The organism is Pseudomonas sp. EpS/L25, assembly GCF_001512295.1.
In the GTDB taxonomy this organism is placed as follows: domain Bacteria; phylum Pseudomonadota; class Gammaproteobacteria; order Pseudomonadales; family Pseudomonadaceae; genus Chryseomonas.
The window spans coordinates 1,317,379-1,430,989 of sequence record NZ_LNUP01000002.1 but is presented as its reverse complement, the minus strand read 5'-3'; the positions used below and the strand labels follow the sequence as shown (position 1 = coordinate 1,430,989).

Genomic DNA, 113,611 nt, shown 5'->3' with positions numbered 1-113,611 from the left:
AGAGTCCGCTCTAGACGCCCTAGTCCTCGAACAGGCGCAGCTGCAGGGCGGCCTCGCGCAAATCCAGTAGGCGCACGCCCACGCCGAGCAGCCGCACCGGGCGGTTGCCGCGGCGATAGGCCTGCTCCAGCAGGCGGCGATAGCTGTCCAGGTCGCGCCCCGCGCCCTGCTGCTCCAGGGTGGTCTGGGTAAAGTCATGGAACTTGACCTTGATGAAGGGGCGCTCCGGACGATAGCGATCCGCCAGGCGCGTCAGCCGCTCCTCGAGCTTGGCCAGCAGTTCCGGCAGCTCCTTCACGCAGGCCGCGGCATCGGGCAGGTCCTGATCGTAGGTCCGCTCCACGCTGGCCGACTGCCGCTGGCTGTCCACCTTCACCTGGCGCTCGTCGATCCCGTGCGCAAGGGACCAGAGACGCTCGCCGAAGCCACCGAACTCGCGCAACAGGTCGAAGCGCGACCAGCTCTGCAGATCGCTGCACAGTACGATGCCGCGCCGCTTGAGCTTGTCCGCGGTGACCTTGCCCACACCGTGCAGCTTGGCCACCGGCAAGGCGGCGACGAAGTCGGCCACCTCGTGCGGCGCGATGACGAACAGCCCGTTGGGCTTCTTCCAGTCACTGGCGATCTTGGCGAGGAACTTGTTGGGCGCGACCCCGGCGGACACCGTGATATTCAGCTCCTCCCACACACGCCGGCGGATGTCGCGGGCGATGAGGGTGGCGCTGCCGTTGAACAGCTCGCAATGGGTGACGTCCAGGTAGGCCTCGTCGAGCGACAGCGGCTCGATCAGCTCGGTGTAGTCCTGAAAGATGCCATGGATCTGCCGCGATACCTCCTTGTAGACGTCGAAGCGCGGCTTGACGAAGATCAGGTCGGGACACAGCTTCTGCGCCTGGTGGGAAGACATGGCGGAGCGCACACCGAAGGCCCGCGCCTCGTAGTTGCAGGTGGCGACCACCCCACGTCGATCGGGCGTGCCGCCGACCGCCAGCGGCTTGCCGCCCAGGCGCGGGTCATCGCGCATCTCGATGGACGCATAGAAGCAGTCACAGTCGACATGGACGATCTTGCGCTGACGCCTGGGCGTGAGCTGGGCGGAGAAACTGTCCGGAGCCATGGTGAGAGATGCCGGGCCGGGCATGGCAGCTGATTATCCGTACAGTAAGCCAAGCCTGGGGATTTTGTCCACGGCGGACGACGAAGCGAATTCAGCCGACGTCCTGCAGCAACCGCTGGCGATGCAGCACCTCTTCGCGCAGCTCGTCCACCAGAGCCTTGAGATCGTGGGCGTGGTGCAATTGATCGTAGTACAGGTCGCGCTCGGCGATGACGCCATCCGGGGTGATGATCATCAGTCGTGCGAAATGCTCGCTTCGCTCGTGGAACTCGATCCGGCCCAGGCTACGGAGATGGTCGAGCAAGGTTTCCAGCAAGAGATTCATGATGGCCCCTTCGGACTGTCCTGGTCGAACCGCTTAGTCGCGCTGCCCATCGTCGAAGGGCGCATCCTCGTCGTTGCCGGCGGCGATGCGCTCATCCGGATGGTCCGGTCGCACGGGGCGGGAGGTCATATCCAGCAGCTCCTGCGCCGCGGCGCTGAGCGTCTTCATGTCATCGACGAGCAATTCGACTTTCTGCACGACCTGAAGTGCCATGGCGCCCGCACCTTTGGCACTGCTGCCCGTCAGGGCCAGGGAAAGGTTGCACAGGTGCGCGACGAGGGTCGCCACGTCCTGCTCCATCACACGCATGATGCGCTGATCCAGACAGCTCGATTCCTGGGAAGGCGTCATAGGGTTCTCCGTGCCACAGGCTACAAGATAGCAGATGGCCATTATTCGCCCTAAGCGTCGCGTGGCGTTTTGTTATCACCTTCTCACTTGGCGTGCAGGTGGACTCTCATCGGTTTTCCGGACTCTTTCCCTTCCCGCCCGGTCGACTGAGGACGTACAACTAGGAGACCTCTCATGAAACGCCCTCTGTTCCTCAGTTCCACCCTGCTCATCGCCCTGGCGCTCGGCGGCTGCTTCGACCGTGACCAGTCGGACCAGCAGAACCGCTCCAGTGGTGAAAAGGCCTCGGTCCAGATGCAGAAAAGCGACGGCGACAAGTGACCTTGCCCCATCCCCGCCAAATAACTCCTTGATGAATATTAAATTTTTCTTGACGATTTAGTTTTCGGCCCTATACTGGGCCCCATCGGACGCGGGATGGAGCAGTCTGGTAGCTCGTCGGGCTCATAACCCGAAGGTCGTTGGTTCAAATCCAGCTCCCGCAACCAATTCCGAAAAAACCACTCTCTTGAGTGGTTTTTTTTTGCGCGGAATTTGACCCCGCTGTCAGAACCCGCCGGTGCGAACTCTGCAGCCGGAACGGCTACAAAGATTGGAACAGAGCTTTTTTACCTGTACAAGGCTTGGCAAACCGCACGCGACCAGTAATCTGACGCGCGTTTCCCGTTCAGAGGAGTTTGCATGACTGCACCTGATCCAGCCAAAGAGGTCTCCTCGAAGCCGGCATCCCCTTCGGAGCATCCTGTTTCGCCGCCTCCCGCCCTGCCCTGGCGCCTTCTGGAGAAGCTGACTGCCTATCGGCAACCCATCGAACTGGGGGTCACCCTGGTGCTCTTCGCCTTGGCACTGGTGGTCTGCTGGCACCTGCTGAGCAGCATCGATGGCGAGGCACTGCACGATGCGCTGCGCGATATCCCGCATTCGGCGCTGATCGGTGCGCTGGTCGCCGCGGCCGCCGGCTTCACCATCCTGCTGGGCTACGAGTGGTCGGCCATGCGCTTCGCCGACGTCGAGTTGCCGGCCAAGACCTGGACCCTCGGTGGCTTCACGGCCTTCGCCATCGGCAACGCGGTCGGCCTGTCCATGCTGTCTGGCGGCTCGGTGCGTTATCGCCTCTATGCGCGCAAGGGCCTGAGTGCCCTGGAAGTGGCGCAGATGACGGTCTTCTCCAGCCTGGCGCTGGGCACCGCGCTGCCGCCCCTGGCCGCCATCGCTGCCCTCACCAACTTGGACGCCTCCACCCAGGCGTTGCGCGTTCCCGAAGCGGTGATCGTCACCGTGGCCGGGCTGATCCTGGCGGGCTACGCCGTGGGTATCCTGGCCCTGCGCCGCTGGCGCGCACCGGAACAGCCCTGCGCCCATGCCCTGCACTTCCGCATCGGCAAGCGCGCACTGCGCCTGCCAACGCTGCGGCTATCGGCCCTGCAGCTGGCCATCACCATCCTCGACGTCGTCGCCGCTTCGATGGTGCTCTATCTGCTGTTGCCGACGGCGCCGCCCTTCGGCGCCTTCCTGCTGGTCTACCTGCTGGCTCTGGCCGCCGGTGTGCTCAGCCACGTGCCGGGCGGCGTCGGCGTCTTCGAAGCCGTGCTACTGGCGGCCTTCGCCAACGAACTGGGCGCGGCCCAGCTGGCCGCGGCGCTGGTGGTATATCGGCTGTTCTACGTTCTGCTGCCCTTCGTGATCGCCTGCCTGGTGCTGCTGTTCAGCGAGGGCCGGCGTCTGCTGTCGAACAGTCCGGCAGTGCGTGTGGCCTCGGGCCTCGCCGCGCCCATCCTGGCCATCCTGGTTTTTCTCTCTGGGGTGGTCCTGCTTTTTTCTGGGGTCACCCCTGAAATAGATACCCGCCTGGAAGGCATGGACTTCCTGCTTCCCCAGCGGTTGATCGATGCCTCCCACCTGGGCGCGAGCCTGATCGGCGTCGTCTGTCTATTGCTGGCGCAGGGATTGCGCCGGCGCCTGTCCGCGGCTTGGGCGGTGACCCTGATCCTGTTGTTGCTCGGCTCCCTGCTGTCCCTGTTGAAAGGTTTCGACTGGGAGGAAGCCTCGATCCTGGCGATGACGGCCGCCCTGCTGGCCATCTTCCGCAAGTCCTTCTATCGGCGCAGCCGCCTGATGGAGCAGCCCTTCTCGCCGCTGTACGTCACCGCCAGCATCTGCGTGGTGGCGGCCTCGGTCTGGTTGCTGCTGTTCGCCTACCAGGACGTCCCCTACGAGACACGCCTCTGGTGGCAGTTCGCCCTGGACGCCGATGCGCCCCGCGGCCTGCGCGCCGCCCTGGGCAGCTCGGTGCTGCTGCTGATCATCGCCCTGGGTTGGCTGCTGCGGGCCGCCCCGCCAGCCATCGAAGCGCCCACCAGCGAAGACCTGCAGCGCGCCTTCGACATTGTCCGCAAGTCCAGCCAGCCGGATGGCGGCCTGGTGATGACCGGCGACAAGGCCCTGCTCTTCCACGAGAGCGATGCGGCCTTCCTGATGTACGGTCGTCGCGGCCGCAGCCTGATCGCCCTCTTCGATCCGATCGGTCGCTCCCAGCCACGCGCCGAGCTGATCTGGAAATTCCGCGACCTCTGCGACCTGCACCATGCCCGGCCGGTGTTCTACCAGGTCCGTGCCGAGAACCTGCCGTTCTATATGGACATCGGTCTCACCGCGCTCAAGCTCGGGGAAGAGGCGCGGGTCGACCTGCATGCCTTCGACCTCGACAGCAAGGGCAAGAAGGACCTGAGATACACCTGGAATCGCGGCCAGCGCGACGGCCTTTCCATCGAGTTCCATGCGCCGGGCGAAGCGCCCCTCGACGAACTCAAGGCCATCTCCGACGTCTGGCTGGAAAGCAAGCAGGTGCGCGAGAAGGGCTTTTCCCTCGGCCGCTTCGATCCGGACTACCTGCGCCACTTCCGTATCGCCGTGGTGCGCTTCCAGGACCGGGCGGTGGCCTTCGCCAACCTGCTGGAGACCGAGCGTACCGATCTCGCCAGCATCGACCTCATGCGGGTCACCGCGGATGCCCCCAAGCAGACCATGGAATTCCTCATGCTCGGGCTGATCCTGCACTTCAAGGCGGCGGGTTACGCACGCTTCTCCCTTGGCATGGTACCGCTGGCCGGCCTGCACCCGCGGCGCGGCGCGCCCATCACCCAACGGCTGGGTGCCATGGTGTTCAGACGCGGCGAACAGTTCTACAACTTCCAGGGACTGCGGCGCTTCAAGGACAAGTTCGATCCGGAGTGGGAGCCGCGCTACATGGCCGTGCCGGCAGGACTGGACCCGCTGGTCGCCTTCGCCGACACTGCAGCCCTTATCGCCGGGGGTTATACCGGCCTCGTCAAACGTTGAGATCCCTATGCTGAAACGCGTACTCGCGGTACTGCTCGTCGTCCTGCTGATCGCCGTGGGCCTCGGCTGGTGGTGGTTCCATCGCTGGCCGTCGGCGCCGGTGGTCAAGGTAGAGGCGCAGCCGGACGGCCGCCTGCTGACCATGGCGGCGCCCAAGGGCGAGCCCCATGCCCGGGTGGTCCTGGCCACCCCGCCCGAGCTGCAGCTGGCGGACGCCGATCTGCTGAGCCTCGCCACCAACACCGGTGCCGAGATCGTTCAGTACGAGATCAAGGTGCTCAACAGCTGCCAGGCCCAGGCCGACGATTTCGCCAGTGCGGCCAAGGAGCTCAGCGGCGCCCCCACCTTCGTCGGGGGCATCGGCCCCGGTGCGGCCCGCGCCTGGCGCTGGCTGGCGACCCAGAGCGACGCCAAGGCCGCCGCCCTCAGCGTCGGCTTCAACCTGGATACCCTGGATTGCCCGGACGCCCTGCCGCCCAAGGCTGCCGCGGGCCAGTGGCATATCGCCTGGAACGACCATCCCACCGATGAATCGGCGATCTTCGTGCGCCAGCAGAGCAATGCCGACCTCACCATCGCCGACTACGGCACCGCCCTGCCGGTGGTGCTGCGCGAGCAGTTGAAGACGCGCCTGCTGGGCCAGCACAATGACATCCCGACCATCGAGATGCCGGCCGATCCGGACGTCAAGCCCGGTCACCCGGACATCGTCACCATCTTCTACTCGGGTGACGGCGGCTGGCGCGACATCGACCGCCTCTCGGCCCAGGCCATGAACGAGGCCGGCTACCCGGTGGTGGGCGTCGATGCCCTGCGCTACTTCTGGCAGCACAAGAGCCCGGAACAGGTCGCCGCGGACCTGGCAAACCTGATGCAGCAATATCGCGAGAAATGGGGTGCCAAGCACTTCGTGCTGGCTGGCTACTCCTTCGGTGCCGACATCCTGCCGGCGGTCTACAACCGCCTGCCGAAGGCTGACCAGGACCAGATCTCGACCCTGCTGCTACTGGCCTACAGCCGCAAGAGCAACTTCGAGATCGCCGTGGAAGGCTGGCTCGGCAAACCGGGCGACGAGGCTGACACCCTGCCCGAGGCCAAGCTCATTCCCGCTGCGAAGCTTTACTGCGTCTATGGCGCCGAAGAAAAGGACGAGAGCGGCTGCACCGAGTCCGGCATGGCGGGTGAGAAGCTTGAGCGTCCGGGTGGCCACCACTTCGACGAGAACTACGACAACCTGGCCGACTTCATGGTCAAGGCCATCGAGGCCCGTACGCCGCAATAGCGTGCAGCGTCCGGGCCTAAAGCCTGTTCGAAGGCTAGCGAGCTAGAGACAAGCAAGGCCTAGGCGGCCCCGCGAAGATAGCTGAGAAAGAGGACCGGGCTCGCGGGCGAGTTTACGATTGGTAAATGAGCATTGCGACGGGGCCGCCTAGGTGGGGCTGGCCTTCCAGGCCATCTTCAACGCCGCTTGGCCGACGCGCAGCAGACTTTGGACTGGCTTGAGAGCCCGGACGAACGGCTGGAACAACCAGGCGGTCCCTGGCGGTCTATGGCTGCAATAGCCACGGAGACCCGCCATGACCACACCGCTTTCCGCCGATGCCGCCAGCAAGATCCTGGTAGACGCCTTTCAACCCCTGGGCTGCGTGGTGTCTTCCGGTGCGGACGGCCACGATCTCGCCCTGGGGGTGGTCGATGCCAAGGGCAAGACGCTCTACACCGAAGAACAGCTGAGCGAAGCCGATTACCGCGATCCCCTGCGCCTGGCGGGCTACATCGGCACGGTGCGCGCCGAGCTGGAAAGCCGTGGTCAGATCCTGGACAGCTGGCAGATGCCCTTCATCACCGATCCCGACGCCCTGCCCCCACCGGCCTTCAACTAGACCTGGAAAAGCCTTCCGCGCAAGCCATGCCGATCAGTTGCGCCTTCGCCCGGTGTGTCGGAAAGGCATGGGTGACCTTGTGCAAGGGTGAAGCCTGTAGCAGCCATCGCGATCCGCCGATGCGGCTGCGCCTACAGGCACCGATTTATACCGTAGACGTCACTGTCTTCATCGCACTCTATCGCGGCCATGGGCCGCTCCTACAGGATATCCAGCCGCTGTAGGAGCGGCCGCATCGGCGGACCGCCATGGCCGCGATAAGGCTTGAGCGGTAGAGAAAAAACGCCGCGTCTCGCGAAGAGAGCACGGCGTTTTTTGTGGTCATCAGGGCAGTTGGAAGTGCAGTGTGGACTGCGATCAAGGCTTAACTGACTGGCATTACTCCCTCGGGATTTTTTGCATGACACGCCCCATCAGATCTCGACCTGGGTACCCAGCTCGATCACCCGGTTCACCGGCAGCTTGAAGAATCTCAGGTTGCCGTTGGCGTTCTTCATCAGGAAGACGAACAGATTCTCCCGCCAGGGTGCCATGCCCAGGCGCTTGGAGGCGATCACCGTTTCCCGGCTGAGGAAGTAGGTGGTGCGCATCGGCGTGAAGTCCAGGCCTTCATGCGGGCAATGGCTGAGCGCCAGGGGAATGTCCGGCTCGTCCATGAAGCCGTAGTGCAGCACCACCCGGAAGAAGCCATCGCCGAAATCCTCGACCTCCATGCGCTCCCCACGTGATACCCGCGGCCGGTCCTCGTAGCGTACCGTGAGCAGCACCACTTGCTCGTGCAGCACCTGGTTGTGCAGCAGGTTGTGCAGCATGGCGTGGGGCACCACGTCGGTCCGGGCGGTGAGGAACACCGCGGTGCCCTTGGCGCGGAACGGCGGCTGGGCGCGGATGCTGCTGATGAAGATCGGCAGCGGCAGCGCACCATCGTCCAATCGCTCGACGACCAGCTTGCGCCCGCGCTTCCAGGTGGTCAGCAGGATGAAGATGACGATGCCGGCGATCACCGGGAAGGAGCCGCCGGAGAAGATCTTCGGCGCATTGGCGGAGAAGTACAGCAGGTCCACCAGCAGGAAGCCGATCAGCAGCGGCACCATGAGCCAGCGCGGCCACTTCCACAGCAGCAGGATCACCGCCGACACCAGGCAGCTGGTGATCAGCATGGTACCGGTCACGGCCACGCCGTAGGCCTCGGCCAGATTGGCGGAAGACTGGAAGGTGAGGATCAGGAAGATCACGCCCAGCATCAGCACCCAGTTCATCAACGGGATATAGATCTGCCCCTGTTCCTGGCTGGAAGTGTGCTGGATCTGCATGCGCGGGATGTAGCCCAGCTGGATGGCCTGGCGGGTCATGGAGAAGGCCCCGGTGATGACCGCCTGGGAGGCGATGACGGTCGCCAGGGTGGCCAGGCCGATCATCGGCAGCAGCAGCCATTCCGGCGCCAGCAGATAGAAGGGGTTGCGCACGGCGGCAGGGTCGGCGAGCAGCAGGGCGCCCTGGCCGAAGTAGTTGAGCACCAGCCCCGGCAGTACCAGCAGCAACCAGGCGCGGGCGATGGGCTTGCGGCCGAAGTGGCCCATGTCGGCGTAGAGCGCCTCGGCACCGGTCAGCGCCAGTACCGCTGCGCCGAGCACGATGAAGCCCTTCACCGGATTGGCCGCGAAGAATTCCACCGCCCAGTAGGGATTGAAGGCCTTGAGCACCTCGGGCTGCTGGACGATGCCATAGACGCCGAGGGCACCGAGCGAGGTGAACCAGAGCACCATCACCGGTCCGAAGAACTTGCCGATGGTGGCGGTGCCGCGCTTCTGGATGGCGAAGATGCCCACCAGGATGATCAAGGAGATGGGTACCACCCAGGCTTCCAGACCGTCGAAGGCCAGTTCCAGGCCCTCCACCGCCGAGAGCACCGAGACCGCCGGGGTGATCATGCTGTCGCCGTAGAACAGCGCCGCGCCGAACAGGCCGAGCAGGACCAGGGTGGTGGCCAGGCGCGGCGAACCCTGGGCGGCGCGGCGGGCCAGCGCGGTGAGGGCCATGATGCCGCCCTCGCCCTGGTTGTCGGCGCGCATCACGAAGGTGATGTACTTGAGGGTGACGACCCAGATCAGCGACCAGAAGATCAGCGACAGGATGCCGAGCACGCTGTCATGGTTCAGCGGCAAGCCGTAGTGCGGCGAGAAGACTTCCTTGAGGGTGTATAAAGGACTGGTCCCGATGTCGCCATACACCACACCGGTCGCGAGAACGATCATTCCCAGTGCCGAAGGGGCTTTACCTCCGTGCTCGTGTTCCGGACGGCTCATGCAGGGCTCCTAGAGTCGAAAATCGGCGCATCCTGCGCCGAAGCGGCGCCGGGATCAAGTTGAAAAGGCCAGGGACGCAGCCGGAGCAACCGCTCAGCGCAGCGCCTCACGCACCATAGACTCTCTGGTCGGCAAAAAGCTCTGTGCCGTCGATAGAGCCCGCCTGCCCCTTCCAAGCAGCGGCAGACATGGCTAGAATCGCGCGTTTTTTGATCAAGGCGCCTCCTGAGCGCCCGCCGAGGTTAGCCCATGTCCATCCAAACGTCCGCCCCCAAGGTCGGGTTCGTCAGCCTCGGCTGCCCCAAGGCCACCGTCGACTCCGAGCGCATCCTCACCCAGCTGCGTATGGAAGGCTACGAAATCGTACCGACCTATGAAGACGCCGACGTGGTGGTGGTCAACACCTGCGGCTTCATCGACAGCGCCAAGGCCGAGTCCCTGGACGCCATTGGCGAGGCCATCGCCGAGAACGGCAAGGTGATCGTCACCGGTTGCATGGGCGTGGACGAGGGCAACATCCGCGGCGTGCACCCCAGCGTGCTGGCGGTGACCGGCCCGCAGCAGTACGAACAGGTGGTCAGCGCCGTCCACGAGGTGGTCCCGCCGCAGCTGGAGCACAATCCGCTGATCGACCTGGTGCCGCCGCAAGGCATCAAGCTGACCCCGCGTCACTACGCCTACCTGAAGATTTCCGAAGGCTGCAACCACAGCTGCAGCTTCTGCATCATCCCCTCCATGCGCGGCAAGCTGGTCAGCCGGCCGGTGGGTGACGTGCTGTCCGAGGCCGAGCGACTGGTCAAGGCGGGCGTCAAGGAGCTGCTGGTGATCTCCCAGGACACCAGCGCCTATGGCGTCGACCTCAGGTACAAGCTGGACTTCTGGAACGGCCAGCCGGTCAAGACGCGCATGCTGGAGCTGTGCGAGGCGCTGTCGGGCATGGGCGTCTGGGTCCGTCTGCATTACGTCTACCCCTACCCCAACGTCGACGACGTCATCCCCCTGATGGCCGCCGGCAAGCTGCTGCCCTACCTGGACATCCCCTTCCAGCACGCCAGCCCCAGGGTACTTAAGTCCATGAAGCGCCCGGCGTTCGAGGACAAGACCCTGGCGCGCATCAAGCGCTGGCGGGAGATTTGTCCGGAGCTGACCATCCGCTCCACCTTCATCGTCGGCTTCCCCGGCGAGACCGAGGAAGACTTCCAGTACCTGCTGGACTGGCTCACCGAAGCCCAACTGGATCGCGTCGGCTGCTTCCAGTATTCGCCGGTCGAGGGCGCCCCGGCCAACGGGCTGGGTTTGGACGAAGTGCCGGACGAGGTCAAGCAGGACCGCTGGGAGCGTTTCATGGCGCACCAGCAGGCCATTTCCGCGGCGCGCCTGCAGCTCAAGATCGGTCGCGAGATCGAGGTACTGATCGACGAGGTGGACGAGCAAGGCGCCATCGGCCGCTCCTACGCCGATGCCCCGGAAATCGACGGCAACGTCTATGTCGACAGTGCGACGCCGCTGCAACCCGGCGACAAGGTCCGGGTGCGCGTCACCGATGCCGACGAATACGATCTCTGGGCGGAAGCCATCTAACCGTACAGGCGGTGTGTGCCGGGCACATGGGCATGCCCGGCCGCACTGCACTGGGCAGTCGTGGGTGACGGCGCCGCTGGCTGGCTGAGCTCGCGCAGGATGCCGCAGCGATCACCGGCCCCCTCCCCCTGGCACTGGCGGCGCAAGGTCACCAGTTGCTCGCGCAGTTGATTCAGCTCGCGGATGCGGACTTCCACGTGATGCAGGTGGGCGCCGATCAGGGCGTCGACCTGGTCGCAGCCGGGCTCACCGGTATCGCGCAGCGTCAGCAGCGCCCTTATCTCGCCCAAGGTCATATCCAACGATCGGCAGTGGCGGACGAACACCAGCCGATCGACGTGGCTCTGGTCGTAGCGGCGGTAGTTGCTGCTGCTGCGCGCGGCCGGACTCAGCAGGCCTTCCCGCTCGTAATAGCGAATGGTTTCGACGGCGCAGTCGGTACGACTGGCCAGCTCGCCGATTCTCATGCCTCTGCCTCGCTCGATAGCTTCACCGGAGATAGCCTGACGGGAGCGGCGGCGGGGATCAAGACGGGCGAGGCGATGGAATGAAGAGGCAGGAGCAATATGGTGCGGCGAGGGAGACGGGAGTGGATGATGGATAAGGCGACGCCCTGGCGACGAGTGGATCGCCAAGGGCGTCGTAGCAAGCGCCAGTATCAGTTGGCGTTGTTCTGGTAGAGCGCGGAGGCCCGTGCCTGGTGCTCGGACTGAAACTGGGCCTGAGCATTGGCACGGATCGACTTGTTGGACAGATCACGGCTGGCGGCGGATGCCGTGCCCGACAGCAGGCCCATGAAGACGATGGCAACGAGCGCCTGGATACCTAGGACTTTCATAGCGAATACCTCTTGGTTGTGCTGCGTCGATAGACACAGCGTACTACCGGTACCAATTCGCTAAAAAGTGACCTTTTTGAGAGTGATATTTACCTATCACGAAATAATACCCGGGAAACCTTTAAGCTCCTCATCAGCTGTTTCTGCTCCGCCAGGTGCTTTGGCCCGGACTACTGCCATTCAATCAGGTGCTTTTCCAGGCCCATGGGACCGCCCGCGCCGACGCTGGTCATGTGGAAGAAGCCATAGTCCTGCAGGTATACCCAGCGACTGCGGGGCCCGTCGCTCGCGTCCCCGTGACGACAATCGAGGACCTTGGCGCGACCGCTCAGCGACGCCAGGACCTGGCGCGCATCGCCTTCGCTTACCACCTGGCAGGACACCTTGAGTTCGCGGCGCTCGGTCTGCTTGAGGGTGCCACTCAGCGCCTGCCGTGCCTGGTAGCCGACCTGGCTGCCGACCGCGAGGGTGCGCCAATCACCGGTGAAGCTCAGTTGCTCGAGAACGGCCAGTTCCTCGACCGGCAGGTTGCCGTTGTCGACCCGAGTACGACGCACCAGGTCGAGCAGGCCGCGCCAATTCAGCGCATCCACCCGCGCCCGCTTGCCCGCTGCGGTGAGGCGCAGCAGGCCCGACGTACCCACCGCCTTGACCTGAACCTCCTCCCGATAGGGATGCGTCTGGCCGTCGTAGCGGCTTTCCCCTTCCTCCACATAGCGCTGCACGCCGCTTCGCGCAGGAGGGAGGATCAGGGCCTGGAGCGCCTGCATCGGCTGCGGCTGGACGGCGGGCAGCTCGGCCAGGGGCGCCGCGACGGCAGGCGTTACGGCCGGCGCGGTGACAGCGCGCAACCGCGGAGCGGCCAGCAGGGCGTCACGACGATCACAGGCGGTTTCCAGCAGGGTACGGCGTTCCGCCGGCGCAGCGGCGAAGGCCTCCTGGGTCAGATCTACCGACTGGCCGTCGGTGATCAGTCCGCCGTCATCGAGACCGTAACGGGCGAGCAGGACGTAACGCCGCGCGGTGCAGTCCGCAGCCAGGGACTCTCGCCACTGGCGCACGGGGGCGCCATAGCGCGGAGTCTGGATCGCCGCCGCCAGCTGTTGGCCACCCCAGAACCGGCGCACACCGCCGGCATCGACCAGGCTATTGCGATCCAGCACCAGGGCATCGCCCCCCGCCGCCGTGGCCAGGGTGCGCCAATCGGTATTGGCCGGCTGAGCACAGAGCGCCTGCACCCCGGGATTGCCCTTGAGGACCGCGACCTTGGCTGCGCTCAGGGATAGCGGCGCGGCATAGCCATTCACGCGCCCGGGATAGACGCGCTGGGCACCGTCCAGATAGAGCAGCCTGGCCTCGTCCCGGACGCAGTCGAGGGCCACCAGGGCACTGCCACCTTCCGGCAGGGCCAGCGCCACTTGCAGACGGGAGCCGTCGCGCAGGGCGCTCTCGGCGACCACCGGCCGGGCGAAGAGGCCATCGGCGTCGGGGGCGGTTTCAGGGGGCTGCTGGGCGGCGCAGCCGGCCAACAGGGAGAGCAGACAGAAGGCAAAAGGACGGCTCGGGGTCATGGATCCTCTCGGCAGGAACCGCGATGGTGGTCGCGAACGGCAAATTGACCTGAACGAAATGCGTCTGGCGCGGATCAATAGAGGAAGCATGCCGCTTGGCATGACCTCTTCCGTTTCCACAACACGAGGTGCATTCATGAATACCGATCAAATCATAGGCAATGCCAAGGACGCCACCGGCAAAGTCCAGGACAGTTTCGGCGCCGCCACCGGCAATGCCGACTGGCAAGCCGAGGGCAAGGCCCGGCAACTGGAAGGCAAACTGCAGCAGCAGTATGGCCAGGCCATTGACACTGCGCGCAACGTGACAGCCGACAAGCCCTTCACCGCCCTGGCCGTCGCCGGCGGCATCGGCTTCGTGCTCGGCGTACTGCTTTCGCGTTCCTGATAGGGGACGCGGGGCTGGCAACCATGCCAGCCCTCAATGCAAAAGGCCTGCGCGAGCAGGCCTTTTGCATTGAGGGCGCTTCACTCGTCCGTGGTCAGCAGGTGCTGGCGTACGGTGTCGACGATTTCCCCGATGTTGAAGGGCTTCTGGAAGACAGCGTCGAACAGCTCGGAGCTCTCCTGGGCCAGATGCGCCTGGGCACCGCTCATGAGGATGATCGGCAGATGTTGCAGGCCTTGCCGCTCGCGCAATGCTTCGGCCAATTCACGGCCATTCATGACCGGCATCATGAAGTCGGTGATGACCAGTGACGGTAGTTCGCGATCGAATACGTCCAGCGCCCGGCGACCGTTGCTCGCTTTGACCACCATGTAGCCTTCGTCCTCGAGGGCGAAGGCCAGGATGTCTGCTATCAGAAATTCGTCATCGACTACCAGTATCGTCGTCATGCGGAAACTCTCCCCTCCGACGCGATCATGGTTGCGCTGAGGGCATGGCTGAACCTGAAAGAACCTTCACCATGTCTTTGAACGCCTTTTTCAGTTCGATTCCCGAGTGGCCTATCACCAGTTCGCACAGCGAAGGGTCGTAGAGGCTGTCCCTCACCTTGAGGATGGACAGGACCCGCTTGATTTCCGCCTCAGCCTCGACGAAGCGCAGCAGAATCAGATTGTCCACCATGCTGGAAAGTTCGGGCGCCGGGGCCGAGATGTCGGCGCCAAACACGTCGCGCAGCTCCCAGGTGGCTAGAACTGTGACGCCTTGGGTGCGCAGCTCGTTCAGTAGGGCGCTGAAGTATTCGATGAGCCGTCCTTGCGGGATGGCGAAGCGAGCGATGGCGCCAAGGCTATCGATCACCAGACGCTTGATGCCATGCTGCTTGATCAGCGTCAGCAGCTGGTGACCGACGTCGTCGATACGCAGCTCCGTGGTGGGCTGCCAATGCAGATGCAGCGCCCCCTCGTCCACACGACCGGCCAGGTCGAGACCGAGCGAGCCAGCCTTGAGATGCAAGCGCTCCGGCGGCTCGTAGAAGCCGAACATCAGCCCTGGGGCCTCGGGGGTGCAGGCGGCGAGGAAATTCAGACAGAGGGAGGTCTTGCCGGCACCCGAGGGTCCTATCAGCAGCGTCGTCGAACTCTCCGGCAGCCCCTGGTCGACCATGGCGTCCAGGGAGGCGATGCCGCTGGTCACCCGGGCGTTGCTGACCCTGTAGGTGGCACCCGCCGAAGGGTCGCGATAGAGGGTTTCCAGGCGTGGGAACACGGTGATGCCGGCATCGGAGATGGTGAATTCGTGAAAGCCTGGCAGGGCGGCGCTGCCGCGGGTCTTGCGTAGCGCCAGGCGGCGGATGCTGCGACTGCCGATCTCTTCCTCGTGCAGGTCCAGCACCCCGTCGACCATGGTGTGTTCGGGGCTGCCGTCTTCCAGGCGGGCGCTGGTGAGGAAGATCACCGTGCAGCCGGCGAAGGCGGCATGGCCCTGGAGTTCGGCGATGAATTTCTTGGTATCGATGGGGGTTTCGGCGCGTGAACGGGCATTGAGCAGACCGTCCACCACCAGCAGGCTGGCCTTCTGCCGGCTGATTTCCCGGCGCAGCAAGCGGACCACCTCGTCCAGCCCCTCGCCTTCCATGGTATCGAAGGCACTGAGATACTGGACCTGGTCGCCGATGCAGGAGCGGTCGAAGAAATCCAGCGTGGAGAAGAACTGGAACATCCGCTCGTGGGTTTCCGACAACATGGTGGCAAAGAGCACCCGGCCGCCATTGCGCACGTGGTTGAAGGCGATCTGGTTGGCCATGATCGATTTGCCGGAGCCCGGTCGACCCTGGATGACATAGGACGCGCCTGCGACCAGGCCTCCTTTCAAGATCTCATCCAGCCCCTGGATACCGGTTACGACGCGCTCGAGTCGATTCAAGAACGATGCCTCAACTATAAGATGTGTCTGGACGCCCGGCGGACGGGCATCCGGTCCTTCAGGCAAGAGCCTATAAGCGTACCGCGTAAATAGCCAGCTAGACGGGTCGATCTCAACCACGCTTGCGAATCAGGCCTTCCTGGGCGACCGAGGCCACCAGCTGGCCGGCCCGATCGTAGATGCTGCCGCGGCAGAGGCCGCGGGCGCCGCCTGCCCAGGGACTGTCGATGGCGTACAACAGCCAGTCGTCGAGGCGGAAGTCGCGATGGAACCAGACCGCGTGATCGAGGCTGGCGATCTGCAGCGAACGATCCCAGAAGCTGGTGCCATGGGGCAACAGCGAGCTGGGCAACAGATTGAAATCCGAGGCGTAAGCCAGCAGGTAGCGGTGCAGGGCCGGCTGGTCGGGCAGGTCGCCGGTGGCGCGGAACCAGACGTGGCGGACCGGTTCGCTCGGCTCGGGCTTGAAGGGATCGGTGAAGACCACCGGCCGCATTTCGATCGGTCGCGGCCCCAGCAGTTTGTCGCGCAAGGGTGCAGGAATCAGCTCGGCGTACTTCTGCGCGTGGGCGATCTCCGATTGCAGGGTCTCGGGTGCCGGCACGTCCGGCATGGTCGTCTGGTGCTCGAAGCCCGGCTCTTCTATATGAAAGGAGGCGCTGCAGAAGAAGATCGGCTGCTCGCCCTGGAAGGCGGTGACGCGGCGCGTGGAGAAGCTGCCGCCGTCACGGATGCGATCCACCTGATAGGTGACCGGTTCCGCCGCCGAGCCGGCGCGCAGGAAGTAGCCGTGCAGGGAATGCACCCGCCGCTCCACCGCCATGGTCTGGCTGGCCGCCGATAGCGCCTGCCCCAGCACTTGCCCGCCGAATAGCTGTGGAAAGCCGAGGTCCTGGCTACCGCCCCGATACAGGTCGGGAGCCAGGGATTCGAGGGTCAGCAGATCGACCAGGTTGTCCAGCACCTTGCTCATGGGGAGGGTTCCTTGACAGAGAGCCGTCATCATACGCAAAACCGGTCAGGCCCAGGGCGATGGCCCCTCGATCGACGCGACGTGGTCATCGTATAACGACGATTGGTGGAGCATGTCGGCGGAATAATGGTCACAATGAAGGTATTGCTGTCCCATCGCAGGCGTCCTTTCATGACCGAAACCTCAGCCACCTCGTTTTCCGCCTCATCCGCGTCCTCGCTGATCACGGAACTGGGCAAGGGGCTCGGACACAACGACATCTTCTTCGCTGCGGTGAAGAAGACGCGGATGCCGATGATTGTGACGGACCCGCATCAGCCGGACAATCCCATCATCTTCGCCAACGAGGCCTTCCTGCGTACCACCGGTTATGCGCTGGAGGAGGTGCTGGGGCGCAACTGCCGCTTCCTGCAAGGCCCCGACACCCGCCAGGATCATCTCGCCGAGATTCGCCAGGCACTGCACGAGCAGCGCGATTGCAACGTCGAACTGCTGAACTATCGCAAGGACGGCACCACCTTCTGGAATGCGCTGTTCATTTCGCCGGTCCTCGATCCCCAGGGCGAGCTCATATACTACTTCGCCTCGCAATTGGACGTATCCCGGCGACGCGACGCCGAGGATGCCCTGCGCCAGGCGCAGAAGATGGAGGCACTCGGCCAACTGACCGGCGGTATCGCCCACGACTTCAATAACCTGCTGCAGGTCATGGTCGGCTACCTGGACATCCTCCGGATCAATCTGGATAGGGCGGAGCTCGATCGCGACAAGGCCAAGCGCCATGTCGACAATACCCGTGAGGCGGTGAATCGCGCCGCGACCCTGACGCAGCAATTGCTCGCCTTCGCGCGCAAGCAGCGCCTGACCGGTCGCGCGGTGGATCTCAACAAGCTCATCGAGGGTCGCCAGGGACGCCTGGCCCAGGCCCTGGGCGCGCCCTTCCGCTTCATCTTCCGCCCCGCACCGGCCCTATGGAACTGCCGTCTGGACCCTATCCAGCTGGAAACGGCGCTGCTCAACATCGTCGACAACGCGCGGCTGGCGATGCTGGAGCGGGGTACCGGCACCCTCACGCTGGAAACCCTGAACGTGGAGATCACCGGCCAGGACCTGGCCCACGGCGGGCTGTCGCAGGGACACTATGTCTGTATCGCCCTGACCGATACCGGCTGTGGAATGTCCACCGACATCCTCGGACGCGCCCTGGACCCCTTCTTCACCACCCGCGAAGAAGGCCAGGGCAGCGGTCTCGGGCTGTCCACGGTCTACGGTTTCCTCAAGCAGTCGGGCGGCCTGGTCCGGCTCTATTCCGAAGAAGGCGTCGGCACCTCGGTACGGCTGTATTTCCCGGTCTCGGAAGACGAGGCGCGCGAGCATCCGACGCCCCTGCCGACCCTGCACGAGGACAGCGGCGGCTCGGAGACCGTCCTGGTAGTGGATGACCGCCCCGACGTGGCGGCCCTCGCCCAGGCGATTCTCGAGGAGGCGGGCTACCAGGTGTACGTCGCCCACAACGGCCAGCAGGCGTTGGACCTGCTGGCACGGGAGACGTCCATCGACCTGCTGTTCAGCGACCTGATCATGCCGGGTGGCATGAACGGCGTGATGCTGGCCAAGGAGGCGCAACGGCGCCAGCCTACCCTGCGCATCCTGCTCACCACCGGCTATGCCAACAACGCCCTCGAACTCGAAGAGGGCAACGGCGAGCGCTTCCCCATCCTCAACAAGCCCTATGGCCGCCAGGACCTGACGCGCTCGGTCCGCCATCTGCTGGATGTCGCCCGTCCATGAAGGACGAGGCCCTGGAGCGCGAACCGGTCAGCTGCGATACCGGGCAGGATGGGCCGGTCGATCTGCAGAGCTTTCTCGCCTGCCTGGAACGGGTAGGCAACAGTCCCGAACAGGTGTCGGTGCATCACCTGATCGACGCCATCGGCAGTCGCTCCTTCGGTCCCATGATCCTGCTGCCCGGCGTGCTGGCCATCTCGCCACTCACCGGCATTCCGGGGATCGCCACGGCCATCGCCGTCTTCGTGATGCTGGTGAGTGGCCAGTTGCTGCTCGGGCGCGACCACTTCTGGCTGCCACGCTGGGTACTGCAACGCAACGTCTCGCGGCGCAAACTGCGCAAGTCGCTCCGACTGCTGCAGAAGCCCGCCCGCTGGGTGGACAAGGTGGTCAAGTCACGCATGCGGGTGCTCACCTCGCGGCCGGCGCACTTCGTCACCGCCCTGCTCTGCATCCTGATCGCGGCGACCATGCCGGTGCTGGACCTGGTGCCCTTCGCCAATACCACGGCGGGTCTGGCGCTGACTTCCTTCGCGCTGTCGCTGATCGCCCGTGACGGCCTGCTGTTCCTGCTGGCACTGGGCTTCTGCAGCGGTATCGTCTGGTTCATCCTGGAGCTGTTGGTGATTTGAGCGCCCGCCTGCCGCTGGTCTACCACGAGGACTACAGTCCGCCCTTCCCCGCCGGCCATCGCTTTCCGATGGAGAAATTCCGCCTGCTGCACGAGCACCTGAGCGCCAGCGGCCTCCTGGGCGCGGACAACTGGCACCGCCCCGAGCTCTGCCCGGACGAGCTGCTCGCCCTGGCCCATGCCCCTGACTACATCCGCGCCTTCCAGGCCGGCGAACTGGCGCCGCCGCTGCAGCGCCAGCTGGGCCTGCCCTGGAGCGAGCCGCTGGTGCGCCGGACCATCCGCGCCGTGGGCGGCTCCCTGCTGACCCTGGAACTGGCCCTGCGCCATGGCCTGGCCTGTCATCTCGCCGGGGGCACCCACCATGCCCACCACGACCATCCGGCCGGCTTCTGCATCTTCAACGATCTGGCGATCCTGGCCCTGTCGTTGCTGGAAAGCGGGCGCGCCGGACGAGTGCTGATCCTGGATTGCGATGTGCACCAGGGCGATGGCACGGCGCGCCTCCTCGCCGAGGTGCCGGACGCCGTGACCGTGTCGCTGCACTGCGCCTCCAACTATCCAGCGCGCAAGGCCAAGAGCGACTGGGACATCCCCCTGCCCCGCGGCCTCGACGACTCCGGTTACCTGCGGGTGCTCGACGATGCCCTGAACTACCTGTTGCCCCTCTATCAACCGGACGTGGTGCTCTATGACGCCGGCGTGGACGTCCATCGCGACGATGCCCTGGGCTATCTCGACCTGACCGATGCCGGTCTCGCCGCCCGCGACGGCCTCGTCTTGCGGCGCTGTCTGGCGGCGGATATACCGGTGGTAGGGGTGATTGGCGGTGGCTATTCGGCCGATCGTGCAGCCCTGGCCCGCCGCCACGGCATCCTCCATCACACCGCTACCCAGGTCTGGCAGGAGCTGGGACTGAACTGAACCGAACGGGAGTTTCCATGAACAAGAGCGTCAAACCTTCCGAATCCAGCCAGGCGCGCCTTGCCGTGCTGATCGATGCCGACAACGCCCCGGCCGCCATCGTCGACGGCCTCATGGCCGAGATCGCCCGCTTCGGGGTGGCCAGCGTCAAGCGCATCTACGGTGACTGGACCCAACCCCAGCTGAATAGCTGGAAGAAGGTGCTGCTGGACCACTCCATCCAACCGGTGCAGCAATTCGGCTACACCAAGGGCAAGAACGCTACCGACAGCGCCCTGATCATCGACGCCATGGACCTGCTCTACACCCGTCGCTTCGACGGTTTCTGCCTGGTCTCCAGCGACAGCGACTTCACTCGCCTGGCCGCGCGACTGCGTGAGGAAGGGCTGACGGTCTATGGCTTTGGCGAGGAGAAGACGCCGGATCCCTTCGTCTCGGCCTGCGACAGATTCATCTACACCGAGATCCTCAGGTCCAAGCCGCGCGAAGAGAGTCGCGAGACGGCACCGACCGAGAAGACCGCCACGAACAATAGAGGCAAGCCCAAGCTGAGCAGCATCCTCAAGCTGATCGAGCAGGCGGTGGAAGATGCCTCCGATGAGGCTGGCTGGGCCAACCTCGGATTGGTCGGCACCAACCTTGGCAAGGTCCGACCCGACTTCGACGCCCGTCTCTACGGTCATCGCAAATTCAGTGGCCTGGTGAAGGCCCATGGCGACCGTTTCGAGGTGCAGGAACGCGATCCGGCCGATGGCAGCTCCGGCAAGGCCGTCTATATCCGCAATCGCTAGCACCGCCCCGCCTGGTCGGCTCTAGCCCGGGTGATGGCGGCGAAAATCGTTGATCGGCGGCCATCAGGAGGCCATACCACCGGTCCGACGTCGCGGAACCGCTCGTCAAGCGGCGGCCTCCACCCTAGGTGAAACCTACCTGAGGGAGACCGCCATGCGAGCCTTGACCTACCACGGTGCCCACGATGTCCGCGTCGATACCGTGCCCGACCCGAGCATCCAGGACGCCGACGACATCGTCCTGCGGGTGACCGCCACGGCCATCTGCGGCTCGGACCTGCACCTGTATCGCGGCAAGATTCCCACCGTCGAGCACGGCGACATCTTCGGCCACGAATTCATGGGCATCGTCGAGGAAACCGGGCCAGCGGTCACCGCCGTACAGAAAGGCGATCGCGTGGTGATCCCCTTCGTCATCGCCTGCGGTAGTTGCTTCTTCTGCAACCAGGATCTCTACGCCGCCTGCGAGACCACCAACACCGGCCGTGGCGCCATTCTCAACAAGAAGCAGATTCCACCAGGCGCGGCCCTGTTCGGCTTCAGCCATCTCTACGGCGGCGTGCCAGGTGGCCAGGCCGAATACGTGCGCGTGCCCAAGGCCAACACCGGCCCCTTCAAGGTGCCCGGTACCCTGGCCGACGAAAAGGTACTCTTCCTCTCCGATATCCTGCCCACTGCCTGGCAGGCCGTGCTCAATGCCGGCATCGGCCAGGGCTCCAGCATCGCCATCTACGGGGCCGGACCGGTCGGCCTGCTGTCGGCGGCCTGCGCCCGGATGCTCGGCGCCGAGCGCATCTTCATGGTCGACCACCATCCCTATCGCCTGGCCTACGCCCAGCAGACCTATGGTGTCATCCCGATCAACTTCGACGAAGACGACGACCCGGCCGCGACCATCATCGAACAGACCCCCGGCAAGCGTGGGGTGGATGGCGTGGTGGATGCGGTGGGCTTCGAAGCGAAGGGCAGCACCACCGAGACCATCCTCGCCAACCTCAAGCTGGAAGGCAGCAGCGGCAAGGCCCTGCGCCAGTGCATCGCCGCCGTCCGCCGCGGCGGCAGCGTCAGCGTGCCGGGGGTCTATGCCGGTTTCATCCACGGCTTCCTGTTCGGCGACGCCTTCGACAAGGGCCTTACCTTCAAGATGGGCCAGACCCACGTGCAGCGCTATCTGCCGGAGCTGCTCGAACACATCGAGCGTGGCGATCTGTCACCGGAGGCCATCATCACCCATCGTCTGTCCCTGGAGCAGGCGGTCGAGGGCTACAAGATCTTCGACAAGAAACAGGAAGACTGCCGCAAGGTGATCCTCACGCCAGGGCGTAGCGAGCCGATCATTCCCGAGCGGTTGGAAGAGCCTCTGGCCGCACCCCTGGGGCAAGCCGGCGTGGTTTGACGGTGGTCTAGAAGCTGCAACGCCTCGGGGACCTTAGTCGAACAGCCCCGAGGCGTTCATCTTCTTTGCCAACCACCAGCATCTTGACTATCGGTGCTGATCATGGTCCTGGGAAGGCTTCCGGCACGAGATAGAGCTACCAGCCCATCACCCTTAGAACCGGTAGGCCGCCCGCAACGAGAACGCATCCGAGCGTGACTGCTCGCCAATCGCGCGCGTTCCCTGGTAACCGATCCCCGTACTGAGTCCCGAAGCCCACAGCAGATCGATACCGAGCGAGGTCGACAATCTGTTGTCGCCGAATCCCTCCGTAGTGATCGAATAGGTTGAATCACCGACGTCGAGATACCCCATCCGGGCGGTGGAGTCGGAGTTGAAGGTGTGGCTGAACTCCAGGCGCGAGCGCAAGGTGAGATAGGCCCAGCTCAGGGGTACACCGTACTGCCCTCTTACACCGGCCACACCCGAGACCAGCGAGAAACGTTGCTCGGCATAGTCGAGGTTGTAGCTGTCGGCATTCGATTCCTTGTACCCGCGCAACCAGGTGGTGGAGGTATCCAGACGACCATAGGGCGAGACCAGCCAATTGGGGCCTTTTACTTCATAGCCCGAGCTCAGGGAGCCGAACAACTGGTCACCATCACGCCTGCCCTTGGCGTACCGACCGTTATCGATGACGAAGCGCTCGCTGTCGAATTGCAGCCGGCTGTAGCCCAGCATGCCATCGAGGAACACCGCATTCGGGTGGTAACTGCCGTAGGCCGCCACGCTGTAGGAGGTGCCACGGCTGTTGCTACCGGACGACCCGATATCGCTCTTGTCGTTGCCGAGGCCGATGCCCACGCCAAGCGTGAGTGCATTACTCAGGCGAATGTCGATGCCACTGCTGATGCCAACGGTGGTGCTGCTGACTTTTTCACCGCTATTGCGCGTGCTGCCGAAGTCCACATAACCCCCGGTCCATACCGAGAGATTACCGTTGGGCAGCGGCTGGCTACCCTTTTCCGCGGAAGAGGCGTGCATTACCCGCTGCTGGTTATCCGTCAGCGCCTGGACGCTGGCGAGCGGGTCGAGCGCGGTCTGGTTGTCGTCGACGTCCGCGGGATTCCGCAGTGTCCGCGCCTGGGCCTGGGTGGGGTTGAAGCGCAGATTGAAGACATTGCGATGGCCATCGAGGCTATGCAGCTGCTCCAAACGGTCGGTGAAATTGCTGATTTGCGCCCGGGCGAATTGCTGCGCGCTCTGCGTCTGGGCGCTCAAGACCCCGGCGACTTCCGCATCGCGACTGGGATCGGTACGTGCATTGATCTGCAGCGTCAGGGTGGCTGGTTGAGAGGTGCCCCAGGCGTTCGCCAGGGTGAAGCGCAGGGCCACGGTGCCGCTGGCCCTGGCTGCCGCCGTGAACTCCAGCGCCGTGCCAGTCAAGCGCGCGCTGCCCAGCGCTTGTGCTGGCGTATCCAGCAGCGTCGCCGAAGTGAAGGGACCACCTGTGGCACCCGCGCTCAGGTCCAGGCTGACACTCTGCCCCGCCGCGACCGCGATGGTAGTGTCTGCCCCCTTGGGCGCTACACCGCTGGTGGTGAGCGAGTAACTGGCACTCGCCCGAGTACCGCTGGCATCGGTGACGGTGATCGAGAAGGACAAGCTGCCCATGCTAGTCGGTGTACCGGACAGACTACCGGAGCTCGCGTCCAGGCCAAACCCCGCCGGTAGCCCGGTGGCACTGAAGCGGTAAGGGCTGATGCCGCCATTGGCACTGAAGACCTGGCGGTAGGCGGTACCCACGCTGGCGGCAGGCAAGGCGCCGGCTGCCGGCGATAGCACGAGCGCGCTGGCAGTCACGGTGATCGAGACACTGGCGGCGGCCGAGCTACCGCTGGCATTGGTGGCGCTGTAGGTGAAACTGTCACTGCCCGAGAAGCCCGCGTTGGGGGTGTAGCGGATACTGGTCCCGCTGGCAACCGCCACGCCATGGCCCGGCGCGGACACGACGGCGACCGATGTCGCCGCGCCACCCGACAACGCCAGGGTCACCACATTGTTCGAGGAGTTGGCCGCGACCGTCGCGGAAGTCGCCGCAGCCACGGGGGCTGCGACCCCGATGATCAGGCTGTAGCCCGCCGAGCCGGTATTGCCGACGTTATCGGTCGCCGTGACCGACACACTGTAGGTACCCGCAGCGGTAGGTAGGCCACTGAGCTGCCCGCTCGAGGCATCTAGGTTCACGCCGACAGGCAGGCCGGTAGCGGCATACCGATAAGGTGCGGTACCGCCGGCGGCTTGGAGCGAGGTGCTGTAGCCGCTGCCGACCTGGCCGGCTGGTAGCGTCCCCGAGGCCGGAGTGAAGGTAAGTGCGACCGCAGAGACGCTCAAGGTGACAGTCGCCGCCGCCGACGTGCCCGAGGCGTTCGTCGCGGTGTAGCTGAAGCTGTCCGCTCCTGCGTAACCCGCGGCTGGTGTGTAGGTGATCGAAAGACCCGACGCCGTTGCCGTGCCATGTGCCGGCAAGCTGGCCACCGCAACACTGGTAGCGGCACCGCCCGACAGATTGAGCGTCACGGGATTGTTACTGCTGTTGGAGGCCACGCTCAGCGAGACCGGCCCTGCCACGGGAGGCTGCACCGCGATGGACAAGGTGTAGTTAGCGGTGCCGCTTGCACCAAAGGCGTCCGTGACAACGATGGAAAGCGTATAGCTGCCCGCGGCGGTCGGTGTACCGCTCAGCGTCCCCGATCCGCTCACCGAAAGTCCTGCAGGTAAGCCGGTGGCCGAATAGGTGTAAGGCGCAGTACCACCGGAACCTATGATCGTTTGGACATAGGGGGCACCGACTTGACCGCCCGGCAACGCCCCGGAAGCGGGTGTGACGGTCAATGTTGGGCGAGACACGGTCAGGGTGACCATGGCGGCCGCAGAGGTACCGGAGCCGTTGGACGCGGTATAGGTGAAGGAGTCGCTACCCGAGTAGCCCGCCGTCGGGGTGTAGGTGATGCTGGTTCCCGACGCGGTGGCCGTGCCGTGACTCGCCGCGGAGGCGACGGCGACGGACGTGGCCGTGCCGGCGATCGATAGCGTGATGCTGTTGTTGGAGCTGTTGGCGGCGACCGTGGCGGACACGTTGTTGGCCACCGGCGCGGCCTCGGCACGGGTCACGCTGACGGAATAGGACTTGGTGGTCTGGCCATCGGCGGCCGTGACCACGACCGACACACTGTTGGAGCCTACCGCCAAGCTGATCGGGGCGGAGTTGCTAGCCGAAGCGACTGCAGTCCCGTTGACGGTAATGGTGCTGCCACTGTCGGTCGCGGTAGGCCGTACGGTAATGGAGGTCGTGGCATTGCTGACGGAGGCCGTGTAGCTGGTCGTGTTGCTGGAGAAGCCGGGAGACAGCGTGCCGGCCGAAAGCGCTAGACCCGACAGCGTCGCATCGGTAGACACCTGAGAAGTGCTGGTGCAGTTGAATACCAGGTTGCTGATCTGGCCGTTTGAGGTGGTGGCTCGAACGGCGAGACCATTAGTCTCAAGACTTCCGCTGGGCACGGTGATGCTGACCGTATGCGGGGTATTACTCGACGAGTTTGCCGAATTGTAAGTCTGAAAACCCGAAAGATTAAAACGTGCCAGACCAACACTATCTGAGCTCGACGGGTTTCCGCCAGCAGCTGTACCGCTATCGGTAAACGTCAGCGTAAGGGCATCACCAGCCAAGAACTGTGAAGCGGGGTATTTATTGGTTTGAAACGAAAGGGATGTGGATCCCGACAAGCCATTAACGGCGGCACAGCCATTCGACAGCGCGAGCGCCGTAGGCAGGAAAAAGACTGTCGAGAGAAGTGTAGCCAGCCCGAGACAGAGCCGTTTCTGGAATATCATGCGCACCATTTATCACCCAAAAATCAAGAAACTGCTAATCAAACATCCTGACGAGTCCAGATCGGCCCAGCGAAATCCCTGAGTTACTCACGAACGAGCGCTTAGGGCGCTAGACATAAAAGCGTTAGGGTAAAAAATGGATAGCGCATCGAGAAAGTCCTTTTAAAAGCCGCTAAGTTCCTTGAGGAGGGTATCGGCGAGGCACCGCTGGATTTGAAGCCTATCAAGGTGAAGCCTCTAAGCCTGAGGCTCCAGTTGGCGCTGGACGACAAGCGGCCATCTATAGCGACTCAATGGAGAAGATCATTACTCCACCTGGCTTGGATGGCGAATATCTAGCGTGAGAGGTGCTGACGCTTGTTAACGCCGCATGCAGGGCGGATTGGTCTTTTTGCTTAACAAGGATAGGTTGTATGCCAACAATCCATCGATTGCCTTTTCCAGCGACGTGAGATTCTAAGCTACCTCACTACTATCGAACACTGCTAGAGGCTAAATCCAGGGACAGTTTTAGCACAGGACAGGCGAGCATTTGGGAAAAAGTAAAACAGTAGATAGCACGTGATTTCTCCTTACTCTCAGACGAACAAACAGTGACCCGACAAGATGCATGACAGGAGGCTGTCGAAACGGACAAAGCTCAAATAACGCACTCATGGCGAAAGAAAACAAAGATAGAAGAAACCCCTGGAAGATAAAAAACAGGGAAAACCACAAAAATGGTCAAATATTGCGACACAACAGAAAACAATTCTTGAAAGCATCGAGAGTGCCATAGACACTACAAACAAAGAAATCGCCCGAGATTAGCTCCCCTAGCTGCAAGAGCGGAGCAGACATTACGAAGCTCATCAGCACGCCTGATACATCGATTATAAATAGTCACAATTACTTGACCAACCACCAAGACGGCGACTGGAAAAGGCATATTTAAAAATGGATGGAAGAGCTGAAGCCAGTAAACACCATTCTTATAGAATTATCCGAATCCGTCCCGTTCAGGTTCGACCTATTCACACGCCTCTATAGGTATCCACTCAGGGAAAACACCGTTTACTACATAAAAAATACTCCAAAGGAATTTATTAGATTTCAGACACCGCATGATTCAACGAAATCAAGACACTATGGGGGTTGGAATGGGAACGACTCGCGGAATGAGTTATGAGCACCTCGCGTACAATGGCGGCTTTCCGTAGCTCCTGGATGTCGCCATGCCTCTCTCTTCCGCCCCCTCCACCGTCGCTGTCATCGGGGGTGGCCCTGCCGGTCTGATGGCGGCCGAGACCTTGGCCGTCGCTGGCCTTTCCGTCGAGCTCTTCGATGCCATGCCCTCGGTCGGCCGCAAGTTTTTGCTGGCCGGTGTAGGGGGCATGAATATCACCCACGCCGAGGGCCAGACCGCTTTTCGCCAGCGTTATCGCGAGCGTGAGGTGGAGGTCGGCGGGTGGCTCGATGGCTTCGACAGCGACGCTCTGCGTGCCTGGATCCATGAATTGGGGATCGAGACTTTCGTCGGCACCTCGGGACGGGTCTTTCCCACCGACATGAAAGCCGCCCCGCTACTGCGCGCCTGGCTGCACCGGCTGCGTGATCGAGGCGTGCGTATCCATACCCGTAGTCGCTGGCTGGGCTGGGACGCCGAAGGCGGCCTACGCCTGGCCACTCCCGAGGGGGAACGGTCCATCCAGCCAAAGGCTTGCGTCCTGGCCTTGGGCGGTGGTAGCTGGCCGCGACTGGGCTCGGATGGTACCTGGCAGCCCCTGCTGGCCGCGTGCGGTATCGAACTGCACCCGTTGGAACCGGCCAACTGTGGCTTCGAAGTCGCTGGCTGGAGCGACGTCCTGAAAGACCGCCACGCCGGTGCGCCCATCAAGCCCGCTTCGCTCGCCCTGCCTGGACTGCCGCCGCGCCAGGGTGAGTTCGTGCTGACCGAAACGGGGATCGAAGGCAGTCTGGTCTATGCCCTGTCGGCAGAGATCCGTGGCGCCATCGCCCGCGACGGCCAGGCGACCCTGACCCTGGACCTCGCCCCGCAGCGAGACCTGGTCGTTCTCGGTCGCGCCTTGGCCAAACCACGGGGCAGTCAGTCCCTCGCCAGTCATCTGCGGCGCCAGGCCGGGATCGACGGTCCCAAGGCCGCTCTATTACGCGAACTGGCACCGGCTGATGCCTTCCAGGACATGACCCGCCTGGCCCAGGCGTGCAAGGCCTTGCCTTTGACCGTGGTCCGACCGCGGCCCCTTGCCGAGGCCATCAGCAGCGCCGGTGGCGTGCCGTTGGAGGCACTGGACGATGGGCTGATGCTCAAACAACTGCCCGGCGTCTTCTGCGCCGGCGAGATGCTCGACTGGGAAGCGCCTACGGGTGGCTATCTGCTCACGGCCTGCTTCGCCAGCGGTCGCGCCGCAGGTCAGGGCGTGGCGCGCTGGCTGGCCGGCCGCTAGGCCTCGGACGAGCGCTCGACGAACTCGGTAGCCGGCGAGCCGTCGGCATTGTGCTGACGGATCACCGCCGGCCGCCCTTCTCCATCCAGCAGCACCTGGCCGATGCCGGCGCCATTCCACAGTCGTTCGCCGGCATCGCGGCGATCCGGCAGGCGCGGCTGCAGCTCCCAGCGACGGCGCTTGGTGAAGCCGTTGAGCGGCGACCAGGGCGCATAGAGCCAGCGGTTGAGGCGGTCGAGGGTCGCCAGCAGGCGTGGCGGGAATTCGTTCTTGATGCCGCTGCTGGTGATCTGCCAGAGCCGCGGTTCGCCGCGGCGGTCGCGGATGCGGATGTCGTAGACGAAGGAGTAATGCACGTCACCGGAGAGCACCACGTAGTTACCCGGGGTGCGGCGGTGGCGAAAGATGTTGAGCATGGTCTTGGCGGCGCCAGGATGAGCCATCCAGTTCTCGGCATCCACCATCAGCGGCTGGCCGAACCAGGTGAAGATCCGCTGTACCGCCTCGATCAGCTTGACGCCGAACATGGGCGCGGCCGAGACGATCACCGCCGAGGGATGGTCCAGCAGATCCTGCTGCAGCTCGCAGAGAGCCTCCCAGTCCATCAGACCCGAGGGGTGTTCCAAGCGGCGCTCGCTACGCCAGCGTCGGGTGCGGGTATCCAGCACGATCAGCGGCGGCTCGGTCGGCAGGACGTAGTGCCAGCCCTGGAAGCCCAGCAACTCATCGATACAGGCGTTCTGCACCGGGCAATCCAGCTTGCCATCGTCCCCCGCCGTCTCCAGCAGCCGGGCCGTAGCCGCCAGCGGCTCGGCCACCGATTCAGGCGCATTGCCCCAGGCCTGGCAGAGCAGATAGGCCAGCAGTGCATTGCCGATGATGCGGCGCGAGAAGGGATGACCGTAGGCGGTCTCTTCCCAGCGGGCGGAGAGGTTCCAGTCATCGGTGACGTCATGGTCGTCGAAGATCATCAGCGTCGGCACGCTGGCCAGCGCCCGCGCCGCCTGGGGCAAGGTCGCGGCGAAGGCGTCTATGCAGCGTGACTCTTGGGCATAGCGCTCGCGGTCCTGGCCGTCGAGCGCGGGAGACTCTACCTCGATCAGTGTCCAGGGCGTCGGCGACCAACAGAGCAGATAGAGCGCCAGCACCTCGCTCAGGGTCACCAGATGATTGTGGGCATTGGTGGAGGTGAAGATCGGCTTCTCCACCCCGCCGAAGAATCGCTCCCGCAGCGCCCGGTTGGACTTGAAGGCCGGCAGCAGATCCTCGCGATGATAGAGATTGGCGGCGTGGGCCATCAGGGCATCGCTGTCTGCCACCACCGCGCCTTCGAGAAACTCGCCATGGAGCCCGAGGCGGCGGATCAGTGCCTGCACGGCCAGCAGCATGGGGCCAGCCACGTCGTCGGCGTAGACCTGATCGCCGGTGAGCAACAGGGCTGCCGGCCGCTCCCCCGGCGTCGTGCAGTCCTGCAGCAGGCGATCGACCGTCACCAGGCCGTCGGCCGAGGCGTGATGGGGCTTGCGACAGGAGCCATGGAGCAGATGATCGAAACGGGCGCGCAGCACGAAACGTGGCAGGTCGCCGTCGGCACCGAGCAGATGCGGTGCCCAGTCGCGCACCCCGCCCGTGGGTAGCTGCAGGTCGTAGTGGATGAAGGTATCCACCGGCAACTCGGCGACCGGCCGCACCTCGAGCAACTGCAGATAGGCCCGCTCACCCAGGCGCAGGCATTGGATCTGACCCTGCACCGCCAGCTCCGCCTCCCCCTGCCAGAACCGCGGGACGGGCGCCTCGGCCGAACTGGTCACCAGCCAGAGCAGTACCCGGGAGCCTTCCGTGCGCCGCAGCAGCGGGCCGGCCAACACCGGAGGCAAGGGAGGCGTAGCGATCATGGATTCTCCTAGGGATGCAGGACAGACCACTATGCCGTGACGGGATTCCACGTGCAGCCGCCGCTTGGCTACAAAGTTTGAGCGCGCCTCACAGTCGGCCTAGAATTCGCTCCCTTTTCGTCGCCATCCGGGCCCGTCATGACCTTCGCCGACCTCGGCCTCATAGCTCCGCTGCTGCAGGCGCTCGCTGCCCTGGAGCACAGCTCCCCCACCCCCATCCAGCGCCAGGCCATCCCGGCGGTACTAGCGGGTCGCGACCTGCTGGCCGCCGCCCAGACCGGTACCGGCAAGACCGGCGCCTTCGGCCTGCCGGTGCTGCAGCGACTGGTGCAGGAAGGCCCGGCGGTGGCGCCCAACCACATTCGCGCCCTGATCCTCACCCCCACCCGCGAGCTGGCCGAACAGGTCCATGCCAGCCTGCAGGCCTATGCCCAGCACCTGCCGCTGCGCACTGCCGTGGCCTACGGCGGGGTGAGCATCAATCCGCAGATGATGAAACTGCGCAAGGGTGTGGACGTGCTGGTGGCGACGCCAGGCCGGCTGCTCGACCTGTTCAGCCAGAACGCCGTGCGCTTCGACCAGGTGCAGTTGCTGGTGCTGGACGAAGCCGACCGCATGCTCGACCTGGGTTTCTCGCGGCAATTGGGCGAGCTGTTCGTCATGCTGCCGCGCAAGCGCCAGACCCTGTTGTTCTCGGCGACCTTCTCCGACGCCGTGCGCCAGCTGGCCGCGCCCGTGCTGCGCGATCCCCAAACGATCGACGTGAGCCCGCGCAACACCGCCGCCGTCACCGTCAAGCAATGGGTGGTGCCGGTCGACAAGAAGCGCAAGGCCGAGCTCTTCCTGCATCTCTATCGCACCGGTCGCCACGGGCAGGTGCTGGTATTCGCCAAGACGCGCAAGGGCGTGGAGCAACTGGTTGAGGCGCTGCAGGCCGAGGGCCTGGCCGCGGAATCCATCCATGGCGACAAGCCCCAGCCCGCGCGGCTGCGCGCCCTCGCCCGCTTCAAGGCCGGCGAGGCGGACATCCTGGTGGCCACCGATGTGGCCGCCCGCGGCCTGGACATCCAGGACCTGCCGCTGGTGGTCAACCTGGACCTGCCCATCGTCGCCGAGGATTACGTCCACCGCATCGGCCGCACCGGGCGCGCCGGCAACCAGGGCCAGGCCGTGTCGCTGGTCTGCGCCGATGAAGTCGAGCAACTGGCGGCCATCGAGACGCTGATCGGCCAGGTCCTGCAGCGCCGCGATGAGCCGGACTTCGTTCCCGATCACCGCGTCCCGGAAACCCGGCCCAACGGGCTGGTGGTGAAGAAACCCAAGAAGCCGAAGAAACCCAAGGTCGGCGCGCCGGTATCGGACAAGCCCCTGGGCCGCTGGGTGGAAGACGGCAAGCCCAAGGTCAAGTCGGTACGCAAGTCGCCCGGATTCGGCAAGCCGCGCAAGAAGCCGTAAGGGCAGCGAGCTTCGTAGCCTGGAAAACCGCAAAGCGTTTTCCAGGGGAAGAGTTGCTCCGGGAGCCATGAGCGTGCGTGGACAAGGCTCCGCCGTTGTCCACACTACGATGCAACGTAGTAGCCTGGAAAACCGCGAAGCGTTTTCCGGGAATGCATAGCGAAACATTGCAAGTCGGGTGGCTGACGCAGAGCCGTCATCCACCCAACTGCAGGCTTACTCCGCCAGGCGCCAGGTAGTACCGCCCTTGCCGTCTTCCAGCACCACGCCCAGAGCGGTGAGCTGGTCACGGATGCGATCGGATTCCGCCCAGTTCTTCTCGGCCCTTGCGCTCAGGCGCGCCTGGATCAGCGCCTCGACCTCGGCCGCATCCACCCGGCCTGCCGCATCGGCGCGCAGGAAGGCTTCCGGCTCCAACTGCAGCACGCCGAGTACATCACCGAGCTCACGCAGACGCCCGGCCAGGCCAGCCGCCGCGGCGGGATCGCTCTCGCGCAGGCGGTTGATCTCGCGCGCCAGCTCGAACAGCACGCCGCAGGCACCGGCGGTGTTGAAGTCGTCGTCCATGCACTGGGCGAAGCGCTCGGCGTAGCTTTCGCCGCATCGCGCCGGTGCCTGGGGCAGGCCCTTGAGCGAGTGGTAGAAGCGCTCCAGGGCACCCTTGGCTTCGCGCAGGTTGTCTTCCGAATAGTTGATCGGACTGCGGTAGTGGCTGGCGATCAAGAGGTAGCGCACCACCTCGGGGTGGTACTTCTCCAGCACCTCGCGCAGGGTGAAGAAGTTGCCCAGGGACTTGGACATCTTCTCGCCATTGATGGTGATCATGCCGCAGTGCAGCCAGGCATTGGCGTAGGTCTTGCCGGTGGCCGCCTCGCTCTGGGCGATCTCGTTCTCGTGGTGCGGGAATTCCAGGTCGTTGCCGCCGCCGTGGATGTCGAAGGTCTCGCCCAGGCAGCAGGTGGACATCACCGAGCACTCGATATGCCAGCCCGGCCGCCCGGCGCCCCAGGGCGACGGCCAGCTCGGCTCGCCCGGCTTGGCGGCCTTCCACAGCACGAAGTCCAGCGGATCTTCCTTGGCCTCGCCCGGCTCGATGCGGGCGCCGATGCGCAGGTCCTCGATACGGCGCCGCGACAGCTTGCCGTAGCCGGCGAAGCGATTGACCCGGTAGTAGACGTCGCCATTGCCCGCGGCATAGGCGTAGCCCTTGTCGATCAGGGTCTGGATCATGGCGTGCATGCCGTCGATATGATCGGTGGCGCGCGGCTCCTGATCGGGCTTGCGGATATTCAGCCGCGCCTCGTCCTCGTGCATCGCCTCGATCATCCGCGCCACCAGGTCGGTGAAGGGCTCACCGTTGGCGTTGGCGCGATTGATGATCTTGTCGTCGATGTCGGTGATGTTGCGCACGTAGGTCAGGTCGTAGCCGCTATGGCGCAACCAGCGGGTGATGACGTCGAAGGCCACCATGCTGCGACCATGACCCAGGTGGCAGTAGTCGTAGACGGTCATGCCGCAGACGTACATCCGCACCTGCCCCGGCACCAGCGGCGTGAAGGCTTCCTTGGTCTTGGTCAGGGTGTTGTAGAGGTGCAGCGCCATCATTGCCCCCAGGAGTCGCGCAGGGTCACGGTGCGGTTGAACACCGGCTTGCCGGGCGCCGAATCCTTGGGATCGACGCAGAAGTAGCCTTCGCGCTCGAACTGGAAGCGGTCTTCCGGCTGCGCCTGGGCCAGCGACGGCTCGGCGCGGCAGCCCCGGAGCACCACCAGGGAATCGGGGTTGATGTTGTCGAGGAAGCTACCGCCCTCTTCGCTCTTCTCCGGCTGCGGCGAACGGAACAGGCGATCGTAGAGGCGTACCTCGCACTCCACACTGCCTGTGGCCGGCACCCAGTGGATCACGCCCTTGACCTTGCGACCCTCGGGGTTCTTGCCCAGGGTGTCCGGGTCGTAGCTGCAGCGCAGTTCGACGACCTTGCCGTCGGCATCCTTGATGGCTTCGTCGGCGCGGATCACGTAGCTGCCGCGCAGGCGCACCTCGCCACCCGGCTCCAGGCGCTTGTAGCCCTTGGGCGGATTCTCTTCGTAGTCACCCTGGTCGATGTACAGCTCGCGGGTGAAGGGCAGCTGGCGCACGCCCAGGTCCTGCTTGGGATGCCGCGCCAGTTCCAGGTTTTCCACCTGGCCCTCGGGGTAGTTGGTGATCACTACCTTTAGGGGTCTCAGCACGCACATGGCGCGCGGGGCGTTCTGGTCCAGGTCCTCGCGGATGGCGAATTCCAGCATGGCCACGTCGACCACGCCGTTGGAGCGGGTCACGCCGATCATCTCGCAGAAGTTGCGGATGGACGCAGGGGTGTAGCCGCGGCGGCGATAGCCCGACAGGGTCGACATGCGCGGGTCGTCCCAGCCATGCACATGGCCTTCGTCCACCAGTTGCTTGAGCTTGCGCTTGCTGGTGACGGTGTAGTTCAGGTTGAGGCGGGCGAATTCGTACTGGCGCGGCTGGGCCGGCACCGGCAGATGAGCCAGGAACCACTCGTACAGCGGACGATGGTCCTCGAACTCCAGGGTGCAGATGGAGTGGGTCACGCCTTCCAGGGCGTCGGACTGGCCATGGGTGAAGTCATAGCTCGGGTAGATGCACCAGGCATCCCCGGTCTGGTGGTGATGGGCATGGCGGATGCGATAGAGGATGGGATCGCGCAGGTTCATGTTGGGCGAGGCCATGTCGATCTTGGCGCGCAGCACCTTCTCGCCATCCTTGAACTCGCCGGCCTTCATGCGGGCGAACAGGTCCAGATTCTCGGCCACCGAACGGTCGCGGAAGGGGCTGTTGCGACCCGGCTCGGTGAGGCTGCCGCGGTATTCGCGGGCTTGCTCGGGGGTGAGGTCGCAGACATAGGCCAGGTCCTGCTCTACCAGGTGCACCGCCCAGGCATAGAGCTGGTCGAAGTAGGCGGAGGCATAGCGCACCTCGCCGGCCCAGTCGAAGCCCAGCCAGTGCACATCGCTCTTGATGGCGTCGATGTATTCCTGGTCTTCCTTGGCCGGGTTGGTGTCGTCGAAACGCAGATGGCAGTCGCCGCCGAATTCCTTGGCCAGGCCGAAGTTCACGCAGATCGACTTGGCGTGGCCGATGTGCAGGTAGCCGTTGGGTTCCGGGGGGAAACGGGTGACGATCTTGGCCTGCTTGCCGGTGTCCAGGTCGGCCTGGACGATCTGCCGCAGGAAATGCGCGGGGGCGGCTTTGGCGGCGGTGGACGAGTCGGAAGTCGGCTTGCTCATGGGATCCTTAAACTGGGCAGGCGCACGGCCAGGGTAGGCCGGGCAAAGGTAAACCCGTATCATAGCCCAACCCGTCAAGTCCCGGCGAAACCCTTGAGGCCCTCGCCGGGTCTGGATGCTGTCCCCCCTAAGCTTACGGATTCGCTGCCATGATCAAGCTGCACACCAACCACGGCGTCATCACCCTGGAACTGTTCGAGGACAAGGCGCCCGAAACCGCGGCCAACTTCAAGGAATACGTCAAGAGCGGTCACTACGACGGCACCATCTTCCACCGCGTGATCGGCAACTTCATGATCCAGGGCGGTGGTTTCGAGCCGGGCATGAAGCAGAAGCCGACCCGCGCCCCGATCAAGAACGAAGCCAACAATGGCGTTTCCAACGCGGTCGGCACCGTCGCCATGGCCCGTACCATGGACCCGCACTCCGCCTCGGCACAGTTCTTCATCAACGTGTCCGACAACACCTTCCTCAACCACACCGCTCCTACCAGTCAGGGCTGGGGTTATGCGGTGTTCGGCAAGGTCGTCGAGGGCATGGACGTGGTCAACGCCATCAAGGGCGTCGCCACCACCAGCAAAGCCGGTCACCAGGACGTGCCGAGCGAAGACGTCATCATCGAGAAGGCCGAGATCGTCGAGTGATACTGCTGGTTTCCGACCTGCATCTCGAACCGCAACGCCCGGATATCGTCCGGGCGTTTTTGCATCTTCTCGAAACGCAGGCCCGCGGCGCCGAGGCGCTCTACATCCTCGGTGACCTGTTCGAAGCCTGGATCGGCGACGATGCCATGGGCTCCTTCGAAAAAGAGATCGCCACCGCCCTGCGCCAGTTGGCCGATAGCGGCACGGCGATCTACCTGATGCATGGCAATCGCGACTTTCTCATCGGCAAGGCCTTCTGCCGCCAGGCCGGTTGCACGCTGCTGCCGGATCGCCATATCGCCGACCTCCACGGCCGGCGCGTGCTGCTGATGCACGGCGACACCCTCTGCACCCGCGACGAGGGTTATCAGAAGCTGCGCCGCATCCTGCGCAACCCCCTCACCCTCTTCGTCCTGCGCCACCTGCCGCTGGCCAGCCGCCAGCAGCTGGCGCGCAAGCTGCGCAGCGAGAGCCGCCAGCAGACCCGCGCCAAGGCGATGGACATCACCGACGTCACCGAGGCCGAGGTCGAGCGAGAAATGCAGGCGGCCCGGGTGACGACGCTGATCCATGGCCACACCCACAGACCTGCCACCCACGAGCTGCAGGTGAACGGCCAGGCCGCACAGCGGATCGTCCTGGGCGACTGGGACAGCCGTGGCTGGGTGCTGGAAGCCACTCCCGCAGGCCTGATTCAAAGAAATTTCGTACTCGACGAACGGTAATCGGACGTCCAGACGAGCACCATCGAATCGCGCTAAGCATCTGGTTTAAAAAGGTTTTTTTGACCTTTGAAAACCAGGCTCCAGCCCCCCTGCGACCGATCGTCACATAGCGATTACAGAAATCCACAAGAGCGACCGATGATGAGGATGTAAGGGGATATATCCATCTCTCGGAGACCGTTCATGCAACTCGAAACCCTGTTCGATCAGCTGCACAATCTGCCCAATGTTCCCGAGGTGGCGCAGATCCTCATCAAGCAATTCGACGACCCGAACACCAGCGTCGAAAAACTCGCGCGCACGGTAGCCCGCGACCCGGTCATCGCCGCCAAGGTGCTGCGCCTGGCCAACTCGGCGCGCTTCCGTGGCGCCCGCGAATCCACCAGCATCGAAGACGCCGCCATGCGCCTGGGCTTCAATACCCTGCGCACCCTGGTACTGGCCTCGGCCTTCACCGGCGGCTTCAAGGCCGCGCCCGGCTTCGACCTGCAGGCCTTCTGGTACAACAGCTTCCTGGTGGCCAGCCTGTGCAAGCCGCTGGCCAAGCAGGCCGGCCTGGACCAGGAAACCGCCTTCACCTGCGGCATGCTCCACGACATCGGTGAACTGCTGATCCAGAGCGGCGCTCCGGAACTGGCTCCGAGCCTGTCCGGCCCTGCCACCGCCAGCAGCCATCGCGCTGCCGACGAAACCCTGCAACTGGGCTTCGGCTATCCGGAAGTGGGTGCTGAACTCGCACGTCGCTGGCAGCTGCCCCAGGTCCTGCGTGACGCCATCGCCTTCCAGGCTCGCCCGCTGCAGGCGCCCGAAGGCAACGGCTATGCGCTGATCGTGGCCCAGGCAGTCGCCGTGGCCGAGGTGCTGCACGAGAGCGCCGGTGACAGCAAGGTGCTGGACCTGAGTGGCCCGCTGTTCGCCAGCATCGACCTCGAACAACTGGCCTCCACGCTGCCCAGCGCCCGGGATACCGCGGCGACCTTCTGCCAAGCCGCCTGAGCCGGTGGGGCCGGCAAACGCCGGGCAAGAAAAAACCCCTGGAGCTGGGCTCTCAGGGGTTCTCTCAGATCTGGCGGTGAGGGAGGGATTCGAACCCTCGATAAGATTTCTCCTATACACACTTTCCAGGCGTGCTCCTTCAACCGCTCGGACACCTCACCAGATTTGCTCGGCGGCTGCATCTGCATCACCGAGGCGCGCAACTATAGGCAAAGGTGTTTTCGATGGCAAGCTTTTTCTTCAATCGATTCATACATTTGCACGAAGAAACTGGAGAGAGGTCCAGCTGGGGCCGTTCACGGGATGACCGGTTGGTCGCTATCGCCTTTGGCAATGGCCGTTAAAGCCCCGACCAACGGTAGTGTCGCTCGCGAATCTGTAATCGCCTGAAATCATGGAAGAAATCAGGCGGAGCGACATTTTTGATAACCGACCGGTCGGGAACCGCCACAAAACTGAAATTTATGTTCTATAGCTACTGGATAGTGCTCAAGCCTGCGGGTATCAGTAGCTGCATGCCGTCCTTGCGCAAGCGCTCTACCCGGAAGACGTGAAGGCTGCAAACAGCTAACAATAAAGGCCCCCAAGTCATGTTCAAGAATCCCATTCCCAAGTGGCGCCAGGCGAGTTTCGTACTCATCGTCACCACCGTGGTGCTGGTCATCCCCAACCTGTCGCGGTTCTTCGGCTGATCCTTCAGCGCCAGTAATCGCCAGGCGGGGCCGGCAGGGCCGCGAGCAGGTCGCGCAGTCCCTCGCCCCAGCCCCGGCGCAGCTCCAGAAAATAGTCATCCTGCTCGTCGATGCGGTGGCTGTTCACCCGCTCGAGTCGATCCCGCGGCAGGACCACCAGGTCCAGCGGCAGACCAACGGAGAGATTGCTGCGGATCGTCGCGTCGAAGGACAGCAGCGCGCAGCGCAGTGCCTCTTCGAGTGGCGTATCGAAGGTCAGGGCGCGATCCAGGATGGGTTTGCCGTACTTGCTCTCACCGATCTGGAAAAAGGGAGTGTCCTCGGTGGCGCTGATGAAGTTACCGTGGGGATAGATGTTGAACAGCTCCGGCTCCGCCCCCTCGATCTGACCACCCAGCAGGAACGAGCAGCTCAGGTCGAGGCCATGGCCACTGGGCGCGTCCTGGGCTTCCCGCTGCAACACCTCTCTCAGGGTCTGCCCGAGCAACACGGCCGCGTGGTTCAGGGTGGGCACGTCGTGCAGGTTGGCGTGCGCGCCGTCCAGCCGCTGCCGTAACAGACTGATCACCGCCTGGGAGGTGGCCAGGTTGCCCGCCGACTGGATGGCGACCAGGCGTTCGCCGGGCACGTTGAACAGATGCAGCTTGCGAAAGGTGGCGATGTTGTCGACGCCGGCATTGGTTCGGGAGTCGGCGACGAACACCAGGCCGTCGTGCAGCTTCATGGCGACGCAATAAGTCATGCGAACCTCGGGCAGAAAGGACGGATTGCCGTAGCACTGACGGCGGCGAGCCGCACCACCAGACGACGAGGCCGCACGGTGGCGGCCTCGTCTCCTCGGGTGACTGTCGCAGATTATTGTTGCTGTTGCTGAACCTGCTGCAGGGGCTCGACCAGCACCTTGGCTTCCATCTGCTCCACTCCACCGCCGCGACGCATGCCACGCACCGGGCAGGCGTCTAGGTAGTCCAGGCCGATGGCCAGCCGCAAATGCCGCTCCGGACGAGCCAGGCGGTTGGTGACGTCGTAGCTGTACCAGGCGCCATCGTGCCAGGCCTCGGCCCAGGCATGGCTGGACAGGTGCTCGCTATCATCGGTGCACAGGTAGCCCGACACGTAGCGCGCCGGAATACCCAGGCTGCGCGCGCAGGCGAGGAAGGCATGGGCGTGGTCCTGGCAGACCCCGGCGCCCTTGGCGAAGGCCTGGGCGGCGTTGCCATCCACCTCGGTGGAGCCGGGGATGTAGACCATCCGCTCGTGCAGGCGCTCCATGAGCTGGATCAGCGTCGCCCGATCCCGCTTGGCATCACAGACCTCCCGAGCGAAGTCCGCCAGCGCCTCGTCAGCCTCGGTCAGCCGGGTCTGGCGCAGGAAGGGAAAGGGCGAGGCCTGGCAGGGCTCGGACTCGAAGTCTTCGTCGATTTCCACCTGGCCGCTGGCGGTGATGGTGATGGCGTCATGCGGGGTGTCCAGGGTCAGCACATGCAGGATATTGCCGAAGGGATCGCGCTGGGCCCGGGCCGGACGCGGCAGCGACAACTCCCAGTCGAGGATCGTCTGGCGCGCATCGCACTGGGGCGTGAGGCGCAGGTACTGGATGCTGGCGCGGACCTGGTCGGCGTAGCGATACAGCGTTTCATGATGGATCGCGAGTCTCATACAGCCTCCAGGTAGGCGGTGTTGATGGTGCTACCGAGCAGGCGGATATGGACGATGAAATCGCCGATCCAGGCGTGTAGCCCTTCTTCCAGAACTTCGTCGATGCTGGTGTAGCGTAGCCGCGCTTCGAGACCGGCGGCCAGGCGCTTGGCCTCACGACCGTTGTCGCCCGGCAGACTGGCCAGGACGCGGTGCAGTTCGATCACACAGGCCAGCAGCGAGCGCGGCAGGTCTTCCTGCAGGAGCAGCAGCTCGGCGCCGTTGCGCACGTTGAGCGAATGGCGATATAGCTCGGTATAGGCCTCGAAGGCACTCAGGGCGCGCAACAAGGCACTCCACTGATAGAAGCCGCGCGCCGAGGAGTCACTGATGGCTTCGGCCTCCTCTTCGCCCAGCACCTGGTAGCGGGCGTCGAGCATGCGCAGGGTGTTGTCGGCGCGCTCGACGAAGGTACCCAGGCGAATGAAGCGATAGGCATCGTTTCTCATGATGGTGCCGACGGTGGCACCGCGGAACAGGTGGGATCTTTCCTTGACCCATTCACAGAAGCGGCTGATACCGAAGCGGATCAGCCCGGTGACGGCGATCTCGCGCATCTCCAGCCAGGTGGCATTGACGTTCTCCCACATGTCGGCGGTGATGCGACCGCGCACGGCGTGGGCATTGGCGCGAGCGGCCTGCAGGCAGCAATAGATGCTGCCGGGATTGCGTTCGTCGAGGGCGAAGAAATGCAGCAATTGCTCGGGATGCAGGGCACCGTGTTTTTCCCGGTAGTCGTCCAGGGTACCGGTGATGAGCAGGGGCATGGCCAGTTCGTCCAGCCCTCCCCCCTGCCCGCTCTGCGGCATCATCGACAGTGAATAGCTGACGTCCAGCATCCGCGCGAGGTTCTCGGCGCGCTCCAGGTTGCGGGACATCCAGTACAGATCGGCAGCGGTACGACTCAACATGGTGGGGTCGCCTTTCGAAAGTCCTTACGAGGCCGCCTGCGCGGCCACTGATTCATGGCGGTCTAGTCCTGGACCACCCAGGTGTCCTTGGTGCCGCCGCCTTGGGACGAATTCACCACCAGGGAGCCTTCGCGCAGCGCGACCCGGGTCAGGCCGCCTGGGACCAGCCGCGTCTTGCGGCCAGAGAGCACGAAGGGGCGCAGATCGATATGCCGCGGGGCAATGCCGTTCTCGACGAAGGTCGGACAGGTGGACAGCGACAGCGTCGGCTGGGCGATATAGGCGCTGGGGTTGGCCTTGAGCCGGCCGCGGAAGAGCTCGATCTCGGCGGCGGTGGCCGCGGGACCGACCAGCATGCCGTAGCCGCCGGAGCCATGGACTTCCTTGACCACCAGCTCGGGCAGGTTGGCCAGCACGTGGGACAGCTCCTCCGGCTTGCGGCACTGCCAGGTGGGCACGTTGTAGAGGATGGGCTCTTCGCTCAGGTAGAAGCGGATCATCTCCGGCACATAGGGATAGATCGACTTGTCGTCGGCCACGCCGGTGCCGATGGCATTGGCCAGGATGACGTTGCCTGCCCGGTAGGCGGCCAGCAGTCCGGGGACGCCGAGCATGGAGTCCGGGTTGAAGGCCAACGGATCGAGGAAGGCGTCGTCCAGGCGGCGATAGATGACGTCGACCTTCTGGAAGCCCGAGGTGGTACGCATGAACACCTGCTCGTCACGCACCAGCAGGTCGGCACCTTCCACCAGCTCCACACCCATCTCGCGGGCGAGGAAGGCATGTTCGAAGTAGGCGCTGTTGAAGCGACCGGGGGTCAATACCGCCACGGTGGGATTGTTGACCGGCGTCGAGCTGCGCAGGGTATCCAGCAACAGGTTGGGATAGTGATCGATGGGGGCGATGCGCTCGAGGGTGAACAGCTCGGGGAACAACCGCATCATCATCTTGCGGTTCTCGAGCATGTAGGACACCCCGCTCGGGGTGCGCAGGTTGTCTTCGAGCACGTAGTAGGCGCCATCGCCATCGCGGACCAGATCGACCCCGGCGATGTGGGCATAGATGCCGTTAGGCAGGTCCAGCCCCTGCATCGCCAGCTGGTACTGATCGTTGGCCAGCACCTGTTCGGCCGGAATGACCCCGGCCTTGATGATGCGCTGTTCGTGATAGAGGTCGTGGAGGAACAGGTTCAGCGCCTGGACGCGCTGGACGCAGCCACGCTCGATAACCTGCCATTCGCTGGCGGGAATCGCCCGCGGCAGGGCGTCGAAGGGAATCAGGCGCTCCGTGCCCTGCTCGTCCCCGTAGAGGGTGAAGGTGATGCCGGCACGGTGGAACAGCAGGTCGGCTTCACGGCGCCGCTGGGCCAGGAGTTCAGGGGGGGTTTCACTCAGCCATTTGGCATAGCGACCATAATGCGGCCGACACTGCGCCTGGACGTCATACATCTCGTTATACAGTGGGCGGCTCATGCCGATCTCCTTATCACTCGCCTGGCGAGCGTCGCAAGCCGCGTGCCAGAGCGCAAGGTGTCAAACCCTGGCCTTTGCCAGCCCAGAGGTCCGACCCTGCACCAGATTCAAGCACACTGCATTGCCCGTGCACCGTTACGTTTCGGTATTGTGGCTAAGACGGTGCGCGCCAAGGAAAGTGCGATGCCAGGCGGGGGGAGGAGCGGCAAAAAGAAACCGGCGCTGCCTCGCGGCAGGCCGGTTGCGGAGGACGGATCAGGCGTGGGTACGGGTGACTTCCTGGGTGACACCCCAGCCGTCCAGCTGACCACCGAGCGGTAACACCACGGCTTCGAGGTCGCTTTCGAAATCGTCGATGGTGGCGTGGGTGGCGAACATCACCTTGCTGACCTGCAAATGCCAGCCACCGTCCTCATGGGGCATCACCTGGGTGTTGAGTGACTCACCTTGGAACTGGTCCGCCGCCAGGCGGGCCCTGCGTTCGTCGGCGAAGATGGCGAAGAAGTCGATCGGGTGAAAGCGGGCGAAATCGAAACCGCCCTCCTTCATCCGCTGCAGCAAGTTCAAGCTCACATCATCGGCAAACGACAAGGACATAGGACTTCCCTCCTCTGGTTCGGATGATCTTCTCGACGGAACGTCGTACCGGCGTCCGTCGAGTCGCGGCTGAGAACTCGAACGGTGCCGCGACCGCCAGGGCTTAGAAGCTTGTTAACGATCTCGCGAGCTAGCGCCAAACAAGGCGAAAAGGGCTGAGAAAGCGCAGTTTACGAGTGGTAAATGAGCATTTCGAAGGCCTTTTCAACGCCGTTTGGCCGACGCGCAGCAGATCGTGGACAGCTTCTTACGCCTTGCCGATGGCCTCCAGCACGTATCGAGGTAGAGCAAAGGCAGCAGCATGCAGCTCCGGGGTGTAATAGCGAGTCTGGATGCCTGTATCACTGTAGCGCTGCGCCAGGGTTTCGGCATTCTGCCGACGCAAGGTCGTGTCCTTGCTACCCCAGGCGAGGGTCATGACGCCCCCTATGTAGGTAGGCACCGCCGACAAGTAAAAGTGCCAGTCGGCGAACAGCCCGGCCATCCGGCTGGCGGTGGTCTTGACTTCGTCCAGTTGCAGGAAGGGCGTGCCGTTCTGCGCGACCATCACGCCGCCGTCGTTCAGACAGCGATGGCAGGCCTGGTAGAAGTTTTCCGAAAACAGCACTTCGGCCGGACCGATGGGATCGGTGGAGTCGGAGATGATGACGTCGTAGCGCTCGTGGGTGTTGGCGACGAAGTTCATGCCATCGTCGATCACCAGGTTCAGGCGCGGATCCTCGAAGGCACCGGCCGAATGCCCCGGGAAGAATTGCTTGCACATCTCTACCACCGAGCCGTCGATCTCGACCATGGTGATGTGCTCGACGCGCTGATGCTTGGCCACTTCGCGCAGGATGCCGCCGTCGCCGCCACCGATGATGAGCACCCGCTTGGGCGCCGGATGGGCCAGCAGCGGCACGTGGGTGAGCATCTCGTGGTAGATGAACTCGTCGGCCTCGGTGGTCTGGATGACACCGTCCAGGGCCATCACCTTGCCCAGCACGGCGTTCTGGAAGATCACCAGGTGCTGGTGCTCGGTGCGCACCTCGTGGAGCAGGCGTTCGACGGTGAATCTCTGGCCGTAGCCGTCGTAGAGGGTTTCCAGGTAGTCGCTCATGTCGCTCTCCGCAGGTGGCAGGCCGAGACGAACAATGCCCGACCAAAAGCCGGGCATTGTAAGAGCTGGATGTGACAGGCTCCAGCGTTGCGCGCTAGCCCTTGTGGGTAGGCGCGCTAGCCGAACGGTTGCCGCGCGGTCCGGCAGCGGCCCAGGCGATCAGACCGATCACCGGCAGCACGATGATGAGCACCGTCCAGCCGATCTTGGCGTTGTTGGTGCTGTCGCTGCGGATGACGTTGACGATGGCCCAGATGTCAAGCAGGAAGACGATGAAGCCCAGTACACCGCCGATGGTGGAATTGATCATGTCGCGACTCCCGTTACGAGGACACAGGTCTCGTCACTTGGGACTGGCGACGACGGCGTCGAGTTCGGCCGGCTCGCTTGGCAGCGTACCGGCCGCCGAGCTCAGCCGAAGCGGGTCAGGTCGATGTCGGTGAAGGACGCCACGCAGGGATGATCGCCCAGCTGGCCGCCAGCGCGGACCAGGCCGCAGGTCGGCAGGCCCGCCTGGCGCGCGGCGTCCAGCTCCTCCACCACGTCGGACAGGAACAGCAGCTCCGCCGGCTCATGGGTGGTCGCCGAAGCGATGCGCGCATAGGAGGCAGGCTCGCGCTTGCCGCCGGTCAGGGTATCGAAATATCCGGAAAACAACGGCGTGAGATCGCCATGTTCGGAGCAGCCGAAGATCAGCTTCTGCGCCTGCACCGAGCCGGAGGAATAGACGTACAGCGGCAGCCCGGCGGCGTGCCACTGGCGCAGCGCCTGGACAGCGTCGGGGTAGACGTGCCCCTTGAGCGCCCCGGCGCGATAGCCCTCCTCCCATACCTGGCCCTGCAGGGCCTTGAGTGGCGTGGCCTTGCGGTCGGCGGCGATCCACGCCAGCAGGATGGCGATCACCCGCTCCAGATCGGCGTCCAGCTCGCCGGCCTCGGCGCGCACGGCGTCGAGCTGTTCGGCCACCGCCGGTTCCTGGGCATGGGTGCGGACATAGGCCGGCAGATGCTCGCGGGCGTAGGGAAAGAGCACGTCGAAGACGAAGCTGACAGCGCTGGTGGTGCCCTCGATGTCGGTGAGGATGCCCTTGATGGTCACGCCTCGACCTCCAGACGCGGGAAGCGCCGGGCGATGTCGACCCCGGTGAAGTGGGCGACCCAGCCTTCGGGATTATCGAACAGGCGGATGGCGACGAAGGACGGCGACTCGCTCATGTCGAACCAGTGCGGAGTACCGGCCGGTACCGAGATGAGGTCGTTCTTCTCGCAGAGCACGGCGTAGACGTGGTCGTCGATGTGCAGGGTGAAGAGGCCCTGACCGGCGACGAAGAAGCGCACCTCGTCTTCGTTGTGGCGGTGCTCTTCGAGGAACTTGGCACGCAGCGCCTCCTTCTGCGGATGCTCGGGATGCATGCTGATGACATCGACGGTCTGGTAACCGCGCTCCTGGATAAGGCGATCGATCTCCGGCCGGTAGGCGGCGATCACCTCCTCCTGGCTGGCGCCGGGCGCTACCGGGGCGGTGGCCTGCCAGCGCTCGAAACGTACCCCGACCTCGGCCAGGGTGGCGGCGATGTGCTCGCCGTCGCTGATCACCTTCAGCGGCTGATTGGGTTCGGCATCGTGGTAGACGGTCAGTCGGCTCATGCTCGCAGGCTCCGGGTCTTGAGTTCGCACTCGAAGAGGAATTCGAAGGCTTCCACGTGACGCAGGGCATCGGCCATGCGCGGCCCCCAAGTATAGAGGCCGTGGCCGCGGATCAGGTACCCCACGCAGTCGGGATGCACGTCGAGCCAGGTCTGCACCTGGTCGGCCAGGCGCGGGATGTCCTGATCGTTGTCGAAGATCGGTACCTCCACCCGCACCTCATGGGTGGTGACGCCATGCAGGGCCTTCTGCAGCTCGTAACCGTCCAGCAGCAGGCGATCCCCCTGCAGCTCGCGGGAGAGCACGGTGGAGTTCACGGAATGGGTATGCAGCACGGCGCCGATCTCGGGTTGCCAGCGATAGAGCTGGGTGTGCAGCGCCGTCTCCGCGGAGGGCTTCTTCGCCTCCAGTGGGGTACCGTCGAGATCGGTGGCGAGGACGTCGTCCAGCTCGAGCTGGCCCTTGTGCTTGCCGGAGACGGTCAGCAGCAGACGACTGTCGGACAGCCGTACCGAATAGTTGCTGCTGGTAGCCGGCGACCAGCCGCGGCCATAGAGGAAGCGACCGGCGTCGATGATTTCCTGGGCCAGTTGCTCACGCTGCTGGATCATGGACGGTTCTCCTAGGTTCTGTACGAAAAGTCGCCGAGCGACGGTCAGGCGAGGCGCAACGACCAACGGGAGTAACAGCCAACGGCTGGCCCGAAGGGTGAGCGCCAGCGAATCAAAATGCTGAGGAAGCGGAGTTTACGACTGGTAAATGAGCATTCCGAAGCGTTTTTCAACGAAGCATCACCGAGCGCAGGCACTTTTCGTGCTGGACCTAACGGACAAGAGGATGAGGAAGGCGCCCACCAACGCCGCCAGGCTGGCGCCAACGAAGGCTGCGAGGGCGCCGGAACCTGCCAGGCATAGCCAGCATACAGGGCGCCGAGCGCACCGCCAGCCCCGGAAAGCGCCGCGTAGAGCGACTGCGCCTGCCCCTGGCGACGGCGATCGAAATGGGATTGCACGAACTGGATGGCGGCCGCGTGGAAGCAACCGAAGGTTGCCGCGTGCAACAACTGGGCGAACAGCAGTACCCCGAGCTGGTCGGCCAGGGCACCCAGCAGCAGCCAGCGTCCGGCAGCGATCAGGAAGGCGGCGATCAGCAGCCTGGGCAGGGCGATCCGCGCCAGCAACTGCGGCATGACGAGGAAGATCACCACCTCGGCGATCACGCCCAGCGACCAGAGCTGGCCGATGACGCCGCGGCCATAGCCCAATCCTTCCAGGTGCAGGGTGAAGACGGTGTAGTAAGGGCCGTGGGACAGCTGCATCAGTGCGGCCGCCACGAAGAAGGCCAGCACCCGCGGCTGGCGCAGGGTGGTGAGGAAGGGCTCGGCCGGTGGCTCGGGGCGCTGACCGGGATCGACCTTCACCCCGGGCACCACCAGGGAAGCCAGCAGGATGATCGCCATCACCAGCAGCAGGTAGGCGGGATAGAGGTCCAGGCTGACGAACTCGAAGGCCCAGCCAAGCCCCGCCACCGCGGCGATGAAGCCGACGGAACCCCACAGGCGGATCCGTGCGTAGCGCTGCGGCTGGTCGCGCAGATGGGCCAGGGTGATGGCTTCGAATTGCGGCAAGACGGCGTGCCAGAAGAAGGCATGGCCGGCCATGATCAGCGCCAGCCAGACGAATCCCTGGCCGAGGTAGATGCCGGAGAAACACAGCAGGGTGCAGGCGGCACCGAGGCGGACGATGCTCAGGCGGCGACCGCTACGATCGGCCAGCCAGCCCCAGAGATTGGGCGCCAGCACCCGCATCAGCATGGGAATGGCCACCAATTGTCCGATGGCGCTGCCGGAAAAGCCCAGGTGGTGGAAGTACAGCCCCAGGTAAGGCGCCGTAGCCCCCAGCAGGGCGAAGTAGGCGAAGTAGAAGCCTGACAGGCGCCAATAGGGAACCGGTATCGTCCGCCTGGCACCAGGCGCCCGTTCGGTATCTTGCGAGCCAGGGTCAGACAAGGCGCAACGACCAACGGAAGTCATAGCCAACGACCGGCCCGAAGGGTGAGCGCCAGCGAATCAAAGGCCTGAGCAACGAATCCAGCTCGCGCTCGAGTTCATTTGGGGTAAACCCGCGTTCTGCAGGCATTTTCAACGACGTTTGGCCGACGCGCAGCTGATCATGGACAGATGCTCAGAGCTGGGGCAGGACGGGCGTCTTGACCCGCACCTCGGCGTTCTGCGCGCGGTGACGCAGCAAGTGATCCATCAGCACCAGGGCCATCATGGCCTCGGCGATGGGCGTGGCGCGGATGCCCACGCAAGGATCGTGGCGGCCCTTGGTGATGACATCGACGGCATTGCCGTGCACGTCGATGGAGCGGCCCGGGGTGGTGATACTGGAGGTAGCCTTGAGTGCCAGGTGGGCGACCAGGGGCTGGCCGGAGGAGATACCGCCCAGTACGCCGCCGGCATTGTTGGTCAGGAAACCTTCCGGGGTCAGTTCGTCGCGGTGCTCGGTGCCGCGCTGGGCGACACTGGCGAAGCCGGCACCGATCTCCACGCCCTTCACGGCGTTGATGCTCATCAGCGCATAGGCCAGTTCGGCATCGAGGCGGTCGAAGATCGGCTCGCCCAGGCCCGGCGGCACGCCGTCGGCAACCACGCTGATGCGCGCACCTACCGAATCCTGGTCGCGGCGCAGCTGGTCCATGTAGGCCTCAAGCTCCGGCACCTTGCTGGGATCGGGGCTGAAGAAGGCATTCTCTTCCACGCTATCCCAGGTCTTGAAGGGGATCTCGATGGGGCCCAGCTGGCTCATGTAGCCGCGTACCTTGATCCCCTGAGTCTTGAGATACTTCTTGGCGATGGCGCCGGCGGCCACGCGCATGGCGGTCTCCCGCGCCGAGCTGCGACCGCCGCCGCGGTAGTCGCGCAGGCCGTACTTGTGGTGGTAGGCGTAGTCGGCGTGGGCCGGGCGGAACAGGTCCTTGATCGCCGAGTAGTCCTTGGACTTCTGGTCGGTGTTGCGGATCAGCAGGCCGATGGGGGTACCGGTGGTGGTGCCTTCGAAGACCCCGGAAAGGATCTCCACCTCGTCCGCTTCCTGGCGCTGGGTGGTGTGGCGGCTGGTACCGGGCTTGCGCCGGTCCAGGTCACGCTGCAGGTCGGCGGTGTCCAGCGGCAGTCCGGGGGGGCAACCATCGACGATGGCGACCAGCGCCGGACCATGGCTCTCGCCGGCGGTGGTGACGGTGAACAGCGTGCCGAAGGTATTGCCGGACATGCGAGGGCTCCGCGCTACGGATGAAAGGTATGGATGCAAATTGATTGGGCGATTTTACACGAGTCGTTGTCTTTTAAACGGATTGTGTGCGGGATAGGCCCCACACGCCCTGCTCTTCCGGTGCTCTCGTCCTCATGCGTCTGCTGTTTTCCATCCTGCTGAGTTTCGCCCTTCCCTCCCTCGCCAAGGCGGCCGATCCGGTGCTGTACCGTCCTATCCAGCTCGATACCGGCAGCGGCGTGCTCCAGGGCAGCCTGATCCTGCCGCGCAGCGAGCGGCCGCAACCTGTGGTGCTGTTCGTCTCCGGTTCGGGGCCTACCGACCGCGACGGCAATGGCCCCGGCGCCCGCAACGCCGCCCTGCAGCGGCTGGCCGAGGCGCTGGGCAAGCGACGCATCGCCAGCGTGCGCTTCGACAAGCGTGGCGTCGCCGCCAGCCGCGGGGCCGAGCCGGACGAAAGCCATCTCAGCGTGGAGCGCTATGTCGCCGACCTGGTCGCCTGGATCAGGTTGCTCGAGGCCGATCCACGCTTTTCCCGGGTGATCCTGCTCGGCCACAGCGAGGGCGCCCTGATCGCCAGTCTCGCTGCCGACCAGATACCGGTCGCCGGAGTGGTCACCCTGGCCGGCAGCGGGCGCCCCATCGACGTGGTACTGCGCGACCAACTGGCCGGCAAGCTGTCGCCCGCCGCCCTGGCCAGCGCCCAGTGGATCATCGACCAGTTGCTGCGCGGCACCCCGGTGCCCGAGGTGCCGCGCGAGCTGCTGGTGCTGCTGCGTCCCAGCGTGCAGCCCTACCTGATCTCATTGTTCCGCCAACATCCGGCCAGGGCCTTCGCGGCCATCCGGGCGCCGGCGTTGATCGTCCAGGGCACCCATGACGTCCAGGTGGACGTCGAGGATGCCCAGGCGCTCAAGCGCGCCAAGCCGGACGCCGAACTGGCCATCATCCCCGGCATGAATCACGTCCTGCGTATCGCTCCGGCGGGCTTCCGGGCGCAGTTGCCCACCTACGACGATCCCGACCGACCGCTGGCCCGTGAACTCATCGAACGGGTAGCCCACTTCGTCGAACGCTCAGGTTCCGCAGCCACCGGCCGATAAGCCGGCAAAGGCGCCCAGAAGGCGCGCTACCTGGAGCCTGCCTGTGGAAGCCCCCGAACCAGAAACCCCGGCCGTCGAGGCCGCTCCCCAAGAGCCCCATCCCTGGGCCACCTTGGCGCCCGAGCGCTTCCAGCTGCTGCGGCTGATGCCCTTGCCGGTGGATCGGCGGGTCGGCCCCCGCCCCCTGCGCTTCGTGCAACTCGGCCAGGTGGAGCGCCATGGCGTGGACGAGAGCCTGCTGCGACTGACGGTGCAGATTCCCGGGCAACTGCTGCACCGGGAAGTGAATGTCTTGGAAGTCTGGGTCGATCACCGGCTCGGCGAGATCCGCCTCGGCCCGGAACGCGGCCTGCAGATCGAACCCGAGGAGCGCGGCCTGGGTCGTTTCCTGCTCGCTCGGGCGGCGGCCTGGGCCAAGCCGCGCTGGGGCCACTACGGCGTGCACGACCTGCCGTTGGCACGCCGCGATGCCCTCGACGAAGAGAGCCGCACGCGCCGTGATCACGTTCTCACCAGCCAGGGCTTCGTCGTCGAGGCCGCGGAAGACGACGAGCGCCAGTCGCTCTGCCGGGCCGCCCGGGTCAGCCAATTGCGCGAGGACTGGAATACCGACAAGGTGCAGCTGCTGTCGCTGCTGGACGGCGCCACCCTGCTGGAGCAATGCGACCGGGTGATCGACGAGCGCGACGCCAGCCTGCGCCAGCTGGAGGATCGCATCGCCCTCTATCGCCGCGATGACGTCTCCCTGAGATTCGCCATCGGCTGCCTGGCGGTGTTCTGCCTGTTCCAGGCCGCCCTGCTGATCTGGATGGCATTGCGCTGAGCGCGCCCCAGGTTGGCCGGGCAAGCACGTTCATCGAGCCGGCCATAGCTACCGACCAGCGTCGGCGGACTTGCCCCCGACGTGGACCCTGCTAACGTAGCGCACCCTTGGTATCCACCCACCGGAGTGCCCGCTCTTCATGGTCTCGTCCCTTCGTCTTCGCCAGCGCGCCCCTCTGCGCCTCGCCACCCTCGGGCTGCTGGTCTCCCTCGCCGGCTGCCAGTATTTCGCCGAGGAATCGCCGACCCGTGGCCAGCCGCAACTCAAGGGTAGCCTGCCGCTGCGCGGCCTGGCGCAGACCGCCTCGGTGCGGCGCAATGCCGAAGGCCAGCCGCTGATCGAGACCACCACCTTCCACGACGCCCTGTTCGCCTTGGGCTACGTCCACGCCAGCGAGCGCCTGGCGCAGATGATCGAGCTGCGGTTGCTGGCCCAGGGCCGGCTGGCCGAGGCCTATGGCGACAGCCGGCTGGATACCGACCGCTTCATGCGTGCCGTGGACCTGCGCAAGGCGGCCCAGGTGGCCTATGCCAACGCCTCGCCGCGGTTGAAGACCTTCTTCGAGGTCTATGCCCGCGGCGTCAATGCCTATCTCTACCGGGCCGGCGAGCGGGTCGAACTGGGCGGGCACGACTATCGCGCCGAATACTGGAAACCCGAAGACAGCGCCCTGCTCTTCGAACTGCTGAACTTCGCCCAGGCCGTGGACCTGCGCAAGGAAACCGCGGCCCTGGCCCTGGCGGCCCAGGTCGGCCCCGAGCGCCTGGCCTGGCTGCTGCCCACCTACCCCGACGAACCCCTGCCCGAGGAAGAGACCGCCAAGCTGCGCGGCCTGAATCTGCGTGGCCAGGTCCCCGGTCTCGTTGCCCTACTGGACGTCCAGCGTCAGCTCGCCCAGCTCGCCCCCTTCGGCGGCCCCACCGGCACCGCCTGGGCGGCGACGCCCGGCCATACCCGTAGCGGCCGCAGCCTGCTGGGCGTGGACAAGGTCAGCGCCTTCAATGGCCAGTCGCCCTTCACCCTGGTGACCCTGCGCGCGCCGCGCTTCGAGGCGGTGGGTACCACCCTGCCCGGCCTGCCGCTGCTGCTGGATGGCTACAACGGCAAGCTGGCCTGGGGCGCTGCCACCCTGATGGGCGATAGCCAGGACCTCTACCTGGAACGCCTGCAACGCCAGGGCGGGCGCCTGCAGGTACAGAGCAACGGCCAGTGGCAGCCCGCCAGCGAGCGGGTGGAAACCTTCTTCATCCGCGGCGAGAAGCCGCGCCGGGAAACCCTCTACAGCAGTCCACGCGGCCCGTTGCTCAACCTCGCACTGGCGCCGGACGCCAATGGCTATGGCCTGGCCCTGCGCAGCAGTCGCCTGGAAGCCGACAAGAGCCTGGATGCCCTCTTCGACCTCTCGCGCGCCAAGGACGTCGAACGCGCCTTCGAACTGGCACGGGACCTGCGCGCCAGCGACTGGAACCTGGTGTTCGCCGATGCCGAGCACATCGGCTGGCAGGTGACCGGTCGCTACCCCAACCGGCGCAGCGGCCTCGGCCTGCTGCCTTCGCCCGGCTGGGATGAACGCTATGCCTGGGACGGCTACGCCGACCCCATGCTGCACCCCTACGACCAGGACCCTGCCCAAGGCTGGCTCGGCACCGCCAACAACCGGGTGGTGCCGCGTGGCTACGGTATGCAGCTGTCCAGCAGTTGGGCCGGCCCCGAGCGCCAGGAGCGCCTGGCGCAACTGGCCGGTCGCTCCGCACGCCTGGATTCCCGCGACGCCATGGCGCTGCAGCAGGACCAGACCACCACCCTGGCCGCCAAACTCAAGACACAACTCGGCGCCCCCGGCTTCGCCGCGCCACTGCGCCAGGCCATCGCCGCCCTGCCCGCCGACCAGCGTCGCGCGGCGGAAGAAGCCCTGAGCCGCCTGCTGGCCTTCGATGGTCGCCTGGCAGCCAGCTCGGCCGACGCGACGATCTACGAAACCTTCCTCCAGGTCCTGGCCGAGCAGACCTTCGCCAAGGCACTCGGGGGGACCGACAGCCCGGCCTGGCACGCCTTCACCACGCTGAGCGATACCGGCTACAACCCCGTCGTCGACCACCTGCTGGCCCGGGACGACAGTCCCTACTGGGGCGATGGCCCCCAGGCGGGCAAGCCCGCCGTCTTCGCCCGCGCGCTGGCCGCCACCATCGACCGCTGCGTGGCGCAGCTGGGCAGCGACCGTGCCGCCTGGCAGTGGGGTCGCCTGCATCGCTTGGCCGGTGCCGCCTCCGGCGGCGATGCGTCCACCCTGGACCTGACCGCCAGCCATTGGGGCGGCGACCAGCAGGCCTGGCTGGCGCCGGCCCTGCGCCTGGTAGTGGATTTCGGCCTGACCGAACCACTGCAGGCGAGCCAAGCCGGCACAACGGGCAACGGCTGGAGCAAGGGGCAGTACCAGAGTCTGCCGCTGCAGCCACAGAACCTCGAGCGGGTCTATGGCCGCGACCGGCTGCTGTTGCTTCCACAGCGGTGAAGACCGGTGATGGACCCGCGCCACGTCGCGGGTTCATCACTTCGCAGCGGACACTGGGCGAGACGACCGCTGCAAGACCTGGATAGCGCCCTCGTGGGGACCGCGCCTCTCACACAAGGCTTGACGCTGCCCGCGTGCCTGTCACCACAATGATCCACGAAAGGTCGCGTGAAGCCCCCAAGACAGCCGCCGGAGACCCCATGCCCGCCTCGTCCCCTTCTTCCGCCGCTCACCTCTGGGTCGCCGGTTCGGATGCCCCGGAGAAGCCCGAACTCAACCTGGGCTTCCTGCCGCTGAGCGACGCCGCCTCGCTGATCGTCGCCGCCACCCAGGGCTTCGGCGAACCCCACGGCCTGACCCTGCACCTGCACCGCCAGCCGTCCTGGTCCGCCCTGAGAGACAACCTGCTCGGCGGCCGCCTGGATGCCGCCCATAGCCTCTACGGCCTGGTGTATGGCATCCAGCTGGGCCTGGGCGGCGCTCCGGCGACCGACATGGCGGTGCTGATGGGCCTGGCGCAGAACGGCCAGAGCATCAACCTCGCCCGTAGCCTGGCGCTGGCGGGTGTACGGGACATCGCCTCCTTCGTCGCCCGTGTCCGCGACCCCCGCGCCCAGCCGCTGACACTGGCGCACACCTTCCCCACCGGCACCCACATCTTCTGGCTCTATTACTGGCTGGCCGCGCAAGGCATTCACCCCCTGCGCGACGTGCGCACCGTGCTGGTGCCGCCGCCGCAGATGCCCGAGCACCTGGCCGCCGGCCGGGTGGATGGCTACTGCGTGGGCGAACCCTGGGGGGCGGCTGCGGTGGCTGGTGAACAGGGCTTCACCCTGACCACCTCCCAGGCCATCTGGCCGGACCATCCGGAAAAGGTGCTGACCTGCACCCGCGCCTTCACCGAGCGCTATCCCAATACCGCCCGGGCGCTGATCCGTACCCTGCTCGATGCCAGCCGCTTCATCGAGGAAAACCCGGAGAACCGTGCCAGCACCGCCCAGCTCATCAGCGGCGCGGCCTACGTGAACGCCGAGCCGGCGCTGGTGGCCGAGCGCTTTCTCGGCCGCTATCAGGATGGCTTGGATCACCAATGGGAGGACGCCCACCCCCTGGCCTTCCATCGGCACGGCGCGGTCAACCCACCCTATCTCTCCGACGGCCTCTGGTTCCTCACCCAATTCCGTCGCTGGGGCCTGCTGCGCGAAGAGCCGGACTACCTGGCCATCGCCGAGGCGGTGCAGTGCACCGCGCTGTATCGTGACGCAGCCACCAGCCTGGGCCTGGAAGTGCCGGCCACCCGGCGCCACAGCGTCCTGCTCGATGGCCGCGCCTGGGACGGCAGCGATCCGGCCGGCTACGCCCGCAGCTTCGACCTCCACGCCCTCGCCGACCAATAGGGAGAACGACCTTGCGCATCCTGCTCATCGACGATACCCCCAAGAAGGTCGGGCGACTGAAGACCGCACTGATCGAAGCCGGCTTCGACGTCATCGAGGAGTCCGGCCTGACCATCGACCTGCCGGCGCGCATCGAGGCCTTGCGGCCGGACGTCATCCTGTTCGACACCCAATCCCCCGGCCGCGACGTCATGGAGCAGGTCTGCCTGGTCACCCGCGACCAGCCCCGGCCCATCGTCATGTTCACCGACGAGCACGATCCCCAGGTGATGCGCCGGGCCATCCAGTCCGGGGTGAGCGCCTACATCGTCGAAGGCATCCAGACCAGTCGCCTGCAAGCCATCATCGACGTGGCCCGTGCCCGTTTCGAGACCGACCAGGCTCTGCGCGCCGAACTCCAGGCTCGTGAGCAGCAGTTGCTGGAGCGCAAGAAGATCGACCAGGCCAAGGGCTTGCTGATGAAGATGCGCGGCTGCAGCGAGGACGAGGCCTACACCCTGATGCGCCGCCAGGCCATGAGCAAGCAGCAGAAGCTGATCCAGGTCGCCGACCAGATCATCGCCATGAGCGAATTGCTGGGCTGACACACCCTGTAACATTCTGGCAATCAGCGCCAAGGAAACTGGAGCAAAGCCTCACGGAGAGCGCTAGCATGCGCCTTGTCATCCTCACCCTTGCCGCTGGGCTGCTGCTCGCACCCCTGGCTCAGGCGGCCAGCACCCAACCCCAGGCCTTCCTCACCAGCCTGGAGCAGGCGGGCAAGACCGGGGCCTTCGCCCAGTTGCAACAGCGCCAGCGGGAATTGCTGGTGCAGCGACTGCGCCGAGCCGCCCAGCCCTTCGACCAGCAGGGCATCGATCACGTCCGCCAGGGCGTGCCCCTGGCCGACGACACCTGGCTGAGCGCCCAGGGCTACGACTTCGCCAAGGAGCAATTGCAACAGGCCGACATCCAGCTACTGGAGGGCTTCCGCACGCTGCCGCAGAGCCTGCTGACGGCCAGCACCGCCACCGTCGCCCGTATCAACCACGGCGCCTCGCCGGCACTGCAGGATCGCGCGGTGCTCGACGCCGACGGCATCGCCTTCCTCTACTACCTGGCCGATGCCCTGGGGCCGCGCCTGGGCCAGGCCTTTCTCGACGCCTACGAACGGGGCGATCTGGGCAAGGCGGTGGCGTTGATCAAGGCCTCGGAGGTGAGCACCGCGCCAGCCAAGAAGTACTTCGATTACCCACGGCCCTTCTTGCTGCCGGAAAAACCGGTGGCACTGGTGGCGGATCGTGTGGTGGTGGGCGATGGCAAGCCCTATACGGCCTCGGCGGGTGCCTTCCCCAGCGGCCATAGCACCGTAGGCTACACCGATACCCTGCTGCTCGCCGCCATGCTGCCCGAGCGGGCCCCGGCGCTGATTGCCCGCGGTGCCGGCTACGGCTATTCGCGGCAGGTGCTCGGGGTGCACTATCCGCTGGACGTCATCGGCGGACGCATGATCGCCCAGTACAACGTCGCCCACTACCTGGCCGACCCGGCCTACCGCCGCCTGTTCGACGAGGCGCGCGAGCAACTGCGCACGGCGCTGACCAGGGCCTGCGGTGTGGCGCTGGCCGAGTGCGCCAAGGCCGCTGGTGTCGACCAGGACCCCTGGAACGATCAGGCGGCCTTCGCCTTCAACCACTACACCCTGGCCTACGGCCTACCCGCCGCCGCTGCCGCCACCCAGCCGATCCAGGTCCCCGAAAACGCCACGGTCATGGCCGTGGCCATGACCCCGGGACTCGACGCCACCACCGCGCAAAAACGCCTGGCCAAGCCCCATGACGTCGCCGAACTCGGCCTGGCCCCGGCCCATGAGCAATGGCAGCGCCTGGATCTGCTGTCGGCCATCCATAAGCCCTGACCAGACCGTGTACGCCTCCGCCAGGGATGCCCGGGGCGAGACAGCCGCAACCCCTGGTCATCCAACGCTGCTCCAACCCCGAGCAAGCGGCGGTGCAGAGCGCTCCAAGGCAGGCCAAGCCGATCGAGCCTGGTGCAGCGGTAGCCGACGTCGATAGCCAGGCGCCATGACTGACGTGACTCCGGGGCCTTGGCAAAGGTATTGCTTGGCATGACCGGCACGGACAGCCACTCCAGCGTGGCCGCTCTTGGATACCGCCGCTAGTTGGAGTCGTCATGGCCGCATCGTCTTTCGCTAACGCTCCGCGCTCCACCATCGCGCCTCTTCCTCCTACCGCACGCTCAGCCATGGGACTCAGCCTGGGAGGCGGTGTCCTGCTGGCAATCCTGGCCACCGTGCTGGCGGCCAACGACCAGGTCTTCGCCGCCATCGGCAGCCTCGGCCTGTTGCTGTTGCTGGCCTGGCGCGGCCAGCTGGCGTTGAACCAGCGCTACCGCCAACAGCGCTTCTGGCACGCCGAACTCGCCCGGTTGCTCGAGACTCCAGCCGACCTTGATCCCGCCGCCCTGCTGGTGGCAGCGGCCGAACGGCTGGAGCATAGCGAACGCATTCGCAGCGAAACGGACTTCGCCGGCCAGGCCCTGGGACGGCTGAGCGAGCAATCCCGTCGCCAGGGCGACGAACAGGAGCGCGGCATCGCCATGATCGCCGCAGCGGCGGAGGAAATCGAACGCACCCTGGCCAGCATTCGCGCCCTAGCCGACGCCGCTGGCGAGGCCTTCGCCGACAACCATGAGCAGAGCCTCGTCGGCCACGCCAGCGCCGGTCAATTGGGTGACGGCATGGCCTCCATCCGCCACAGCCTGGACGCTACCTCCACCACGGTGAACACCCTGCTCGGCGGTACCCAGCACGTGGAGCAGGCCGTGGTCGCCATCCAGCAATTGGCGCAACAGACCCAGCTGCTGGCATTGAACGCCTCCATCGAAGCGGCCCGAGCCGGCGAACGGGGTCGGGGGTTCGCCGTGGTCGCCGACGAGGTGCGTCATCTCGCCCAGGCCACCGATCGGGCGACCCGCAGCATCACCGACGTCACCGTCACCATCGTGGCGGCGATCCGCCAGGTCGCCTGCCAGGTCGGCGAGCACGACGATCTGCTCGGCCGACAGCAGCGTCGCTGCGCCAGTCTGGCCAGCGAGCTGGACGCCATCGCCCAGCGCAGCCAGCGTAACCTCGAACAGCTCGACCAGATGCGCCGGGCACTGACCGAGCATGGCCAGGCCAACCACGCCCTGAGCGAACAACTGCACCAGTTGCATCTCGGCGCCCAGGCCTACGCCGAACAGCGCGAGGCCCTGCATGGCCTCACCGCCTATTTGCGCAACCTGACCGGGGGCGTACGGCCATGACAATGCTGACCACCCTGATCACCGCCGCCAGTCTGTCCGCCGGACTGGTGTTCGGCTGGAACCGGCTCGAACGCCGCCGCGACCAGGACGCCAGCCAGGCACTGATCCTGCGCCTGCAGGTGGGCCTGGACCTGCTACAGGGCGTCCAGCAGCACCGCGGACTGGGCGGCCAGGACAGCCGCGAGGCGCAGGAGCGCCGTGCTGCCCTGCAACGGCGGCTTAAGCCGCTGTGGCATCAGTGGGGCGACGCCGACCAGTACCGGCGCTGGCAGGAGGTATGCCAGACGCCGACCGACCTGGAAGCCCACTGCCAGTTGATCGAACGGCTGCTGCAACGCTGGCGACTGCTGGAGTTGCACCTGAGATCACTGCATCCGACCCGCCCTTCCCTGGTGGAGCGTTGCCAGGCCATCGAGAACCTGGGATTGATCCGCGGCCTGGGCGTGCGGGCGGCCCGTCATCCGCGCTGCCCCCTGGAGCTCCAGATTCGCCTGAAATATCTCTGCGAACAGTTGCACAGCGGCCAGGTGGAGCCCGCGCTGGCCCAGGCCTTGGAACGGCTGCGCCAGGAATTGCTCGATACGCCCCAGGTCAGCCTCGGCCCGGAAGCCTGCTTCGCCCTGTTCACGCCTCTGATCGATGCGCGGCTGGAGGCTTTGCGGCCCCTGGTGCAACTCGACATGACAAAAGTCTCGACAAGCGCAGCGGCCTGCGGCTAATGTCCCGGGCAGGTCACCTCCTGTGACCCACGTCGCTCGGACGGTTCCGGGCGCTTACGTACTCCGAGGAACGCATGACTGACTCCAGTCCCGTGCGCCGCTTTGCGCGCATCGATCGCCTGCCCCCCTACGTCTTCAACATCACCGCCGAACTCAAGATGGCCGCGCGCCGGCGCGGTGAGGACATCATCGACCTGTCCATGGGCAACCCGGACGGTGCCACTCCCCCGCACATCGTCGAGAAACTCTGCCAGGTGGCCCAGCGCGAGGACACCCACGGCTATTCCAGCTCCAAGGGCATCCCGCGGTTGAGGCGCGCCATCTCCCACTGGTACCGCGACCGCTACCAGGTGGAGATCGATGCCGACAGCGAAGCCATCGTCACCATCGGCTCCAAGGAAGGCCTGGCGCACCTGATGCTGGCTACCCTGGATGCCGGCGACACCGTGCTGGTGCCCAACCCGAGCTATCCGATCCACATCTACGGCGCGGTGATCGCTGGCGCCCAGGTACGTTCGGTGCCCCTGGTGCAGGGCATGGACTTCTTCGCCGAGCTGGAAAGAGCCATCCGCGAAAGCATTCCCAAGCCGAAGATGATGATCCTCGGCTTCCCCTCCAACCCCACCGCCCAATGCGTGGAGCTGGACTTCTTCGAGCGCGTGGTGGAACTGGCCAAGCGCTACAACGTGCTGGTGGTGCATGATCTGGCCTACGCCGACATCGTCTTCGACGGCTGGCAGGCGCCCTCCATCATGCAGGTGCCAGGCGCCAAGGACATCGCGGTGGAGTTCTTCACCCTGTCCAAGAGCTACAACATGGCCGGCTGGCGGATCGGCTTCATGGTCGGCAATCCCGAACTGGTCGCCGCCCTGGCGCGGATCAAGAGCTACCACGACTACGGCACCTTCACGCCGCTGCAGGTGGCGGCCATCGCTGCCCTGGAGGGCGACCAGCAGTGCGTGCGCGATATCGCCCAGCAGTACCAGCAGCGCCGCGACGTCCTGGTGCGCGGCCTGCACGAAGCCGGCTGGATGGTGGAGAATCCCAAGGCCTCCATGTACGTCTGGGCCAAGATTCCCGAGCCCTATGCCCACCTGGGCTCGCTGGAATTCGCCAAGAAGCTGCTGGCCGAGGCCAAGGTCTGTGTCTCGCCGGGGTTGGGCTTCGGCGACTACGGCGACGATCATGTGAGATTCGCCCTGATCGAGAACCAGGACCGCATCCGCCAGGCCGTGCGCGGCATCAAGCAGATGTTCCGCGCCGATGGCCTGCTGCCCAAGGCTGCGACCCGTAAAGCCAGCAACGAATCGGTCTGACACCCCGCCGCGTCGTCGACCGGCGGCGCGGCGAATTCTTGTCAGCCAGGGTGTTCCACGCTATAAGCGCTTAGAGCACCCTCAGGACAACACCATGCTGAAAGGCCTGTTCAACCTGCTCAAATCGCCCTCCGCGGACGAGCTCAAGTTGGCCGCGAGCATCAACAACACCTACAAATCCATGCGTGTCGTCGGTCGCGGTACCGTGCGCATCGATCCGGCGGAAGTCTTCGACTCCCCCGAGTTCAAGGAAGACCTGGCCCGCGCCCGGCGCCTCATCGAAGTCTGATGTTCCTGCTGCTGCTCCTGCCGATCCTGGTCAGCGGCTTCCTCGTGTGTCACAAGCATCCGCTCTATTTCTATCGCCTGCATCGCTACGAGGGCCAGTACCTCTATCTGCAGAGCGCGCGCTTCGGTCTGTTCTGCACCCTGCTCGCCGTTGGCCTGCATCTGGGCATCGCGCAACTGCTGCAAGAACGCAGCTGGTCGCTGGGCGGCTGGCGCTTCTCGCTCGATTATTTCGCCGGCCTGGCCGAACTCCTGCGCCGTACCGGCACCCTGGACGATTCGCTGCAAGCCGCCTGGATCCTGCTGGTGACGGTGACCGCCCTGCTGATTCCCGGCGCCTGGGCGGCGTTGGCGCGTTTCACCATCAAGCGCAAGTACGGCCTGAGCGAAGACAATTACCGCACCTTCATCCTCGCCGGCATCCTCAAGGACAGCCCGCTGGACGACCTGCTGATGACCGCGTCCATCAACAAGGAGACGCTGATGCTGACCCTGGAAGAGCGCAAGGTGTACGTCGGCCGCATCACCACCCTGGGCGAGCCAAGCGAAACGGAAGGTGCCGACCAGGACGTCTGCATCAAGCCGATCATGAGTGGCTACCGCGACAAGGACAAACTCTGGGTGACCTTCACCACCCATTACGCGGACAAGGGCAAGGACATCTACCTGACCCTGAAACAGAGCCAGATCGTCTCGGCGACGCGCTTCGACTTCGACGCCTATGAGGCGTTTCGCTCAAGCGTAAGCCGCGCCTGACGTGGCTTGCAGGAATTTTAAAGGGGAACGTATGACTTTTTAGGCAGGTCCCATCTGTAGGGCGGACACCGTCAGGTGGCGCCTTCCCTACTGCCTAGAAATCAGGAGCACCCCCATGACGCCCATGCTGAAGAAAGCTTCCAGCCTGTCCCTCGCCATCCTGCTGGCCGCCGGTGCCGGTCTGGCCCAGGCCGCCGACAAGCTGTCGCCGGCGCAATTCGTCGACGACGCCTCGGCCAAGGGGATCGCCGAAATCGAAGCGGGCAAGCTGGCCCTGGAAAAGAGTCAATCCCAGGACATCAAGACCTTCGCCCGGCAGATGATCGATGACCACACCAAGGCCAACGAGCAACTGAAGAGCCTGGCCCAGCAGAAGAAGCTGGAGGTCTCCAGCGACGCCGAGCTGATGGACAAGGCCAAGGCCATGATCCTGCAGGTGCGCGACGACTCCTTCGACCGCTCCTACGCCAACAACCAGGTCGTAGCTCATGAAAAAACTATCGAGATCTTCCGCACCGAAGCCCAGACCGGCAAAGATGCCGAACTGAAGGCCTTCGCCGAGAAGACCCTACCGGCACTGGAGCATCACCTGCAGGAAGCCAAGGCGCTGCAGACCAAGTACGCCAAGAAGGAGTAGTGGTAGCGGTAGCGACAGGGGCCGCTATAGGAGTAACTGTTTTATCGCCTAAGCCAGCGACGACGAGCATCCGCTCGAAGCGCCTCCTCTCCCTTCGGGAGAGGGCTTGGGTGAGTGAAACCCTCGCGGCGAGTTTCCCGTGGAAAAGGCTGCGCCGTTTTCCACACGACGGTCCAGCAAGACCGCAACGATCGTGATTGGGCGCTTTCTGAAAGGCCCTTATCGCGGCCTTGGGTCGCTCCTACCGATCTTGACCCTATCCGTAGGAGCAACTGTCTTATCGCTGTGGGGATACCTCACGTAGCGTGGAAAACGGCGCAGCCTTTTCCACTGGAGACTTGGTAGCGAGGAGGCCCTCATCCCAACCCTCTCCCGAGGGGAGAGGGTCTATCCGAGCAGGCGTTCAGTTTCATCAGCCGCGGCAAAGATCACTTAAATCGGCGTACCTCTTCCTGTAGGAGCGGCCCATGGCCGCGATCATAAACGCATCGGCGGAGCGCCGTTGCCGCGCTCGACTGGTCTCAGCCGCCGATTCAGGAGGCGCCAATAGGGGGCGGCTTCATGCTCGGTTGCCCAATCCTTGTGCAAGGCATCGCCTGGAATAGCCTGCTCCGTTGTCGCAGACCCTGGCCGGAACCGGGCTTCGTCGACTTGGCGTCGCTCTTGCAAAGCATCCGGTAGCGGTGGCCAACGGCGGTCACCCCAACCGACAAAGGCGTCAGTTCACCTCCCGGCAACGGGGCGGGTGACTGGCGCCTTTTTCATGCCTGCGATGTGCCCGAGGTGCCCCATGAGTCCCAGTTTCTGGAAAGCCGGCCATGCGCCGACCCTGTTCGCCGCCTTCCTCTACTTCGACCTGAGTTTCATGGTCTGGTACGTGCTCGGCCCGATGGCGGTGCAGATCGCCACCGACCTGCAGCTGACCACCCAGCAGCGCAGCATGATGGTGGCCACGCCCATCCTGGCCGGCGCCGTACTGCGGCTGATCCTCGGCTTCGTCGCCGATCGGCTGTCACCCAAGACCGCCGGCATCATCGGCCAGGTCGTGGTGATCCTGGCCCTCCTGGTGGCCTGGCAACTCGGCGTGCACAGCTACGAGCAGTCACTGCTGCTGGGTCTGTTCCTCGGTTTCGCTGGTGCCTCCTTCGCCGTGGCCCTGCCGCTGGCGTCCCAATGGTATCCGCCGCAGCATCAGGGCAAGGCCCTGGGCATCGCCGGTGCCGGCAACTCCGGCACGGTGTTCGCCGCCCTCTTCGCCCCGGCCCTGGCCAAGGCCTTTGGCTGGACCAATGTGTTCGGCTTCGCCCTGGTACCGCTGGTGCTGACCCTGGCGATCTTCGTGCTCTGCGCCCGCAATGCCCCGGAGCGGCCGGCACCCAAGACCCTGGGTGACTACGCCCGCGCCCTGGGTGATCGCGACAGCTGGTGGTTCATGTTCTTCTACAGCGTGACCTTCGGCGGCTTCCTGGGCCTGGCCAGCACCCTGCCCGGCTACTTCCACGACCAGTACGGCCTCGATCCGGTGGTGGCCGGCTACTACACCGCGGCCTGTGTCTTCGGCGGCAGCCTGATGCGGCCTTTGGGCGGTGCCCTGGCCGACCGTATCGGCGGCATCCGCGCCCTGCTCGGCATGTATACCGTGGCGGCCATCTGCATCGCCGCGGTGGGCTTCCACCTGCCCAGCGCCATGGCCGCGCTGGCCCTGTTCGTGGTCGCCATGCTCAGCCTGGGGGCCGGCAACGGCTCGGTGTTCCAGCTCGTACCGCAGCGCTTCCGCAAGGAAATCGGCGTCATGACCGGCCTGATCGGCATGGCGGGCGGTATCGGCGGTTTCGCCCTCACCGCCGGCCTGGGCGCGGTCAAGCAGGCCACCGGTGACTACCAGCTCGGCCTCTGGCTGTTCGCCGCTCTGGGTATCCTCGCCTGGTTCGGCCTGCTCAGCGTCAAGCGCCGCTGGCGCACCACCTGGGGCTCGGCTGCCGTCACCGCCGCGCGAGTTTAAATCTGAGGGAAATCCGGCGGCCAGGTGCCGCCGGTTTCGTTCAGGAAGCGGGACGTACGTAGCTGGTCAGCACGTGATCCCGCCAGACGCCATCGATTTCCAGGTAACGGCGCGCCAGCCCCTCGCGCTCGAAGCCAAGGCTCGTTAGCAGATGGGCACTGCGGGCGTTCTCCGGCAAGTGGTTGGCCATGATGCGATTCAGGCCAAGTTGGTCGATGACAAAGTCCCGCCCCAGCCGTACCGCGTTGCGCATCAGCCCCAGCCCCTGCCAGGTCTCGTCCAGGCCGTAGCCCAGGTAGCAGGCCTGGAAGCCACCGCGCACGATCTGGCTGAAGTTCACCGTGCCTATAACCAGTGGCCCGGCCCGCAGGACCAGGCGCAATTCGCTCAGCCCCGGTCCACCCGCGCGATAGGCCGCCCCCTGTCCCTGCCATTGCGCCAGGGTGTAGAAGGCCTCGGAGCGCCGGGGCATCGATTGCGCCAGGTGCCGGCGATTGCGCCGGTAGTAGTCGGCCACGGCAGCGGGATCGGCCAGGGTCAGGTCGAGCAGTTCCACCGCCTCGGTCACGGCGAAGCGCGGGGGATACTGCAGGGGCACGCTCAGGCTCATCGCGGGGTGTCCGGTGGAAGTTCGTAGACCCAGGTCGCGCAACGTCCGCCCTCGGGGCTCTCGCGATCATCTTGCACTATCCGCACCCGCCGAAACCCGACCCGCTCAGCCAGCCGTTGGCTGGGAGCATTGGCGGCCGAGGTAGTGAGATAGAGGCCCGCCGGGCCGCGCTGTTCGACGAAATGCCGCAGCGCAGCGGTCATGAAGCCCTGCCCGGCATGCAGGCTGTGCATCCAGTAGCCGATCTCGTAGCGCCGGCCGCCATCCAGGGGCGTGAGGCCCAGGCAGCCGAGCAACTCCTCGCCACGGACCAGGAAGTAACGTTTCTCGCCCTGGGCGAGGGTGAAGGCACCACGGGCGGCGAGCAGGCTGTCGCGGGCCTGGGCGACGGTGGTCTGTTCACGGGCCCAGCCGAGGAAGCGGCGGTGTTCGGCGTAGCTCCAGTTCAGCGCCTCGGCGAAGGCTGCGGCCAGGCGGGGCTGGGGCCAGACCAGGTCGAAATCGGCCAGGGCGATGCGTGGCGGAAAGTTCAAGGTGTGGTCCCGGCAGCGAGCCGCGGCACGGCGGCCAGCAGGCGCTGGGTCATGGCATGGCGCGGCGCGTGCAGCACCTGCTCGGCGCTGGCCAATTCGACGATACGGCCGCCGTCCATTACCGCGATGCGGTCGGCCAGGTATTCGACGACACCGAAGTTGTGGGTGATGAACAGATAAGCCAGGCCCATTTCCGCCTGGAGTTCGCGCAAGAGATCGAGGATCTGTGCCTGTACCGAGACGTCCAGCGCCGAGGTGGGCTCGTCACAGACCAGCACCCGGGGTTCGACGATCAGCGCCCGGGCGATGGCGATACGCTGGCGCTGGCCGCCGGAGAATTCGTGGGGGAAGCGCTGCAGGGTGTCACCCGGCAGCCCGACCCGCTCCACCAGGGCGGCGGCGCGGCGCTGACGCTCGTTAGCGTCCAGCTCCGGGCGCAGGGCCAGCAGCCCCTGCTCCAGGGTGGCGCCGATGCGCATGCGCGGATCGAGGGAAGCGAAGGGGTCCTGGAAGACGATCTGGATTTGCCGCCGCAGCCGTTGCAGGTTGCGGCGATCGGCGCCGAGCAGATCTTCACCACCCAGTTGCGCCCTGCCACGGATACGCGGGCCATCCAGCAGACGTAGCAGCGCCTTGCCGGTGGTGGTCTTGCCGCAGCCGGATTCGCCCAGCAGCGCCAGGGTCTCGCCGGCGTGCAGGTCGAAGGTCACGCCGTCCACTGCCTTGATCCAGTCGCGGGTCCGCCCCCAGGCGCCACGGCGGATCGGGTAGTGCACCGCCAGCTCGCGCACCTCCAGCAGCCGCTCGCCCAGCCGCCGCGCGGGCAAGGCGCGCGGCGTACCGGCCAGGGTCTGGTCGCGCTTGGCGAAGGTAGGAATGGCGGCGAACAGTTCGCGGGCATAGGGATGCCGGGGCGCCTGGAAGAATTCCGCCGCCGGGGCGCTCTCGACGATCTCGCCATGACGCATCAGGGCCACATGATGAGCGACCTGGCGCACCACTGCGAGATCATGGGTGATCAGCAAGATGGCCATGCCCAGCTCGCGCTGGATGTCAGCCAGCAGCGTCAGGATCTGCGCCTGGACGGTGACGTCCAGCGCCGTGGTGGGCTCGTCGGCGATCAGCAGGTCGGGCTCAGCGGCCAGCGCCAGGGCGATCATGACGCGCTGCTTCTGGCCGCCGGAGAACTGGAAGGGATAGTCGTCGATGCGCCGCTCCGGCTCGGGGATACCGACCCGGCGCAGCCACTCCACCACCTTGGCACGAGCGGCAGCACCGCGCAGCGCGGTGTGGGCGCGCAACGTCTCCTCGATCTGCTCGCCGATACGCATCACCGGATTCAGGCTGGTGGCGGGTTCCTGGAAGATGGTGCCGATGCGCCCACCGCGCAGTTCGCGCAGGCGGCGCTCCGGCAGGCGGTGCAGGTCGGTACCGGCCAGTAGCGCGGCGCCCCGGGTAATGCCCAGCGACGGGGGCAGCAGGCGCAGCAGCGAAAGCGCCGTGACGCTCTTGCCGCTGCCAGATTCGCCCACCAGGGCGAAGGTCTCCCCTTGGGCGATTGCCAGGGCCAGTCCCTTGACCGCCTGGCGGGTGCCCTCCTCGCCATCGACCAGGATCTCCAGGTCGCGAATCTCCAGCACCGGGTTCATGGCTGCACCTCCCCCTGCCCAGGACGGCGTCGGAGCCAGGCCGAGCGCAAGCGGCGACTGCGCGGATCGAAGGCGTCGCGTACCGCATCGGCGAACAGATTGGCCGCCAGCACCAGGGCCAGCATGAAGGCGAAGGCGCTGAACAGGTTCCACCAGATCATGGGGGTGCGGGACATCTCGGTGCGGGCATCGTTGATCATGGAGCCGAAGGAATTCATGGTCGGGTCGACGCCGATGCCCAGGTAGGACAGCACCGCCTCGTAGAGCACCAGGCTGGAGAATTCCAGGGTCAGGGTGATGAGCACCAGGTAGAAGACGTTGGGCAGCAGGTGCCGGCGCAGGATGTTGAAGTGGGAGACCCCGAAGGCCCGCGCCGCCTGGACGTATTCCAGCTCGCGCAACTTGAGCGCCTCGGCGCGCAGCAGGCGGCAGAGGCCGGCCCAGCCAGTGAGGCCAAGGATCAGGCAGAGCATGAACAGCCGCAGGTCGGCCCGCGCCGCGCCGGTGTCGAACAGCTCGGGGTGGCGGTCGATGAACACCTGCATCATCAGCACGCAGGCGGCCACCAGCAGCACCCCGGGGATGGAGGCCTGGGTGGTGTAGAGATAGGTGATGACGTCATCCACCCGCCCCTTGAAATAGCCGGCGGCCAGACCGAAGCCGATGGCCGGCGGCAGCATGGCCAGGGTGGTCAGGCTGCCGATGACGAAGGCGGTACGGATGCTCTTGAGCGACTGGTAGAGGACATCGTTACCGGTGCTGTCGGTACCCAGCACGTGGTAACCACTGGCCAGGCCGATCACGCTGCCGGCCGTCAGGCAGACGCCCAGCCAGGTCAGCAGGATGGCCCGCCAGGGCATGGCGGTATGGCCGCGCAGGATGAGTCCACTACGCGCGGCGAAGCTGCCCCCCTCGCGCAACCGCGCCGCCGCCAGGGCAGCGGTCGCCAGGGCCAGAGCCAGACCACCGAGCAGCCCGAGCGCCAGCCGCCCCAGCACGTCGCCCCGCCATTCCCGCACGGGATCGCCCAGGGTGGTGCCGGCGTGCTTGAGGCGCGGGAAATCGCGCAGGGGCTTGCCGTCGGCGGTGGTGCCCAGGGTTTCCTTGGTGAACTGGTGGGTGGCGAGCGGCGCGGAATAGGTCTTCTCGCGCTGGGTGAGGCTGGTGTCGGCGAGCAGGCCGTCGAGCGCCGAGAGCACCGTGGGTGAATAGACCGGCGCCGTGGCACCGGGCGCGGCCGGCAGTTGCGGGCGATAATGCACCGAATCCAGCAGGGCGATGGCGACGAAGCTGGCCAGTACCACGGCCGCGCTCATCGCTGGCGCATCCTGCAACACCCGGCGCCAACTGGCACGCAAGGCGGGTTGGCGCCGGGCACGCCAGGCATAGACCAGGGTACCGGCCACCAGCAGGTAGAGCGCGAGATCGGTCCAGAGCAAGACGAAGGTCGGCATGGTGGCTACTCGAAACGGACGCGCGGATCGGCGAGGGTATAGGACAGGTCCGCCAGGATCAGCCCGATGATGTAGAGCACCGAGCCAAGGAACACCATGGTGCGGACCACGGCGAAGTCCTGGCCATTGATGGCGTCGATGGTGTAGCTGCCCAGGCCCGGGATGCCGAAGAAGGATTCGGCGATCAGGCTGCCCATGATCAGCAGCGGAATGGCCGAGACCACCCCGGTGAGGATCGGCAGCGCCGCATTACGCAGCACATGGCGCCACAGCACCTGGCGTTCGGCCAGGCCCTTGGCGCGGGCGGTGCGCACATAGTCCTTGCCGATCTCCTCGAGGAACAGCGCGCGATAGAAGCGCGCCTGGCTGCCCAGGCCGGAAATCACCGCCACCAGCACCGGCAGGGCCAGGAAGCGCAGCAGGTTCCAGCCCTCCTCGTACCCCGAGTAGGGCACCAGGCGCAGGATCTTCGCGAACAGCCACTGGCCGGCGATGATGTAGAACAGCGAGGAGATCGACAGCAGCAGCACGCAGAGCACCACGCCCCAGAAGTCCAGGCGGGTGGCGCGGAAGAACACCAGCAGCAGGGCGAAGCCGACGCTGGCGACCAAGCCAAGGACAAAGGTTGGCAGGGCCAGCGCCAGGCTCGGCCCGGCGCGCTCGGCGATCTCCCGGCCGATGTCGCGACCGCTGTCGGAGGTGCCGAAGTCGAACACCAGCAGGCTGGCCGACCGCTCGAAGAAGAGCGTATCGGTGAAACGCTCCATCCCTTCGCGGGTGGCATTGATGAGCAATGGCTTGTCGTAGCCGTGTTCCGCCTTCCAATCCTCGATGGCTTCGGCGGTGACGTACTTGCCGCCGATGGCCAGGCGCGCCATGTCGTCCGGGGTGTTGACGGTGAAGAACAGCACGAAGGTCAGCAGGTTCACGCCGATCAGGATGAGCACGCCATAGGCCAGGCGCCGCAGCAGATAACCGATCATGGCCGCTCCTCCGCTGCCGAATCGCCAAAGGCGGTCTGGCGCTCACGGCGTTTGAGGATGCGCCAGGCCGGCCACACCAGCAGCAGCGCCAGGCCCAGCAGCAGCCACAGCGGCCAGAGCACCGGCTGGTTCCACTCCAGCACCTTGCGCTCGCGCAGGGCCGGGTCCAGGCGCAGGTAGCGCAGCTGGTCGCGCACCATCTGGGTTGGTTTGGCGTTGTAGACCCACTGCTGGTAGGCGCCACCGGAGAGCGGATTCCAACCGAACAGCCAGGGCGCGTCCTGCTGTACGATGGCCACCATGCGCCGGATCAGGGCGACCTTTTGCGGACCGTCGTCGAGGCTCTTCATCTGTTCGAACAGCCGGTCGAACTCAGGATTACTGTAATTGCCGGCATTTTCGCCGCCGTGCTTGGCCTTGCCCTGGGGGCCGTAGAAGAGGAAGAGGAAGTTCTCGGCATCGGGATAGTCCGCATTCCAGCCCCAGAAGAACAGCTGCGCCGCGCCCTTGCGCATCTTGTCCTGGAATCTGTTGTAGTCGGTGCCGCGCAGTTCCAGCTGGATGCCCAGCTTGGCGGTCTGCTGACGCATCCAGTCGAACATGGCGCTGTCGCCACTGCTCTGGGCATCGTACTGCAGGATCAGCGGCCGCCCGCTCTTGGCGTCGCGCCCATCGGGATAGCCCGCTTCGGCGAGCAGTCGCTTGGCGTCCTCGATCGGCCGGCGCTCGGGCTTGCCGTCCACCAGTCTATAGACCACCGGATTGCTGCCCGCCGGCGGCGCCTCGTAGCCCAGCACCCCGGGCGGCAGTGGGCCATTGGCGACCAGGCCGTTGCCGTTGAGGAAGACGGTGATGTAGCTCTCCCAGTCGAAGGCGATGGACAACGCCTGGCGCAGCTTGCGATTGCGTTCCTGCTGCCCGGGCGTGGCGCCCTGCCCCACCACCGGGTCCAGCCAGTTGAAGCCCAGGTACCAGTTGGAGGCCTCCACCGCCGTAGGCAGCTTGAGCCCGCGCTCGCGATAGAGTTCGGCGGAATCGGCCGAGTCGCCGGCACGGGTGCGCAGGGCCACGCCGTATTCGCCGCGTTCGATCTGGGGGGCGTCGTAGTAGCCCTGGATGAACTTGCCCATCAGCGGCACGCCTTCCTTTTCCAGGCTGAACACCGCCCGGTCGATCAGCGGCATGGGCTTGCCGCAGTCGTCCAAGCGTCCCTGTTCGCGATCACCGGGCTCACCCTCGCAGGGATAGGGATCGGCGTGGTAGTTGGGATTGCGCTCCAGCACGTGGCGACGGTTGGGAATGGACTCGGCCAGGCGATAGGGCCCGGTGCCCACCGGCCAGCTGTTGAGGCTGAGATTGTGCTCGGCCATGCCGGGCTGGCTGTAGAAGCGCTCCGCCTCCCAGGGAATGGGCGCGGCGAAGGTCATGGCCAGCCAATAGTTGAACTGGGGGTACTTGCCGATCACCCGCAGCCTCAGGGTGTGGTCGTCCAGCACCTCCACGCCGGGCAGGTCGCCCTGGCGCAGGTCCAGCCAGGGCAGCGGCGCGCCCTTGGGCAGGTTGGCACGCAGAGCCTTGTCGGCGGCGCGCAGGCGGTCGCCGAAGGCCTGCATGCCGACCAGGTGCTCGGCGAAGATGGCGTAGCTGGGCGAGACCAGGCGTGGACTGGCCAGCCGGCGCAGGCCGTAGGCGTAGTCGGCGGCAGTCAGGGCGCGACTGTCGGTCTCGGGGAAGTCGGGAATCCGGTAACGGTCGGCCAGATCCTCGGGCTTGATCGGGAAGTAGCGGTAGTTGCCCTGGGCATCGCGGGCGAAGGCTGGATGAGGGGCGTAGCGGGCGTCCCGGCGGATGGGGATGTCATAGACGCTCTGGGCGATCTGGTCCGCAGGCGCATCGTCCGGCAGCCGCTGGCCCTGGGCGTCCAGGTAATAGGGCGCCACCACTCGCTCGGCGCCGCGGGGGATCAGTTCGTAGGGTCGTTTGAAATAGTGGTAGCCGTAGAGCGGCTCATAGATGTTGTAGGTGAAGTTGGTCTCGTCGCCAGAATAGGAACTGGCCGGATCGAGGTACTTCGGCGAGCGGGTGGTAAAGGCGGTATAGAGAGTATTCTGCCCCTCCGCCCCGGCACGGTACGGGCTGTTGATCGGGGTATCGCTTGGCGAGCAGCCCCCGAGCAGCGCCAGGGTCAGCAGCGCGAGAAATGGTCTGGACAGTCTGGGCATCGCGTTCCTGCACCGATGGATACCTGAGGCGGCAGCAGCCGCCCAAGCGGCTAAGCTTGAGCTATTTTCCCGCGAGGCGCAGCACCCCATGCAATCCCGGAAAGATTTCGACAAGATCGTCCACTGGTCCCGGCTCCAGGCCCCCGACGGCCCCGGCTATCCCGACAGTGACGAACGCTTTTCCCTAGGCGCCGCCTTCGGCCGCCACTTCGGCTTCGCCCGCCTGGGCATCCACCATGAATGGCTGCCACCCGGCCGGCGCACCTCAAGACCCCATGCGGAAGCTACCGAGGACGAATTCATCTACGTGATCTCGGGGCGCCCCACCGCCTGGATCGACGGCCATGCCCATCGACTCAAGCCGGGTGACGGCGTGGGTTTCAAGGCCGGCGACGGCGTCGCCCACACCTTCATCAACGAGACCGACGAGCCGGTGGAATTGCTGGTGGTGGGTGATACGAGTCGTCCGGACAATCGGCTGCACTATCCCCTTCATCCGGCATTCACCGAGAGCCTGGGTGACAAGCAGTGGCGGGACTGTCCAGCGCGGGAACTGGGGCCACATCCAGGACATGCTCCCGAGCTTGAGGAATAGCCCGCCGTAACGGCTTTCGCGGGCAGCCTCCGCGTGGAAAACGCTGTGCGGTTTTCCACCCTACGCCCATAACGAAGAAGCCCCAGCACGGGGCTGGGGCTTCCTTGGGCAGGACGCCTGGACGATCAGTGGTCCAGGGCCGGGCGCTGGCCGGCAATGGCGATGCGCTTGGGCTTGGCTTCTTCCGGGACCACCCGTACCAGCTCGATGCTCAGCAGGCCATGCTTGAGATCGGCGCCCTTCACCTCGATATGGTCGGCGAGGCGGAAGGACAGCTTGAAGGCACGCTGGGCGATGCCCTGGTGCAGGAAGGTCACGCTCTCGGCGCTGTTTTCGCGCCGGCCACCCTTGACGGTGAGTACGCCGCGCTCGACTTCGATTTCCAGGTCATCTTCCTGGAGACCGGCGGCGGCGATCACGATGCGATACTGGTCGTCACCGTGCTTCTCGACGTTATAGGGCGGATAGGAGCTGCCAGCGTCGTTGCGCAGCGCGGATTCGAACAGGTCGTTGAACCGGTCGAAGCCGACGGAATGACGGAACAGCGGGGCCAGGGACAGTACATTGCTCATGGTGAATCTCCTGATAGGTTCAGCAAGTTTCGGTATTGCCTGCGGGACCCGACTTCGGCATCCCGCACGAACCTAGATAGGAATCCTCCAAAAAATTTCAAGGGCAAAACCCGACGAACGGTAGTGCCGCTATTTCTTCTTCGGCTTGCGCTTTTTCTTCCTGGCCGCGGTCAGCGGCAACGCCTGCTCGAAGGCCGAGCGCACCTCCTGCAGGCGGCGCTCCTTGAGGTCGTGGATGCGCTTGCCGCGCTCGGTGGTGAAGTCGATGAGATTGCTGTCGTCGCTCATGTCGCTATCCAGCGAAAGGTGAGATTCAGCCGCAACCCGCTGGCTTTGCGGGTCTTGGCGATCTGGTGCTGCCAATGATGCTGGGTCGCGCCGGCCATGACCAGCAGGCTGCCGTGACCCAGTTCCAGGGAATGGCCGATGCGGCTGGTGCCCTTGCGGCGGAAGTCGAAACGCCGGGCAGCGCCGAGGTTGAGCGAGGCGATCAGCGGATTGGCGCCGAGACTGGCTTCATCATCGCTGTGCCAGCCCATGGAGTCCTGGCCGTCGCGATAGCGATTGAGCAGCACGCCGTTGAAGCCCTGGCCGCAGGCCTCCTCGACTTCCGCGCGGATCTCCTGCAGCAGGGGTGTCCAGGGCAAGGCCGCGTGATCCAGGCCGGCATAGCCGTAGGCCACGCCGGGCTCGGCGTACCAGGCGACCTGTCGCGGCACCGGGTGCCAGCGGTTGAACACCCGCACCTGCGGCTGGCTCCAGGGAGTTTCGGCCTCCAACCGCTGCAGCCAGGCGTCGGCTCGTTCCGGCGGTAGCCACTGCGGGTAGAAGGCCAGCTCGGCATCGTCAAGCTCGGGGATATCGGCCATGGGCTAGACGCGCAGGTCCACCTGGGCGCCCACCTGCTCCGGCTCTTCCAGCGCCTGCGCACGCTCGGCACCGAGCCCCTGGCGCAGGGCTTCGCGCTGCCGGCGCCGCCGACGGGCTTCGCGATCCAGGGTGGCTTCGTCTTCCAGGGGCGCATGAGCCGTCTCGGCCGACGGTTCCACGGGCGCGACCGGGGCCACGGGCGGGCGTACCGGGGCCGGGTCCAGCTGGTTCGGCGGGGTCACGCCGGGCGGTGGAATTATAGGGATCACGACAAGCACCTCGAATTTAGCGAACTGAGAGCCTGTTCAAAATCTGCTGCGCGTCGGCCAAACCGCGTTGAAAATGCCTTCGGAATGCTCATTTACCACTCGTAAACTCCGCTTCCTCAGGCCTTTTCGCCTTGTTTGGCTCTAGCTCGCGAGATTTTGAACAGGCTCTGCGGCAAACAGCAGCTTGGGCTTATGACTCCGCTTTGGCTAAAATAGCCGGCTTTTTGATAGCAGGGGAGAAGCTTCTACATGGCGTCACATCAACCGGGACAACGCTGGATCAGTGACAGCGAGGCCGAACTGGGCCTGGGAACCATCCTGGCCCTGGACGGCCGCCTGCTCACGGTGCTCTATCCAGCCACCGGTGAGACGCGCCAGTATGCCCAGCGCAATGCGCCCCTGACCCGGGTGCGCTTCGCGCCGGGCGACGAGGTGACCCATTTCGAGGGCTGGAAGCTCACCGTGCGCGAGGTCTCTGAAGAGGACGGCCTGCTGACCTACCACGGCTTCACCGCCGAACGCGAAGCGCGTAGCGTGCCCGAGGCCCAGTTGTCGAACTTCATCCAGTTCCGCCTGGCCAGCGACCGCCTGTTCGCCGGGCAGATCGATCCCCTGCCCTGGTTCGGCCTGCGCTACCACACCCACGAGCACCGCAACCGCCTCTTGCAATCCAGCCTCTGGGGCCTCGGCGGCACCCGCGCCCAGCCGATCCCGCATCAGTTGCACATCGCCCGCAGCGTGGCCGACCGGGTAGCCCCGCGCGTCCTGCTGGCCGACGAAGTGGGTCTGGGCAAGACCATCGAAGCCGGCCTGGTGATTCATCGCCAGCTGCTCAGCGGTCGCGCCAGCCGCGTGCTGATCCTGGTCCCGGAAAATCTCCAGCACCAATGGCTGGTGGAGATGCGCCGCCGCTTCAACCTGGAAGTGGCGCTGTTCGACGCCGAGCGCTTCATGGCCAGCGAAGAGGGCAATCCCTTCGAGGATGCCCAGCTGGCGCTGGTCTCCCTGGACTGGCTGGTGCGCGACGAAAAGGCCCAGGATGCCGCCTTCGCCGCTGGCTGGGACCTGCTGGTGGTCGACGAAGCCCACCACCTGGTCTGGCACCCCGAGGGCGCCAGCCGCGAATACAGCCTGGTCGAGCAACTCGGCGAGGTCATCCCCGGCGTGCTGCTGCTCACCGCGACCCCCGAGCAACTGGGTCAGGACAGCCATTTCGCCCGCCTGCGCCTGCTCGATCCCAGCCGCTTCCACGACTTCGCCGCCTTCCAGCAGGAGTCCCAGCACTACCGCCCGGTGGCCGAAGCCGTGCAGGAACTGCTCGATGCCGGCGCCCTGAGCCCGGCCGCCCAGGACGCCATCGGCGGCTTCCTCGGCCAGGAAGGCGAGACCCTGCTGGCCGCCGCCGCGGCGGGTGATGCCGACGCCCGCGCCCGCCTGGTGCGCGAGCTGCTGGATCGCCACGGCACCGGCCGCGTGCTGTTCCGCAACACCCGCGCCGCGGTCAAGGGCTTCCCCGAGCGCGAGCTGCATGCGCACGCCCTGCCCTTCCCGGATGCCTATCTGGACGAAGGCGTCATGCCCGGCCAGTCGCTGCAGCCGGAAACCGAATTCGCCCCGGAAGACGACAACGACCGCTGGTGGCGCCACGACGGCCGCGTCGAGTGGCTGATCGACACCCTCAAGGCGCTCAAGCCGCACAAGGTGCTGGTCATCTGCGCCCGCATGGAAACCGCCCTGGACCTGGAAGATGCCCTGCGGCTGAAGTCCGGCATTCCCGCCACGACCTTCCACGAGGGCATGAGCATCCTCGAGCGCGACCGCGCCGCTGCCTACTTCGCCGACGAGGAATTCGGCGCCCAGGTGCTGATCTGCTCCGAGATCGGCAGTGAAGGCCGCAACTTCCAGTTCGCCCATCACCTGGTGCTGTTCGACCTGCCGGCCCACCCGGACCTGCTGGAGCAGCGCATCGGTCGTCTCGACCGGATCGGCCAGCGCCACACCATCCAGCTGCACGTACCCTATCTCGAAGGCAGCCGCCAGGAGCGGCAGTTCCAGTGGTACCACCAGGCGCTGAACGCCTTCCTCGCCACCTCGCCCACCGGCAGCGCCCTCCAGGCGCGCTTCGCCAGCGAACTCGACGAGCAGCTGGCCGGTGGCGACGACGCCACCTGGCAGGCGCTGCTGGAGCAAGGCGCCGAGGCCCGCGCGGCCCTGGAAGCCGAGCTGCACAATGGCCGTGACCGCCTGCTGGAGCTCAATTCCTCCGGTGCCGGCGCCGGCGAGCAACTGGTCGAGGACATCCTCGAACAGGACGACCAGTTCGCCCTGCCGATGTACATGGAAGAGCTGTTCAACGCCTTCGGCATCGACAGCGAAGATCATTCGGACAACGCCCTGATCCTCAAGCCCAGCGAGAAGATGCTCGACGCCGGCTTCCCCCTCGGCGACGACGAAGGCGTGACCATCACCTACGACCGCAACGTGGCCCTGGTTCGCGAAGACATGCAATTCCTGACCTGGGAGCACCCCATGGCCCAGGGTGGCATGGACCTGGTGGTGTCGGGCTCCATGGGCAACACCGCCGTGGCGCTGATCAAGAACAAGGCGCTCAAGCCGGGCACCGTGCTGCTGGAGCTGATCTACATCAGCGAGGCGGTGGCCCCGCGCGCCCTGCAACTGGGTCGCTACCTGCCGCCGCTGGCGATCCGCTGCCTGCTGGACGCCAACGGCAACGACCTGGCCGCCCGGGTGGCCTTCGAGACCCTCAACGACCAGTTGGAAAGCGTGCCGCGCACCAGTGCCAACAAGTTCGTCCAGGCCCAGCGCGACTCCCTGGCCAAGCTGATCGGCGGCGGCGAAGACAAGGCCCTGCCCCGTCATGAGGAACGCGTGGCCAAGGCGCGCCAGGCTTACCTGTCGGGCATGGACGAAGAGATCGCCCGCCTGGAAGCCCTGCGCGCGGTCAATTCCAGCGTCCGCCAGGACGAGATCGACCGCCTGCGCCAGCAACGCGAAGAAGGCCTGTCCTACCTGGACAAGGCCTCGTTGCGCCTGGAAGCCATTCGGGTGCTGGTGGCGGGCTAAGCTCGCTGCCAGTCCCAATCGCGGCCATGGGCCGCTCCTACAGCAGCCGGATATCCCGTAGGAGCGGACCGCCGTGGCCATGATCCCGATAAGCCGTAGCGTGGAAAACGGCGCAGCCTTTTCCACGGGAAGTTCGCCACTAGGGCTTCCCTCACCCAAGCCCTCTCCCGGAGGGAGAGGGAGCTAACCGCGCAGGCATCAGCTCCTTCAGCCCCGGCAAATCCCAAGCAGCAAACCCTTGTCGGTAGGTGCGTCCGCATTGGTGGACCGCCACGACCGCGGTCCGTTATACGTCCGCGAACTCCACCTGCGCCGGCCGGCGCTGCATCAGCACCTTGCCGTGGCGGATGGAGTACAGCGGCAGGCCCTGGCTGCGGACCATCTCGTAGTCGCTGTCGGCCGACAGCACCAGCAGGTTGGCCGGCCGCCCCTCCTCCAGGCCGTAGCGATCCCCCAGGGACAGTGCCTTGGCGCTGTTGACCGTGACCAGGTCCAGTGCCGATTGCAGGTTGCGATAGCCGAGCATGTGGCAGATGTGCAGCCCCGCCTCCAGCACCCGCAGGATGTTGCCGTTGCCCAGCGGATACCAGGGATCGACGATGGAATCCTGGGCGAAGCAGACGTTGAGCCCCGCCTCCAGCAACTCGTTGACCCGGGTCACCCCACGGCGCTTGGGAAAGCTGTCGAAGCGGCCCTGCAGGTGGATGCTCTCGGTCGGGCAGGAGATGAAGTTGATGCCGGCATGGGTCAGCAGGCGGAACAGCTTGGCGCAGTAGGCGTTGTCGTAGGAGCCCATGGCGGTGGTGTGGCTGGCGGTGACCCGGTCGCCCATGCCGCGGCTGCGGGCCTCTTCGGCCAGCACCTCGAGAAAGCGCGAGTGGGGATCGTCGGTCTCGTCGCAATGGACGTCCACCAGGCAGCCGCTGCGCTCGGCCAGATCCATGAGGAATTTCACCGAACTCACGCCCTGGTCGCGGGTGTATTCGAAGTGGGGAATGCCGCCGACCACGTCGGCGCCCAGGCGAATGGCCTCCTCCATCAACTCGCGCCCGTTCTTGAAGGACTCGATGCCCTCCTGGGGAAAGGCGACGATCTGCAGGTCGATCAGGTGGGCGGTCTCCTCGCGCACCTCGAGCATGGCCTTGAGCGCGGCCAGGGAGGGATCGGTGACGTCCACGTGGGTGCGCACGTGCTGGATGCCGTGGGCGGCCAGGGCCTGGATGGTGCGCTTGGCGCGGGTCTTGGTGTCTTCTTGGGTGATGGTGGCCTTGCGCTCGCCCCAGCATTCGATGCCTTCGAACAGCGTGCCGCTCATGTTCCAGCGCGGCTCGCCGGCGGTCAGGGTGGCGTCGAGATGGATATGCGGCTCGACGAAGGGCGGCGTCACCAGGTTGCCGGCGGCGTCGAGGTCGTCAGGACCCACCGCCGGCGGCATGAGCTGTTCGGCGATGGCGGCGATGCGCCCGCCTTCGAGGCGGATGTCGTACAGGCCTTTGCGGTCACGCAGGCGGGCGTTGAGGATGCGCATGGTGGAACTCCTAGAGCGAGGCAGGGGCAGTAGTGCGCCCCCGAGTCAGCCCATTGAACACGCCATAGGCCAGCGCCGCCACCCCGATGCCCACCAGGGGTGCCACCCAGGGCGAGCCGAAGGCAGCGACGGTGCCCAGACCATAGGCGGCCAGACCCGGCCAGTTGTAGTGCGGCAGACGGGCTTCGGCAAGCAGCGGATAGCGCCCGCGATGGCGCAGCCAGTAGTCGGCGACGATCACCCCGCCGATAGGTGGGATCACGGTGCCGAGCAGGACCAGATAGGGCACCAGCAGGTCGTACATGCCCAGCAGCGCCAGGGCGGTGCCGATCAGGGCGCCGGCGAGGGTCACCGTCTTGCGTCTGTCGGTACGCACCAGGTTGCAGCCGGCCACGGCGAAGTTGTAGATGGTGTTGTCCTGGGTGCTCCAGATGTTGAGCAGCAGCATGGCCAGGGCGGCGGTGGCGAAGCCCTGCAGCATCAACACCTCCACCACGTCGGGTTGCTGGTAGACGATGGCCCCATAGGCGCCGATCAGCACCATCAGGCCATTGCCGATGAAGAAGCCGATCAGGCTGGCCAGTACCGCTACCCGGGTGGAGCGGGCGAAGCGCGTCCAGTTGGTGGCCTGGGTGGCGCCACTGACGAAGGTGCCGAACACCAGGGTGATGGCAGTGGACAGGTCCAGGCTGGCACTGGGCGTGATCGCCAGCAGGCCGGCCAGGCCGCCGGCCTTGGCGGTGGTCACGCTCATGGACAGGATCAGCAGCAGCGCCATGGCCGGCACGGCGATCCAGGAAAGGATCTCCAGGCCGCGATAGCCGATGTAGGCGGTGGCGCAGAAGCCCAGGCCGAACACCGCCATCAGCGCCAGCACCGCGCCCTGCTCCAGGCCGAAGTACTTGCCCAGCACCACGGCAGCGATGGCCGTACCCCAGGCATACCAGCCGATCTGGGTGAAGCCGAGGATGAGGTCGCAGAGCTTGCTGCCGCGTTCGCCGAAGGCGAAGCGCCCCATCAGCACCGAATTGAGGCCGCTACGACAGGCGATATGGCCGAGGGCCGCGGCATAGAGTCCCAGCAGCAGATTGCCGATGGCGATCACCAGCAACAGGTCGGCGAAGCCGAAGGCCACGCCGAGCTTGCCGCCGGCGAACATGGTGGCGGTGAAGAAGGTGAAGCCCAGCAGCACCATGGCCAGGGAGGCCAGGCCCTTGCGGGCGTGGGGCGGGACTTCGCTCAGGGGATAGTCGTTACCTGGTGCTTCGCTCATGGCGCGTTCCTCGGAATGGGCATGGCTGTCTCCTAGCAGTGCCTGTGCCAGGCGGCGCGAGTCGGCATGCCAGACCGGTCCGGGTCGAGCGACGCAACGGCGCATGGCCCGCCTTTGGTGCACCCCGTTGCGCCCGTGCCTTGGCCGGGGGCGGTCAAGTGTGAGACGGTTGCCCCGGCTTTCTCTCAAGGATAAGGATCATGACCACGCCTCGCCTCGCCGTCCTCGGCTCCGGTCTCATGGGCATCGGCATCGCCGTGCACCTCGCTCGCCATGGCCATGCCGTGCGCCTGCAGGACGTCGACCCCGCCCGCCTCGCCGAGGTGCCGGCCACCGCCCGCACCCTGCTCGCCGAACTGGAAGAAGCGGGGATCACGGTGGACACCGAGGCCGTCATAGGCCGCCTCACGACGACCAGCGTCCTGGCGGACCTCGCCGACTGCGACCTGCTGTTCGAAGCCATACCCGAACGCCTGGAGCTCAAGCATCGCCTCTATGCCCAGCTCGAAGCCGTGCTGCGCGCCGATGCCCTGATCGCCAGCAACACCAGCGGCCTGCCACCGGACGAGCTGGCCGCGCAGCTGCGCCATCCCGAGCGGCTGCTGATCGCGCACTTCTGGAATCCACCGCATTTCATTCCCCTGGTGGAGCTGGTGCCCGGTACGGCCACCCTGCCCGCCCACCTGGAGTCCGTGCGCCAGCTCCTGGAAACCGCCGAGCTGGAAGCCGTGGTGTTGCAGCGAGCCATTCCCGGCTTCGTCGGCAATCGCCTGCAATTCGCCCTGTTGCGCGAGGCCCTGCACATCGTGCAGAGCGGCGCGGCCGATGCCGAGACGGTGGATCGGGTGATGCGTGCCTCCCTGGGCCGGCGCTATGCCATGGTCGGGCCGCTGGAGGCGGCGGACATGGGCGGGCTGGATACCTTTCGCGACATCGCCAGCCATCTCTGGCCAACCCTGGCGCGGAACGAAGCCCCGTTGCAGGTCTTGGCAGACCAGGTGGCCGCAGGCCGCACCGGGCTGCGCAGTGGCGCCGGTTTCTATGACTGGGACGCGGCGCGGCGCGAGCGTATCGTCCAGCGGCGCCTGCACCAGCTGCGCCATGCGTTGAAACCATGAGCAGCACGCCACCCGGCCTGCCAGGTCTGGAAGACTATGCCGGCATCCGCCAACGGGCGATCCGCTCGCTGTTCGAGATCATCGAGCAGACCAGCAACGGCACGGTGATCGTCGACCGCGAGGCGCGCATCGTCTGGATCAACCAGAGATACGCCCAGCACTTCGGCCTGCCGGATGCCGCCGCCGCCATCGGCCAGCCGGTGGAACAGATCATCCCGCACAGTCTGTTGCGCGAGGTGGCGCGCAACGGCCAGCCGATCCTGCTGGACATGCTGGAGACCCGCAGCGGGCCGCTGGTGGTGATGCGCCTGCCGATCCATACCGACGAGGGCGAGTTGATCGGCGCCATCGGCTTCGCCCTGTTCGACCAGTTGCAGCAACTGGCGCCGCTGGTGACCCGCTACCTGCGCATCCAGGAGGAGCTGGCCACCACCCGCCGCTCGCTGCAGCACGCGCGTACCGCCAAGTACGGCTTCGGCCACTTCGTCGGCAGCGGGCCGGCCAGCCTGGAGGTCAAGCGGCGTGCCCGCCGCGCAGCGGCCAGTGCGGCAGCGGTGCTGTTGCTCGGCGAGACCGGTACCGGCAAGGAGCTGCTGGCCCACGCCATCCACGGCGCCTCGCCACGCGCCGGGCGGCCCTTCGTCAGCATCAACGCCGCGGCCATTCCCGAGAGCCTATTGGAGGCGGAATTCTTCGGCACCGCACCGGGCGCCTTCACTGGTGCCGAGCGCCGGGCACGCCCGGGCAAGTTGCAGATCGCCCAGGGCGGCACCCTGTTTCTCGACGAGATCGGCGACATGCCGCTGGCCTTGCAGGCCAAGCTGCTACGGGTATTGCAGGAAAAGGAGTACGAGCCGCTGGGCTCCAACGAGGTGCTGGCCTGCGACGTGCGCATGATCGCCGCGACGTCCCGCGATCTGGACGTCGCCGTGGCCGAGGGACGCTTTCGCGCCGACCTCTACTATCGGCTCAACGTCTTGCCCATCCGCATCCCTCCGTTGCGCGAGCGGCTGGACGACCTGGCGGTGCTGGCCGAAGCCATCCTCGATGGGCTGCCCGCCGTGACCGGTCAGCCCACTCCCGAACTCACGGCCGACGGCCTGGCCCTGTTGCAACGCCAACCCTGGCCCGGCAACGTGCGCGAACTGCGCAATGTGCTGGAACGTGCCGTGTTGCTGGGTGACGACAGCCAGCTGGATGCCGCGGCATTGGCGGCGGCCCTGGGCGGCGGCCCTGCCATGCCGACGACTGCCGAGGCGATCGGTCAGCGAACCGGCGAAACCTATGCCGAAGCCCGCCAGCGCTTCGACCGGGAACTGTTCCGATCCACCCTGGCCGCCTGCGGTGGCAAGGTGGACGAAGCCGCCCGCCGCCTGGGCCTGGGGCGGTCTACGCTGTACAAGAAGTTGGTGACGCTGGGGTTGATGTCTCAAAATTGAGATGTATCCTAATATTGAGACATCCTGTAGGAGGGCCCATGGCCGCGATAAATCGTCAATCGCGGCCATGGGCCGCCCCTACAGGGTCCAGCTTTTGAGAAAACTTGCTGGCGATTGGCAGTCGGCAAAATAAAAATCCATATAAAACAATGATTTAAAAACCTGGCACGGTTCTGGCTCCCTCGCTCAGGCGATCCCTGTATCGCCCCTATAACAACAAGAACCGCTTCGCCACAGGCGAAGCTCTAGGAGAAGCCATGAGTGTCCTGATCGCACTCGCCGCCCTGGCGCTGCTGATGTTCGCCGCCTACCGGGGTTTCAGTGTCATCCTCTTCGCCCCCCTTGCCGCCCTTGGTGCCGTCCTGCTAACCGATCCGTCCGCCGTGGCGCCTGCCTTCACCGGGGTGTTCATGGACAAGATGGTGGGCTTTCTCAAACTCTATTTCCCGGTGTTCATGCTCGGTGCCCTGTTCGGCAAGCTGATCGAGCTATCGGGCTTCTCCCGCGCCATCGTCGCCGCGGCCATCCGCTTGCTCGGTCGCGAGCGGGCCATCCCGGTGATCGTCGCGGTCTGCGCCCTGCTCACCTACGGCGGCGTCTCGCTGTTCGTGGTGGTCTTCGCCGTCTATCCCTTCGCCGCCGAGATGTTTCGCCAGAGCGACATCCCCAAGCGACTGATCCCGGCGACCATCGCCCTGGGCGCCTTCTCCTTCACCATGGACGCTCTGCCCGGCACGCCGCAGATCCAGAACATCATTCCCACCAGCTTCTTCCAGACCACCGCCTGGGCCGCGCCCTGGCTGGGCCTGGCCGGCTCGCTGTTCGTCATCGCCGTGGGCCTGACCTACCTCGGCAGCGCCCGCCGCAAGGCCCGCACCGGTGGCGAAGGCTATGCCAGCGTACCGCTGCGCAACGAACCCGAGACCGCCGCCGACCTGCCGCTGCCCAATCCCTGGCTGGCCCTGGCGCCGCTGGTGCTGGTGGGGGTACTCAACGGGCTGCTGACCCGCTGGATTCCCGACTGGTATGGCGCCACCCATAACCTGGCCCTACCCGGCATGGCCAAGCCGGTGACCCAGGAGGTGGCCAAGCTGACCGGTATCTGGGCGGTGGAAGGCGCGCTGCTGGCAGGCATCCTGCTGGTGCTGGCCACCGGCTTCGGCGCCATCCGCGGGCGCCTGGCCGAGGGCAGCAAGACCGCCGTGTCCGGCGCCCTGCTGGCGGGGATGAATACGGCGTCGGAATACGGCTTCGGCGCGGTGATCGCCGCCCTGCCCGGCTTCGTGCTGTTCGCCCAGGGCCTCAAGGCCATCCCCGATCCGCTGATCAACGAAGCGGTGAGCGTGACCCTGCTGGCCGGTATCACCGGCTCGGCGTCAGGTGGCATGAGCATCGCCCTGGCCGCCATGAGCGACACCTTCATCGCCGCCGCCCACGCCGCCAATATCCCCCTGGAAGTGCTGCACCGGGTGGCGGCCATGGCCAGCGGCGGCATGGACACCCTGCCGCACAACGGCGCGGTCATCACCCTGCTGGCGGTGACCGGCCTGACCCATCGCGAAGCCTATGGCGGCGTGTTCAAGATCACCCTGATCAAGACCGTGGCGGTGTTCTTCGTCATCGCCCTCTACTACCTGACCGGCCTCGTCTAAGGAGACCACCATGGACCTCACCGGCAAGACCGCCCTGGTCACCGGCTCCACCAGCGGCATCGGCCTGGGCATCGCCCAGCGCCTGGCCGCCGCTGGCGCCACCCTCATCCTCAACGGCTTTGGCGATCCCGCTACGGCCCAGGCCAGCCTCGCCGCCCGGAGTGGCTTCCACGGCGCCGACCTGTCCAGGCCGGACGAGATCGAAGACCTCTTCGCCTACGCCCAGCGCGACTTCGGCGGCGTGGACATCCTGGTCAACAACGCCGGCATCCAGCACGTGGCGCCTGTGGAAGATTTCCCGGTGGAGCGCTGGGACGCGGTGATCGCCCTCAATCTCTCGGCCGTCTTCCACACCACCCGCCTGGCGCTGCCGGGCATGCGCGAGCGCGACTGGGGCCGCATCGTCAATATCTCCTCGGTGCACGGCCTGGTGGCCTCCACCGGTAAGGCCGCCTACGTCGCCGCCAAGCACGGCGTGGTGGGCCTGACCAAGGTCACCGCGCTGGAAACCGCCCGCACCGGTATCACCTGCAACGCACTCTGCCCGGGCTTCGTGCTCACCCCGCTGATCCAGCAGCAGCTGGACAGCCGTGGCAGCGACCCGGACCAGGCGCGTCGCGACCTGCTCAGCGAAAAGCAGCCGTCGCAGGATTTCGTTACCACCGCGCAGCTGGGCGAGCTGGCGCTGTTCCTGTGCAGCGATGCCGCCGCCCAGGTGCGCGGCGCCGCCTGGACCATGGACGGCGGCTGGACCGCCCAATAACGACAAGAGGATCTCCATCATGAACAAGCTCTATCCCAACGCCGCGGCCGCCCTCGACGGGCTGGTCAGCGACGGCATCACCCTGGCCGTGGGCGGCTTCGGCCTCTGCGGCATCCCCGAGGCGCTGATCGCCGCCCTGCGCGACACCGGCGCCCGCGAACTGACCGCCATCAGCAACAACGCCGGGGTGGACGGCTTCGGCCTCGGCCAACTGCTGGAGACGCGGCAGATCCGCAAGATGATTTCCTCCTACGTGGGCGAGAACAAGGAATTCGAGCGCCAGTACCTGGCCGGCGAACTGGAGCTGGAATTCACCCCCCAGGGCACCCTGGCCGAGAAGCTGCGTGCCGGCGGCGCGGGCATTCCGGCGTTCTACACCCGCACCGGCTACGGCACCCTGGTGGCCGAGGGCAAGGAGGTTCGCGACTTCAACGGCCAGCCCCATGTCATGGAACTGGCGCTGACCGCCGACGTGGCCCTGGTCAAGGCGCAACGCGCCGACAAGGCCGGCAACCTGGTCTTCAACAAGACCGCGCGCAACTTCAATCCGCTGTGCGCCATGGCCGGTCGCGTCTGCGTCGCCGAGGTGGAAGAGCTGGTGGAAGTCGGCGAGCTGGACCCCGACCAGATCCACCTGCCCGGCATCTTCGTGCAGCGCCTGGTGGTCAACGCCACCCCCGAGAAACGCATCGAGAAACGCACCCTGAGCGAGGAGAAGTAAGATGGCCTGGACCCGCGAACAGATGGCGCAACGCGCCGCCCGGGAGCTGCAGGACGGCTTCTACGTCAACCTCGGCATCGGCTTGCCGACCCTCGTCGCCAACTACATCCCCGCCGGCATGGACGTCTGGCTGCAGTCGGAGAACGGCCTGCTCGGCATCGGCCCCTTCCCCACCGCCGAGACGGTCGATCCGGACCTGATCAACGCCGGCAAGCAGACCGTCACCGCCCTGCCCGGCAGCAGCTATTTCGACAGCGCCGCCAGCTTCGGCATGATCCGCGGCGGTCACGTCAACCTGGCCATCCTTGGCGCCATGCAGGTGTCGGCACAAGGCGACCTAGCCAACTGGATGATTCCCGGCAAGATGGTCAAGGGCATGGGCGGCGCCATGGACCTGGTGGCCGGCGTGCAGCGCGTGGTGGTGCTCATGGAGCACACTGCCAAGGGCGCCCACAAGATTCTGCCGGCCTGTGACCTGCCACTGACCGGCGTCGGCGTGGTAGACCTGATCATCACCGACCTGGCCGTGCTGGAGGTGACCGAAGGCGGCCTGAAGCTGGTGGAGCTGGCCGAAGGCGTCAGCCTCGATGAACTGCGCGCCGCCACCGGCGCCCCCATCCAAGCCTGAGGAGACCCCTACCATGCAAGACGTCGTCATCGTCGCCGCCACCCGTACCGCAGTCGGCAGCTTCCAGGGCTCCCTGGCCAACGTACCCGCGGTGGAGCTCGGCGCGACCGTCATCCGCGCCCTGCTGGAGCAGACCGGCGTGGCGCCAGCGCAGGTGGATGAAGTCATCCTCGGCCAGGTGCTCACCGCCGGCGCCGGCCAGAATCCGGCGCGCCAGGCAGCGGTCAAGGCTGGCCTGCCCCATGAGGTACCGGCCCTGACCCTGAACAAGGTCTGTGGCTCCGGCCTCAAGGCGGTGCAGTTGGCCGTCCAGGCGATCCGTTGCGGCGACGCCGAGATCGTCGTCGCCGGCGGCATGGAGAACATGAGCCTGGCGCCCTATGTGCTGCCCAAGGTGCGCAGCGGCTTGCGCCTGGGCCATGCCGAGCTGGTCGACTCCATGATCAGCGATGGCCTCTGGGATGCCTTCAACGACTACCACATGGGCCAGACCGCGGAGAATCTGGTGCAGAAGTACGGCATCAGCCGCGAGGCCCAGGACGCCTTTGCCGCCCGCTCCCAGCAAAGAGCTGCGGCGGCGGTGGAGTCGGGGCGTTTCCGCGAGGAGATCACTCCGGTGTTCATCCCCCAGCGCAAGGGTGATCCTCTGGCGTTCGAGACCGACGAAGGCATTCGTGCCGATACCACCGCCGAGGGCCTGGCCCGGCTGCGACCGGCCTTCGCCAAGGACGGCAGCATCACCGCCGGCAACGCCTCCAGCCTCAACGACGGCGCCGCTGCGGTGCTGGTGATGAGTGCGGCCAGGGCTGCCGCCTTGGGCCTGACGCCGCTGGCCCATATCACCGCCTATGCCAGCGCCGGGGTGGACCCGGCGATCATGGGCATCGGCCCGGTGTCGGCCACCCGCAAGACCCTGGAAAAGGCCGGTTGGCAGCTGGCCGACCTGGACCTGATCGAGGCCAACGAAGCCTTCGCCGCCCAGGCCCTGGCGGTGGGTCAGGAGTTGGGTTGGGATGACGACAAGGTCAACGTCAACGGCGGCGCCATCGCCCTGGGCCACCCCATCGGCGCCTCGGGTTGCCGCGTGCTGGTGACCCTGCTCCACGAACTGCGCCGCCGTGACGGGCGTCGAGGCTTGGCGACCCTGTGCATCGGTGGCGGTCAGGGCGTGGCGCTCGCGGTGGAGCGGCGGTAGCCGATTGATGATTTTATCGCGGCCATGGGCCGCTCCTACAAAAGCATCAATCCCTGTAGGAGCGGCCCATGGCCACGATCAGACCCTCAACGTGAAAACCCGTGGAAAAGGCTTCGCCGTTTTCCACCCTACTGCCGATGTTTCCCAAAAAAACAACAACAAAAGGATCTCCCATGACCACCACCCCCTCCCGCGATTCGCGCAGCGCGCGCTTCGCCCTGGCCTGTTCCAACTGGGCCGAGCGCTGGTTTCCCGATTCCTGGGTGTTCGCCGTGCTCGCCGTGGCCGTGGTGGCCCTGGCCGCCCTCGGCATGGGCGCACCGGCCACCACCACGGCCAAGGCCTTCGGCGACGGTTTCTGGAGCCTGATTCCCTTCACCATGCAGATGGCCTTCGTGGTCATCGGCGGCTACGTGGTCGCCAGCTCCGGCCCGGCGGGGCGACTGATCGAACGCCTGGCGCAGGTGCCCCGTACCGGCCGTGGTGCGGTGTGCTGGGTGGCCCTGGTGGCCATGCTCGCCTCCCTGCTCAACTGGGGACTGAGCCTGGTGTTCGGCGGCCTGCTGGTGCGCGCCCTGGCCCGCCGCGAAGAACTCAAGATGGACTACCGCGCCGCCGGTGCCGCCGCCTACCTGGGCCTGGGCGCGGTCTGGGCGCTGGGACTGTCGTCTTCGGCGGCGCAACTGCAGGCCAACCCGGCCAGCCTGCCGCCGTCGATCCTCGCCATCACCGGAGTGATCCCCTTCAGCCAGACGCTATTCCTCTGGCAGTCCGGCGTCCTGCTGCTGGTGCTGCTGGTGGTCTCGGCGGTGATCGCCTACGTTACCGCGCCCGGGCCGGACAGCGCCCGGGATGCCCGCGCCTGCGGCGTCGACGTCTCCCCGGCGCCCAAGCCTGCGGCCAAGCCGACCCGTCCGGGCGAATGGCTGGAATACAGCCCGATCCTGATCGTGCTGCTGGTGCTATTGGCCGCAGGCTGGCTGGTGCAGGAATTCGCCAGCAAGCCGGCCATCGAGGCCATCTCCGGGCTGAACACCTACAACCTGCTGTTCATCACCCTGGGCGCCCTGCTGCACTGGCGGCCGCGGCATTTCCTCGACGCCGTGGCCCGCGCGGTGCCGGCGACCACCGGGGTGCTGATCCAGTTTCCGCTGTACGGCTCCATTGCCGCCATCCTGACCAAGGTCAACGGTACCGATGGCCAGACCCTGGCGCACCATATTGCGGCGTTCTTCACCCAGATCGCCACCCACGACACCTTCGCCCTGCTGATGGGCGTCTACTCGGCGCTGCTGGGGTTCTTCATTCCCTCGGGCGGGGGCAAGTGGATCATCGAGGCGCCCTATGTGATGCAGGTGGCCAACGACCTGCAGTATCACCTGGGCTGGGCCGTGCAGATCTACAACGCCGCCGAGGCACTGCCGAATCTGATCAATCCCTTCTACATGCTGCCGCTGCTGGGCGTGCTGGGGCTGAAGGCGCGCGATCTGGTCGGCTTTTCCTTCGTGCAGCTGCTGGTCCATGCACCTTTGGTGCTGGTCCTGCTGTGGCTGTTGGGGGGAACGTTGGCGTATCTGCCGCCGGTACACCCGTAGCTCGGGTGGGGCGCAGAAGGTAAGGCGAGAGGGGTAAAGCGGAAGCCGGCTGAATCTCAGCCGGCGATGGCCAGGCGGGTACTGTCGATGATGGCCTGCAGGCGGCTCGGGCTGCTGTATTCGTCGCGATAGATCCGGCGGGTGTGCTTGGCCACGCCATGCTCGTTGACGACGATGAAGGAAAAACCCCGCTTGCTGGGGGCGTCGATGACGCAGCTCATCGGCGCGAAAGCGGCGCTGAGGGCATGCATGGCGTTCTGGGCTTGGGCTTGTATGTTCATGACTTCAGTTGTAAACCTCGCGTGTGACGCTGCTATGACAAGGGTCTCGACCGATAGTGCCTAGTCCTTGAATTAATTGTTAGCAATAGACGTGCCGGAATGTAACAAGGCCTTCCGGCACGTCTCGATTTCCTACTTGCCAGCGTCCTGCTTACGGCGCTTGGCCCGCCGCGACAGCATGTTCAGGCCCTCGATCAGCGCCGAGAAGGCCATGGCCGCGTAGATGTAGCCCTTGGGCACATGGGCACCGAAGCCTTCAGCGATCAGGGTCATGCCGATCATGATCAGGAATCCCAGCGCCAGCATCACGACGGTGGGATTCCTGTCGATGAAGATGGCCAGGGGGTCGGCCGCCAGCAACATGACGGTCACCGCCACCACCACCGCGATCACCATCACCGGCAGGTGCTCGGTCATGCCTACCGCGGTGATGATGCTGTCCACCGAGAACACCAGGTCCAGCAGGAGGATCTGCACGATGGCCGAGCCAAAGCTCAGGGTAGCCACCTCGCCGCCCTTACTGAGGGCGCTGTCGGGCTCGGGATCGACGTTGTGGTGGATCTCCTTGGTCGCCTTCCACAAGAGGAACAGGCCACCGGCGATGAGGATGATGTCCTTCCAGGAGAAGCTCTTGCCGAACACCTCGATGACGGGTTCGGTAAGCTGGACGATCCAGGCCACGGTACCGAGCAGCCCCAGGCGCATGACCAGCGCCAGGCCGATGCCGATACGGCGGGCCTTCTGCTGTTGGTGGGCGGGCAGCTTGTTGGTGAGGATGGAGATGAAGATCAGGTTGTCGATGCCGAGCACCACTTCCATCACGATCAGGGTGGCCAGGGCGATCCAGACGGTGGGATCGGCGGCGAGCTGTAGCAGGTAGTCCATTGCGGCGCGGTTCCAGTAGTAGAGAAAAGGCCCAACGCGAGGTCAGGCCGCAGGTCTCACCATCAGAGCGCGTCTCTCGTGAAATGCTCGTGAAGGCCTCTAGCCTAATTGTTTCAAACTGTCGCAGCGCTGCGTCGCTGGACGAAGCGTGCCACATAGTCATCGGCCGGCTGGCCGAGGATGTCCCCGGGGGTACCCACCTGCACCAGACGCCCATCGCGCAGGATAGCGATGCGGTTGCCCAGGCGCAGGGCCTCGTCCAGGTCATGGGTGATGAAGACGATGGTCTTGTGCAGGCGCTGCTGCAATTCCAACAGCTGGTCCTGCATCTCGGCTCGGATCAGGGGATCGAGGGCGGAAAAGGCCTCGTCCATCAGAATGATCTCGGTGTCCGCCGCCAGGGCCCGCGCCAGGCCGACGCGCTGGCGCATGCCCCCGGAGAGCTGGTGCGGCCACTTGCGCTCGTAGCCGGCCAGACCCACTACCTCCAGCCAGTGCAGCGCCCGTTCGCGGCAGACCGCCTTGGGCTCGCCCCTCACCTTGAGCCCGTAGGCGACGTTGTCCAGCACCCGCCGATGCGGCAGCAGGCCGAAACTCTGGAACACCATGCTGATGCGCTGGCGGCGCAGCTCGCGCAGCGCCGGCAGGGGTAGTTGGAGAATATCCTGGCCATCGATGAGGATGCGCCCGCTGCTGGGGTCGATCAGCCGGTTCAGGTGGCGCACCAGGGTCGACTTGCCCGACCCGGAGAGGCCCATGATGACGAAGATCTCGCCCTCGGCGATCTCCAGTGACAGATCGTCCACGCCCACCACGCAACCCGTGCGGGCGAGGATAGCGGCCTTGTCGCGTCCCTCGCGAAGCAAGGCCAGGGCCGCCTGCTGGCGCTTGCCGAAGATCTTGGAGACCCGCTCGACGACGATCTTCATCGCTCCACCTCATGGCGCTGGCGACCATAGGCCTGGGTGATGCGGTCGATGACCACGGCGAGGATGACGATGGCCAGCCCCGCTTGCAGGCCCTTGCCCACGTCCAGGGTCTGGATGCCCACCAGCACCTCTTCGCCCAGGCCGCGGGCGCCGATCATGGAGGCGATCACCACCATGGACAGTGCCATCATGGTGGTCTGGTTGATACCGGCCATGATGCTCGGCAGGGCTAGCGGCAGCTGCACGCCGAACAGCTGCTGCCAGCGACTGGCACCGAAGGCGTTGACCGCTTCCATGACCTCGCGGTCGACCTGGCGGATGCCCAGGTCGGTGAGGCGAATCAGCGGTGGCGCGGCATAGATCACCGTGGCGAAGATCGCCGGCACCTTGCCCAGGCCGAACAGCATCAGCACCGGGATCAGGTACACGAAGCTGGGCATGGTCTGCATGATGTCCAGCAGTGGCATCAGCACCAGGCGCAGCCGGGCGCTGCGGGCGCAGAGGATACCCAGGGGCACGCCGATGACCACGGCGATGGCGGTGGCCACCAGCACCAAGGCCAGGGTCTGCATCAGCTTGTCCCATAGCCCCAGGGCGCCAACCAGGAACAAAAGGCCGGTGATCGCCAGGGTCGGCAGCACCCGGCGGGTGGCATGGCCGGCGAGGGCCGCGACGATCAGCAGGATGGCCCACCAGGGCGTGCCGCGCAGCAGCCCTTCGAGCCAGACGATGGCCTGTAGCAGGGTGTCGGAGATGGCGCGGAAGACATCGCCATACCGGGTCACCAGCCAGTCGACGCCGCGATTCACCGCATCGGCGAAGGAAAAGGTCAGGCTTTCGGGGAACATCCTAGAGCGCCGCCTGGATCTTGCTGCGCGCCCCGGCGTCGGTCACCCACGCTTGCCACAGCTCGGGATGGGCCTTGAGCAGCGCCTTGGCGGTAGCGGGTGCGTCCTGCTTGGCCTCGGCCTGCTCGGCCAGGGTGCGGTTGAGCAGCTCGATGGGCACGTTGACCCGGCTCAGCACGGCGACCAGTTCGGGGGCGCCATCGTGGAAGGGCTTGGAGAGGCCGGCCTGCACCTGGATGCGTTTTTCTTCGCCGTCGCGGGGCTTGAGCTGGACCATATCCACCCGGCCCAGCAGCGGCGTCGGCGACCAGTAGTAGGTGAGGATCGGCTGCTTGCGCTTGGTGGCTGAGACGATGGCCGCATCCAGCGCCGGGCCGGTGCCGGGGCGGAAGTTGGTGTATTTGTCGCTCAGGCCATAGCTCTGCAGCATCTGGGTGTTTTCCAGCTCGCAGGTCCAGCCGGCCGGACAGTTGTAGAAGCGGCCCTTGCCCGGCTCTTCCGGATCGCGGAACAGCGCGGCGTACTGGCCCAGGTCGGCGATGGTCTTGAGCTTGGGCGCCTTGGCGCCCTCGCCTTCCACCAGATAGCGCGGCACGTACCAGCCTTCGGTGGCGCCTTCGATGGGCGCGCCCACGCCGACCACCTTGCCGGCGGCGGCAGCTTTGTTCCAGGCCTCGCTGCGACCGATCCACTCCTCGGCGAACACCTGGATGTCGTCGTTGGCCAGCGCCTGTTCCAGGGTGATGGAGTTACCGGGGATGCTGTCGATCTTGCAGTCGTAGCCGTGCTGCAGGACGAAGCCCATCAGTTCGGTGAGCAGCATGCCGCTCTCCCAGTTCACCCCGGCGAACTTCACCGGCTTGCTGGCACACCAGTCGGCAGCATGGGCGGAGCCGGCGGCGAGCAGGCCGAGGGACAGGCCAGCGGCCAGGAGGGAACGGCGGGTAAAGGCTGGGGGCATGGAGAACTCCGTCTGCACTGGGCGGGCCAGGGCGGCAGGGCCGGTCCGCTGGCGATCCTAGCTTGGTCAGCGCAGCGGGCCCAGGGTTCAGCTCAAGGGCAGAGGACGACCCTCGACCGGTTCACGGGCGCTGAACAAGGCTACCCGGCCCACCTGGCGCAACTCGACCTGGGCGAAGTGCTTGCGCAGCTCGCCTTCGAGATCCGCCAGGCTGTCACCGGCGTTGCCGAAGATGCCCTTACGGTTGTAGAGGGCCATCAGGCGCCTGCCGAAGCCATTGTGCCCGGCGGCATCGCCCAGAATGGTGGCGCCGAACAGCACGCCGCCGGGGGCCAAGCCGGTTGCCAGTTGCGCGAAGACGCGCCCCTTCTGCGCCAGGCTGCCCGGCAGGCAGTGCAGCAGATAGAACAGGGCGATGGAGTCGAAGGGGCCAACGGTGGCGGGCAGCGGCTCCAGCACATCGTGGCGCAGGACCTGGGCGGGACGGCCAAGGCGCTGGCGGGCCGCAGCGAGACTGGCAGGGTTGAGATCCAGCAAGGTGACCTCGCTGTCTGCCGCCAGCTCCGCCTTGGCCAGGTAGTAGCCCGTGCCCACGCCCACCTCGAGATGACGCCGGCCGACGTGCTGGCGAAAGAACGGCAGCAGTACCTCGGCGGTCGGGCAGCCCCAGGCATAGCGATTGGAAATCCCCAGCACCCAGGCGTCGTAGAGGCGCAGGGTCAGCGGCGAATAGACGGCGGCGCCCGCCTGGCTGTCGTTATCCAAGAGTCGTGCTCCGGTCGATTGATCGTCGCCACCCTAGGCCTGCCCAAACCTCCTGGCAAGCCTTGACGTACGCGCGGACGACCGCTGCGCTCGAACTTTGCCGGTGCTTGCCTCTTCTACCGGAGGACACCCTCGCGGAGCCGATCATGCGTATCCATCACCTCAACTGCGGCTGCATGTGTCCCCTGGGCGGGGCGTTGTACGACGGTTTCAGCCGTGGACTCGCCGCCCACCTCGCCTGCCATTGCCTGCTGGTGGAAACCGACCAGTCCGGCCTGGTGCTGGTGGACACCGGCTTCGGCGAAGTCGATCTCAAGGAACGTGGGCGGCGGCTGAGTCCCTTCTTCCGGCTGATGAACCGCATCCAGTACGATCCCGAACTCAGTGCCCTGGCGCAGCTCCGCCGACTGGGCTTTCGGCCCGGCGATGTGCGCCACATCGTGCTGACCCACCTGGATTTCGATCACGCCGGCGGGCTGGACGACTTTCCCCAGGCCCAGGTCCATGTACTGCAGCGCGAATGGGAGGCCCAGCGGCAGCGCCACGGCTTCATCGGCCAGCGACGCTACAGCCCGAGGCAGTGGCAAGGCATCCGCCACTGGCAGTTCCATGAACCCCGGGGCGAGGCCTGGCAGGGCTTCGCCAGCGTGCGCGACCTGCCTGGCCTGCCGCCGGAAATCCTGATGATCCCGCTGCCCGGCCATACCCCGGGTCATGCCGGGATCGCCATCCAGCACGAGGGCGGCTGGTTGCTGCACGCGGGCGACGCCTACTTCTACCGTGGCGAGATGGGCCGCCCCGAACGCCACTGCACGCCGGGCCTGAGGTTCTATCAACGGCTGATGGAAACCGACCGAGCCAGCCGTCTGGAGAACCAGGCCCGGCTACGCGAGCTCTCCCTGCGCCAGGATCTGGGGCTGACGCTGTTCTGCAGTCATGATCTGGTGGAGTTGCGGCGGTTGCAGGAGGGGGCGCGGGTGTAGGTTGGATGCGTGCGGACCGACCGCGGTACAAGTACCTAATCGCGGCCATGGGCCGCTCCTACAGGGGGTGATGCTTTTGTAGGAGCGGCCCATGGCCGCGATAGTCCAGACCAGAGCGGTCGCTAGGGCGCACCGACATGGCCGCGATAAGACAGTTGCTCCTACAGTTCGGTTGAATGTAGGAGCAACTGCCTTAGCGTTATAGGGGGACATCAGTTGTGGAGCCGCAGCGTGGGAAATGGCGCAGCTGTTTCCGCTGGGGACTTCGTGGCAGGGGGCGCTCCTCCCCCCAACCCTCTCCCAAGGGGAGAGGGAGTAATCCGCGCAGGCGTTCATCTCCATTAGCCCCGGCAAGATCGCGGTCAGCCAGTGTGCCTACGTCCGTAGGAGCGGCCCATGGCCGCGATAGGTCTTATGCAATCACCGGATAACCTTTTTCCACCGCCTCTCGCCGCCAGTCCAGCAGCGGCAGGTAGGTCGCCTCGTCCACCGCCGTGACACCGTCGATGGCGAGAATGCTGGCCAGCTCGGGGTCAGCCGCGAGGCTAGCATTCAAGGCCGTCCGCAAGGCGTCCACTTCCGCCTCGGAGCGACTGGCCGCGGTGATGAAGGGCAGTGTCGGGCTCGGTCGGGTACGTTGCAACAGACGTAGGCCGGCGACGCGCCCGGGCTCGGCGCGTTGTAGATAGCCATAGGTCACGGCATCCACCGCGGCTACATCGGCATGCCCCTGCTGCAACAGCGCCAGGCTGTTGGCGTGGCTCTCGCTGACGATCACCTCGCCGAAGAAGCGTCCCCGCTCGGCCAGGGGTGCCACGGCGTGGCGCAACAGATTCATGCCGGTGTTGGAGTCCAGGCCGTTGAGGGCGACGCGCTTGCCGCGCAGGTCGGCCAGGCTCTGCACCTCCAGCGTTTCCGGCACCAGGATGAAAGCGCAGTGCTCGGCCTCGGCACAGCCTTCGAAGATATAGCGCGGCGCGGCGACCAGACAGACCTGACCGCGCAGGCGGGTCGCCCAGGGATAGCCGCAGGTCTGGGCCAGCAACAGCTCTGGATGAGTCCAGAGCGCCGGCAGTTCTTCCGGCGCCGGTTCGAGGGTCGCCCCCAGGCGTCGCGCCACGGCGTCGGTCAGCTGGCGATAGGCGTCGCGTACCTCGACAGGCTCGACGTACATGGTAAGGGCGGCGACGGTCATGGGCGGCTCCAACGCGGAAAACCGCCATTATCCCTCATGCGGCCCTCAGAGCGCCGCCTTCACCCGCGCGGCATTGTCCGCCGGCAGCCAGGTCGTCCAGACTTCCGGATGCTCCTTGAGGAAGCGCTTGGCCACGACCTGGGCGTCTTCGCGCTTCTCGGCCATGCCGGCAAGGATGCCGTTGAACTGGTCGAGGGGGAATTCGACCTTCTCGAACAGCGCCACCAGGGCCGGGGCCTTGTCGTGCAGGTCGCGGGAGACGCCGATGGTGATCTTGGCCGGTAGCGAACGCGAGGGCAACGGATTGGGATTCTTCGGGTCCGAGAGGGTTTCCCAGGCTTTCTCGCTGAAGGGCGGCTCTTCCAGCTGGACCAGCTTGTAGCGGCCCATCAGCGGCGTCGGCGACCAATAGTAGAAGAGCACCGGCTCGCCACGGCGCATGGCGGTGGCGATGGCGGCGTCCAGCGCAGGACCGGTACCGGTGCGGAAGTTGGTGTAGCTGTCGGTCAGCTTATAGGCCTTGAGCTTCTGGCTATTGACGATCTCGCAGGTCCAGCCGGTGGGGCAGTTGAGGAAGCGGCCCTTGCCCGGCTCCTCCGGGTCACGGAACAACTCCTTGTAGCGCGGCAGATCGGCCACGCTCTTGAGGTCCGGCGCCTTGGCCGCGATGCCGCGGGCAGGATCGCCCTTGACCAGGTATTCCGGTACCCACCAGCCCTCGGTGGCGCCCTTGACCGTCTCGCCCACGGCGAACACCTTGCCGGCCTTTTCCGCCGCCCGCCAGGCCGGGCTGCGCCCGGCCCACTGCTCGCCGGTGACCTGGATGTCGTTCTGCGCCAGGGCGTTCTCCAGGGTCACGGTGTTGCCCGGCACGCTGTCGGTCTGGCAGCCATAGCCCTTCTCCACCAGCAACCGCAGCACCTCGGTGGTGAACATGCCGCTCTCCCAGTTGGGACCGGCGAACTTCACCGTCTGCGGATAGGGACAGCCGCCCTCGGCGGCAAAAGCCAGCGGGGCGAGGGCGAAGGAGCTGGCGAGGGTCAGGGCGAGACGCAGGCGCATGGGCGATTCTCCAACGATGTCTGGGGCGACGAGGACGTGGGCCTTTCGACCCCCGCCGCCGTCAATCGTCACGCCGTGCATCCGCTATTTCACAGCGGACCGCCATCGGCCGTCTTGCGCAGGCCGGCGATCACGGTTTCACCGGTTTCCCGGGCCAGTTCGGCATACCAGGCCTGGGTCGCTTCGGGATCGTGGCCATGGGTGATCTCGCAGCGCTTGCGGGCCCGCTCGACGATGCCGGCGGCCCGCTCCAGCCGGGCCTTCTCGTAGGCCTGCAGGGCTGCCAGCGGCTCGGCCTCGGCTTCCAGGCAGCGCGCCAGCACCCAGGCGTCCTCCATGGCCTGGCAACCGCCCTGCCCCAGGTCCGGCGCCATGGCGTGGGCCGAATCACCCAGCAGCGCCACCCGGCCGCGGACGAGCTTAGCCAAGGGCCGGGTATCGTGGATCTCCACCCGGGCGACGCCCTGGGGATCCAGCCGCTCGATGAGCCGTTGCACCGGTGGCGCCCAGCCGGCGAAGTGTTCGGCCAATTCCGCGCGGTAACGCGCGCGGTCGTTGGGCGTGCCCTTGGGCAGGGGCACGTCGAAGAAGAAATAGAATTCGTCACCGCCCATGGGCATCAGCGAAACGCGCTGGTGATCGCCGACGAATTGCGCCCATTCGTGGGCATCGGCCAGATCAGGCGCGATCCGCACCCGGCCGTTCCAGTTGACGTAGCCACAGTAGTCGCGGGTGATCGCCTGCCCCACGACGCGATCCCGCAAGCGCGAGTGGGTACCGTCGGCAGCGATCAACAGGTCGGCGCGCTCCTGGCGGCCGTCGCTGAGCCGGACCGTCACCCCCTGCTCGTCCTGCTCGAAGTCTTCGCAGCCAACGCCGAGGGTCACCCACTCCATACCCACGGCGTCGAGCAGCAGTTGCTGCAGATGCGCCCGGGCGATGGGCCGTGCCGGCAGGCCGACCGCCTCGTAGAGCGGCAGCAGGCTGAAGCGCGTGAGCAACTGGCCCTGATGGTCGTGATAACTCATGGTGCGCATGTCGCCGCTCACGGCGGCGATGGCCGACCCCAGGCCCAGGCGTTCGAGTACCCGCACACCATTGGGCCAGATGGAAATGGCCGCGCCGATGGGGGCCAGTTCGCTGGCGCGCTCGTAGAGGCGTACCCGATGGCCGGCCTGGCGCAGTGCCAGGGCAGCGGAAAGACCGCCCATGCCGGCGCCGGCGATGATGATGTCGAAGGAAGGCATGGCGGCTCTCATGTGGAGGTAACAGTACTTTTGAACAAGCAAAATCCTGACCAACTGGTCAAGTATCGCTTTCTGGCCCGCTCTCGTCCGTTGTCGAGGCGGAAATTGCACCGAGCTGGTGCTGCGACGACCACTGGTCGCTTCGTTTCGACGCAGCCTGCCCTTCGTCGGCTCGCATGACGCATTCCAGAGCTTTTCTATACTCATAAGAGTGTCGCCAGATGCATTCCAGCTTTAGCGTTCGCCATCCCATGAAGGCCCGCTGCCGGCGACCACGGCGGGTGAGGAGCAGAATCATGATCAATCATGTCTGGGGCCTGCTGGCCCATCCCGATCGCGAGTGGCAACAGATTCGTCGTGAGGGGGAAACCGTCGGGCACTTCTTCGCCCACCATGTCGCCTTCCTGGCGGCCATTCCCGTGGTGGCGTCCCTGGTGGGTACCACTACCTTCGGCTGGCGTTTCGGCGGTGGCGAGGCCCATGTGCTGGATCTGCCCACTGCCGTGGTCCTGGCGGTGATCAGCTACGCGCTGATCATGGCCGCCGTGGTGGCCATGGGTCATGTGATCCACTGGCTGGCACGGCGCTATCCGGATCGGCCCAGCGCCAACCGCTGCATCCTCTTCGCCGGCTACGTGGCCACACCCATGCTGCTCAGCGGCCTGGTGGGCTTCTATCCGCTGGTGTGGCTGTGCGCCATGGCCGGGATCGTCGGCCTCGCCTACTCGGCGTACCTGCTCTATACCGGCATTCCCGGCTTCCTCAACATCGATCAGCGGGAAGGCTTCATCATGTCGGGTTCGACCCTGGCCATCGGGGTGCTGGTGCTCGAGGTACTGATGGCGACCACGGTGCTGATGTGGGGCTATGGGCCGGGACTGTTCGGCTGATGAAGTGAGCCGCCACTGAAGGCCCGAATGCGAAAAGGCCAGGTCGGTCACCGACCTGGCCTTTTGCCTATCAATGTCTCAACGCCTGTGCAAAGACTGCTGCGCGTCGGCCAAACTGCGTTAAAAGTGACCTGGAAGGCCAGCCCCACCTGGGCGGCCCCGTCGCCATGCTCGTTTACCCCTCGTAAACCCGAGCGCGGGTCCGATCCGCTTTCTCAGCTCTTAGATTCGCTGGCGCTCACCCTGCGGGCCAGCCGTTGGCTGTTACTCCCGTTGGTCGTTGCGCCTGGTTTGGCTCTAGCTCGCGAGACATTGAACAGGCTCTCGACGAGAGAAGCCGTAGACATCCATCGCCAGGACACGATGGGCGATGCCATCGTGGTGAATCCTGAATTCACCCTCGGCCGCCGCGGCGCCCAGGGCGACGAACAGCGGTAACAGGTGCTCGTCGGTAGGATGGGCCTGGCGGGCATGGGGTGCCCGCCGACGATAGTCCAGCAATGCCTCCAGATCGCGCTCGCGCAGCCGCTCCTGGATCCAGGCCTGGAATGCCGTGACGTAGTCGGGCGCGTCAGAGCCGCCACGGCGGAAGTCACCCAGGTTGTGGGTCAGGCTACCCGAACCGATCAGCAGGGTATCCGCTGGCAACAGCGGCGCCAGGGCCTGGCCCAGGGCGAAGTGGTAGTCCGGCCCGCGATCGGCGCTCATCGACAGGGGCACCACGGGAATCCGGGCGTCCGGATAGAGATAGCGCAGCGGCACCCAGGCGCCGTGATCCAACCCCTGCTCCGCGGTACGTGCTTCCCAACCCTGTTCGCGCAGCCCCTGCGCCAGGGTTTCGGCCAGCGCCGGCGCACCGGGCGCCGGGTAGCTCAGGCGGTAGAGCGCCTCGGGAAAGCCATAGAAGTCGTGGACGGTGGCGGGGCGTTCGGCGGTGCCGAACACCGGCACCGGGGTGTCGAAGTGCGCCGAGACCACCACGATGGCCGCCGGTGTCGGCAGGGTCTGGCCGAGGAGGCGCCAGGCCTGCCCTGCCGCACCTGCATCGAGCGCCTCCATGGGCGAGCCGTGGGAGATGAACAGCGTGGGAAGCGACATGGCGGTTACCTCGGCGACAGGGTGATCAGGCGTGCTTGCGGGCATCCCAGGACAGGTGGCCGGCACCCAGCAAGGCCAGGGCAGCGGCAGTCACGGCGAGAAACACTGGGTATTCCCAGCCACCATTGGGATTGGTGAACGACCAGCCATTGCCGAAATGCACGGTGGAGGCGACGAACAACTGGACGGCGGCCACCGCCGCGACGGGGCGCACCCAGGCGCCGAGGATCAGCAGCACGCCAGCGGCCAGCTCGAAGAAGGTGACCGGATAGGCGAGCCAGCCGGGGAAGCCCACCGAAGCGAAGAAACCCGCCGTGCCCGGCAGGGTGAAGACCAGCAACTTGGTCAGGCCGTGGGCGAGGAACATGACGCCCAAGGCGAGGCGCAGCAGGAGGGCGGCATAGGGAGCGGTAGAGGCAGTGGGTGCGGTCATGGCAAGGTCTCGCGGGAGGAAGGATGGATTCATTCTCCTGTTTCCAGAGCGCGAATAAAGTAGCAAGCTGCGAATGGACTGTGCACGCAATGGAAACAATACATGGACATCCTTCGCGCCTTGCAGGCCTTCGTGAAGATCGTCGAACTCGGCAGCCTGACCGCTGCCGCCGAGCGCCTGGAGCTGTCGCGCTCGGCACTGACCAAGCACCTGGCCGCCCTGGAACGCCACTACGGCACGCGGCTACTGCAGCGCACCACCCGTACCCTGAGCCTGACCGAAGCCGGACGCACGCTCCACGAGGGCATAGTGCCGCTGCTGGGCGATCTCGAGGCGCTGGAACATCGCCTGCAGGAAGGCCACGAGCGACCACGGGGACGCCTCCGGGTCAGTGCCCCCCTCACCTTCGGGGTGCGTCACCTCGCGCCGCTGGTGAGCAGCTTCTTGCACGAATACCCGGACGTGGCCATCGATCTGGAGCTGAGCGATCGCCAGGTCCGGCTGGTCGAGGAAGGCTTCGATCTCGCCGTGCGCATCGGCGACCTGAGCGACTCCAGCCTGGTGGCGCAACCGTTGGGCGCGGTGGAGCTGCATGTCTGCGCCGCGCCCGCCTATCTGCAACGTCATGGACGACCGGACCAGCCGAGCGATCTCGGCCAGCATCGCTGCCTGCTCTACAGCTACGCCAGCGACGGTGACACCTGGCTGTTCCAGCGCGGCGAGGAGCTTTTGCAGGTGAAGGTCGCCGGACACCTGCGAGCCAACAATGGCAGCGTCCTGCATCGGGCGGCGCTGGACGGGCACGGCATCATCCGCCAGCCGGACTTCCTGGTGGACGAGGACATCGCCGCCGGCCGCCTGGAACGGCTGTTCGCCGCCTGGCACACCCAGGCCATCACCATTCACGCGGTGTATCCGCATCGTCGCCTGGTGCCGGCCAAGGTCAGGGTGTTCATTGCCTGGCTGCAGCGACATCTGGTCGCATCAGGACATGGCGAAACACTGCCGTAGGTCGGCGCCGAACGGTCGTTGCCTGGGGCTTCGCAGCCTGCGGGCGCTTGCCTAGAATCAGCCCCTGTCCCGCCGGCACCGCCGGTTTCTGCGATGGCCTTCGTGCATGTCGACCGAGAATCCTTGCCTTAGCTGTGGTGCCTGCTGCGCCCATTTCCGCGTGTCTTTCTATTGGGGCGAATGCCAGTCGGCAGGCGGCCTGGTGCCCGATAACCTGACGGTGGCCGTGTCCCCGCACCTGGCGGCGATGCTGGGTACCGAGCAGAAACCCACGCGCTGCGCGGCTTTGCTGGGCGAGATCGGCTGCGGCACGCGCTGCACCATCTACGAAAATCGCTCCAGTACCTGCCGTGAATTCACCGCGGCCTGGGAAAACGGCGCGCCCAATCCACACTGCGATGCGGCCCGCGCGGCCTATGGCCTGCCGCCCCTGACACCACCCTTGCAGCCCCATCTTTCCCCGGACCGAGTCGCCTAAAGGAAACCAAACGGTCCTCGACGCTGCCCAAAAAGATGACGGCTGGGCTGTAAAGCTTGGAAAATGCAGTACGGATCAGGTTTTCATGCCCCTGCTTGATCGAATACCCTATCGTTCTTTCGTCCGCTATGCGTATCCTGTAGCGCCGAACAACAAGGCTGCTTCAACCGGCCACGTAGAGGCCCACAAAGGCTCTACGCAAGGCAAAGCTGCCGCTATACTGCCTGGCCAATACTCACACATGGAGTTTTTACATGAATAAAGCTGAGCTGATCGACGCCATTGCCGCGTCTGCCGACCTGCCCAAGGCCACCGCTGCCAAAGCCCTGGACGCCTTCACCACCGCGGTGACCGACGCCCTGAAGCAAGGCGACAGCGTTAGCCTGGTCGGTTTCGGAACTTTCGCAGTGAAAGAGCGCGCTGCTCGCGAAGGCCGCAACCCGCAGACCGGTGCCACCATCAAGATCGCCGCTGCCAAGCTGCCCGGCTTCAAGCCCGGCAAAGGCCTGAAAGACGCCGTCAGCTAAGACTGCGTGGTCGATTCTTGTCTTCCGGGCGCTCTCGGGCGCTCTGGAAGACAGTCCCTCCGCAAGTCCGCAAGTCCGCAAGTCCGCAAGTCCGCAAGAATATAGTCTCCCCGCGATACACCCTCCGCGCCACCTACCCCAGCCCCTCTCCTTCGTTCGCCGCTGCTTCGCTAATGGCTGTTTCACTAGTGAAAGTCCCGACTCGATACCAAAAGCTCGTCGAGCAGGGGACTCAGATCGGTCAGCCGACCGGCGATCAGGTGCTGTACCCCCGCCTCTCGTTCCAGATGCCCTTCGACCTGTAGCAACCGTGCCTGCAATAAAGGCCGCCGCTGCTGTTCACCTACCGCGCGCCAGACCACCACATTGAGCATGCCGTGCTCGTCTTCCAGGGTGACGAAGATCACGCCGCTGGCCGTGCCAGGTCGCTGTCGGCCACGCACCAGCCCCGCCACCCGCACCAGGCTGCCGGGCGAAATGTCCGCCAACTGACTGAAATCCCGGCAGCGACGTGTTTGGAGTTCGCCGCGCAGCAGGGCCAAGGGATGGGGTCCCAGGGTGGTGCCCAGGGTGCGGTAGTCGGCATGGACCTCCTCGGCGACGCTGGGTGCGGGCAAGGCCGGGCGCTCTTCCATCGCGCTGCTGGCCGCCTCGAACAGTGGCAGTTGCTGCTCCACCCCAGCCACGGCCCAACGCGCCTGATGCCGATCACCGACGAGATCCGTCAGGGCACCGGCGTCGGCCAGTTGCCCACGTGCCCGGGCATCCAGGTCCGCCCGTCGACAGAGTTCTTCCACATCGCGAAAGGGTTGCGCGCCGCGCACGGCGACCAGGCGTCGCCCGACCGCTTCCGCCAGCCCCTGCACCAGGCGCAGCCCCAGTCGGATCGCCGGCTGCTGGCCAGCGCCCGCCTCCAGCCGGCAATCCCAGTCGCTGGTCTGTACCGCCACGGGACGCACCTCGATGCCATGGCGCCGGGCGTCCTGGAGCACCTGGTCGGGACTGTAGAAGCCCATCGGCCAGCTGTTGACCAGGGCGCAGGCGAAGGCGGCCGGCTCATGGCACTTGAGCCAGGAACTGGCATAGGTCAGCAGGGCGAAACTGGCGGCGTGGGACTCGGGAAAGCCGTAGCTGCCAAAGCCCTTGATCTGTTCGAAGAGGCGCGCGGCGAATTCCGGGCGATAGCCACGGGCGACCATGCGGTCGTGCAGGCGCTGGCGATGGGGTTCGAGGCCACCATGGCGTTTCCAGGCGGCCATGGAGCGCCGCAACTGATCGGCTTCGCCTGGCGTGTATTCGGCGGCGATCATGGCGATCTGCATCACCTGCTCCTGGAACAGGGGCACTCCCAGGGTGCGCTCCAGTGCGGGGCGCAGTTCGTCATGGGGATAGTCCGCCTCCTCTTCCTTGTTACGGCGCCGCAGATAGGGATGCACCATGTCGCCCTGGATGGGGCCGGGACGCACGATGGCCACCTCGATCACCAGGTCGTAGAGCGTCCTGGGCCTGAGGCGCGGCAGCATGGCCATCTGGGCGCGGGACTCGATCTGGAACACCCCGACCGTATCGGCGCGGGAGATCATGGCGTAGGTGGGCGCATCTTCCTGGGGCAGGCTGGCCAGCGTCCAGCGCTGGCCGCGCCAGTCGGCGACCAGGTCGAAACAACGGCGCAGGGCACTGAGCATGCCCAGGGCGAGGATGTCCACCTTGAGCAGGCCCACGGCGTCGAGGTCGTCCTTGTCCCACTGGATCAGGGTACGCTCGGCCATGGCGGCGTTCTCCACCGGTACCAAGGTCGCCAGGGGCGCTGCGGAGATGACGAAGCCGCCGGGATGCTGGGAAAGGTGCCGGGGGAAGCCGATCAACTGGCCGGCGAGGATGAGCACCCGCTGCAGCAGCGGGCTGTCCGGATCGAAGCCGGCTTCGCGCAGCCGCGGCGGACCTGGGATCTCGTCGGTCCAGCGCCCGGCACAGCCGGACAGGGCATTGAGCTGGTCGAGCGGCAGGCCCAGGGCCTTACCCACGTCTCTCAGGGCCCCCGCGGCGTGATAGGTGCTGACCACCGCGGTGAGTGCGGCCCGCTCGCGACCATAGCGGCGGAAGACGTACTGGATGACCTCTTCACGGCGTTCGTGCTCGAAGTCGACGTCGATGTCCGGCGGTTCGTCGCGCTCGCGGGAGATGAAGCGCTCGAACAGCAGGTTGCCGGTGAGGGGATTCAGTTCGGTGATGCCCAGGACGTAACAGACCACCGAATTGGCCGCCGAGCCGCGGCCCTGGCAGAGGATATGCTGGCGGCGGGCATAGGCGACGATGTCGTGCACGGTGAGAAAGTAGTTCTCGTAGCCCTTCTCGGCGATCAGCGCCAACTCCAGGGCTACCTGCCGGGCGACCTTGTCCGGCACGCCGTCCGGCCAGCGCCAGGCCAGGCCCCGACGGGTCAGCTCCGCCAGCCAGGTACGGGCCGTCTGACCGGCGGGTATCACCTCCTGGGGATACTGGTAACGCAGTTCACCCAGGTCGAAGCGGCAGCGCGCGGCGATCTTCAAGGTTTCGGTGCGCAAGGCGGCGGGATAGAGCTCTGCGAGCGCCGCCAGCGGTCGCAGGTGACGCTCGCCATTGGGATACAGCCGATAGCCGGCCTCGGCCACCGGCAGATGATGGCGGATGGCGGTGAGCACGTCCTGCAGGGCGCGGCGACCGCGGCTGTGCATGTGTACGTCGCCGCAGGCTACCAACGGCAGCCCCAGGCGTTCGCCCAGCGCCTGGAGGTACGCCAGCCGGGCGGTGTCGTCGACCGAGCGCAGCATTTCAACGCCGATCCAGAGGCGCTCGGGAAAGCGACCCTGGAGCCAGGCGCCCTCCTCGACCGAGGGATTGCCCGCGGGCAGCCAGATCGCCAGTAATCCCGGCAGCGCCTGGTCTAGATCCTTGCGGCTCAGCCGATAACGCCCCTTGGGCGCCCGGCGCCGTGCCTGGGTAATCAGGGCGCAGAGCCTTTCGTATCCTGGCAGATCCTCCACCAGCAGTACCAGACGCAGGCCATCGTCCAGGGTCAGCTCGCTGCCGACGATGAGCGGCAGACCCAGGTCGTGGGCGGCCTGCCAGGCACGGACGATACCGCTCAGGGTGCATTCGTCGGTGATGGCCAGCGCCTCATAGCCCAGGACCTTGGCCCGCTCGAACAACTCGCGAGCGCTGGAGGCACCACGCTGGAAACTGAAGTTCGACAGGCAGTGCAGCTCGGCATAGCCGCTCATGCGAACCAGCCCTGGATCCACCAGGGCGTCTCCTCGCCGTAGTGGCGGAAGGCCCAGGCCTGGCGCCCATCGGTCACCTCGATGCGATAGTAGTCGCGGCGCTGATCGCCACCGTCCCACCAGCCACTCTCTATGCGTTCGGGACCGCTGAGGATGCGTCTGGGCTGGCCGTCGAGGGCACGCGGCTCGTGCAGCAGCCATCCCGGGCGCGGGCCGGGCAGTGCGCCCTCCGGCGGGCGCTCGGGCCGCCAGACCAGGGCGCGCTCGGGCCGGTGATCCGCCTGGATGCCGAGGCCGAGCACCGCCTCTTCACCCAGGCGTGCGCGCAGGCGCTCGCGCAGCACCTCCCAGCCCACCGCCTGGGCCGGGCGCTCGTCGAACAGCCCGTGGCGCTCGGGGACGAAGACCGGCAGTTCCTCGCTCTCCAGGCGCAGCGCCAGCACCGGTGCCACCACCTGCAACTGTTCCAGGCGACCCCGGGCGAATTCGAACAGCAGGGCCGCCTCGCGCTCGGGAGCCAGCAGCCCGACCGTGAGCGCGGTGGCCGGCCCCTGGCGATGCTCCAGCCAGAGCAGGAAGCGCTGCACGCCGCGATCACGACTGGCCAGCCAGGCGGCCAAATCGGCGGTGAGGCGGCGCAGGGGGAACAGCAGCGCCTGGTGCGACTCCACCTCGAAGTTGAGTTCCACCCGCGCCAGGAAGCGAGCGGGCGGGCGATAGCTGTCCAGCGCCAGGCTACGCTGGCCGTGCAGCAGGTCGAGTTGCTGCAGCAACTCGGGGGCGAAGCGCCGGGCCAGCTCGGCTCTTGGCAATGCCAGCAGTTGCGCCAGCCGGCGGATACCCATGCGCGCCAGGGCCTGGGCTTGCTGGGGGGGCGAGGCCGGCACGCTCCACCGGCAGGCGAGCGAGCAGCGCCGGCAGGTCGTCCAGGGAGGCGACCAGGCCATCGGCGACGTTGGTCAGCATCCGCGCCGCCACCGGATTCGGCGCCAGGGCCAGGCGATGGCGAAAACCCAGGGCCTGGAGCTCCTGGCGCAGGCGCCGCTCCAGGCGCGGCCAGGGCCCCAGCAACGGCAGGCTGGATTGCACCTCCAGCAGCAAGGCCCGCGGATAGTGGCGGCTCACCTGGGAACTGAAGCCGTAGCCCCAGGCAGCCAGCAGCGTCTCGGCGCTTTCGATGAGTGCCGGATCGTGCAGTTGCTGTTCGAAGTCGCGGGTCAGTGCCTGGGCAGCGGCCAGGGTCTGGCCGGGGCGCAGCCCCAGGGCCCGGGCGGCCGGATTGACCGCCTGCAACAGGCGCCGCTGGGGCGGGCCGGAGAGTAGTACCAGCGGCCGCTCCGGGTCCGGATGACGGCGCAGCACGGCATCGAGCGCCAGCTGTGGAAAGAGGATGCAGGCCCAGCGCATGGCCGCCTCAAGCGCCGTCGGCCAGGCTGAGGACGCCCGGCTGGCCGCCCCGGCACTTGAGGACGTGCACCCGCTCCAGGGGTGCCCGCAGTTGCAGGCGCAGGGCGGCGGGCGAAGGATTCTCCTGCGCGCCGGCCGGACGCAGGGCGAAGGCCAGGGTACGACCGCTCTCGGCGGCGACCTGCAGCCGCCGCAACTGGCGATCGTCGGCGCGTTCGGGCCAGCAGAGCACCGCGCCGAAGCAACCGGAACGCAGACACTGTTCAGCGGCCCACAGCACCTCGGCGCCCTTGGCGCGGACCACCACCAGGGCCTCCAGGGCGACGCCGGCCGCCTGCCAGGCCAGCGGATAGGGCGACAGCGGTGGACCGATCAGGGCGATGCGTTCGGCAGCCTGGCTCAGGCGGGCCAGGGTCGGCCAGAGCAGTTGCAACTCCCCCTGGCCAGGTCCGGCGAGCAGCAGTTCGGTGAGGGCCGCATCCGGCCAGCCCGCACCGGGCAGATGGGCATCGAGCGCCGCGACGCCCGTGGGCTGCTGGCTGCGCCGCGCCTCGGCGCTGGCCTGCCCCTTCCACAGCCGTCGCTCCTCGAACAGCCGGGCCAGGCTGGCGCCGCCGTTCATGCCACCGAACTCGCAAGGGTGTTGTCCATGGCCAATGCCTCTATCTGTATATTTATACAGTATTAGTATTGGCGGGGGACCTGCCCGAGGTCAAGTCGAACCGGCGAGTCGGCGGACGAACGTTCTCCGGTTCAGATCCAGAGGATCACGCCGACCAGGGCCGCCAGCAGCAGCCACTGCTCCAGATAGTAGCGAAAACGGTTGCGCTTCTTCAGTGCCTTGCCGCGCTGGCGGATACGATGGAGGTACTTGAACGCACGATTGAGGCCACCGGTCCTATCGCCGGCCTCGTTGGGCGAGGCGGCCGAGGCCAGCAAGGTACTGCTGACCCAGCGATTGAAGGCGTCGGCCCAGCGATAGCGCAACGGCCGCTCCACGTCGCAGAACAGGATGATGCGATCCCGCTCGGTGCCGTTCTCGGCGTAGTGGATGAAGGTTTCATCGAATACCACCGCCTGGCCATCGCGCCAGTGATAGCGCTGGCCATCCACCTCGATGAAGCAGCGCGGATCGTTGGGAGTCACCAGGCCCAGGTGATAGCGCAGCGAACCGCCATAGGGATCGCGATGCCGGACCAGCCGGGAACCGGGCGGCAGCTCGGCGAACATGGCGGCCTTGACCGTACCCAGACCCCTGAGCAGTTCGGTGGTCCGCGGGCAGAGCTGCATGGCGGAAGGATGGCTATCGCCGTACCACTTCAGGTAGAAGCGCTTCCAGCCACTCTTGAAGAAGGAATTGAAGCCGGCGTCGTTGGGCTCGGCGGATTTCTTGATCTGGCCGGCGCGCAGCAGAGTCAGGGCTTCGTCGCGGATGAGCTGCCAGTTGTCTTGCAGCACCTGGAGTTCAGGAAAACGCTCCACCTCGTGATAGGGCGCATTGGGCACCCGCGAGGTGAGGAACATGAAGGCATTGAGCGGTGCCAGGAAGGTGGAATGGTCACCGAGCTGGCGCAGGAAGGGATGGCGCACTCGTCCGCGGAAGTGCACCAGCAGCACGCAAAGGATGAACACGCCGATGACGAACCACTTCACGGGCCGTTGCCTCAGGACATCTGTATCGGGATGTTATACGCCGCACGCCCCGCCGAGCCTAGTCCTACAGTCAGACCTTTTCCTGAACGGCCGCTGACCAAGCCGCCGCGACGCTGGGAGGCCAATCGGCCATCTTGTATCCTCGAGGTGACAATTCTGGTACCCGGGGTGCCTCATCATGCGTTCGCTGCTGTTTGGACTGCTGCTCGCCAGTGGCGCTGTGGCGGCCCAGGACGTCTACAAATGCGTGGACGACCAGGGCCGCACGACCTATACCCAGAGCGCCTGCCCGGCCGCCAGCCAGGTCACCACCATCCCGCTGCAGAGTCTGCCCGACAGCAACGGTTTCACCCCGCCACCGCGCCAGGCGGTGGCACCGGCCCCGACGGCACCCCAGCAGATCACCGTGGTACCGGCGCCAGCTCCCAGTCGCCAGCGTCCGGTGGACGACATCACCATCGTGGGCGGTTCCTCTTCCTCCCGCAGCAGCCAGCAGACCGAGGTGCGCGGCCCGGGCGTCATCTATCAGCCCTACCCGGTCTATATCGATCGCCGGCCGCGCAACGAAACCTGGCACATGGTGCCGCATCCGCAGGCGCCCCGGCCGCCCGCCCCACCGCCTTCGCCACCGCTGCCGAACGGCATCCCGATCGACCGCTGAGTGCGGCGCGACCGGGCGCTCGGCTACAGCTTGTGCAGGAAGTTGACGACGAACTTATGCCCCTCGGTGCGGTTCTCGGCGTCCTGTTCGAAGTAGCTGTTGAAGGTGATCAGGTTCTGCTTGGAAAAGGCGTAGGTGAAACCCGGCCCCCAGGCCCAGACCTTTTCGCGGCGACCGCTCACGTCATGGCCATCCACCTGGGTATCGGTGATCTGCCTGAGCCAATAGCCGCTCAGGCCGAGGCTGAGCCGGTCGTTCAGCGCGTACTGGGTGGCGAAGTTAGCATGCAGCGCCTGTCCGGCCTGGGTATCGGAGACATCGCCGAAGCTGCGCAGCGGCTGGTCGTTCTTGCCGTTCCACAGGTACCAGAAGCGCCCGGTGACCGACCACTGGGGCGTCAGCCAGTAGGTGGTGGCGTAATAGGGATTGAAGGACCAGAAGTTGCTGCCCGGATTGATCGCCCGGTCGCGATCGTAGCGCCCGGTGGGAGCGACGACCTCGGCTTCGATGCGTTGCGCCCAGCGCGGACCTCCATCGGGTCGGGTGGTGGTGGGCAGTTGCAGGAAGACGCCCAGGGTCAGGTCCCCTACCCCTTCGCGGGCATCGAGGGCCTGGCCGCCGAGGCCATCGTCGACATCGGCATGAGCCAGCCAGGGCAGGATGGCGGTGAAGCCCGGCATGGCGCCGTTGGCCAGCGGCTGGCCTAGGTAGATGATCTGGCTGACCGGGGCGAAGGTGGTCAGCTCCTGCTTGGGCAAGGGCAGCTTGCGGCCGTCCTGGTCGTTGAAGCGACTGGTCTTGCCGTAGATCAGGTACTCCTCCCAGTACCAGCCGGGACCGTCCGGTGCCGGGGCACCGTCGTAGAAACTGGTGGAGCCGAGGTTGAGACTGGGCAGGTCGTAGGCCTGGGCCAGACTGGAGCCGAGGCTGGCCGCAGCCAGCAGACTGAAGCGAAGCGAGGTGCGCATGACGTCATCCTTGGATTGTTCTTGTTGTGGGAAAACGCAATCCCGCGCCCGGGCGGGCGCGGGATTGCGGGTCAGACGTAGCTGGCGGCCAGGCCGCCATCCACCGGCAGGTTGGCGCCGTTGATCCAGCGTGAGGCATCGCTGCAGAGGAAGGCGATCACCGCGGCCACCTCGTCGGCCAGCGCCGGACGCAGCATGCGCTGGCTGTCGCGGGCGACCCGTTCCTCGCCGAGCATGCTGACGAAGTCGCCGAGGATGGGGGTGAACACCGGGCCCGGCGCCACGCAATTCAGGCGTACGCCGAATTCGCGGAGCCAGCTCTGGGACTGGACGAAGCTCCAGACGATGAGCGCCTCCTTGAAATACTGGTAGCAGGTCGCCTGCTCGACCGGATGAGCCTCCAGCCAGGCCTGGGCCGCGGCGAAGTCGTGGATGTGCGCCAGTTCGCGATGCCGCTCCAGACGCTGCGGCCATTGCGCGCCGAGGATGGAGGCGACGTTGACGATGGCGCCGCCCTGCCCCAGCCGCGCGACCAGTTGCCGACTGAGCAGGCGCAGGCCGAGATAGTTGACCCGCGCCACGGTTGCCGCCGGTGCCGTACCCGGCACCCCGGCGATGTTGCAGAGGCCGTGCAGGCGCTCCGGCAAGCGGCTGACCAGGGTGGCGATGCTGTCCGGATCGCCCAGGTCGGCCTGGTGGAAGGCATCCAGGCTGAGCTGGGGTTGGTTGCGGTCGACACCGATCACGGTGGCGCCTTGGAAGCGCGCCAGGCGCGCCAGTTCGGCACCGATACCGGAGGCTACGCCAGTGATCACCAGGGTCTTGCCATTCAGGGTCATGGGACTTTCCTCTTGTTGTTATTGGGGGTGGAAAAAGGGGCTTGGAGCCTGTTCAAAGGCTCGCGAGCTAGAGCCAAACAAGGCGCAACGACCAACGGCTGGCCCGCAGGGTGAGCGCCAGCGAATCAAGGGGCTGAGGAAGCGGATCGGACTCGCGCTCGGGGTCACGAGTGGTAAATGAGCATTCCGATGGGGCCACCCTGGCCGGGCTGGCGACCCAGGTCATTTTCAACGCGGTTTGGCCGACGCGCAGCAGCCTTTGAGCAGGCTCTCAGAAGGGATAGCGTGGCGGCTCGATATGCTCGGTCACCCACTGCCACTGGCTGTAGTCGTCCCAGTTGCACAGGCCGCCGACGCTGCCGCCATTGCCGGACTGGCCGCGACCGCCGAAAGGGTTGACCACCTCGTCGTTCACCGTCTGGTCGTTGAGGTGCAGCATCCCGCAGTCCAGTCGCGCACCCAGGGCGCGGGCACGGGCCAGGGAGCCGGAGAGCACGCCAGCCGCCAGGCCGTAGGGGGTGCGATTGGCCAGCTCGACGGCCTCGTCTTCGTCGGCGAAGGTCGCCACGCTGGCCACCGGCCCGAAGATTTCCTCGTCGAAGGCGCGCATGCCGGGGCGGACGCCGCTGAGCACGGTCGGGGCATAGAACAGCCCTTCGTGACGACCGCCCTGCTCCAGGCGAGCCCCCGCGGCCAGGCTATCCGCGACGATGCCCTGGACGCGCTGCAATTGCTGGGCGTTGATCAGCGGACCGAGCTGGGTGGTGGGTTCCAGGGGATCGCCCAGACGCAGGGCCGCGGCGCGGGCCACCAGGCGCTCGGTGAAGGCCGCGGCAAGGCGTTCTTGCACCAGGATCAGGCCAGTGGCCATGCAGATCTGCCCCTGATGCAGGAAACTGCCCCAGGCGGCGCAACCGACGGCGAGGTCGAGATCGGCATCGTCCAGCACGATCAGCGGATTCTTGCCGCCCAGTTCCAGGGCCACCTTCTTCAAATGACGTCCGGCGGTTTCGGCCACCTGGCGCCCGGCCCGGGTCGAACCGGTGAAGGCGATCATTCGCACCTGGGGATGGGCGCAGAGCGCCGCCCCCGCCTCGGCGCGTCCGGGCAGCACCTGCAGCACGCCCTTGGGTAGTCCGACCGCCTCGAACAGCCGGGCGATCAGGATGCCGCCGCTCACCGGTGTCTGGTGATCCGGCTTGAGCACCACGGCGTTGCCGCAGGCCAGGGCCGGGGCCACGGCCCGTAGCGAGAGGATCAGCGGAAAGTTGAAGGGCGAGATCACCCCGACCACGCCGTGAGGTAGCCGGCGGGCATAGGACAGGGCACCCCGCTCGCTGGGCAAGAGCACGCCATGGGGTTGCAGCAACTGGCCGGCGACCTGCTGCAGGATGACGCCGGCTTCACGCAACTCCAGTTCGGCCTTGGGCAGGATGCCGCCCGTTTCCCGCGCGATCAGCGGCGCCAGCTCGGCACGATTCAGCTCGAGGTGCGCGGCAGCCGCCAGGAACAGGGTGGCCTTCTGCCGAGCCGTCCAGCCGGCCCAAGCCGGTTGCGCCCGGGCCGCCTTGCCGCAGGCCTGGTCGATGTCGGCGACGTTGGCGAGGCCCGTGCGATGCAGGGGCCGACCGCTGGCGGGTTCGCTGACCTCCAGGGTACCGCCTTGGGCGGAGATCCAGTTGCCATCGAAAATTCGCTCGCGCCAGGACGCACCGTCCAGGAATGGCGTGGGATGTTCGCTCATAGCCTTCTCCTTGTTGTTATCGAGCCTCGGTGGGCTCTAAGGAACGGAGCAAAGGCTGTGCCCAGCACCGGGCAGGAGAAAAAAGACCATTGCCATCAAGCGCTTGCTGCCGTGAACAGGCAACCGAGGCAGGCCATGCCGGCGAAAGCCTTACTCAAAAGATAAAGTTATGATGTATAACCATCTTCTCGATTGCGCATTTGCGTAGTTCTCCCGAGAGGTCGTGCCATGGCCCTGTCCGAACGTCTGTCCCTCAGCGATCTGCAACAGGTCGCCCCCGGCTTCCAGCGTGGCGACAGCTCGGCCTGGAACGACAGTGCCACCCCGACCCAGGCGGAACTGGCCGAGTGCCTGTTCTTCTCCCCCGGCGACGGTCGCATCTGGCTCAACGATCAGCGCATGCTGCTGATGCATGCCTCGTCATTCGGTGCGCTACGCCGGGAACTGATCGGCGCCCTGGGCCAGGAACGCGCCCGCGGCCTGCTGACCCGGGTCGGCTATCTCTCCGGGGTGCGCGACGCCGAGCTGGTGCGCAAGCGCTGGCCCCAGGCCGACGCGGCGGCCATCTTCGCCGCCGGGACCCGCCTGCACGGCCTGGAAGGCCTGGTGCGGGTCGAGCCGCTGCATTTCGAGTTCGACATCGAGCAGGGTCGCTACGGCGGCGAATTCCTCTGGCATCACTCGGCCGAATGCGACGAGCACCAGATCGCCCATGGCCAGGGCAGCGACCCGGCCTGCTGGATGGAAACCGGCTACGCCATCGGCTACGTCAGCAGCCTGTTCGGCCGCCTGGTGATCTTTCGCGAAGTGGAATGCCGGGCCATGGGTCACCACGTCTGCCGGGTGGAAGGCCGCAATGCCGAACGCTGGCCCGATGTGGAAGAGGACCTGCGCTATCTCAACGCCGCCGGCGCCGACACGCCCGACACCACCACGGCGCGGCTGCCTGCCCTACTGCCCCTGGCCGCCGCCGGTCAGCCGCTGGTGGGTGCCTCGGCCGCCTTCAACACGGCCTTCCGCGCCCTGCAGCGGGT

At 65.9% G+C, this 113,611-nt stretch carries 102 protein-coding genes, 2 tRNA genes and 1 pseudogene (2 of these 105 running past the window's edge); 48 read left to right on the top strand and 57 right to left on the bottom strand.

Annotation, left to right across the window (positions count from 1 at the left end; translation table 11 throughout):
- Positions 1 to 14, top strand: partial view of a response regulator gene (locus tag AR540_RS07615; RefSeq protein ID WP_059227512.1) — the 3' portion only. Its footprint begins 2,755 nt before the window's first position; only the last 14 of its 2,769 coding nucleotides appear in the window; its start codon lies beyond the left edge, outside the window; the stop codon is at positions 12 to 14.
- 5 nt (positions 15 to 19) lie between these two features.
- Here the strand turns inward: AR540_RS07615 and dinB are convergent, their stop codons facing one another.
- From dinB to AR540_RS07600, 3 genes are all read right to left on the bottom strand, one after another.
- A complete protein-coding gene (dinB, locus tag AR540_RS07610; RefSeq protein ID WP_059227511.1) occupies positions 20 to 1,117 on the bottom strand; it encodes a DNA polymerase IV in 1,098 nt (365 codons plus the stop codon).
- Between the two features lie 91 nt (positions 1,118 to 1,208).
- A complete protein-coding gene (locus tag AR540_RS07605; RefSeq protein ID WP_059227509.1) occupies positions 1,209 to 1,442 on the bottom strand; it encodes a hypothetical protein in 234 nt (77 codons plus the stop codon).
- 33 nt (positions 1,443 to 1,475) lie between these two features.
- Positions 1,476 to 1,793 (bottom strand): hypothetical protein, encoded by a 318-nt coding sequence (locus AR540_RS07600; RefSeq protein ID WP_059227507.1) that lies wholly within the window; start codon positions 1,791 to 1,793, stop codon positions 1,476 to 1,478.
- Between the two features lie 174 nt (positions 1,794 to 1,967).
- On the opposite strand from AR540_RS07600, the gene AR540_RS25710 reads away from it, so the two are divergent.
- The 5 genes from AR540_RS25710 (at position 1,968) to AR540_RS07580 (ending at position 7,015) form a co-directional block, all read left to right on the top strand.
- Positions 1,968 to 2,114, top strand: a complete 147-nt coding sequence (locus tag AR540_RS25710) for a hypothetical protein (RefSeq protein ID WP_177339196.1) — start codon at positions 1,968 to 1,970, stop codon at positions 2,112 to 2,114.
- Positions 2,115 to 2,204: 90 nt separating this feature from the next.
- Positions 2,205 to 2,281 (top strand) — tRNA-Met (locus AR540_RS07595).
- A gap of 193 nt (positions 2,282 to 2,474) precedes the next feature.
- Positions 2,475 to 5,132, top strand: a complete 2,658-nt coding sequence (gene mprF, locus AR540_RS07590; protein WP_082706935.1) for a bifunctional lysylphosphatidylglycerol flippase/synthetase MprF — start codon at positions 2,475 to 2,477, stop codon at positions 5,130 to 5,132.
- Positions 5,133 to 5,139: 7 nt separating this feature from the next.
- Positions 5,140 to 6,414 carry a virulence factor family protein gene (locus AR540_RS07585; RefSeq protein WP_059227505.1) on the top strand — a complete coding sequence of 425 codons (1,275 nt, stop codon included), beginning with the start codon at positions 5,140 to 5,142 and terminating at the stop codon, positions 6,412 to 6,414.
- A gap of 295 nt (positions 6,415 to 6,709) precedes the next feature.
- Complete coding sequence (locus AR540_RS07580) at positions 6,710 to 7,015, top strand: hypothetical protein (RefSeq protein ID WP_059227503.1); 306 nt, start codon at positions 6,710 to 6,712, stop codon at positions 7,013 to 7,015.
- 413 nt (positions 7,016 to 7,428) lie between these two features.
- On the opposite strand, the gene AR540_RS07575 is transcribed toward AR540_RS07580, so the two are convergent.
- Positions 7,429 to 9,270 carry a potassium transporter Kup gene (locus AR540_RS07575; RefSeq protein ID WP_059227501.1) on the bottom strand — a complete coding sequence of 614 codons (1,842 nt, stop codon included), beginning with the start codon at positions 9,268 to 9,270 and terminating at the stop codon, positions 7,429 to 7,431.
- Positions 9,271 to 9,576: 306 nt separating this feature from the next.
- On the opposite strand from AR540_RS07575, the gene rimO reads away from it, so the two are divergent.
- Positions 9,577 to 10,902: a 30S ribosomal protein S12 methylthiotransferase RimO gene (gene rimO / locus AR540_RS07570; RefSeq protein ID WP_153014200.1), complete on the top strand. Its 1,326-nt coding sequence runs from the start codon at positions 9,577 to 9,579 to the stop codon at positions 10,900 to 10,902.
- Here the strand turns inward: rimO and cadR are convergent.
- From cadR to AR540_RS07555, 3 genes are all read right to left on the bottom strand, one after another.
- On the bottom strand, positions 10,899 to 11,369 hold the full coding sequence (cadR, locus tag AR540_RS07565) for a Cd(II)/Pb(II)-responsive transcriptional regulator (protein WP_059227497.1): 471 nt from the start codon (positions 11,367 to 11,369) through the stop codon (positions 10,899 to 10,901). The two genes, rimO and cadR, sit on opposite strands and share 4 nt — an antisense overlap.
- Before the next feature lie 191 nt (positions 11,370 to 11,560).
- Entirely contained in the window at positions 11,561 to 11,740 is a 180-nt protein-coding gene (locus AR540_RS07560) for a hypothetical protein (protein WP_059227496.1), read from the bottom strand.
- A 170-nt stretch (positions 11,741 to 11,910) separates the two neighbouring features.
- A complete protein-coding gene (locus AR540_RS07555) occupies positions 11,911 to 13,311 on the bottom strand; it encodes a hypothetical protein (protein WP_059227493.1) in 1,401 nt (466 codons plus the stop codon).
- Between the two features lie 136 nt (positions 13,312 to 13,447).
- Between AR540_RS07555 and AR540_RS07550 the strand changes: the two genes are divergently transcribed.
- Positions 13,448 to 13,699 (top strand): CsbD family protein, encoded by a 252-nt coding sequence (locus AR540_RS07550; RefSeq protein WP_059227490.1) that lies wholly within the window; start codon positions 13,448 to 13,450, stop codon positions 13,697 to 13,699.
- An 80-nt stretch (positions 13,700 to 13,779) separates the two neighbouring features.
- Here AR540_RS07550 and AR540_RS07545 read toward each other — a convergent pair whose 3' ends face one another.
- The 3 genes from AR540_RS07545 to tesB form a co-directional block, all read right to left on the bottom strand.
- Entirely contained in the window at positions 13,780 to 14,148 is a 369-nt protein-coding gene (locus tag AR540_RS07545) for a response regulator (RefSeq protein WP_059227488.1), read from the bottom strand.
- 25 nt (positions 14,149 to 14,173) lie between these two features.
- Positions 14,174 to 15,622, bottom strand: coding sequence for an ATPase domain-containing protein (locus AR540_RS07540; RefSeq protein WP_059227487.1), 1,449 nt, complete (start codon positions 15,620 to 15,622; stop codon positions 14,174 to 14,176).
- 112 nt (positions 15,623 to 15,734) lie between these two features.
- Positions 15,735 to 16,595: an acyl-CoA thioesterase II gene (gene tesB / locus AR540_RS07535; protein WP_059227485.1), complete on the bottom strand. Its 861-nt coding sequence runs from the start codon at positions 16,593 to 16,595 to the stop codon at positions 15,735 to 15,737.
- Positions 16,596 to 16,766: 171 nt separating this feature from the next.
- Here tesB and AR540_RS07530 point away from each other — a divergent pair, with 171 nt between their 5' ends.
- From AR540_RS07530 to AR540_RS07510, 5 genes are all read left to right on the top strand, one after another.
- Positions 16,767 to 18,386 carry a histidine kinase famiy protein gene (locus AR540_RS07530; RefSeq protein WP_059227483.1) on the top strand — a complete coding sequence of 540 codons (1,620 nt, stop codon included), beginning with the start codon at positions 16,767 to 16,769 and terminating at the stop codon, positions 18,384 to 18,386.
- Positions 18,383 to 19,015, top strand: coding sequence for an exopolysaccharide biosynthesis protein (locus AR540_RS07525; RefSeq protein ID WP_059227481.1), 633 nt, complete (start codon positions 18,383 to 18,385; stop codon positions 19,013 to 19,015). Before AR540_RS07530 ends, AR540_RS07525 begins: the two co-directional genes overlap by 4 nt.
- Positions 19,012 to 19,938 carry a histone deacetylase family protein gene (locus tag AR540_RS07520; protein WP_059227479.1) on the top strand — a complete coding sequence of 309 codons (927 nt, stop codon included), beginning with the start codon at positions 19,012 to 19,014 and terminating at the stop codon, positions 19,936 to 19,938. The genes AR540_RS07525 and AR540_RS07520 overlap by 4 nt, the downstream gene beginning before the upstream one ends.
- Before the next feature lie 17 nt (positions 19,939 to 19,955).
- Complete coding sequence (locus AR540_RS07515; protein ID WP_059227477.1) at positions 19,956 to 20,729, top strand: NYN domain-containing protein; 774 nt, start codon at positions 19,956 to 19,958, stop codon at positions 20,727 to 20,729.
- Between the two features lie 154 nt (positions 20,730 to 20,883).
- Positions 20,884 to 22,125, top strand: coding sequence for a zinc-dependent alcohol dehydrogenase (locus tag AR540_RS07510; RefSeq protein WP_059227475.1), 1,242 nt, complete (start codon positions 20,884 to 20,886; stop codon positions 22,123 to 22,125).
- Positions 22,126 to 22,278: 153 nt separating this feature from the next.
- On the opposite strand, the gene AR540_RS25630 is transcribed toward AR540_RS07510, so the two are convergent.
- On the bottom strand, positions 22,279 to 25,998 hold the full coding sequence (locus AR540_RS25630; RefSeq protein ID WP_236712013.1) for an autotransporter domain-containing protein: 3,720 nt from the start codon (positions 25,996 to 25,998) through the stop codon (positions 22,279 to 22,281).
- Positions 25,999 to 27,212: 1,214 nt separating this feature from the next.
- Between AR540_RS25630 and AR540_RS07495 the strand changes: the two genes are divergently transcribed.
- Entirely contained in the window at positions 27,213 to 28,445 is a 1,233-nt protein-coding gene (locus tag AR540_RS07495; protein WP_059227469.1) for a TIGR03862 family flavoprotein, read from the top strand.
- On the opposite strand, the gene AR540_RS07490 is transcribed toward AR540_RS07495, so the two are convergent.
- The gene (locus tag AR540_RS07490) at positions 28,442 to 30,340 is read right to left on the bottom strand and encodes a hypothetical protein (RefSeq protein WP_059227466.1); all 1,899 of its coding nucleotides are present in this window, start codon (positions 30,338 to 30,340) and stop codon (positions 28,442 to 28,444) included. The two genes, AR540_RS07495 and AR540_RS07490, sit on opposite strands and share 4 nt — an antisense overlap.
- Before the next feature lie 138 nt (positions 30,341 to 30,478).
- Here AR540_RS07490 and AR540_RS07485 point away from each other — a divergent pair, with 138 nt between their 5' ends.
- On the top strand, positions 30,479 to 31,795 hold the full coding sequence (locus AR540_RS07485) for a DEAD/DEAH box helicase (RefSeq protein ID WP_059227464.1): 1,317 nt from the start codon (positions 30,479 to 30,481) through the stop codon (positions 31,793 to 31,795).
- Positions 31,796 to 32,011: 216 nt separating this feature from the next.
- Here the strand turns inward: AR540_RS07485 and cysS are convergent, their stop codons facing one another.
- A complete protein-coding gene (gene cysS / locus AR540_RS07480; protein ID WP_059227462.1) occupies positions 32,012 to 33,397 on the bottom strand; it encodes a cysteine--tRNA ligase in 1,386 nt (461 codons plus the stop codon).
- Positions 33,397 to 35,085 (bottom strand): glutamine--tRNA ligase/YqeY domain fusion protein, encoded by a 1,689-nt coding sequence (locus AR540_RS07475; RefSeq protein WP_059227460.1) that lies wholly within the window; start codon positions 35,083 to 35,085, stop codon positions 33,397 to 33,399. The genes cysS and AR540_RS07475 overlap by 1 nt, the downstream gene beginning before the upstream one ends.
- A 149-nt stretch (positions 35,086 to 35,234) precedes the next feature.
- Here AR540_RS07475 and AR540_RS07470 point away from each other — a divergent pair, with 149 nt between their 5' ends.
- From AR540_RS07470 to AR540_RS07460, 3 genes are all read left to right on the top strand, one after another.
- Positions 35,235 to 35,729 (top strand): peptidylprolyl isomerase, encoded by a 495-nt coding sequence (locus tag AR540_RS07470; protein ID WP_058794534.1) that lies wholly within the window; start codon positions 35,235 to 35,237, stop codon positions 35,727 to 35,729.
- Complete coding sequence (lpxH, locus tag AR540_RS07465; RefSeq protein WP_059227458.1) at positions 35,726 to 36,454, top strand: UDP-2,3-diacylglucosamine diphosphatase; 729 nt, start codon at positions 35,726 to 35,728, stop codon at positions 36,452 to 36,454. Before AR540_RS07470 ends, lpxH begins: the two co-directional genes overlap by 4 nt.
- Positions 36,455 to 36,637: 183 nt before the next feature.
- Entirely contained in the window at positions 36,638 to 37,450 is an 813-nt protein-coding gene (locus AR540_RS07460) for an HDOD domain-containing protein (RefSeq protein WP_059227456.1), read from the top strand.
- A gap of 71 nt (positions 37,451 to 37,521) precedes the next feature.
- Here the strand turns inward: AR540_RS07460 and AR540_RS07455 are convergent.
- The 13 genes from AR540_RS07455 to aroC form a co-directional block, all read right to left on the bottom strand.
- Positions 37,522 to 37,611 (bottom strand) — tRNA-Ser (locus AR540_RS07455).
- Positions 37,612 to 38,146: 535 nt separating this feature from the next.
- Positions 38,147 to 38,884 (bottom strand): proteasome-type protease, encoded by a 738-nt coding sequence (locus tag AR540_RS07450; RefSeq protein ID WP_059227453.1) that lies wholly within the window; start codon positions 38,882 to 38,884, stop codon positions 38,147 to 38,149.
- 113 nt (positions 38,885 to 38,997) lie between these two features.
- Positions 38,998 to 39,801: a transglutaminase family protein gene (locus AR540_RS07445; RefSeq protein WP_059227450.1), complete on the bottom strand. Its 804-nt coding sequence runs from the start codon at positions 39,799 to 39,801 to the stop codon at positions 38,998 to 39,000.
- The gene (locus AR540_RS07440; RefSeq protein WP_059227448.1) at positions 39,798 to 40,751 is read right to left on the bottom strand and encodes an alpha-E domain-containing protein; all 954 of its coding nucleotides are present in this window, start codon (positions 40,749 to 40,751) and stop codon (positions 39,798 to 39,800) included. The genes AR540_RS07445 and AR540_RS07440 overlap by 4 nt, the downstream gene beginning before the upstream one ends.
- A gap of 62 nt (positions 40,752 to 40,813) precedes the next feature.
- Positions 40,814 to 42,223, bottom strand: a complete 1,410-nt coding sequence (locus tag AR540_RS07435; RefSeq protein WP_059227446.1) for a circularly permuted type 2 ATP-grasp protein — start codon at positions 42,221 to 42,223, stop codon at positions 40,814 to 40,816.
- Between the two features lie 255 nt (positions 42,224 to 42,478).
- Positions 42,479 to 42,820: a ribonuclease E inhibitor RraB gene (locus AR540_RS07430; protein ID WP_059227444.1), complete on the bottom strand. Its 342-nt coding sequence runs from the start codon at positions 42,818 to 42,820 to the stop codon at positions 42,479 to 42,481.
- A 247-nt stretch (positions 42,821 to 43,067) separates the two neighbouring features.
- A complete protein-coding gene (speE, locus tag AR540_RS07425; protein WP_059227442.1) occupies positions 43,068 to 43,919 on the bottom strand; it encodes a polyamine aminopropyltransferase in 852 nt (283 codons plus the stop codon).
- A gap of 94 nt (positions 43,920 to 44,013) precedes the next feature.
- Positions 44,014 to 44,226 (bottom strand): PLD nuclease N-terminal domain-containing protein, encoded by a 213-nt coding sequence (locus AR540_RS07420; protein ID WP_442963770.1) that lies wholly within the window; start codon positions 44,224 to 44,226, stop codon positions 44,014 to 44,016.
- A 104-nt stretch (positions 44,227 to 44,330) separates the two neighbouring features.
- Complete coding sequence (mtnC, locus tag AR540_RS07415; RefSeq protein ID WP_059227438.1) at positions 44,331 to 45,017, bottom strand: acireductone synthase; 687 nt, start codon at positions 45,015 to 45,017, stop codon at positions 44,331 to 44,333.
- Positions 45,014 to 45,565, bottom strand: a complete 552-nt coding sequence (locus AR540_RS07410; protein WP_059227435.1) for a 1,2-dihydroxy-3-keto-5-methylthiopentene dioxygenase — start codon at positions 45,563 to 45,565, stop codon at positions 45,014 to 45,016. The genes mtnC and AR540_RS07410 overlap by 4 nt, the downstream gene beginning before the upstream one ends.
- A complete protein-coding gene (locus AR540_RS07405; protein ID WP_059227433.1) occupies positions 45,562 to 46,176 on the bottom strand; it encodes a methylthioribulose 1-phosphate dehydratase in 615 nt (204 codons plus the stop codon). The genes AR540_RS07410 and AR540_RS07405 overlap by 4 nt, the downstream gene beginning before the upstream one ends.
- Before the next feature lie 44 nt (positions 46,177 to 46,220).
- Positions 46,221 to 47,573 carry an MFS transporter gene (locus AR540_RS07400; protein ID WP_442963759.1) on the bottom strand — a complete coding sequence of 451 codons (1,353 nt, stop codon included), beginning with the start codon at positions 47,571 to 47,573 and terminating at the stop codon, positions 46,221 to 46,223.
- A gap of 175 nt (positions 47,574 to 47,748) precedes the next feature.
- Complete coding sequence (gene aroC, locus AR540_RS07395; RefSeq protein WP_059227431.1) at positions 47,749 to 48,840, bottom strand: chorismate synthase; 1,092 nt, start codon at positions 48,838 to 48,840, stop codon at positions 47,749 to 47,751.
- 134 nt (positions 48,841 to 48,974) lie between these two features.
- On the opposite strand from aroC, the gene AR540_RS07390 reads away from it, so the two are divergent.
- From AR540_RS07390 to AR540_RS07330, 13 genes are all read left to right on the top strand, one after another.
- A complete protein-coding gene (locus AR540_RS07390; protein ID WP_059227429.1) occupies positions 48,975 to 49,943 on the top strand; it encodes an alpha/beta hydrolase in 969 nt (322 codons plus the stop codon).
- A gap of 43 nt (positions 49,944 to 49,986) precedes the next feature.
- Positions 49,987 to 50,766 carry a hypothetical protein gene (locus AR540_RS07385; protein ID WP_059227427.1) on the top strand — a complete coding sequence of 260 codons (780 nt, stop codon included), beginning with the start codon at positions 49,987 to 49,989 and terminating at the stop codon, positions 50,764 to 50,766.
- A 139-nt stretch (positions 50,767 to 50,905) separates the two neighbouring features.
- Positions 50,906 to 53,278: a penicillin acylase family protein gene (locus AR540_RS07380; protein ID WP_059227425.1), complete on the top strand. Its 2,373-nt coding sequence runs from the start codon at positions 50,906 to 50,908 to the stop codon at positions 53,276 to 53,278.
- Between the two features lie 200 nt (positions 53,279 to 53,478).
- Positions 53,479 to 54,675, top strand: a complete 1,197-nt coding sequence (locus tag AR540_RS07375; protein WP_059227423.1) for a CmpA/NrtA family ABC transporter substrate-binding protein — start codon at positions 53,479 to 53,481, stop codon at positions 54,673 to 54,675.
- Between the two features lie 11 nt (positions 54,676 to 54,686).
- Positions 54,687 to 55,259: an ANTAR domain-containing response regulator gene (locus AR540_RS07370; protein ID WP_059227421.1), complete on the top strand. Its 573-nt coding sequence runs from the start codon at positions 54,687 to 54,689 to the stop codon at positions 55,257 to 55,259.
- 68 nt (positions 55,260 to 55,327) lie between these two features.
- Entirely contained in the window at positions 55,328 to 56,572 is a 1,245-nt protein-coding gene (locus tag AR540_RS07365) for an acid phosphatase (protein ID WP_059227419.1), read from the top strand.
- Positions 56,573 to 56,847: 275 nt separating this feature from the next.
- Positions 56,848 to 57,981, top strand: a complete 1,134-nt coding sequence (locus AR540_RS07360) for a methyl-accepting chemotaxis protein (RefSeq protein WP_082706933.1) — start codon at positions 56,848 to 56,850, stop codon at positions 57,979 to 57,981.
- Positions 57,978 to 58,700, top strand: a complete 723-nt coding sequence (locus tag AR540_RS07355; RefSeq protein WP_153014182.1) for a hypothetical protein — start codon at positions 57,978 to 57,980, stop codon at positions 58,698 to 58,700. Before AR540_RS07360 ends, AR540_RS07355 begins: the two co-directional genes overlap by 4 nt.
- Before the next feature lie 74 nt (positions 58,701 to 58,774).
- Positions 58,775 to 60,016, top strand: coding sequence for an alanine transaminase (gene alaC, locus AR540_RS07350; protein ID WP_059227413.1), 1,242 nt, complete (start codon positions 58,775 to 58,777; stop codon positions 60,014 to 60,016).
- Between the two features lie 94 nt (positions 60,017 to 60,110).
- Complete coding sequence (locus tag AR540_RS07345; protein ID WP_059227411.1) at positions 60,111 to 60,305, top strand: hypothetical protein; 195 nt, start codon at positions 60,111 to 60,113, stop codon at positions 60,303 to 60,305.
- A complete protein-coding gene (locus AR540_RS07340; protein WP_059227409.1) occupies positions 60,305 to 61,060 on the top strand; it encodes a hypothetical protein in 756 nt (251 codons plus the stop codon). Before AR540_RS07345 ends, AR540_RS07340 begins: the two co-directional genes overlap by 1 nt.
- 115 nt (positions 61,061 to 61,175) lie before the next feature.
- The gene (locus AR540_RS07335; protein ID WP_059227406.1) at positions 61,176 to 61,697 is read left to right on the top strand and encodes a DUF4142 domain-containing protein; all 522 of its coding nucleotides are present in this window, start codon (positions 61,176 to 61,178) and stop codon (positions 61,695 to 61,697) included.
- 790 nt (positions 61,698 to 62,487) lie between these two features.
- Positions 62,488 to 63,699 carry an MFS transporter gene (locus AR540_RS07330; protein WP_059227404.1) on the top strand — a complete coding sequence of 404 codons (1,212 nt, stop codon included), beginning with the start codon at positions 62,488 to 62,490 and terminating at the stop codon, positions 63,697 to 63,699.
- Positions 63,700 to 63,739: 40 nt separating this feature from the next.
- Here the strand turns inward: AR540_RS07330 and AR540_RS07325 are convergent, their stop codons facing one another.
- The 6 genes from AR540_RS07325 to AR540_RS07300 are packed head-to-tail and all read right to left on the bottom strand — an operon-like array spanning position 63,740 to position 71,150.
- Entirely contained in the window at positions 63,740 to 64,309 is a 570-nt protein-coding gene (locus AR540_RS07325) for a GNAT family N-acetyltransferase (protein WP_082706932.1), read from the bottom strand.
- Positions 64,306 to 64,842, bottom strand: coding sequence for a GNAT family N-acetyltransferase (locus tag AR540_RS07320; protein WP_059227402.1), 537 nt, complete (start codon positions 64,840 to 64,842; stop codon positions 64,306 to 64,308). Before AR540_RS07320 ends, AR540_RS07325 begins: the two co-directional genes overlap by 4 nt.
- Complete coding sequence (locus AR540_RS07315) at positions 64,839 to 66,491, bottom strand: ABC transporter ATP-binding protein (protein WP_059227400.1); 1,653 nt, start codon at positions 66,489 to 66,491, stop codon at positions 64,839 to 64,841. The genes AR540_RS07320 and AR540_RS07315 overlap by 4 nt, the downstream gene beginning before the upstream one ends.
- Complete coding sequence (locus AR540_RS07310; protein ID WP_059227398.1) at positions 66,488 to 67,945, bottom strand: ABC transporter permease; 1,458 nt, start codon at positions 67,943 to 67,945, stop codon at positions 66,488 to 66,490. The genes AR540_RS07315 and AR540_RS07310 overlap by 4 nt, the downstream gene beginning before the upstream one ends.
- 5 nt (positions 67,946 to 67,950) lie before the next feature.
- A complete protein-coding gene (locus AR540_RS07305; RefSeq protein WP_059227396.1) occupies positions 67,951 to 68,928 on the bottom strand; it encodes an ABC transporter permease in 978 nt (325 codons plus the stop codon).
- Positions 68,925 to 71,150: an ABC transporter substrate-binding protein gene (locus AR540_RS07300; RefSeq protein ID WP_059227394.1), complete on the bottom strand. Its 2,226-nt coding sequence runs from the start codon at positions 71,148 to 71,150 to the stop codon at positions 68,925 to 68,927. Before AR540_RS07300 ends, AR540_RS07305 begins: the two co-directional genes overlap by 4 nt.
- A gap of 88 nt (positions 71,151 to 71,238) precedes the next feature.
- On the opposite strand from AR540_RS07300, the gene AR540_RS07295 reads away from it, so the two are divergent.
- On the top strand, positions 71,239 to 71,745 hold the full coding sequence (locus tag AR540_RS07295; RefSeq protein ID WP_059227392.1) for a cupin domain-containing protein: 507 nt from the start codon (positions 71,239 to 71,241) through the stop codon (positions 71,743 to 71,745).
- 125 nt (positions 71,746 to 71,870) lie between these two features.
- On the opposite strand, the gene AR540_RS07290 is transcribed toward AR540_RS07295, so the two are convergent.
- The 4 genes from AR540_RS07290 to AR540_RS07280 all read right to left on the bottom strand — a co-directional run bounded on the left by AR540_RS07290 (position 71,871) and on the right by AR540_RS07280 (position 73,456).
- Complete coding sequence (locus AR540_RS07290) at positions 71,871 to 72,317, bottom strand: Hsp20 family protein (RefSeq protein WP_059227389.1); 447 nt, start codon at positions 72,315 to 72,317, stop codon at positions 71,871 to 71,873.
- Between the two features lie 129 nt (positions 72,318 to 72,446).
- Entirely contained in the window at positions 72,447 to 72,605 is a 159-nt protein-coding gene (locus AR540_RS25705; RefSeq protein WP_177339195.1) for a hypothetical protein, read from the bottom strand.
- A complete protein-coding gene (locus tag AR540_RS07285) occupies positions 72,602 to 73,186 on the bottom strand; it encodes an alpha-ketoglutarate-dependent dioxygenase AlkB family protein (protein ID WP_059227388.1) in 585 nt (194 codons plus the stop codon). Before AR540_RS07285 ends, AR540_RS25705 begins: the two co-directional genes overlap by 4 nt.
- Positions 73,187 to 73,189: 3 nt before the next feature.
- Positions 73,190 to 73,456: a hypothetical protein gene (locus AR540_RS07280; protein WP_059227385.1), complete on the bottom strand. Its 267-nt coding sequence runs from the start codon at positions 73,454 to 73,456 to the stop codon at positions 73,190 to 73,192.
- A gap of 249 nt (positions 73,457 to 73,705) precedes the next feature.
- On the opposite strand from AR540_RS07280, the gene rapA reads away from it, so the two are divergent.
- Entirely contained in the window at positions 73,706 to 76,540 is a 2,835-nt protein-coding gene (gene rapA, locus AR540_RS07275; RefSeq protein WP_059227383.1) for an RNA polymerase-associated protein RapA, read from the top strand.
- Between the two features lie 286 nt (positions 76,541 to 76,826).
- Here the strand turns inward: rapA and codA are convergent, their stop codons facing one another.
- Both codA and codB read right to left on the bottom strand, forming a co-directional pair.
- Positions 76,827 to 78,068 carry a cytosine deaminase gene (codA, locus tag AR540_RS07270; RefSeq protein WP_059227381.1) on the bottom strand — a complete coding sequence of 414 codons (1,242 nt, stop codon included), beginning with the start codon at positions 78,066 to 78,068 and terminating at the stop codon, positions 76,827 to 76,829.
- Positions 78,069 to 78,078: 10 nt separating this feature from the next.
- On the bottom strand, positions 78,079 to 79,341 hold the full coding sequence (codB, locus tag AR540_RS07265) for a cytosine permease (RefSeq protein WP_059227379.1): 1,263 nt from the start codon (positions 79,339 to 79,341) through the stop codon (positions 78,079 to 78,081).
- 200 nt (positions 79,342 to 79,541) lie between these two features.
- On the opposite strand from codB, the gene AR540_RS07260 reads away from it, so the two are divergent.
- The 8 genes from AR540_RS07260 to AR540_RS07225 all read left to right on the top strand — a co-directional run bounded on the left by AR540_RS07260 (position 79,542) and on the right by AR540_RS07225 (position 88,452).
- The gene (locus tag AR540_RS07260) at positions 79,542 to 80,459 is read left to right on the top strand and encodes a 3-hydroxyacyl-CoA dehydrogenase family protein (protein WP_059227376.1); all 918 of its coding nucleotides are present in this window, start codon (positions 79,542 to 79,544) and stop codon (positions 80,457 to 80,459) included.
- The gene (locus tag AR540_RS07255) at positions 80,456 to 81,898 is read left to right on the top strand and encodes a sigma-54 interaction domain-containing protein (RefSeq protein WP_059227373.1); all 1,443 of its coding nucleotides are present in this window, start codon (positions 80,456 to 80,458) and stop codon (positions 81,896 to 81,898) included. Before AR540_RS07260 ends, AR540_RS07255 begins: the two co-directional genes overlap by 4 nt.
- A gap of 257 nt (positions 81,899 to 82,155) precedes the next feature.
- The gene (locus tag AR540_RS07250; protein WP_059227371.1) at positions 82,156 to 83,550 is read left to right on the top strand and encodes a GntP family permease; all 1,395 of its coding nucleotides are present in this window, start codon (positions 82,156 to 82,158) and stop codon (positions 83,548 to 83,550) included.
- Between the two features lie 10 nt (positions 83,551 to 83,560).
- Positions 83,561 to 84,313 (top strand): 3-hydroxybutyrate dehydrogenase, encoded by a 753-nt coding sequence (locus tag AR540_RS07245; RefSeq protein ID WP_059227369.1) that lies wholly within the window; start codon positions 83,561 to 83,563, stop codon positions 84,311 to 84,313.
- 19 nt (positions 84,314 to 84,332) lie between these two features.
- Positions 84,333 to 85,034: a CoA transferase subunit A gene (locus tag AR540_RS07240; RefSeq protein WP_059227367.1), complete on the top strand. Its 702-nt coding sequence runs from the start codon at positions 84,333 to 84,335 to the stop codon at positions 85,032 to 85,034.
- Position 85,035: 1 nt separating this feature from the next.
- Entirely contained in the window at positions 85,036 to 85,662 is a 627-nt protein-coding gene (locus AR540_RS07235) for a CoA transferase subunit B (protein ID WP_059227365.1), read from the top strand.
- Between the two features lie 13 nt (positions 85,663 to 85,675).
- Positions 85,676 to 86,857 carry an acetyl-CoA C-acetyltransferase gene (locus tag AR540_RS07230; RefSeq protein WP_059227363.1) on the top strand — a complete coding sequence of 394 codons (1,182 nt, stop codon included), beginning with the start codon at positions 85,676 to 85,678 and terminating at the stop codon, positions 86,855 to 86,857.
- Positions 86,858 to 87,030: 173 nt separating this feature from the next.
- A complete protein-coding gene (locus AR540_RS07225) occupies positions 87,031 to 88,452 on the top strand; it encodes a short-chain fatty acid transporter (RefSeq protein ID WP_059227361.1) in 1,422 nt (473 codons plus the stop codon).
- Between the two features lie 56 nt (positions 88,453 to 88,508).
- Here the strand turns inward: AR540_RS07225 and AR540_RS07220 are convergent, their stop codons facing one another.
- The 6 genes from AR540_RS07220 to AR540_RS07195 form a co-directional block, all read right to left on the bottom strand.
- Entirely contained in the window at positions 88,509 to 88,733 is a 225-nt protein-coding gene (locus AR540_RS07220) for a hypothetical protein (RefSeq protein WP_017641840.1), read from the bottom strand.
- A gap of 132 nt (positions 88,734 to 88,865) precedes the next feature.
- Entirely contained in the window at positions 88,866 to 89,618 is a 753-nt protein-coding gene (locus tag AR540_RS07215; protein WP_059227359.1) for a TerC family protein, read from the bottom strand.
- Between the two features lie 113 nt (positions 89,619 to 89,731).
- Complete coding sequence (locus tag AR540_RS07210) at positions 89,732 to 90,547, bottom strand: quaternary amine ABC transporter ATP-binding protein (protein ID WP_059227357.1); 816 nt, start codon at positions 90,545 to 90,547, stop codon at positions 89,732 to 89,734.
- Complete coding sequence (locus tag AR540_RS07205; RefSeq protein WP_059227355.1) at positions 90,544 to 91,395, bottom strand: ABC transporter permease; 852 nt, start codon at positions 91,393 to 91,395, stop codon at positions 90,544 to 90,546. Before AR540_RS07205 ends, AR540_RS07210 begins: the two co-directional genes overlap by 4 nt.
- 1 nt (position 91,396) lies before the next feature.
- On the bottom strand, positions 91,397 to 92,356 hold the full coding sequence (locus AR540_RS07200; protein ID WP_059227352.1) for an ABC transporter substrate-binding protein: 960 nt from the start codon (positions 92,354 to 92,356) through the stop codon (positions 91,397 to 91,399).
- An 87-nt stretch (positions 92,357 to 92,443) separates the two neighbouring features.
- Positions 92,444 to 93,121 carry a class I SAM-dependent methyltransferase gene (locus AR540_RS07195; protein WP_059227351.1) on the bottom strand — a complete coding sequence of 226 codons (678 nt, stop codon included), beginning with the start codon at positions 93,119 to 93,121 and terminating at the stop codon, positions 92,444 to 92,446.
- A gap of 146 nt (positions 93,122 to 93,267) precedes the next feature.
- Between AR540_RS07195 and AR540_RS07190 the strand changes: the two genes are divergently transcribed.
- Entirely contained in the window at positions 93,268 to 94,104 is an 837-nt protein-coding gene (locus tag AR540_RS07190) for an MBL fold metallo-hydrolase (protein ID WP_059227349.1), read from the top strand.
- Positions 94,105 to 94,516: 412 nt separating this feature from the next.
- Here the strand turns inward: AR540_RS07190 and AR540_RS07185 are convergent, their stop codons facing one another.
- The 3 genes from AR540_RS07185 to hpxO form a co-directional block, all read right to left on the bottom strand.
- The gene (locus tag AR540_RS07185) at positions 94,517 to 95,299 is read right to left on the bottom strand and encodes a phosphate/phosphite/phosphonate ABC transporter substrate-binding protein (protein WP_059227346.1); all 783 of its coding nucleotides are present in this window, start codon (positions 95,297 to 95,299) and stop codon (positions 94,517 to 94,519) included.
- A 45-nt stretch (positions 95,300 to 95,344) separates the two neighbouring features.
- Positions 95,345 to 96,361 carry an ABC transporter substrate-binding protein gene (locus tag AR540_RS07180; protein WP_059227344.1) on the bottom strand — a complete coding sequence of 339 codons (1,017 nt, stop codon included), beginning with the start codon at positions 96,359 to 96,361 and terminating at the stop codon, positions 95,345 to 95,347.
- A gap of 89 nt (positions 96,362 to 96,450) precedes the next feature.
- Positions 96,451 to 97,608 carry an FAD-dependent urate hydroxylase HpxO gene (gene hpxO / locus AR540_RS07175; protein ID WP_059227342.1) on the bottom strand — a complete coding sequence of 386 codons (1,158 nt, stop codon included), beginning with the start codon at positions 97,606 to 97,608 and terminating at the stop codon, positions 96,451 to 96,453.
- Positions 97,609 to 97,904: 296 nt separating this feature from the next.
- Between hpxO and AR540_RS07170 the strand changes: the two genes are divergently transcribed.
- Positions 97,905 to 98,498, top strand: a complete 594-nt coding sequence (locus AR540_RS07170; protein WP_059227340.1) for a Yip1 family protein — start codon at positions 97,905 to 97,907, stop codon at positions 98,496 to 98,498.
- A 297-nt stretch (positions 98,499 to 98,795) separates the two neighbouring features.
- Here the strand turns inward: AR540_RS07170 and AR540_RS07165 are convergent, their stop codons facing one another.
- On the bottom strand, positions 98,796 to 99,596 hold the full coding sequence (locus AR540_RS07165) for a DODA-type extradiol aromatic ring-opening family dioxygenase (protein WP_059227338.1): 801 nt from the start codon (positions 99,594 to 99,596) through the stop codon (positions 98,796 to 98,798).
- A gap of 25 nt (positions 99,597 to 99,621) precedes the next feature.
- Positions 99,622 to 100,029: a DoxX family protein gene (locus AR540_RS07160; RefSeq protein ID WP_059227336.1), complete on the bottom strand. Its 408-nt coding sequence runs from the start codon at positions 100,027 to 100,029 to the stop codon at positions 99,622 to 99,624.
- Positions 100,030 to 100,131: 102 nt separating this feature from the next.
- On the opposite strand from AR540_RS07160, the gene AR540_RS07155 reads away from it, so the two are divergent.
- From AR540_RS07155 to AR540_RS07145, 3 genes are all read left to right on the top strand, one after another.
- Positions 100,132 to 101,040 (top strand): LysR family transcriptional regulator, encoded by a 909-nt coding sequence (locus tag AR540_RS07155; protein ID WP_059227335.1) that lies wholly within the window; start codon positions 100,132 to 100,134, stop codon positions 101,038 to 101,040.
- A gap of 106 nt (positions 101,041 to 101,146) precedes the next feature.
- Positions 101,147 to 101,518 (top strand): YkgJ family cysteine cluster protein, encoded by a 372-nt coding sequence (locus tag AR540_RS07150; protein WP_059227333.1) that lies wholly within the window; start codon positions 101,147 to 101,149, stop codon positions 101,516 to 101,518.
- Positions 101,519 to 101,772: 254 nt separating this feature from the next.
- Positions 101,773 to 102,045: an HU family DNA-binding protein gene (locus AR540_RS07145; protein ID WP_007159052.1), complete on the top strand. Its 273-nt coding sequence runs from the start codon at positions 101,773 to 101,775 to the stop codon at positions 102,043 to 102,045.
- A gap of 185 nt (positions 102,046 to 102,230) precedes the next feature.
- Here the strand turns inward: AR540_RS07145 and AR540_RS07140 are convergent, their stop codons facing one another.
- From AR540_RS07140 to lpxO, 4 genes and pseudogenes are all read right to left on the bottom strand, one after another.
- A complete protein-coding gene (locus AR540_RS07140; RefSeq protein WP_059227332.1) occupies positions 102,231 to 105,305 on the bottom strand; it encodes an error-prone DNA polymerase in 3,075 nt (1,024 codons plus the stop codon).
- Positions 105,302 to 106,712 (bottom strand): annotated as a pseudogene (locus tag AR540_RS07135) (Y-family DNA polymerase). The gene AR540_RS07140 and the pseudogene AR540_RS07135 overlap by 4 nt, the downstream one beginning before the upstream one ends.
- Before the next feature lie 7 nt (positions 106,713 to 106,719).
- Positions 106,720 to 107,334, bottom strand: coding sequence for a translesion DNA synthesis-associated protein ImuA (gene imuA / locus AR540_RS07130; protein ID WP_059227330.1), 615 nt, complete (start codon positions 107,332 to 107,334; stop codon positions 106,720 to 106,722).
- A 131-nt stretch (positions 107,335 to 107,465) separates the two neighbouring features.
- Positions 107,466 to 108,365 carry a lipid A hydroxylase LpxO gene (gene lpxO / locus AR540_RS07125; RefSeq protein ID WP_059227328.1) on the bottom strand — a complete coding sequence of 300 codons (900 nt, stop codon included), beginning with the start codon at positions 108,363 to 108,365 and terminating at the stop codon, positions 107,466 to 107,468.
- A gap of 178 nt (positions 108,366 to 108,543) precedes the next feature.
- Here lpxO and AR540_RS07120 point away from each other — a divergent pair, with 178 nt between their 5' ends.
- Positions 108,544 to 109,026 carry a DUF4124 domain-containing protein gene (locus AR540_RS07120; RefSeq protein WP_059227326.1) on the top strand — a complete coding sequence of 161 codons (483 nt, stop codon included), beginning with the start codon at positions 108,544 to 108,546 and terminating at the stop codon, positions 109,024 to 109,026.
- A 23-nt stretch (positions 109,027 to 109,049) separates the two neighbouring features.
- Here AR540_RS07120 and AR540_RS07115 read toward each other — a convergent pair whose 3' ends face one another.
- The 3 genes from AR540_RS07115 to AR540_RS07105 all read right to left on the bottom strand — a co-directional run bounded on the left by AR540_RS07115 (position 109,050) and on the right by AR540_RS07105 (position 112,577).
- Positions 109,050 to 109,994: a SphA family protein gene (locus tag AR540_RS07115; protein WP_059227324.1), complete on the bottom strand. Its 945-nt coding sequence runs from the start codon at positions 109,992 to 109,994 to the stop codon at positions 109,050 to 109,052.
- Positions 109,995 to 110,065: 71 nt separating this feature from the next.
- Entirely contained in the window at positions 110,066 to 110,833 is a 768-nt protein-coding gene (locus tag AR540_RS07110; protein WP_059227322.1) for a coniferyl-alcohol dehydrogenase, read from the bottom strand.
- 271 nt (positions 110,834 to 111,104) lie between these two features.
- Positions 111,105 to 112,577, bottom strand: a complete 1,473-nt coding sequence (locus tag AR540_RS07105) for a benzaldehyde dehydrogenase (protein WP_059227320.1) — start codon at positions 112,575 to 112,577, stop codon at positions 111,105 to 111,107.
- Positions 112,578 to 112,805: 228 nt separating this feature from the next.
- On the opposite strand from AR540_RS07105, the gene AR540_RS07100 reads away from it, so the two are divergent.
- On the top strand, positions 112,806 to 113,611 hold the 5' end (the start) of the coding sequence (locus AR540_RS07100; protein ID WP_059227318.1) for a sigma-54-dependent Fis family transcriptional regulator. Its footprint extends 925 nt past the window's final position; 806 of the gene's 1,731 nt are visible here — the first part of the coding sequence; its start codon is at positions 112,806 to 112,808; the stop codon falls past the right edge of the window.

Coding starts and splice junctions, on each gene's coding strand:
- dinB (WP_059227511.1), bottom strand. CDS start 1,117: ATGGCTCCGGACAGTTTCTCCGCCCAGCTCACGCCCAGGCGTCAGCGC.
- AR540_RS07605 (WP_059227509.1), bottom strand. CDS start 1,442: ATGAATCTCTTGCTGGAAACCTTGCTCGACCATCTCCGTAGCCTGGGC.
- AR540_RS07600 (WP_059227507.1), bottom strand. CDS start 1,793: ATGACGCCTTCCCAGGAATCGAGCTGTCTGGATCAGCGCATCATGCGT.
- AR540_RS25710 (WP_177339196.1), top strand. CDS start 1,968: ATGAAACGCCCTCTGTTCCTCAGTTCCACCCTGCTCATCGCCCTGGCG.
- mprF (WP_082706935.1), top strand. CDS start 2,475: ATGACTGCACCTGATCCAGCCAAAGAGGTCTCCTCGAAGCCGGCATCC.
- AR540_RS07585 (WP_059227505.1), top strand. CDS start 5,140: ATGCTGAAACGCGTACTCGCGGTACTGCTCGTCGTCCTGCTGATCGCC.
- AR540_RS07580 (WP_059227503.1), top strand. CDS start 6,710: ATGACCACACCGCTTTCCGCCGATGCCGCCAGCAAGATCCTGGTAGAC.
- AR540_RS07575 (WP_059227501.1), bottom strand. CDS start 9,270: ATGATCGTTCTCGCGACCGGTGTGGTGTATGGCGACATCGGGACCAGT.
- cadR (WP_059227497.1), bottom strand. CDS start 11,369: ATGAGAATCGGCGAGCTGGCCAGTCGTACCGACTGCGCCGTCGAAACC.
- AR540_RS07560 (WP_059227496.1), bottom strand. CDS start 11,740: ATGAAAGTCCTAGGTATCCAGGCGCTCGTTGCCATCGTCTTCATGGGC.
- AR540_RS07555 (WP_059227493.1), bottom strand. CDS start 13,311: ATGACCCCGAGCCGTCCTTTTGCCTTCTGTCTGCTCTCCCTGTTGGCC.
- AR540_RS07550 (WP_059227490.1), top strand. CDS start 13,448: ATGAATACCGATCAAATCATAGGCAATGCCAAGGACGCCACCGGCAAA.
- AR540_RS07545 (WP_059227488.1), bottom strand. CDS start 14,148: ATGACGACGATACTGGTAGTCGATGACGAATTTCTGATAGCAGACATC.
- tesB (WP_059227485.1), bottom strand. CDS start 16,595: ATGAGCAAGGTGCTGGACAACCTGGTCGATCTGCTGACCCTCGAATCC.
- AR540_RS07530 (WP_059227483.1), top strand. CDS start 16,767: ATGACCGAAACCTCAGCCACCTCGTTTTCCGCCTCATCCGCGTCCTCG.
- AR540_RS07525 (WP_059227481.1), top strand. CDS start 18,383: ATGAAGGACGAGGCCCTGGAGCGCGAACCGGTCAGCTGCGATACCGGG.
- AR540_RS07515 (WP_059227477.1), top strand. CDS start 19,956: ATGAACAAGAGCGTCAAACCTTCCGAATCCAGCCAGGCGCGCCTTGCC.
- AR540_RS07510 (WP_059227475.1), top strand. CDS start 20,884: ATGCGAGCCTTGACCTACCACGGTGCCCACGATGTCCGCGTCGATACC.
- AR540_RS25630 (WP_236712013.1), bottom strand. CDS start 25,998: ATGATATTCCAGAAACGGCTCTGTCTCGGGCTGGCTACACTTCTCTCG.
- AR540_RS07495 (WP_059227469.1), top strand. CDS start 27,213: ATGCCTCTCTCTTCCGCCCCCTCCACCGTCGCTGTCATCGGGGGTGGC.
- AR540_RS07490 (WP_059227466.1), bottom strand. CDS start 30,340: ATGATCGCTACGCCTCCCTTGCCTCCGGTGTTGGCCGGCCCGCTGCTG.
- AR540_RS07485 (WP_059227464.1), top strand. CDS start 30,479: ATGACCTTCGCCGACCTCGGCCTCATAGCTCCGCTGCTGCAGGCGCTC.
- cysS (WP_059227462.1), bottom strand. CDS start 33,397: ATGGCGCTGCACCTCTACAACACCCTGACCAAGACCAAGGAAGCCTTC.
- AR540_RS07475 (WP_059227460.1), bottom strand. CDS start 35,085: ATGAGCAAGCCGACTTCCGACTCGTCCACCGCCGCCAAAGCCGCCCCC.
- AR540_RS07470 (WP_058794534.1), top strand. CDS start 35,235: ATGATCAAGCTGCACACCAACCACGGCGTCATCACCCTGGAACTGTTC.
- AR540_RS07460 (WP_059227456.1), top strand. CDS start 36,638: ATGCAACTCGAAACCCTGTTCGATCAGCTGCACAATCTGCCCAATGTT.
- AR540_RS07450 (WP_059227453.1), bottom strand. CDS start 38,884: ATGACTTATTGCGTCGCCATGAAGCTGCACGACGGCCTGGTGTTCGTC.
- AR540_RS07445 (WP_059227450.1), bottom strand. CDS start 39,801: ATGAGACTCGCGATCCATCATGAAACGCTGTATCGCTACGCCGACCAG.
- AR540_RS07440 (WP_059227448.1), bottom strand. CDS start 40,751: ATGTTGAGTCGTACCGCTGCCGATCTGTACTGGATGTCCCGCAACCTG.
- AR540_RS07435 (WP_059227446.1), bottom strand. CDS start 42,223: ATGAGCCGCCCACTGTATAACGAGATGTATGACGTCCAGGCGCAGTGT.
- AR540_RS07430 (WP_059227444.1), bottom strand. CDS start 42,820: ATGTCCTTGTCGTTTGCCGATGATGTGAGCTTGAACTTGCTGCAGCGG.
- speE (WP_059227442.1), bottom strand. CDS start 43,919: ATGAGCGACTACCTGGAAACCCTCTACGACGGCTACGGCCAGAGATTC.
- AR540_RS07410 (WP_059227435.1), bottom strand. CDS start 45,565: ATGAGCCGACTGACCGTCTACCACGATGCCGAACCCAATCAGCCGCTG.
- AR540_RS07405 (WP_059227433.1), bottom strand. CDS start 46,176: ATGATCCAGCAGCGTGAGCAACTGGCCCAGGAAATCATCGACGCCGGT.
- aroC (WP_059227431.1), bottom strand. CDS start 48,840: ATGTCCGGCAATACCTTCGGCACGCTGTTCACCGTCACCACCGCCGGC.
- AR540_RS07390 (WP_059227429.1), top strand. CDS start 48,975: ATGCGTCTGCTGTTTTCCATCCTGCTGAGTTTCGCCCTTCCCTCCCTC.
- AR540_RS07380 (WP_059227425.1), top strand. CDS start 50,906: ATGGTCTCGTCCCTTCGTCTTCGCCAGCGCGCCCCTCTGCGCCTCGCC.
- AR540_RS07375 (WP_059227423.1), top strand. CDS start 53,479: ATGCCCGCCTCGTCCCCTTCTTCCGCCGCTCACCTCTGGGTCGCCGGT.
- AR540_RS07365 (WP_059227419.1), top strand. CDS start 55,328: ATGCGCCTTGTCATCCTCACCCTTGCCGCTGGGCTGCTGCTCGCACCC.
- AR540_RS07360 (WP_082706933.1), top strand. CDS start 56,848: ATGGCCGCATCGTCTTTCGCTAACGCTCCGCGCTCCACCATCGCGCCT.
- AR540_RS07355 (WP_153014182.1), top strand. CDS start 57,978: ATGACAATGCTGACCACCCTGATCACCGCCGCCAGTCTGTCCGCCGGA.
- alaC (WP_059227413.1), top strand. CDS start 58,775: ATGACTGACTCCAGTCCCGTGCGCCGCTTTGCGCGCATCGATCGCCTG.
- AR540_RS07345 (WP_059227411.1), top strand. CDS start 60,111: ATGCTGAAAGGCCTGTTCAACCTGCTCAAATCGCCCTCCGCGGACGAG.
- AR540_RS07340 (WP_059227409.1), top strand. CDS start 60,305: ATGTTCCTGCTGCTGCTCCTGCCGATCCTGGTCAGCGGCTTCCTCGTG.
- AR540_RS07335 (WP_059227406.1), top strand. CDS start 61,176: ATGACGCCCATGCTGAAGAAAGCTTCCAGCCTGTCCCTCGCCATCCTG.
- AR540_RS07330 (WP_059227404.1), top strand. CDS start 62,488: ATGAGTCCCAGTTTCTGGAAAGCCGGCCATGCGCCGACCCTGTTCGCC.
- AR540_RS07325 (WP_082706932.1), bottom strand. CDS start 64,309: ATGAGCCTGAGCGTGCCCCTGCAGTATCCCCCGCGCTTCGCCGTGACC.
- AR540_RS07315 (WP_059227400.1), bottom strand. CDS start 66,491: ATGAACCCGGTGCTGGAGATTCGCGACCTGGAGATCCTGGTCGATGGC.
- AR540_RS07310 (WP_059227398.1), bottom strand. CDS start 67,945: ATGCCGACCTTCGTCTTGCTCTGGACCGATCTCGCGCTCTACCTGCTG.
- AR540_RS07305 (WP_059227396.1), bottom strand. CDS start 68,928: ATGATCGGTTATCTGCTGCGGCGCCTGGCCTATGGCGTGCTCATCCTG.
- AR540_RS07300 (WP_059227394.1), bottom strand. CDS start 71,150: ATGCCCAGACTGTCCAGACCATTTCTCGCGCTGCTGACCCTGGCGCTG.
- AR540_RS07295 (WP_059227392.1), top strand. CDS start 71,239: ATGCAATCCCGGAAAGATTTCGACAAGATCGTCCACTGGTCCCGGCTC.
- AR540_RS07290 (WP_059227389.1), bottom strand. CDS start 72,317: ATGAGCAATGTACTGTCCCTGGCCCCGCTGTTCCGTCATTCCGTCGGC.
- AR540_RS25705 (WP_177339195.1), bottom strand. CDS start 72,605: ATGAGCGACGACAGCAATCTCATCGACTTCACCACCGAGCGCGGCAAG.
- AR540_RS07285 (WP_059227388.1), bottom strand. CDS start 73,186: ATGGCCGATATCCCCGAGCTTGACGATGCCGAGCTGGCCTTCTACCCG.
- rapA (WP_059227383.1), top strand. CDS start 73,706: ATGGCGTCACATCAACCGGGACAACGCTGGATCAGTGACAGCGAGGCC.
- codA (WP_059227381.1), bottom strand. CDS start 78,068: ATGCGCATCCTCAACGCCCGCCTGCGTGACCGCAAAGGCCTGTACGAC.
- codB (WP_059227379.1), bottom strand. CDS start 79,341: ATGAGCGAAGCACCAGGTAACGACTATCCCCTGAGCGAAGTCCCGCCC.
- AR540_RS07260 (WP_059227376.1), top strand. CDS start 79,542: ATGACCACGCCTCGCCTCGCCGTCCTCGGCTCCGGTCTCATGGGCATC.
- AR540_RS07255 (WP_059227373.1), top strand. CDS start 80,456: ATGAGCAGCACGCCACCCGGCCTGCCAGGTCTGGAAGACTATGCCGGC.
- AR540_RS07250 (WP_059227371.1), top strand. CDS start 82,156: ATGAGTGTCCTGATCGCACTCGCCGCCCTGGCGCTGCTGATGTTCGCC.
- AR540_RS07245 (WP_059227369.1), top strand. CDS start 83,561: ATGGACCTCACCGGCAAGACCGCCCTGGTCACCGGCTCCACCAGCGGC.
- AR540_RS07240 (WP_059227367.1), top strand. CDS start 84,333: ATGAACAAGCTCTATCCCAACGCCGCGGCCGCCCTCGACGGGCTGGTC.
- AR540_RS07235 (WP_059227365.1), top strand. CDS start 85,036: ATGGCCTGGACCCGCGAACAGATGGCGCAACGCGCCGCCCGGGAGCTG.
- AR540_RS07230 (WP_059227363.1), top strand. CDS start 85,676: ATGCAAGACGTCGTCATCGTCGCCGCCACCCGTACCGCAGTCGGCAGC.
- AR540_RS07225 (WP_059227361.1), top strand. CDS start 87,031: ATGACCACCACCCCCTCCCGCGATTCGCGCAGCGCGCGCTTCGCCCTG.
- AR540_RS07220 (WP_017641840.1), bottom strand. CDS start 88,733: ATGAACATACAAGCCCAAGCCCAGAACGCCATGCATGCCCTCAGCGCC.
- AR540_RS07215 (WP_059227359.1), bottom strand. CDS start 89,618: ATGGACTACCTGCTACAGCTCGCCGCCGATCCCACCGTCTGGATCGCC.
- AR540_RS07210 (WP_059227357.1), bottom strand. CDS start 90,547: ATGAAGATCGTCGTCGAGCGGGTCTCCAAGATCTTCGGCAAGCGCCAG.
- AR540_RS07205 (WP_059227355.1), bottom strand. CDS start 91,395: ATGTTCCCCGAAAGCCTGACCTTTTCCTTCGCCGATGCGGTGAATCGC.
- AR540_RS07200 (WP_059227352.1), bottom strand. CDS start 92,356: ATGCCCCCAGCCTTTACCCGCCGTTCCCTCCTGGCCGCTGGCCTGTCC.
- AR540_RS07190 (WP_059227349.1), top strand. CDS start 93,268: ATGCGTATCCATCACCTCAACTGCGGCTGCATGTGTCCCCTGGGCGGG.
- AR540_RS07185 (WP_059227346.1), bottom strand. CDS start 95,299: ATGACCGTCGCCGCCCTTACCATGTACGTCGAGCCTGTCGAGGTACGC.
- AR540_RS07180 (WP_059227344.1), bottom strand. CDS start 96,361: ATGCGCCTGCGTCTCGCCCTGACCCTCGCCAGCTCCTTCGCCCTCGCC.
- hpxO (WP_059227342.1), bottom strand. CDS start 97,608: ATGCCTTCCTTCGACATCATCATCGCCGGCGCCGGCATGGGCGGTCTT.
- AR540_RS07170 (WP_059227340.1), top strand. CDS start 97,905: ATGATCAATCATGTCTGGGGCCTGCTGGCCCATCCCGATCGCGAGTGG.
- AR540_RS07165 (WP_059227338.1), bottom strand. CDS start 99,596: ATGTCGCTTCCCACGCTGTTCATCTCCCACGGCTCGCCCATGGAGGCG.
- AR540_RS07160 (WP_059227336.1), bottom strand. CDS start 100,029: ATGACCGCACCCACTGCCTCTACCGCTCCCTATGCCGCCCTCCTGCTG.
- AR540_RS07155 (WP_059227335.1), top strand. CDS start 100,132: ATGGACATCCTTCGCGCCTTGCAGGCCTTCGTGAAGATCGTCGAACTC.
- AR540_RS07150 (WP_059227333.1), top strand. CDS start 101,147: ATGTCGACCGAGAATCCTTGCCTTAGCTGTGGTGCCTGCTGCGCCCAT.
- AR540_RS07145 (WP_007159052.1), top strand. CDS start 101,773: ATGAATAAAGCTGAGCTGATCGACGCCATTGCCGCGTCTGCCGACCTG.
- AR540_RS07140 (WP_059227332.1), bottom strand. CDS start 105,305: ATGAGCGGCTATGCCGAGCTGCACTGCCTGTCGAACTTCAGTTTCCAG.
- imuA (WP_059227330.1), bottom strand. CDS start 107,334: ATGAACGGCGGCGCCAGCCTGGCCCGGCTGTTCGAGGAGCGACGGCTG.
- AR540_RS07120 (WP_059227326.1), top strand. CDS start 108,544: ATGCGTTCGCTGCTGTTTGGACTGCTGCTCGCCAGTGGCGCTGTGGCG.
- AR540_RS07115 (WP_059227324.1), bottom strand. CDS start 109,994: ATGCGCACCTCGCTTCGCTTCAGTCTGCTGGCTGCGGCCAGCCTCGGC.
- AR540_RS07110 (WP_059227322.1), bottom strand. CDS start 110,833: ATGACCCTGAATGGCAAGACCCTGGTGATCACTGGCGTAGCCTCCGGT.
- AR540_RS07105 (WP_059227320.1), bottom strand. CDS start 112,577: ATGAGCGAACATCCCACGCCATTCCTGGACGGTGCGTCCTGGCGCGAG.